The following is an 81410-nucleotide window of genomic DNA, read 5'->3' as shown; positions in this document are numbered from 1 at the left end:
CCTCAAACGCCGGCGGGGCTGGATGTCCCATGGGTGTGCCGGAGGGGCGGTCGCCGCCGCACGCGGTGACCGCCCCTCCGGTGGTGCCGGCCGCAGGCCTACTGCGCGCGGTCGAAGTCGATCGCGCTGTACGCCCGCAGCTTCGACAGGCGGTGGGTGGAGTCGATCTGCCGGATCGTGCCCGACTTCGACCGCATGACCAGCGAGGACGTGGTCGCGGTCTCGGAGCGGTAGTGGACGCCGCGCAGCAGCTCACCGTCCGTGATGCCGGTCGCGACGAAGAAGACGTTGTCGCCGGAGACCAGGTCGTTGGTGTGCAGGACCCGGTCGAGGTCGTGGCCCGCGTCGATGGCCTTCTGGCGCTCGGCCTCGTCCTTCGGCCACAGCTTGCCCTGGATGGTGCCGCCGAGGCACTTGATGGCGCAGGCTGAGATGATGCCCTCGGGGGTGCCGCCGATGCCGAGGAGCAGGTCCACGCCGGTGCCCTCGCGGACCGCCATGACCGAGCCCGCGACGTCGCCGTCCGAGATGAACTTGATGCGGGCGCCGGTCTCGCGGATCTCCTTGACGATGCCCTCGTGACGGGGGCGGTCCAGGATGACCACGGTGACGTCCTCGACGGCCATGTTCTTGGCCTTGGCGACCCGGCGGATGTTCACCGAGACGGGGGCGTTGATGTCGACGAAGTCGGCGGCCTCGGGGCCGGTGACCAGCTTCTCCATGTAGAACACCGCGGACGGGTCGAACATGGTGCCGCGGTCGGCGGCGGCCAGGACGGCGATCGCGTTCGGCATGCCCTTGGCGTTCAGGGTGGTGCCGTCGATCGGGTCGACGGCGATGTCGACCTCGGCGCCGGTGCCGTCGCCGACCCGCTCGCCGTTGAAGAGCATGGGGGCTTCGTCCTTCTCCCCCTCGCCGATGACGACGACGCCGTTCATCGAAACGGTGGAGATCAGGGTGCGCATGGCATTGACCGCGGCGCCGTCGGCGCCGAGCTTGTCGCCGCGCCCGACCCAGCGGCCCGCGGCCATGGCGGCGGCCTCGGTGACCCGGACGAGCTCCAGGGCGAGGTTGCGGTCGGGTGCCTCCGGAGAGACTTCGAGCTGGGGCGGCAGGTTGTGCTCGGTCATCGGAGCGCACCTTTCTGTACGGCGACGGCCGGAAGTGAGGGTGCTGGAACTCTATCGGTACGTCGATAAATTGAGCAGGGCGGGGCACGTATGAGCGGTATATCGGTCAGAGCATTGGCCTGAGCGGACGGATCGGGTCCGTCGCGGCGCCCCGCCCGGCCCGGCCGGGGCGACCCTGGTGATGATCGCGTACCGCGATGCGGGACGATGGTCCCGTGGCAGGTATGAAAGGCAAGCAGACGATCTGGGACATGGTCCGGTCGCTGGCGATCATCGGCGTGGTCGCGGGAGGGATCTACCTGGCCGTCCCGCACGACGACAAGGCCGACCCGACGCACGTCGTCGACTACCGCATCGAGACCCTCACGGCCCGCCGCGCGGCGCCGTACCCGGTGGGCTCGCCCGTCGGGCTCGCCAAGGAGTGGCGCGCGACCTCGGTGACCTACGACCGCAAGGACGCGAACGCCTGGCACCTGGGCTTCCTCGACCCGCGCGGCGAGTACGTGGCGGTGGAGCAGTCGAGCGACACCTCGGCCAAGTACCTGGACAAGGTCACCCAGAAGGCCAAGGCCACCGGACAGGCCCAGCAGGTCGGCGACCTGTCCTGGGAGCGCTGGGAGGGCCCGAAGTACCGCGCCCTGGTGCGCCAGGAGCAGGGCCACGCGACCGTGGTCACCGGCACCGGCGCCTTCGGGGAGCTGGCGGAGCTGGCCGGCGCGCTGGAGTTCAAGCAGGGCGGCTGACCGGAGTCCGAGCGGGGCGGCTGAAGCGCTCGCGCACGCGAAGAAGGCCGCCCGTCCCGGGGGAACCGGGGCGGGCGGCCTTCTTCGTGCGTGCGGGCGACTCAGACGGTCGTGACGACCTGGTCGAAGTCGAGGCGCGGGGAGCGCGGGTACCAGGCGTTCTCGCCCGGCTTGCCGATGTTGATGACCATCAGCGGGGTGTGGTCGTCGTCCAGGAACTCCTTCTGGACACCGGCGAAGTCCAGGCCCGTCATCGGACCCGCGGCCAGACCGGCGGCGCGCACGCCGACGATGAAGTACGCGGCCTGCAGGGCCGAGTTCACCAGGGCGGACTGCTCGCGGACCGGACGCTCGCCGAAGAAGAGGTCCTTGGCCTGCGGGAAGCTCGGGAGCAGCGCCGGCAGCTCCTCGTGGAACTCGTTGTCCGCGGAGAGGATCGCGACCAGCGGGGCGGCGAGGGTCTTGGGCTTGTTGCCGTCGGCCATGTGCTTCACGAGGCGCTCGCGGGCCTCGGGGGAGCGGACCAGGGTGATGCGCAGGGGCGTCTGGTTGAAGGCCGTCGGGCCGAACTTGACGAGGTCGTAGATCGCCTGGACCTGCTCCTCGGTCACCGGCTCGTCCGAGAACGAGTTGGCGGTACGGGCCTCGCGGAACAGCAGGTCCTGAGCGGCGGAGTCAAGAACGAGGGACATCGGAAAGCCTTCTTCCATACGAAAACCGGGGTGAAGCGATGTCCCAGACACTACGCCGAAGAAATTGAAATTTCAACTACTAGTGCGACGGGGTGATCGGCCTCACGTCGCGAAGCCCCCCGGAGCTAGTCGGCGTCCCCGTCGGGCGCGCCCGCTCCGTCCCGCCCCGCCAGGGCCGAGTCCAGCCGGGCCCGAGCGCCCTCCAGCCAGTTCCGGCAGACCTTCGCCAGCTCCTCGCCGCGCTCCCACAGCGCCAGCGACTCCTCCAGGGAGGTGCCGCCCGCCTCCAGCTTGCGCACGACCTCGATCAGCTCGTCCCGCGCCTGCTCGTACCCCAGCGCCGTACCGGCCTCAGTCATTCCCCGCTCCGATCCTATTCGTGTACTGCAACCACAATGTTGCGGGAGCATGGCGTCCGCGTCCGCCCCGCAGCCGCGGCGGGACCTACTCGGCCCCCGCGCCCCCGGACCCCGTGACGCGGACGGCGAACTCGCCCTCCGCGACCCGCGCCCGCAGCACCTCGTCCGCCCCCAGCTCCGCGGGGGAGCGCACCACGTGCCCGTCCGCCCGTTGGAGCACCGCGTACCCGCGCTCCAGCGTCGCCGCGGGGGACAGGGCCACGACCCGGGCGCGGGTGTGCGCCAGCTCGGACTCGGCCCGGTCCAGCAGGTGGCCCAGGGTCCGCCGGGCCCGCGCGAGCAGTGCGTCCAGCTCGGCCTCCCGGGTCTCCACCATCCGCTGCGGGTGCACGAACACCGGCCGCGCCAGGGCGTGCGCGAGCCCGCGCTCCTCCCGGTCCAGCAGGCCCCGCACCGCGCGCAGCCCCCGGCCCTGCAACTGGCGCACCCGCTCCAGCTCCTCGCCGACGTCCGGGACCACCTTCTTCGCCGCGTCGGTGGGTGTGGACGCCCGTACGTCGGCGACCAGGTCCAGCAGCGGGGAGTCCGGCTCGTGCCCGATCGCCGAGACCACCGGGGTGCGGGCCGCGGCCACCGTGCGCACGACCTCCTCGTCGGAGAAGGGCAGCAGGTCCTCCACGCTGCCGCCGCCGCGCGCCACGATGATCACGTCGACCTCGGGCAGCGCGTCCAGCTCCCTGACCGCCTCGATCACCTGGGGCACCGCGTGGACGCCCTGCACGGCGACGTTGCGCACCTCGAAGCGGACCGCCGGCCAGCGCCGGCGCGCGTTCTCCAGCACGTCCCGCTCGGCCGCCGAGGCCCGACCGACCACCAGCCCGATCAGCTGCGGCAGGAACGGCAGCGGCTTCTTGCGGTCCAGCGCGAACAGGCCCTCCGAGGCCAGCGACCGCTTGAGCTTCTCCAGCCGCGCCAACAGCTCGCCGATGCCCACGGGCCGTATCTCGGTGGCCCGCAGGGACAGCTGGCCGCGCGGCGCGTACCACTCGGGCTTGGCCAGGACGAGGACGCGCGCCCCCTCCGACACGGAGTCCGCGACCTCGTCGAAGACCTGCCGGAAGCAGGTCACCGCCACCGAGATGTCGTGCGACGGATCGCGCAGGGTCAAGAAGACCACCCCGGCCCCCGGTCGCCGCGAGAGCTGGGTGATCTGCCCCTCCACCCACACCTGGCCGAGGCGGTCGATCCACCCCCCGATCAGCCGGGACACCTGACCGACGGGCAGTGGCGTCTCCGGCGATGAATTCAGACCCATGCAGGCAGGCTAACGGCCGGAACCGACAGCGTCGCCGGGCCCGCCCGGTCCCCGACCCGCGCGCCGCCCCCGCTGCGCCACCAGCACCGCCAGCCCCACGGCCAGCCAGAGCGCGCCGACCCACTGGGCGGTGGGCGAGGCCTCGACGATCACCGCGACCGTCACGGCCGCGCCCAGGACCGGCACCACCAGGTGCTTCCACCAGCTCGGCGGGCCCGCGGCGCGGCGTACGACGAACCAGCCGACCACGGAGGCGTGCAGCAGGGTGAAGGCCACCAGCGCCCCGATGTCGACGACGGAGACCAGGTGGTCCAGCCCGTCGTCGCGCCGGGCCGCCCAGACGGCCGCGACCAGCGTCACCGTCGCCGCGACCAGCAGCGCCGGGCGCGGGGTCCCGCCCGAGGTCCGCGCGAGCACCTTCGGCAGCCGCCCCTCGCGGGCCATCGCGAACAGCAGCCGACCGGCCGCCGCCTGCCCGGCCAGCGCCGCGAAGGCCGCCCCGATCGCCTTGCTGGCCGCGACCAGGTCGTGCAGCCACGGCCCGACGGCGGACTCGACGGTGGTGTAGAACGCCGGCCCCTGGAGCCCCGGATCGGCCGCCAGCTCCGCGGCGGAGACCGGGGTCAGCAGCGCCGCCAGATAGGTCTGCGCGATGAAGAGCACCCCGGTCAGCGCCAGGCAGAAGAGCACCGCCCGCGCCACCTTCGCGCTGCCTCCGGTGACCTCCTCGGCGAAGGAGGCGATCGCGTCGAAGCCCAGGTACGACAGGACCGCCACCGACACCGCTCCGAGCACCGCGCCCGTCGAGAAGCCGAGGGACCCGTCCCCGGTCAGCGGGGACAGCCAGCCGCGCCGCGCGCCGTCCTGGACCAGCGCGGTCACCGCGGCGACCAGGAACACCAGCAGGACCACCACCTCCAGGGCCAGCACGGCGAAGCCCACGCGCGCCGCCGCCCGTACGCCCCACAGGTTCAGCGCGGTGGTGACCACCACGGCCAGCGCCGTCCACACCCAGCGCGACACCTCCGGCACGAGCGCGTGCATCGCGATCCCGGAGAAGAGGTACGCCACCGCCGGGATCAGCAGGTAGTCGAGCATCGCCATCCAGCCGGCGATCAGCCCGGGCCCCTCGCCGAGGCCCTTGCGGGCGTAGGTGAAGACCGAACCGGCCTGCGGCGCGACCCGCACCATCTGCGCGTAGGAGAAGGCCGTGAAGGCCATCGCCACGGTGGCGGCGAGGTAGACCAGGGCCACGGCGCCGTGCGACTTCGCGTCGAGCGTGCCGAAGATGCCGACCGGAGCCATCGGAGCGATGAAGAGCAGCCCGTAGACGACCAGGTCCCGGAAGCCGAGGCTGCGCCGCAGCCGCCCCTCGGGGGCGGCACCGGGCGACGGCCCGGCCTCCGTGCCGGGATCCGTATCGGACACCATCCGCCCTCCGAGTGATGTAGTGGACACGCTTTCGGTCCAGTGTGTGTCGAACGGGGGACGACCGGCCTGCTGGACACCCCCGTACGATGGACGCCATGACTGCTTCCGCTTCCCGCCGTGTCCTGCTCGCCGCCCCCCGCGGGTACTGCGCGGGCGTCGACCGAGCCGTGATCGCCGTCGAGAAGGCCCTTGAGCAGTACGGTGCGCCGGTCTACGTCCGCCACGAGATCGTCCACAACAAGTACGTCGTCCAGACGTTGGAGAAGAAGGGGGCCATCTTCGTCGAACGGACGGCCGAGGTCCCCGAGGGCTCCATCGTGATGTTCTCGGCGCACGGCGTCGCCCCCGTCGTCCACGACGAGGCCGCCGAGCGCAAGCTCGCCACCATCGACGCGACCTGCCCGCTGGTCACCAAGGTCCACAAGGAAGCGGTCCGCTACGCCAACGAGGACTTCGACATCCTCCTCATCGGCCACGAGGGCCACGAGGAGGTCATCGGCACCTCCGGCGAGGCCCCGGACCACATCACCATCGTCGACGGCCCCGAGGACGTCGCGAAGGTCACCGTCCGCGACGAGTCCAAGGTCGTCTGGCTGTCGCAGACCACGCTCTCCGTCGACGAGACGATGGAGACGGTCGACGCGCTGAAGACCAAGTTCCCGCTGCTCGTCTCGCCGCCCAGCGACGACATCTGCTACGCCACCTCGAACCGGCAGGCCGCCGTCAAGGTGATGGGCGCCGACTCCGACCTCGTCATCGTCGTCGGTTCGAAGAACTCCTCGAACTCGATCCGCCTGGTCGAGGTCGCCCTGGACGCCGGCGCGGCCGCCGCGCACCTCGTGGACTTCGCGAGCGAGATCGACGAGGCCTGGCTGGAGGGCGTCACCACGGTCGGCCTGACCTCGGGCGCCTCCGTCCCGGAGGTCCTCGTCGAGGAAGTCCTGGAGTGGCTGGCCCAGCGCGGCTACGCCGACGTGGAGATCGTCAAGACGGCCGAGGAGTCGATCGTCTTCTCGCTGCCCAAGGAGCTGCGCCGCGACCTGCGCACCGAGGCCGCGAACCTGCTCGCCGGGAAGTAGCCGGGTCGCCCCGCTTGTCCCGGGGTCTTTTCGTACGGTGAGTCCATGCAGATCTTCGGTGTGGACATCGGCGGTTCCGGGATCAAGGGCGCTCCCGTGGACCTTGACCGCGGCGACCTGGCGCAGGAGCGCCACAAAGTACTGACACCGCATCCGGCCACCCCCGACGGGGTGGCCGACTGCGTTGCCGAGGTCGTACGCAACTTCGACTGGAAGGGCCCGGTCGGCGTCACCTTCCCCGGGGTCGTGACCGGCGGCATCACCCGCTCGGCCGCGAACGTCGACAAGGGCTGGGTCGGCCTGGACGCTGCCGGGCTCCTCTCCGAGCGCCTCGGCGGCCTCCCGGTCACGGTCCTGAACGACGCGGACGCGGCGGGCGTCGCGGAGATGACGTACGGGGCCGGTCGCGGCCGCGGCGGTACGGTCATCCTGCTGACCCTCGGCACCGGCATCGGCAGCGCCCTCTTCACGGACGGGCACCTGGTCGCCAACAGCGAGCTGGGCCACCTGGAACTGCGCGGCCACGACGCGGAGACCCGCGCCTCGGTGAAGGCCAAGGAGGACAACGACCTCAGCTGGGAGCGCTGGGCGCACCGGTTGCAGAAGTACCTGGCCCACGTGGAGATGCTGTTCTCCCCGGACCTCTTCATCCTCGGCGGCGGAGTGAGCCGCAAACCGGAGAAGTTCCTGCCGCTGATCGAGGGCATCCGCGCCGAGATCGTCCCCGCGAAGCTCCAGAACAACGCCGGCATCGTGGGCGCGGCGATGGCGGCCCGCCCGGCCCCCTGAGGAGGCCCCGAGCGAGTGCGCTCAGGCGACGCGGCGGGGCATGGTGCGCCGCCGCCCGATCAGCACGGCCTTGCGCACCACCGCGATCAGACCGGCGATCAGGGTCCCCGCGTACAGCCAGCCGGCGTGCAGGGACAGCGCCGTGACCACGCCCATCAACTGGCCGCCGAAGCCGCCGGAGCCGCCCGCGATGGGCCACACTCCGGCGGTGAAGGCGATGGGGGCGGCGATCGGCGCGGTGATCAGGTCGGCGGGGCGCACCCAGAGCGCGGTCGCGGCGGCGACCGGCATGAAGAGCAGCCCGTAGCCGAGCAGCGACGCGTCGAAGATCAACCAGTCGATCCCGGAGGCCAGCACCATCGCGGCGCAGGCGAACAGCCCGCCCCCGAGCCCGGTCAGCTTGGGCCGGGGCAGCCGCCGGGCCGCGGCGGGCCCGGGCCGGGGCCTGCTGCCACCGCCCTGCGGGGGTACGGCGGGCCGCCGGGCCGCCTCCGGCTGTCGCTGCGGGTGATATGCCGATCGCATCCTGTCTCGCTCCACTGGACCAAGCTAGGCGTCGCGGACCCCGGATGGGTGCCTGGACACGCGTACATCCACCGCCGGCCATCGGAAAGTAAACTGTCCGATGGCCCGTACCCGGGTCAGCCCCCTCCAGCTACGGGAAGTCGCCAACGTGTCGCTCACGATCGGAATCGTCGGCCTGCCGAATGTCGGCAAGTCGACCCTTTTCAACGCCCTGACCAAGAACGACGTGCTGGCGGCCAACTACCCGTTCGCCACCATCGAGCCGAACGTCGGCGTCGTCGGCGTCCCGGACACCCGCCTCGCCGTCCTCGCGGGCATCTTCGGCTCCCAGAAGGTCCTCCCGGCGACCGTCGACTTCGTCGACATCGCGGGCATCGTCCGCGGCGCCTCGGAGGGCGAGGGCCTCGGCAACAAGTTCCTCGCGAACATCCGCGAGTCCGACGCGATCTGCCAGGTCATCCGCGCCTTCGCCGACGAGAACGTCGTCCACGTCGACGGCAAGGTCTCGCCGAAGGACGACATCGAGACGATCAACACCGAGCTGATCCTCGCGGACCTCCAGTCGATCGAGAAGGCGGTGCCGCGCCTGACGAAGGAGTCCCGCCTCCAGAAGGAGAAGGTCGCGGTCCTCGGGGCGGTCGAGAAGGCCCAGAAGATCCTCGAAGCGGGCGACACCCTCTTCTCGCACGGCATCACCAAGGGCACCGAGCAGGGCGACCTCCTGCACGAGCTGCACCTGCTGACCGTCAAGCCGTTCCTCTACGTCTTCAACGTGGACGAGGACGAGCTCACCGACGACGCCTTCAAGGCGGAGCAGAGCGCGCTGGTGGCCCCGGCGGAGGCGATCTTCCTGAACGCCAAGCTGGAGGCGGAGCTGATCGAGCTGGACGACGAGGAGGCCCTCGAACTCCTCCAGTCCGTCGGCCAGGAAGAGCCGGGCATGGCCACCCTGGGCCGCGTCGGCTTCGCGACCCTCGGCCTCCAGACCTACCTGACGGCCGGCCCGAAGGAAACCCGCGCCTGGACCATCAAGCAGGGCGCCACGGCCCCCGAGGCGGCCGGCGTGATCCACACGGACTTCCAGCGCGGCTTCATCAAGGCCGAGGTCATCTCCTTCGCGGACCTGGTCGAATGCGGCTCGGTCGCCGAAGCCCGCGCCAAGGGCAAGGCCCGCATGGAGGGCAAGGACTACGTCATGCAGGACGGCGACGTGGTGGAGTTCCGCTTCAACGTCTGACCCGCCCGGCGAAAGGCCGCCCGACCCGCGACGAAGCGGGTTGGGCGGCCTTCGGCGTCCGCGGGGCGGTCCGTGTGCGCCACGTGGGACGCGGGGGAGCGGAACACGAGACGAGGTCGGTGCGGGTCATGTGGAAGACGAGGTGGGCGGGGCCGCAGCGGGGGTCGGCGACCTCCTCGAAGACCTCGATGGCGGTCAGTTGTCCGAAGCCCCGAGGGAGGGCAGGCCGTCGATGATGGCGGGAACGGCGGCGGAGCCGAGCCAGATCAGTTCCGCACGGGCGTCGTAGGACGCGCCGGACTCGCTTTCGAGCTGCTGGACGAGGGCCTCGGTGCGGGTGCTCGCGGCGCCGGGTGGGCGTGGCGCCGGCCGTGCTGGTCGCAGGCGCCGAAGTCCTGGCATACGGGGCAGATCTCGTAGGAGCCGGGCATGGCATCGAGCACGCGGTGCGCGCAGCAGGGACAGGGGTGGCGGTGGTCACCTGCGCAGTCTCGTTGGAGGTCCGGTCGGTGCGCCAGGTGTGACGAACGTGCGGTTCAGAAGGGGGCGGGCTCGCTGGAGCCCGGCCCCCTCGTCGTGGACCGCCTCTCGGATCAGCTACCGTCCCAGCCTTGCTCCTCCTGGGGCGGGGGCGGCGGTGTTTCCCAGAAGTACGGCGGTGGCGTGTCGCCCTCGCTCGTCGCCTGCCGGCCGGGGTGGCCTTCGCCCGCGCGGCCATCGGGCGCGGCCGCACCGGTGAACGGCGAGGCTTCGGGGTCCGGTGTGCGCGGCGACCACGGCCCGTCGGGTTCCTCCGCGCCCGCAGGTCCAACGTCGGGGCCCTCGGCCCCGAAATCCTCGGACATCGGGAGAAGGGTCCGACGGATCTCCTCGGCTGCCTCGTCCAGCCCCTCCGATTCCAGGCTCCGCACCACGCGGTGCACGAGCACGGTGTACCCGTCCATGTCCGGTTTCAGGCCGACGGCGGACAGCAGCAGGCGCAGCCGGTCCGCTACCCCCACTTCCTCCTCGTCGGGCATGTCCGCGCCCCGGCCGTGGCCGTCCCACGACGGGGCTCCGACGGTTGCCTCGCTTCGCACGCCGACCGGCGGGACCAGGAGATGGCGGAAGAGCTCGGGCACCTGCTCGTCCTTGGCGGCCGCCGCGATCTGGGCGAGCGGGCCGATCATGTCGACCGCCTTCTCGATCTCGTTCTCGTGACGGGCCAGCCACCACACCACCGCGCTGCCCGGGCTGCTGAGCACGTCGTCTCCCAGGTAGCGCCGCTTGTTGCGCTCGTGTTGACGTTCGTGCTCCCAGAGCTCCTCGTCCTTGCGCAGGTCGTTCAACCGCCGCAGACGCTCGCGGTCGGCCGGGGCGAGGGTCAGCGTCACGTCAGCGGCCAGGACGGTCACACGGCCACTTCGGTCCTGGTCAGGGATGCCCAGTTCCCCTTCGAGGCGATGTTGTACGACGCTCGCCCGGCCGGGCTCCTCGTGCTGGACGATCTCCGCGGCCCGGCTGACGATGGCGGAAACGGCGAGGCGCGGGAAGGTGCCGTCGGACCGGTCCGTGTGGTCGGGGAGCGGCCTCCACCACACGGTGGCGGAGAAGAGGAAGTCGTAGCCGTCCACCCCGCTCTGGAGCGGCGTATCGGTCACCCGTGTCTCTTGGTAGGGACGCTCCGTCGGCGCCGGGGGCTGTGGTGGCTCCCAGGAGTCGTGTGGTTCGGCCGACGGGCTTCGGTCACCGCTGAAGACCGTCATGACGAGCAGTACGGAGCCGGATGCGGTGACCATCGTCATGAAGCCCCACAACCATGGTGACCAGCCCATGAGGGGGCCTATGACCGCTGGCGCGAGGCCGCAGAGGGCAGCGAACAGCAGGGTGGGATAGCGGTGTTTCATCGCGCCTCATCCGTGGTCCGTGGTCCGGTTCCCGCACGCTCCGTGCGGGTGTACTGCGCGTGATCGATGTGCTGCCAGAAAAGGGTGGCGACGGCCGCGCGCGATGAGCCGTCCGTGGGCCGCGCCCAGCGACATGCGATGGCGTAGAGGCGATGGAGCGCGGCAGCGCGGCCGTGTGCGGCCCCGACCATCACGCCCAGCGCCATTTCCGGCGTGCTGCCGTCCGCCACGGCATTGAGCCAACCGCTCACCAGCGGGTCCCAGAGGCCTGTCGGCTCCTGGGAGAAGACGGACTCCCATCCCAGGAACAGGTCCGGCCACGGAGGCGGGTGGGGCGACCGGTCCCTTCTCAGGAGTTCCGTGAGCAGCCGGATGTGGGGCTCCGCCCCGCGTGGCTGCCGTATCCGGCGACGCAAGCGGTCGATCAGCAGCCGGTGGAGCCGACGGTCGCGACCGACGAGATCGAACAGCGCTTCGCGGGACGCCGGCGCGGCCTCCCCCTCGCGCACGGCGAGATGGTGGAGCCTGACGACCGCCTGGTCCGGGTGGGTCGCGCCGAGGCTCTGGAGGCAGACGGCGGTCAGGACGCGGGCGAGACCCTCCGACACGGGGCCGGGCGCCACGCTCTCGTACATCCGCCTGCGGAACCATCCCCCGAACCTCTCGTGGGCGAGACCGAGCTCAAGTGCCGTCACCGCACGAAGGTCACAGGCCGTGCCGGTCGTACCGCCCGCCCAGCGGCTCACGAGGGTGAAGAGATGGTCGGGTCGCCCGACGGCCAGGGCGCGCTCACAGAAGCGGACGACGACATTCAGTCGGTCGTCGATGGTGAGTCCCCGGAGCCCCGCGTCGCGGCCGATCCAGTCCCTGAGCTGGTCGCGTATCCCCGGAAAGTTCGCCCAGAAATACGCCCTGACCGCGTCGGCGTAGGCCAGTCGCTCGAAGTGGAGCCGTCCGTCGTGGTCGCGCTTGATCCCGAGCGCTTCCAACCGCTCCCCGAAATCGGTCCGTGCCAGCTCGGTCGTCGTCTCCTCCTCGTGCCTGACCGTCCTCATCAGGTTGTGCCACGCCTCGTAGACCGTGTCCGCGTGGGCCTCTTCGAACACCGCCGTCGCGAGGAGCAGGGCCCGCTCTGGGGTGGTGCGGAACGCGGCCACCTGCCTGCCGACCTCACCGGCGCGGTCCTTCACGGCGTGCATCGCCTGGTCGAGCCATCCCGCGAAGTCCCCGCCGAACCGGCCGCTTTCGCGCGCGGTCCCCACCAGCCCGGCGAGCCGCGCCAGTTCCCGCATGGGGGAGCGGTCGCACAGGTCCTGGAGCTCCGCGCTCTTCAGATCCGTCGTGCGAAAGGGCATGCGGTCCATGCGCAGGTGCCGGGTGACGACGGCGATGCCCCGAGGACGTTCCAGCATCACCGTGTGCGGTACGAGGTCCGGTGCGTGGACGTGGTCCATGCCCCACGGCAGGACCACGACCATGCGGGCCCCTGCCTCGTGCACCTGTGCGCGGCGCACCACCAGGCGGTGCTGGGCCTTGGCGTACGCCTCCTCGTCGAGGATTGCGGAGAGGTCGAGGAGGAAGCGGTCGCGTTCACCGGGAGCGAGCGGGGGTGCACCCCCTTCCTCGTCCCGGGCCCCGTCCGTGGCGGGAAGCTCCTCGAAACGGGCTCCCTCCTCCTCGGCCACGCCGTCCTCGCCGAGCTGGTGCAGCAGCATGATCGCCGCGGCGCGCCGGCCGCTGCCGGGCGGGGCCTGTAGCAGCACCACCGAACCGGGCTGCTCCAGACGGGCCGCGGCGACGCTGTAGTTCAGGGGGTGGACGAAACGGTGGGCCAGGCGCACCCGGTCCTCGCGGACGATCCGGAGGGACTCCACCCTTTTTCGGATCATCCAATCCGGGCCGACGCCGTAGAAGACGTTCTGGGCTCCTGCGCCGTTGTTCACCGGGCCGCGCGGATCGTTGACGGTGACGCGGTCCTGCTCGGTCATCGGTCGCCGCCGTCCGGGTCCCGGCGCTCGCGCTCGAAGCGCTGGTGGACCGTGCCGCTGTTGTCGCCGGCGGTGAACTGGACCCCGGTGTTGTCGCCCTCGAAGTGAGGGGCGTTGTACTGGTGACCCGGGCCGGTGTTCACGGGCCCCTGGGGCTCGTTGACGAAGGTGCCGGACAGGTCTCCGTTGAGGTTGCCGATACCGCCGCGTACGCGCTGCTCGACGTTGCGCGTCCGCATCCTGGCATGGCCGGCCTCTTGGTCCGACTTCTTGCGGGACTTCGTCTCCGTCCGCTCCCGCGCGGAACGTGCATCGCGGTCCACCTCGACCAGGGCGGGCAGCTGTCGGGCGAGGGCGTCGCCGAGCGCCGCCAGGTCCGAATCGGCGTTGCGGTGGTCGAATCGGCGGTACTGGTAGTCCGCCAGCTCCCGCAGCTCGTGGGGGAGGACGGAGCGGTCGATCCGCGTGGCCTTGCCGACGAGCACGGGAATCACCAGGATCCCGCGGTCGAGGGCGATCTGGATCTCACGACGGGTCCAGTCGTGCTCGGACGCAATGGCGGGCCGGCCGTCCGCCCCGCGCACCTCCGCCCAGCGAGGGCCGATCACGACGAGGAGCGCCTCGCACGCCTCCACCGCCGTGACCAGTTCCGTCGGGAAGCGGTGGCCGGCCTCGATCGAGTTGCTGGCGAAGAAGATCCGCTCGCGACCGAACCGTCGGGCGAGTTCCCGATCGATCATGGTCGCGGCGGATTCCTCGTCGCCTGTGCGGTAGTTGACGAAGACGTCGGGCATGAAGGTTCCCTTCGTGAAGAGGAGCGGGGTGCACCGGTACGGGGGTGAGGCCGTGATCGGGGCGCTGAGGCCCCGATCCGTCCCGGGTCGTGGGCTTCTGATCGCGTGACGGCATGACCCGTCCGCGGGCGGGCGTGAGGGTGCGGGTGAGCCGCCCTTCGCGTCCCCGTGCCGGCCGGGCTGTGCGGAGGAGCAGTTCGGGGGAGGGCGGCGGCGGTGGAGCGGCTGTCAGCCGAGCGCGGGGGCGAGTGCCCGGGCCAGCGCCGGTTGCAGATCGCGTACGGCCCCGTGGCTCTGGAACCGGGAGAGCTCCCGTGCGAGGCGCCGGATGTCGCTGTTCACGGTCGCGGAGGGAACGACCGGCATCACGTCCAGAAGCTCCCCCGCGATGGCGCAGGCATGCTCGACTTCTCCGGAGGCGGCGTGGGCCAAGGACCTGCGGAAGCCGTACCGGGCGCGGGTGCGCAGCGCGTGCGGCGGGAGGAGTCCGCACTCCCGATCGAGGACTTCGGCGGCGCTCCTGGGGCGACCGAGGTCGTACAGGCACCAGCCGGTCGTCATCGCTGCCGGATCGCTCACGTGGGTGGTGCCGATCACGGGCTCGGCGTCGCTGCGGGCATCGTCGTCGTCGAACAGTGCCCGCGCCCTGTCGAGGCTGCGCAGGCACTCGCGTTCGTTGCCGATAAGCGCGTGTCCCTGAGCTTCCCGCTGGGCGGCGAGTCCTCGGATGCGGGGCGGGAGTCCGTCGCTCTGGGCCCGACGGGCCAGGGCGACGGTGCCGGCCGCGTCCCCGCCGTAGAGCGTGACCAGGGCGCGGCGCACGAGTGCGTAGCAGCCGAGGTGCGCATCACCCCCCGCGCGGGCCAGCTCGGCGGCCTCGCCGGTCCAGCCGAGTGCCGCACCGCTGTCCCCGGCCTCCTGGGCCATCCATCCGGTGAACTCCGCGAACCGGGAGGCGAGCAGGAGCGCGGACGTCCGGGCGGCGGCCGTGGTCTCGGCGGCCAGCCCTGCGACCGTGCGCGTCTGGACCTCCAGCAGGGGGAGCAGTGCCTTCGGCGCGGTGGACTGGCCGAGCCTGCGCAGCTCGTCGAATTGTGCGCGGAAGGAGGGAAGGAGCGTCGCGGCGCTGGAGGGCGCGAGAACGGACCGACGCACGACGAGCGAGAGGCGCGGGACGGCCGGGGAAGCGGTGGTGCTCGACTCGGAGTCGGGGTCGGGTCGGACGGCCAGGCGCTGCAACTCGCCGTCCGCGCCGAGGAAGGCGTCACACCGCCGTGCCAGTTCGGGGGACGCGGAACGCTCCCCGCGTTCGACCTTGCTGAGGTGGCCCTTGTCGTAGTTGAGCGCCACGGAGAGCTCGGTCAGGGTGAGCCGGGCCTCCTGCCGTAACCGGCGAAGTTCCGGGCCGAAAAGTAGAGCCGCACTCATCGTTGGCCTCCCCTTGAACAGCGACGCTGAGGGTGATGTGCCCTCGCCTGGCACCTTCGCTCGGTGTCCGCCGGTCGACGTGCCGACCAGCGCAGAACACGTGGAGTGACGGATCCGTTTCGCTTCGCATCCGGGATTGAGTTTGGCATGCGGTGCGCCGCGAGAATCGGGGTTCCACGGGGTTGCCCGTTGCCTCTTCTGTTCTCCCGTGTTCTCCGACTCTGCTTCCTGTGACCGGAGTTGACTGAGATCGGGACGAAGTGATCGAGCCCGTGCGGTGTTTCAGCGGAAGAGGCGCGGGCGGGGGGAGGGGTGGGAAAGGCGGCGGAGGAAGGACAGGACGCCTGCTGAGCCGGTGGACCAGGTGGCGGTGGAGGTGGTCAGGGTGGTGTCCGGGAACGCGGGGCGGGAGCTGGGGCCGCCGCTGCGGCTCAGGATGATCAGTGCGACCTTCTCGGCGGCGTCCCGGAACTCCTCGGCGGCGCGGGCGTGCGCGACGTCCAGCAGGAGCTCGCCCACGCCCGCCAGGCCGCAGCACTGGCCGACCAGGGGCATGCGCGGGGCGAGCGCCGCGCAGGTGCGGGCGCTGCGCTCGGCCAGGGCCAGGTGGCCGGGTTCGTCGAGGACGGCGGCGGCCCGGACGAGGACGGCGGCGATCCCGGCGAGGCCGCGGCACCACGAGCCGTAGCGTCGCGTCGCGCCCGGTGCGCCCGCCGCCGCGATGACGTCCGGGGTGAGCGCGGCGAGCCGTGCGCACGCCCGCCGGGCCCGGTCGATCGCGGCGGGGTCGCCCGTGGCGGCCGCGTACTCCAGCAGGAAGTGCGCGACCCCCGCCGTGCCGTGCGCGATGCCCGCGCCCAGTGCGGCGCTGCCGGGCGTGTCCGGGCCCGTGGCCGACAGCCGCGCCTCCCCGGACGCGAGCATCCGGGCGCACTCGGCGGCGAGGGCGAGGTGGTCGCCCGTACCGCCGGAGTGCCGGGCCAGCAGGAGGTGTCCCAGGCCGATCCCGGCGGCGCCCTCGATCAGGTCGGCTTCCGGCGGCCCGCCGTCCGGGGTGCGGGCGGGCAGGAGCGGTACGGGCGGGCCGGGTGCGGGGGAGGGCCGGGGCGCACCCGCCGACGCGAGGAAGAGCTCCACGCCGGTGTGGCCCGCGTAGAAGCCCGGCGACATGTTCCTGGACCGGGGCTGCGCCGCGGTCCACCGCGCCAGCGCGGCCACGGCGTCGCGCACGCCCGGCCGGTCGCGGTGGTGGAGGAGTTCCAGGCCGAGCCCGGAGGCGCCGCCGTAGACGTCGATCGGCGTCGGGACGTGCAGGCGGGCGGCGCGCACCGGGTCCACGATCCGCAGTGCCTCCTCGACGCAGAAGGCCGTGGTGTGCTCGATGATCTCCGTCAGCCGGTCGTCGTCGAGTCGGCGCGGCGGGCGCGCCGGGCGCGGCCGGTGCGGCGGGTACGAGGGGTCCGTGCCGGACGGGTCGTCGCGGAGCCGGGCCGCGGTGGCGGTCCGTACGGCCGGGGTCAGGCTCATCAGGCCGGTGATCGTCGACCGGATCCCCCGGTGGGTCGGCCCGGGCAGGGCCCAGGCCAGGGCGTCGAGGGTCCGGTCCCGGTTGACGGCGGCGTCGGCGTCGACGATCACGGGGTCCAGGCCGGTGGCGGCGAAGCACAGGGTCGCGCCCAGGGCGTAGTAGTCGTCGGCGGGGGCGGCCGGGCCGGTCCCGGGCAGGACCGGCCCGCCGTAGCCGGGGGTCGCGCCGCCCGGGCCGATGCCGTCCTGCTCGCTGATCCCGAAGTCGATGAGGTGGCACCGGCCCGCCCCGTCGAGGACCACGTTGTCGGGCTTGAGGTCGCGGACCACCACGCCCCGGGCGTGGACCTCGTCCAGGGTCCGCAGCAGGCGGGTCGCGAGGTGGGTGAGGGTGAGCACCCCGTAGGGGCCGTTCTCCTGGACGTCCCGGCGCAGGTCCCGGTCGCCGCAGTCGGTCAGCACCAGGTACTCGTCCGGCGCGTGCAGGAAGTAGTCCAGCCCGCGCGCGACGCCCGGGACGGAGTCGAGGGCGGCGAGGATCCGGCGTTCGTTGCGCAGCCGGTCGCGGGTGTCCGCACCGGCGGCGTCCTCGGACACGAAGGCCCGCGCCTGCTTGATGACCACGGGGCGGCCGGTGGCCCGGTCCAGGGCGCGGTAGACGTTCCCCTGGGGCTTGCGGACGATCCCGGCCGTGACCGCGTAGCGACCGCCCACGCCGAAGCCGGAGCCGGAGCCGGGTCCGGAGCCGGGTCCCGGTCCGGGCGCCGCCGCCGGGACCGGCGCGAAGGGGTCCTCGGCCCAGGGCGGGCAGCGGTAGGCGTTGCTCGCCAGCCCGTCGAAGAGCTGGCCGTCCGGTCCGGCCATGACCGATTCGAGCCGCCCGCCGCGGCCGGTCCGGTAGTCGCCGGTGAAGGGTCCGTAGCGGTAGTAGACGGGCGCGTCCGGATCGACCTGCCGGTCGCTGACGACCCGCGGTCCCTCGCGGCCGCGCAGCACCTCGACCAGCTCCGCGGCCAGGGCGACGACGACACCGGGGCCGGGGTAGACGGTGATCGCCTTGCCCACGAGGCCGGGGCCGGACGCCCCGGAGTTGATGGTGCGCAGCGTCTGCCGGTCCTTGGCGAACTTCGCGTGGCACACGTGGCGGCGCAGGACGGGCAGGACGAGGGCGCGCACCTCGGCCAGTGCGCCCGGGCGGACCGACACGTGCAGCTTCCAGCCGTGGTCCATCGCCGGCATCCGCGGGTCGTTCAGGTACGACCACGTGTCATCGGACCAGCCGGCCGCGCCGGCGATGGACCCGGTCACCGCTAGGAGTTGTTCTCGCAGGCGAAGCGGGTGGTGGCGGTCACCCACGGGTCGGCGAGACAGGCGGTGTGCTCGCGGTCGCTGCGGTCGTCGTCCTCGAACGCGATCGTCTCGTCGTCGACGAGCAGCGGACCCGCGTCGAGGAACTCGTCGAGCTCCGCGAGGGCAGTGGCAGTGGGCATGTGACGCCTCCGTGTCGTGTCGTGTGTCGTGTCGTACGTGCTCAGGCGGGTGCCTGATTCCCCGAAGGTAGAAAGACCCGCTCCGGCCGACCAGGGCCAAAAGCGCAGCCTCCCCGGCGGTGGAGGGAGTTCGGACCGATCGGGGTTCCGGTGGTCATTTGGTGAGATGCAGATCATTTATTTGCCTGGATTTGAAACCTCGGGCGGGATTCGGTCATCAGGAGTAGAGGAGATCCCAGCCGTTCTGTCCCGCGAGGGCAGTCATGACCGTTCGGAGCGATGTCAGTGCACCAGTACCCGCAGCGCCAGCGGCCCGATGACCAGCCGTCCGGGGGCCGGCCGTACGAGCCGTACGCGCCGAGCGAGCCGAACGCGCCGTACGAGCCGCACGCCGCGTACGAGCCGAACGCGCCGTACGAGCCGTACGGGGCCCAGCCCCACCAGGACCAGCGGTACGGCGCCCAGCCGTTCGAGCCGTTCCGGCAGGAGGCGCCGCGGACCCCGCCGCCCCCGCCGGGCGGCTCCGGTCGGCGCGGTCGGTCCCAGGGGCCCAAGCGGTCCCGGCGCGCGGTGTGGATCAGCGCGGCCCTCGCGGTCGTGCTCCTGGCGGGCGGCGGCTTCGGGGCCTGGAAGGCGGGCTGGTTCTCCGGCGACGGCGACCCGGTGAGCTTCGGCAAGACCCCGCCGCCGGCCGCGGACGCCGGTGCTCCGGGCGGCGGGCAGTCGGCGAAGCCCAGCGGCGACCCGGACGTGCAGCTGCCGACGGGGCCGAAGGCGGACTTCAAGCAGACCGGCAGCCTCGACGACGGCACGAAGATCGCCAAGACCCGGCTGACCGGCGCGAAGTCGGGCTTCACGGGTGACGTGTGGGTGTGGGCGCCGAAGGAGTACGACGACCCGAAGTACGCGAAGAGCGCCTTCCCGGTGATGATCGCGCTCCCCGGCGGAAACGGTTTCCCCAGCAACTACTGGTCCGACCGCAGCCTCGGCCTCCAGAAGGCCATCAGCGAGGGCGCCCAGGCGGGCACCAGCCTGCCGTTCGTGCTGATCATGCCGGTGCTGAACCCGGACGAGAAGAACTACTACGACGGCTCCGACATCCCGGGCCAGCCCAAGATGGGCACCTGGATCGCCGATGACATCCCGGACTTCGCCCGGGCCAACTTCCGCACCTACAAGTCGCGCGACGGCTGGGCCTTCATGGGCTCCTCCTCCGGCGCCTTCGTCGGGCTCAAGCAGGTGCTCCAGCATCCGGACCGGTTCAAGGCCGTGATCGCGAGCGGCGGCGAGATAGTTCCCGATTCCCCGCTGTGGAAGGGGGACACCAAGCTGATGGACGAGAACAACCCGCGCAAGCTCGCGCAGAAGCTCCTCGACACCAAGGGCCCCGAGGTCTACGTCAACTTCCAGCTCGGGACCAAGGAGAAGGACCGGGCCCGGATGGAGAAGTTCCAGGCCGAGTTCGGCAAGGGCCCGATCAAGGTCACCATCCGGGACATCCAGAACGGCGAGCACAACGGCTGGCACTACGTGCGCGGCATGAAGGAGGGCTCGCTGGAGTGGATCAGCAAGGCGATGAAGGGCCCCAAGCCCGCCGAGGGCTGAACGCGGCGCGTTTGATGCACGTCACGGACGTTCCAGGCAACCCGACCCGCCGATACTCCCTCTCATAGGGGTGTAAGGGGGACCAAACGGTCCTGCCCGCCCTGTCGCGGGCGCCGGAAAGGAACGGGACGCTTCCGTGCAGCAAGACCAGCAGCTCGACCACCCGCAGTCGGACCCGCAGTCGGACCAGCAGCCGAATCCGCAGCCGGGCGGTGGCTCCTCCACCGGGGGCCGCCGCTCCCGGTGGTCCCACCCCCGCCGCCGCCTGATCGGCGGCGCGCTGGCCCTGGCCCTGACCGCCGGGGGCGGCGCGGCGGCGTACGGGTTCGGGCTCTTCTCCGACATCGGCGACCCGATGTCCTTCGGCCGGGTCCAGGAGACCGCGCACGACGTCACGGACGCGGACGCCGCCGCGGGCGCCGACGCGGGTGCGGGCGCGGTGAACGGCGTACGCATGCCCACCGGCCCCCGGGCCGCCTTCGAGCGCTCCGGCCGGCTCCCCGACGGCACCGAGATCGGGAAGACCACCCTGGTCGGGAAGAAGTCGGGCTTCACGGGCGACGTGTGGGTGTGGGCGCCCAAGGAGTACAACGACCCGCGCTACGACAAGAGCGCCTTCCCGGTGCTGATCGCCCTGCCCGGCGGCCGCGGGTACCCCACCAACTACTGGGGCACCGGCCCCGGCCTCGGCCTCCAGCAGGCCGTGATCGACGGGGTGAAGTCGGGCAGGAGCCTGCCCTTCCTGCTCGTCATGCCGGTGATCAACGCCGACACGAAGCACCACTTCGACGGCTCGGACATCCCGGGGCAGCCCAAGATGGGCACCTGGATGGCCGATGACGTGCCGGATTTCGTGAAGGCCAATTTCCGCACCTTCACCTCCCGCGACGGCTGGGCCTTCATGGGTTCCTCCTCCGGCGGGTTCGGCGCCTTCAAGCACGTCCTGAAGTACCCGGAGCGGTTCAAGGCGGTCATCGCCAGCGGCGTCGACTTCGTGCCCGATTCCCCGCTGTGGAAGGGCGACGTCAAGGCGATGGACGAGAACAACCCGGAGAAGCTGGCCGAAAAGCTGATCAAGGCGGGCGGTCCGGACGTCTACATCAACTTCCAGATCGGCACCAAGGAGAGCGGTCGGGACAGGGCCGAGAAGTTCATGCGGGACTACACCAAGGGCCCGGTGCACACCCGCCTGCAGGTCATCCAGGATGGTGAGCACAATGGGAAGTCCTACGTCCGTGGCATGAGGGAGGGTTCGCTGGAGTGGATCAGCAAAGTACTGCTGCCCCCGACCCCCGGACCGAGCGCGAGCACGCGTCCTGGGACGGGCCCCGCCACGGCTCCGGCCACCACCCCGGCCACGGCCCCGGCTCCCGTTTCCGCCGCGCGATGAGCAAGCCGGTGGTGTTGGGCGCGTCCGCCGCGGCCGCCGGGCTCGTGGCGGTCGCCGCCGTCGTGGCCTTCGACTCGGCCGGTGCCGAGAAGCCCGAGGCGATGCCCTTCCCCACCGTCGGCGTGCTGATGGCCAACGGCGAGCACTGGTGCACGGCGAGCGTGGTCGACAGCCCCAAGGGCAACGTCGTCGCCACCGCCGCGCACTGCGTGGCCCCGGCGGGCGAGGACGGCACGCCGGGCGAGGTGGCCCACGACGGCCTCGCCATCGGCGAGCTGTCCTTCGCCCCGGCCTTCTCCGGCGAGGGCAAGGGCTCGCAGCCCCTCGGGCGCTGGAAGGTCAGTGCGATCCACGTGGACGACCGCTGGACGAAGTGGGGCGACGACACCGCCGACTTCGCCTTCCTGACCGTGGAGCCGGACAAGAACGGCCGCACCCTCCAGCAGGCGGTCGGCGACGGCGAGGCGCCGATCCCCGACTGGGCCTCGGGCTACGAGCGCGACGTCACGGTGGTCGGCTACCCGGACTCGGCCTTCAACCCGAAGAACCGGCCGGTCTCCTGCACCACCCAGACCGCGCACGACACCGAGGACCCGAACATGCTCCACATCAGCTGTGCGGGCTTCTGGACGGGCACCAGCGGCAGCCCCTGGATCGCCGACCGGGGCGGCCCCGGCTCGCCCGGCCGCCTCATCGCGGTGCTCAGCGGCGGGGACACGGACGTGGACTCCACGGCCGCGCTCTTCGACGGGCGCGCGAAGGCCCTGTACGAGCGGGCCGCCCGCGGCTGACCGGACCCGGCGGGGAGGAAGACGCGGGGCGGGATCCGGGGAACACACCCTAGGTGCGGCGCTCGGTGCTCACGATCGCGCACACCGCGGCCACCACGATCCCGCCGCCGACCAGGATCGGCCAGGTCAGCTCCTCGCCCAGGACCAGCGCGCCGAGGGTGACCGCGACGACCGGATTGACGTAGGCGTAGGTCGACACGAGCGAGAGCGGCGCCGACTGGAGCAGCCACACGTACGCCGTGAAGCCGACCAGCGAGCCCACGAGGATCAGGTAGCCCAGCGCCAGCCACGAGCGGGTGGAAACGTCGGCCGGGTCGAGACCGTGCTGCTCGCCCCGCGCCAGGCCCACCAGGACGGCTGCGGCGCCGCCCGCGAGCATCTCGTAGGCGCTGGCGGCGAAGGGGTTGCCGGGCATCGGCAGCCGGTTCGAGGAGTACGAGCCCAGCGACCACAGCAGCGACCCGGCCAGGATCGTCAGCACGCCCCACAGCTCCACCTCGCCGCTGAGCCCCGGGCTGGTCAGCACGGTCAGCCCCGCGAGGCCCACGAGTACGCCGCCCAGCGTGCGCACCGGCGGCCGGTCGCCCCCGGTCAGACGGAGCAGCACCACCCACATCGGCACCCCGGCCACCAGCAGCGCGGCCAGCCCGGACGGCACGGCGGTCTCGGCCAGCACCACCAGGCCGTTCCCGCCGAGGACCAGCATCAGGCCCACCAGCACGGCCGAACCCAGCTGCGCCCGGGTCACCCGGAGCGCGGCCGGACCGGACCGCCAGGCGACCAGGGCGGCCAGCAGCACACCGGCCGAGAGGAACCGGGCCCCGGCGGAGAGGAAGGGCGGCATCGTCTCCACGACGACGCGGATGCCGAGGTAGGTCGAGCCCCACACGACGTAGACGAGGGCGAGGGCGGCCCACACGGCGCCGGAGGCCGCCCGGGGCCGGGGGGAGTCGATCAGGGTGCTCACCCCGGGATCCTACGAGCGGATCAACGGACCGTCGTACGGGCGGCCCCGCCTGTGTCAGCTCGCCCCGCGCCCGCCCGGATCAGCTCTTGAACAGGGAGTTCAGCTCGCCGTAGGAGAGGGACCCGGCGAGCGCGCCGTAGGTGCCGCCCGAGAGCAGCTCCTCGGTGGCGCGCCGGACCACGGCGTACGCGGCCTCCGCGACCCACGAGCCGAGGCTGACCCGGGCCACGCCCAGCTCGCCCAGCGCGGCGACGCCCGGCGCGTCGGGGCCGACCAGCACGTTCAGCGGGGCGTCGATGCCGCGGGCCAGCTCGGTCACCGTCGCCGGGTCGTGGACGCCGGGCACGAAGATGCCGCTGGCCCCCGCCTCCAGGTAGGCGGCGGCGCGGGCCAGGGTCTCCTCCACCCGGGCCGGACCGGGCTCGCCGAGGCCGAGGAGGTAGGTGTCCACGCGGGCGTTGATGTAGAGCGGGACGTCGAGGGCGTCCGCGGCCGCGCGGGCGGCGGCGAGGCGCTCGACCTGCTCGGCGGGGTCCCGGAAGCGGTCCTCGATGTTGACCCCGACGGCTCCGGCGGCCAGCACCCCGGTGACGGTCTGGCCGACCCCGTCGGCGTCGGCGCCGAAACCGCCCTCGATGTCGGCGGTCACCGGTACGTCGACGGCGCGGACCACGCGGGCGATCAGGTCGAGGGCGCGGTCGCGGGCCAGCAGGTCCCCGTCGGGGGAGCCGAGGGACCAGGCGACACCGGCGCTGGTGGTGGCGACGGCGGGGGACCCGGCGGCCTCGACCAGGCGGGCGCTCGCGACGTCCCAGGCGTTGGCGAGGGCGAGCGGGGCGGCGGGGGTGTGCAGGGCGTGGAAGGCGCGGACGCGGGAGAGGTCAACGGACTTAGTCATGCGGGCATTTCATCAGAAGGGGGCGGACCCGGGCTGGCGAAAACCGGACATCTGCGTGGACCGGAGCCATGCCGCCCCGACCCCGGGACCGCCCGCGGGACCGACCCCGGCCCCGGCCCCGACCCCGGGACCGGGCCGGGGTCGGGGGCACGGTCAGGGGGCCAGGCCCGTCTTGGCGCCGGCGCCGCAGAGCGGGACGACCGCCGAGCGGCCCGCGAGCGGATCACCGGGCGCGCCGGGGCCGACCGCGGCCCAGCACGCCACGCCCGTCGGCTCGACGAAGAGCCCCCGCGCCGCCAGGTCCCGCTGGGCCGCGCGGATCCGCTCCTCGGACACCGTCAGGAAGGTGCCCCCCGACTCCCGCACGGCCGCCAGGATCTGCCGGGCCCGAGGCGGGGCCGGGATCGCGATCCCCTCGGCCAGCGTCGGTACGGGGTCCGGGACCGGGGCCGTCGGTTCGTGCTCGCCGGCGGCGAAGGCGCGGGCGAGCGGAGCCATGGCCTCCGCCTGGACGGCGATCAGCGCGGGGGCCCGTACGCCCGCGCGCGCCAGCTCCCGGGCCGCCAGCGCCGCGCCGAGCAGCAGCGTGCCGTTGCCCACGGGCACCACCAGGGCCTCGGGCAGCTCGCCGCCCAGCTCCTCCCACAGCTCGTACACGTACGTCTTCGTGCCGTGCAGGAAGTAGGGGTTGAAGACGTGGCTCGCGTAGAAGACGCCCGGCTCGTCGGCGGCCGCCCGCGCGGCGCGGGCCGCCGCCTCGCGCCCGCCCGGCACCACCCGGACCCGCGCCCCGTGCGCCCGCATCTGCTCGGTTTTCTTCTCCGAGGTGCCCTCGGGCACGAAGACCTCGCAGGCGAGGCCGGCCCGCGCGCTGTAGGCCGCGACGGAGGTGCCGGCGTTGCCGCTGCTGTCCGCGACCACGCGCTCCGGGCCGAGCCGCCGGGCCAGCTCGGCGAGCATCACCGCGCCCCGGTCCTTGAAGGACAGGGTCGGCATCATGAAGTCGAGTTTGGCGGAGATCCGCTCCGTGAGCGGGACCAGCGGGGTGCGCCCCTCGCCGAGGGTCACCGCGGGCGCCCCCGACAGCGGCAGCGCGGGCCCGTAGCGCCACAGGGAGTTCGGCCCGGAGCCCAGCTCGTCGAGCTCCGGTGGCCGCGGCGCGAAGTCCAGGTCCCAGGGGCCCGCGCAGACGGGACAGCACCAGGGCGCGGTGCGGACGTCGGCGCGGGCGCCGTCGTCCGGGCAGACGTACTCGGTGCGGACGTCATCGAGAAGTGCGTGCGTCATTGCGTGCGTCATGCGCGAACGGCTCCGCTCCGTCGGGTCTTCACGGGCCCTTTCTCGGGCTCCGTCGTGCGCTCGTGCGGGGTTCGGGGGTGGCCCGGCTCCGTGACGGATCGTACGCGGGGGGTGCCCGCCGGGCGGGGGGCGTGGGGGCGAGCGGCCCGCCGACCGTTGCCCTTGCGTACTATTCGCGCAGTCGTTCGCGCAGCGCCGCACCCCCCGCACCCCCGCATGATGGAGCAGCTCACGCCGTGAGTACCCCGCCGCAGCCCCCGCCCCCGCCGCCTTCCCGCGATCCGTGGGCCGCCCCGCCGACCGGGGCCCCCTACGGCTACGGCCACCCCGGCGCTCCCGCTCCGGGCGGCAGGCCTCCGCTCAACGGCTTCGCCCTGGCCGCGCTGCTGGTCGGGCTGCTCTGCTTCCCGCCGCTCGGAGTGGTCTTCGGGATCGTGGCGCTGGTCCAGATCGCCGCGCGCGGGGAGCGGGGCAGGGGCCTGGCGGTCACCGGGCTCGCGGTCTCCGTGCTGATGTCGGGCGCGCTGGCGCTGGTCGCCGTGGAGCTGGTGGGTCCGGTCGGCGAGCGACTGGCCCGGGCCGCAGATCGCGGCACGGCCGGTACGGGCGGCACGGGGAGCGCCGCCCGTGACGTGGAGGGGGATCCGGCGGACCTGGAGCAGGTCCGGGCCGGGGACTGCTTCAACGTGCCGGGGGCGGACCTGCTCGCCGAGGCGCCGCTGGTCTTCAAGGTGGCGTGCACCCGCCCGCACCACGGCGAGATCACCGCGTCCTTCCTCGCGGACCCGGGCGCCTTCCCGGGCGAGGAGGCCCTCGCGGCGCGTGCCGAGGAGCGCTGCTGGCTGGCGCAGGACACGTACGCCATGGACACCTGGGCCCTGCCGGAGTTCGCGGAGATGTACTTCTTCGCGCCGAGCGAGGACGAGTGGGAGCAGGGCCGGCGCAGCGTGCTGTGCGTGCTCGGCACCACGGAGGGCGAGCAGCGCGGGAGCCTCAAGCGCGACGCGACGATGTTGACGGCCGGGCAGGCGTCCTTCCTGGGCGCCGCGAACCGGCTGGACTCCGCGCTCACGGCCGCCCCGGTGACCGACCTCAAGGGCTCGCTGCCCCAGTACCGGGCGTGGGCGGCCAAGGTGGAACCGGCGATGGCGGCCGAGGCCGCCGTGCTGCGCGAGTCCACGGCCGGCGCCCCGGCCGACGCGCTGCTCAAGGAGGTCGAGGCGGCCCGCGTGCAGTGGCGGGCGGCGGCGGACGCGCAGCGGCCGGAGGACTTCCGCGCGGCGTGGAGCCGGGCGGTGGACGCGACGTCGGTCGAGACGGAGCGCAAGCTGCGCGGGGCGCTCGGGCTGGCGACGAAGGTGCCGTCGTGGCTGGAGGACTCGGACGGTTCGGACACGGGCTGGCTCGACGGCGAGGGTGCCGGGTCGCAGTCGGTGTAGTCGGTGTGGTCGGTGTGGTCCGGGGCCACGACCCAGGTCGCTGTAACGCAGGGTAACCGGTTTCAGTGACCTGGCTTCATCACTTCGGGTGAAACTTTGGCCCTTGCTTGCGGTGCACAACCGTAGGTTGCCAGGCTGTAGCTGTCTGTCAACCTGATGGGAGTGGCTAGTGACTTTCGGTGAGCAGCCGGCCTATCTTCGCGTCGCCGGTGACCTGCGACGGAAGATCGTCGATGGGTCCCTGCCCCCGCATGCGCGGCTCCCTTCGCAGGCCCGCATCCGCGAGGAGTACGGGGTCTCCGACACCGTCGCCCTGGAGGCGCGCAAGGTCCTCATGGCGGAGGGGCTCGTCGAGGGCCGCTCCGGTTCGGGGACGTACGTGCGGGAGCAGCCGGTGCCCCGCCGGGTGGCCCGCGCCGGGTACCGCACGACGGGGGCGTCCACCCCCTTCCGGCAGGAGCAGGCGGACTCGGGCAGCCGCGGCACCTGGGAATCCAGCAGCGAGCAGACCGAGGCGCCCGCCGAGGTCGCCGCGCGGCTGGGCATCGAGCCGGGGGAGCGGGTGATGCGCACGCGCTACGTCTTTCGCGACGCGGGCGAGGCGATGATGCTCTCCACCTCGTGGGAGCCCCTGTCCGTGACCGGGCGCACGCCGGTGATGCTGCCGGAGGAGGGACCGCTCGGCGGGAGCGGCGTGGTCGAGCGGATGGCCGCCATCGACGTCGTCGTGGACAACGTGGTGGAGGAGGTCGGCGCCCGGCCCGGGCTGGCCGAGGAGATCCTCGCGCTGGGCGGAGTGCCGGGACACGTGGTCCTGGTGATCGGGCGGACGTACTTCGCCTCCGGCCGCGCCGTCGAGACGGCCGACGTGGTGGTCCCGGCCGACCGCTACCGCCTCGCCTACCACCTGCCGGTCCGCTAGGCGCAGTCTCTTCGGGGCCCGTCACCTCACCGCATCACCCCGGGTGCGAGCCCGGGCCGATGGGGTGAGGTGACGGGCCGTCATGCGTGGGCCCGGCCCCGGGGTGCGCGCCGGGCGCCGCCGATGCGCGCTCGCCGCGCGCTCACCGCTGCGCGGGGCCGGGCCGGTCGCCGCGCCGTTCGCTCGACGCCACCTGCGAGGACGTCTGCCGCGAGGGTGTCGGGGAGGGTGTCGGCGAGGCCGCCGCCAGGGGCGCGGTCGTGCTGCCGCCCCCGACGGTGCGCCGGTTCTGAACCGGCGTGCGCGACCCTTTCGCACTCATGGCCGGATGAGTACGCCTGGGAGGTACCTCTTCGTGAAAAACCGTATCCGCTGAGTAAAGGTCGGGCGTAAGCTCGGGCATATGCGTAATGCGGTTTCCTGGGCAGGTACATCGGCGGAGGGTGGAGCGCGATGAGCGACAGTGGTGCTCTGCTCCCATGGCTGGTCATACGGCAGGACGACAACGGCAACCGCTACCGCGTGGGCCGCTACCCCACGCGCGCCGAGGCCCAGAAGGTCGTCGACAGCCTCGATGACCGCGGGCACAAGCAGCTCTACTGGGTCGAGCGGATCGGGCAGAGCGCCACCACCGCCAACTGACGGCACGCCGGTGTGACATAGGCTCCGCCCATGACTGAACGCGTGGTCGTGGGCGGAGCCCTTTGTCGTGACGGGCGCCTGCTGGCCGCCCGGCGCAGCGCCCCGCCCGAGCTGGCCGGCCGGTGGGAGCTGCCGGGCGGGAAGGCCGAACCGGGTGAATCCGTCCCCGAGGCCCTCGTGCGGGAACTGCGCGAAGAGCTGGGCGTGGAGAGCGAAGCCCTGGAGCGGATCCCGGGGGAGTGGCCCCTGAAACCCGGCCTGGTGCTGCACGTGTGGACCGCGCGCCTGGTCTCCGGCGAGCCCGCCCCGCTGGAGGATCACGACGAGCTGCGCTGGCTCGGGCCGGACGAGTTGGACTCCGTGGACTGGCTCGACCAGGACCGCCCCGCCGTCGCCGAAGCCGGTCGGCGGCTGCGCGCGCGGTAGTCCGCGCCGGGGTCAACGGCGCGTCACCGGGGCGCGGCGGCCGGAGCGGGGTCGGCGGAGGGGCGCGGGGGCGCGTACGGCTCACGGTGTAGGCCAGGTGCACCACAGTGCGCCGGTGCCTGGGGGGTCGGATGGTACGACGCCGCGAATATCGGGTATGTCGCTATTAGTCCCTATCTCGTCCCTCCTCGTCGCTGACGAACCGGACTGGGGTCCGCTGCTGGCCCGGGAAGTGATCGGCGTGATCGACACAGATGGTGAATGTGCCGAATGGGACTTCCCTGCCGAGCCCGGCGCCGTCCGCACCGCCCGCCACGCCGTGCGCGGCAAGCTCCGCGCCTGGGGTCTGGAGGCGGTCTGCGACGTCACCGTCCTGCTGGTCAGCGAGCTGGTCACCAACTCCCTGCGGTACGCCTCCGGCCCGATCGGGGTCCGATTGGTACGGCGCGATTCCGCCACCGCCCATCCCGCCGCGGGTCCCGCCCTCCTCGTGGAGGTCTCTGATCCGCTTCCGGATCCGCCGCGCGAGCGGGTCGCCGCACCCGACGACGAGGGCGGTCGCGGGCTGCACCTGGTGGCGGTTTCGGCGCAGCGGTGGGGGACCCGGCACGGGAAGTCGGGCAAGACAGTGTGGTTCGAATTGGCCCTACCTGGTGAGTAACAAGGAGAAGGGTCTCTGACGATCATCCGGCGTGGCTCGAAATGAACGAGACCGTGCTGTGATCGTGAACGCCGTGCCGAGCGTGCCCGTGGTGCTGAATACTGCGGTCATGGCCGGTCCGGTTGCGGTGAGCTGGAGGGGACGGTCGCGTGAGCGAGATACCTGCGCAGGCACATCAGGCCCATGTGTCAGGGGAGGCGTGGAACGACTCCTTGTGGCACAGCAGCCCGCCTGGCTCGATATATGACTACATAAAGGTCGCATCCTTCTCGATCGGGCCCGACGGCCTCATCGACCAGTGGAGCCTGCGCGCCGAGGAGCTCTTCGGGCTGAGCGCGGCCGAAGCGGTGGGCCGCGATCCGGTCGATGCCTTCATGCCCCCGGAACTGCGGCCCGGCGCGCACCGCAGGGTGGCCGAGATCCTCGACGGCAAGGAGTGGACCGGCTTGATCCCGTTCCGCATCCCCGACGGGGACGGCGAACACGGCGTGGCCGAGATCTATGTGATGCCCACCCAGACCGAGACCGCCGAGCGGGCCGCGCTCTGCGTCGTGGTCGACGTACGCGCGCTGCGCCGGATCGAATCCGACCTCGCGGCCTCTCAGGCGATATTCGGTCAATCTCCCTTCGGCTTCCTGCTCTTTGGTACGGACCTCACCGTGCAGCGCGCCAACCGCCGCTTCGCCACCGTCTTCGGGGGCGGGGTGGAGGAGCACCGGGGCCGCACGGTCCACGACTACCTGCCCCCGCACGAGGCCGACCGGATGGCCGAGGCGCTGCGCCGCGTCCTGGAAACCGGCGATTCGGTCACCGACCTGCGCATCACCGGCGCGGCCCCCGGCAGCCGCGACAACCGGCACTGGTCCATCAACCTCTACCGGGTGCACGGCGGCAACGGCCTGCCCATCGGCGTCGCGGGCCTGGGCACCGACGTCACCCGCCGCCACCTCGCCGCCCGCGAGGCCGCGGGCGTCCGCCGCAACCTCGCCCTCCTCAACGAGGCGGGCCACCGGATCGGGAACTCCCTCGACCTGGAGACCACCGCCCGCGAACTCCTCGACGTCACCGTCCCCGGCTTCTGCGACCTGGCCGCCGTGGACCTCTACCAGGGGCTCCTGCTCGGCGACGACGACCGCGACCGGCCCGCCCGGCCGCACGGGCCCGGGGTCCCCTCGCTCCCCGGGGGCGGTCCCGGGCGCGCGCCCTCCGCACCGCTGCGCCGGGTCGCCTTCGCCTCCGCCGTCTCCGACGCGCCGCTGTCCGGGCCGGGCCCCGGCGCGCTGGTCGCCGTGGGCGAGGTCCACCGCTACCCGCCCGCCTCGCCCGGCACCCTGGCCCTGCGCACCGCCCGGCCGCGGCTGCTGGAGGGCGCCGCCCCCGACGACCTGATCCAGTCCACCCTCGTCGTCCCGCTCGTCGCGCACGACACGGTGGTCGGCCTGGCCCAGTTCTCCCGTACGAAGGGCAGCGAGCCCTTCGGCGAGCGGGACCGGGCCGTCGCCGTCGAGCTGGCCGCGCGGGCCGCCGTGTGCATCGACAACGCGCGGCTCTACCGGCGCGAACACGAACGCGCGCTGATACTCCAGCGCAGCCTGCTGCCCCCCGGCGATCCGGCGGCGGCGGGCCTCGACATCGCCTGCCGCTACCTGCCGGGCAACGCGGCGACGGAGGTCGGCGGCGACTGGTTCGACGTCATCGAGCTGCCCGGGCACCGCACCGCGCTCGTCGTCGGCGACGTGATGGGCCGCGGCCTGCGGGCCGCCGTCGCCATGGGCGAACTGCGCACGGCCGTACGGACCCTGGCCCTCCTGGACCTCGAACCGGCCGAAGTGCTCACCGCCCTGGACGAGGTGGCCCGGGGCCTCGGCACCCCGGGCGGATCGCAGCAGGCCTCGCGGGCGGCCCTGCAGTCCCGCGAGGCCGACCTCAACGACCTGTCGGAGGTCTACCTCGCGACCTGCGTCTACGCCGTCTACGACCCGGTGACCAGGCGCTGCACCATAGCCAACGCGGGCCACATGCCGCCCGTCCTGGTCGAGCCCGCCGAACCCGGGGGCCCGCCCCGGCCCGCGCTGCTGCTGGAGGTGCCGCCCGGCATGCCGCTCGGGGTCGGCGGCGAACCCTTCGAGGAGGTCGAGGTGGAGCTCCCCGAAGGCGCCCTGCTCGCCCTGTACACCGACGGGCTCGTCGAATCCCGTGACCACCCGTTGGAGGAGGGCCTGCGCGGGCTGCGGGAGGCCCTGGCCGATCCGGTGCGGCCGCTGGAGGACGTCTGCGACCACGTCCTGAGCTCGCTGCACACCCGGCACGGCGAGGACGACATCGCCCTGCTGCTGGCCCGGGTCCAGGGGCTGCCGATCGACGCGGTCGGCGACTGGCAACTGCCGCGCGAGGCCCGGTCGGTGGGCCGGGCGCGGGAGCTGGCCCGGGCGAAGCTGCCCGCGTGGGGGCTGGAGGGGCTGCTCGACACGACGGAACTGCTGGTGAGCGAGCTGGTGACGAACGCGCTGCGGTACGGGGAGGGCGAGATCAGGCTGCGGCTGCTGCTGGACCGGACCCTGGTGTGCGAGGTGTGGGACGGGAACCTGGTGCAGCCGCGGCGGCGGCGGGCCCGGGACACGGACGAGGGCGGGCGCGGGCTCCAACTGGTCGGGCTGCTGTCGGCCGGGTGGGGGACGCGGCGCACGCACCGGGGGAAGACGGTGTGGTTCGAGCTGCCGTTGCCGGGGGTGGCGGGGGAGGCCGTGGCCGAGCTGTCGGCCGAGCAGCTGCTCAGCATGTACGGGTAGTTCCGGAGCGGGCGGGGTGGTCCGGGGCGGAGGCGGGTGGGTCCGTGCGGACCGCTTCCCGGGGCTCCGCCCCGCAACCCGCGCCTCAAGTGCCGGCGGGGCCTGAACCTCCGCCCGCCTTCAGCGCCGCCAGGCGGGCTTCGATCTCGGTGTTCTTGTCCAGGTCGTCCAGGGCCTCGAACTGGGCGTCCAGGGTGGAGGCGGCCAGTTCCTGTTTGCCCAGGGCCATCGCCTCCTCGCGGCGGACCTTGTCCTCGAAGCGGTTCAGGTCGCTCGTCGGGTCCATCACGTCGATGTTCTTCACCGCGTCCATCATCGTGTTCTGCGCCTGGGCCGTCTTCGCGCGCGCCACCAGTTCGTCGCGCTTCGCCTGGAGCTCGGTCAGCTTGGTCTTCATCGAGTTCAGACCGCTCTTGAGCTTCTCGACGACCTCCGTCTGCGCCGCGATCGTCGGCTCCGCCGTCTTCGCCTCCTTCTCCGACTGGAGCTGGCGGCCCAGCGCGACCTTCGCCAGGTTGTCGAACTTGTCCGCGTCCGTGGGCGTGCCCGGCGTGCCCGTCGTCCGCAGCTCGTCGGCCTTGCGGCTGGCCGCCAGGGCCTTGGCGCCCCACTCGGCCGCCGCGTTCACGTCCTCGGCGTGGTCCGCCTCCAGCATCCGCAGGTTGCCGATCGTGGTGGCGACGGCCTGCTCCGCCTCGGAGATGTTGTTCGTGTAGTCCCGGATCAGCTGGTCCAGCATCTTCTGCGGGTCTTCCGCCTGGTCCAGCAGCGCGTTGATGTTGGCCTTCGCGAGCTGGGTGACGCGGCCGAGGATGGTCTGCTTGCTCATGGTTCCTACTCCTGGTGGGAAGGGGGAGGGTGTCGTCAGAAGCGGCCGCCACCGCCCATCCGGCCGCGGGTGCCCCCGCCGCCGAAGGAGCCCGGACCGGGGCCGCCGCCCCCGAAGCCGCCGCCGCCACCGCCGCCGCCGAAGCCGCCGTACCCGCCCCCGCGGCCGCCGCGGCCGCCGCCGAGGATCTCGCCGAGGATGATCCCGCCCAGCACCGCGCCGCCCATGCCGCCCTGCTGCGAGCGGCGGCCGCCGTACGGGTCCTGGTACGCCCGCACGTCCGCCTCCGCCAGCTGCTGCGCCTGCCGGGCCAGCGAGTCCGCCTGCTGCGCCTCCGCCAGCGCGGCCGCCGGGTCCGAGCCCGTCACCGCGAGCGAGCGCTCCAGGTGCCGCTGGGCCTCCGCCAGCCGGGTGCGGGCCTGGCTGCCGACGGCGCCGCGACTGGTGGTGACGTAGTCCGCGGCCGCCCCGATCGCGCTGCGGGCCGACAGCAGGGCCTGGTCCAGCAGGGCCGCGGCCCGTTGGCGGCCCGACTCGCGCTCCCGGGCTCCGGCGAGCGCCTCGTCCAGGGCCGCGTCGGCCTCCTCGATCCGGCGCAGGGCGTCGATCGGGTCGTACCGGCCCGCGCCCTGCTCCGCCCGAACGTCGGCCAGTACGGACTCCGCCCGGCCGATCCGGCCCCGCAGGTCCGCCGTGGAGACGCCCTCGGCGGTCCCCGTCAGCAGCCCGCGGGCGTCCGCGAGGTCGGTCTCGGTCTCGTTCAGGGCGCCGGTCAGCTTGCCGGCCGCCTCGGCCAGCTCCTGCGCGCGCCGCTCCACCGCGTCCACCAGGGTGGCCGCCTGGTCGACGGCGCCCTCGGCGGCCCGTACGTGCACGGCCGCCTTGCCGTTGTCCCCGCCGTCGACGGCGGCGCGCGCCTCGCCGAGGCTGGTCGTGGCGAACAGCAGCCGGTCCTTGGCCTGTTCGGCGTTGGAGGCCACGGGGGCGGACGCGGAATCGGCGTACCGCCGGGCCAGGGCGGTCAAGGTCGCCTCGGCCGTCGAGGTCCGGCCGGTCAGCGCGCGGAAGTGCGCCTGTACGGTCTCCAGCGCCTGCGGTGCGTTCTTCTCCAGGGCGCGCAGCCGGTCGAAGTCGGCCGATTCGGCGTCCAGGCGCCGACTGGCCCCGGTGCAGCGGGCCACGATCTCGTCCAGCATCCGGCGCCGGGTCGCGTCGTCCTCGGGATAGGCGTCGTCGAGCTGCTGGCGCAGCCGGAAGGCGTGCGTCAGCTCGTCCTTGGCGTAGGCCACGGCCGCGGTGAACGGCCCCACCGCCGCCTCGCCGAACTGGGCCGAGGCGAAGCCGAGTTCCTCGGTGCTGGTGCGGACCGCGTCGTCGGTCTCCACCAGCAGCGACTTGGCCTCGGCGTCGAGTTCGGCGAGCGGGAGCCGCGGCGGGCCCTGCTCGCCCCAGCCCGAGCTGGTCGTCGTGGCGCGGTCGGTCGGCCCCTTGCGCCTGCGGCGGCTGTAGGCGTAGGCGCCGAGCGCGCCCGCGGCGCCGACCGCGATCACGGGGAGGACGAAGTCACCGGCCCCGCTCTCGCCGCCCGCCCGGTCCCCGCCGGGATCGGCCACGCCCGGGGTGATCGCGGGGACCGGCACCGGCCGCCCCGCGAGCACGGCGTCGTAGCCGTTCGCCGCGCCGATCGCCGCGCCCGCCCAGTCGTTCTCCTTCAGGGCGGGCTCGATGGCGGTACGGGCGACGGTCGCCAGCTGTTCCTTGGTGAAGCCGGAGTCGACGTCGGCCGAGTAGGCGTACTGCCGGGCCCCGGTCGCGACGGCGAGCAGGACGTCGTTCTGCCCGAGGCCGCTGCGCTGCGCGGTGGCGTCGGCCCAGCTCTGGGCGGAGCGTCCGGAGAAGTCGCGGACGTACGCCACGAACAGCTGGACGCGCTGGTCGGCGTACAGCTTGTCGAGGGCGGCGGCCACGGCGGGCTCACGGTCGCCCAGGGCGCCCACCCGGTCGGTGATCTGCCCCTGCTGCGACAGGGTGACGGGATCGTCGGCCCGGGCCGGTGGGGCCCCGGCCGCGCCCTGGCCGCCGAGCGCGAGCAGCGCGGCGGCCAGGGCGAGCGCGGCCCGCAGGGATATCCGGGAGGTGGCGCTCGGCTTCGTCCTGCTTCTCGGCGGGATCACATTTGGGAGGTTATGGGGGGTTTCACGCCCCCGCACCCCGAGCACCCGCCCCGGTCAGTCCTTGCGGCGGCCGATCTTCGAGCCCAGCCAGACCAGCGGGTCGTACTTGCGGTCCACCGCCCGCTCCTTCAGCGGGATCAGGGCGTTGTCGGTGATCTTGATGCCCTCGGGGCAGACCTCCGAACAGCACTTGGTGATGTTGCAGTAGCCCAGCCCGTGCTCCTCCTGGGCCGTCCGCTTGCGGTCCAGGCCCTGCTCGGCGGCCGCGTCCAGCGGGTGCATGTCCAGCTCCGCCACCCGCATGAGGAACCGCGGCCCCGCGAAGGCGGCCTTGTTCTCCTCGTGGTCGCGCACCACGTGACAGGTGTCCTGACACAGGAAGCACTCGATGCACTTGCGGAACTCCTGCGAGCGCTCCACGTCCACCTGCTGCATCCGGTACTCGCCCGGCGCCACCCCCTCGGGCGGTACGAAGGCCGGGACCTCCCGCGCCTTCGCGTAGTTGAAGGACACGTCCGTCACCAGGTCCCGGACCACCGGGAACGCCCGCAGCGGAGTGACCGTGATCGTCTCCTCGCGGGAGAAGGTCGACATGCGGGTCATGCACATCAGCCGCGGCCGCCCGTTGACCTCCGCGCTGCACGAGCCGCACTTGCCCGCCTTGCAGTTCCAACGGACCGCGAGGTCGCCGGCCTGGGTGGCCTGGAGCCGGTGGACGATGTCGAGGACCACCTCGCCCTCGTTCACCTCGACGGTGAAGTCCCGCAGCTCACCGCCCTCGGCGTCGCCCCGCCAGATCCGGAACGCGGCGTCGTAGCTACTCACTCGTAGAGCTCCTCTTCGGCGAGGTACTTGACCAGCTCTTCCTTCTCGAAGAGCGCGAGCAGGTCCGGGCGGACGGGCTCGGTCCGGGTGTGTTCCAGGGCGATCCGGTCGGCCGCCGGACCGGCGGGGTCCGCCGGGTCCGGGGGCACCGGCCGACAGAGCAGGTTCACCGGGCGCCAGGCCCGGTCCATGGCCGGGTAGTCCTCCCGGGTGTGGCCGCCGCGGCTCTCGGTGCGCTCCAGGGCGGCCCGGGCCACGCACTCGCTGACCAGCAGCATGTTGCGCAGGTCCAGGGCCAGGTGCCAGCCCGGGTTGAACTGGCGGTGCCCCTCCACCCCGGCGCGGGCGGCCCGTGCGCGAAGCCCCGCCAGCCGCTCCAGCGCCTCGGCCATCTCGCCCGCCCGCCGGATGATGCCGACCAGGTCGTTCATCGCCTGCTGGAGTTCCTGGTGGAGGGTGTACGGGTTCTCCGCGCCCTCCTCGGCGTGGAAGGGGGCCAGCGCCTCCTCGGCCGCCGCGTCGACCTCCCGCTGCGGGGCCACGGGCGGGGCGGCGGCCAGATCCGCGGCGTACCCGGCCGCGTGCAGCCCCGCCCTGCGGCCGAAGACCAGCAGGTCGGACAGGGAGTTCCCGCCCAGCCGGTTCGAACCGTGCATCCCGCCCGCGACCTCGCCCGCCGCGAAGAGCCCGGGCACCCCGAGGGTCGCCGCCGTCTCCGAGTCGACCGCGATCCCGCCCATCACGTAGTGGCAGGTCGGGCCGACCTCCATCGGCTCCGCGGTGATGTCCACGTCCGCCAGCTCCTTGAACTGGTGGTACATCGACGGCAGTCGCCGCCGGATCCGCTCGGCGGGCATCCGGGTGGACACGTCCAGGAAGACCCCGCCGTGCGGGGAGCCGCGGCCCGCCTTCACCTCGGAGTTGATCGCGCGGGCCACCTCGTCGCGGGGGAGCAGCTCGGGCGGACGCCGGTTGTGGTCCGGGTCCTCGTACCAGCGGTCGCCCTCGGCCTCCGACTCGGCGTACTTCTCCTTGAAGACGTCCGGGACGTAGTCGAACATGAACCGCTTGCCCTCGCTGTTGCGCAGCACCCCGCCGTCCCCGCGCACCGACTCGGTGACGAGGATGCCCTTGACCGAGGGCGGCCAGACCATGCCGGTCGGGTGGAACTGCACGAACTCCATGTTCAGCAACGGCGCCCCGGCCAGCAGGGCCAGCGCGTGGCCGTCGCCGGTGTACTCCCAGGAGTTCGAGGTGGTCTTGAAGGACTTCCCGATCCCGCCCGTGGCCAGCACCACCGCCGGGGCCTCCAGGACGAAGAAGCGGCCGGACTCGCGCTCGTAGCAGAAGACCCCCGCGACCCGCCCGCCGTCGCCCCGGCCGTGGTCCTTCAGGACGCGGGTGACGGTGCACTCCTGGAAGACCTTGAGCCGGGCCTCGTGGTCCCCGTACTCCTTGAAGTCCTCCTGCTGGAGCTGGACGATCTTCTGCTGGAGGGTCCGGATCAGCTCCAGTCCGGTCCGGTCGCCCACGTGCGCGAGGCGCGGGTACTCGTGCCCGCCGAAGTTGCGCTGGGAGATCCGCCCGTCGGGCGTCCGGTCGAAGAGCGCCCCCCAGGTCTCCAGCTCCCAGACCCGGTCGGGGGCCTCCTTGGCGTGCAGCTCCGCCATCCGCCACTGGTTCAGGAACTTCCCGCCGCGCATCGTGTCGCGGAAGTGCACCTGCCAGTTGTCGCCCTCGTTGACGTTGCCCATGGAGGCGGCGATGCCGCCCTCGGCCATCACCGTGTGGGCCTTGCCGAAGAGGGACTTGCAGATCACGGCGGTACGGGCGCCCCGCTCGCGGGCCTCGATCGCGGCCCGCAGCCCGGCGCCGCCCGCGCCGACCACGACCACGTCCCACTGCTGCCGGTCGACTTGAGCCATGTCAGAAGATCCTCGGGTCGTCGAGCGCACCGCTGGCCAGCAGGTACACGTAGAAGTCGCAGAGCGCGACGCTGATCAGGGAGGCCCAGGCCAGCTGCATGTGACGGGAGTTGAGGCGGCTCACCCAGCCCCACAGCCGGTAGCGCACCGGGTGCTTGGAGAAGTGCTTGAGCTTGCCGCCCATGATGTGGCGGCAGGAGTGGCAGGACAGCGTGTAGGCCCAGATCAGCGCGATGTTGACGAGGAACAGCAGCGAGCCGAGGCCCATGTGGCCCCAGGCGTAGTGCGCGTCGCGGAAGGTCAGCACGGTGTCGTAGGTGAGGATGCCCGCGACCGGCAGTGCCGCGTAGAAGAAGTAGCGGTGCATGTTCTGGAAGACCAGCGGGAAGCGGGTCTCGCCGGAGTACTTCGCGTGCGGCTCGGCGACCGCGCAGGCCGGGGGCGAGGCCCAGAAGCCCCGGTAGTAGGCCTTGCGGTAGTAGTAGCAGGTGAGCCGGAAGCCGAGCGGGAACACCAGCACCAGCAGCGCGGGGGACAGGCCCCACCAGCTGCCGAAGAGGTCCCAGTTGGGTCCGTCGCGCATCTCCCGGCAGTTCTCCGCGAGGCACGGGGAGTAGAAGGGCGAGACGTAGGGGGCCGCGTAGTAGTCGGCGTTGGAGAAGGCCCGCCAGGTCGAATAGACGATGAAGGCGAGCAGCCCGGCCGCGGTGCCGGCGGGGGCCAGCCACCACCGGTCGGTGCGCAGGTGCCGGGCGGCGATCGCGGCGCGGGAGGCGCCGTGCACGCCGGTCAGGGGTCGGGGTGGTTCCGTGCCTGTGGCCAAAGGGGACTCCGGGAGGAGTGGAGGGGTGGCCCAGGAGACCCGGCCGCCGGGTGGCGGCGGGGCCTGATGGGGAGTGCCGGGCGAAACCGGCCGTCGCGTGCCGCGGGCCGTGCGCGTGCGGTGCCGTTCGGCTCAGGGGGCCCGACGGTCGCGGGCGCCGAGGCCCTCGTCGTCGGAATCCGTCCACAGCGTGCTGTCGTACGGGGTGTCCGGGACGAAGACCGTCCCCTCCCCGCCCGGCGGCCCCGCGGCCGCGGGCGCCTGGCGCGCGACGTCCCGCTCCAGTCGCTCGACCGAGCGGACCAGCTCGTTCAGATTGCGTCGTACGGCGGTCAAATCGTCCTGCAGGGACATGACTTGCCCTCACTTCCGCAGGTTGCGGTGGCAACGCTCATGTGCGCCTGCGAGTGTCGCGCCTGAGGGCGCCGGTTGTGAAGGGACGTGACGGTATTGCGGGCGCGCAGGCCGGAACCGTGCGCCCCCGGTCCGCCGCCCCGGATCCCCCGAACGGGTCAGTGCGGGCCCGCCGCGTGCCCGGGATTGGTCCGCACGGGTGGGGTTCGCGGCGTGGCGCGGGTCGGCTGCGGAAGGTGCGCGAGGCGGTCGATTTCAGTGGGTTCATCACCAGTGTGATCAGCTCCATATACCGCCAAACGTGATCAAGCCACCCCACCGAGTCCCGCCCCGCTCGGCCCCGCTCCGGAGGTACCACCCATGTCCCAGAGAAGGCGCAGGTCCTTGGCGCTGCTGACCTCGGGAGTCCTCGCACTGCCGCTGCTGACGGGCTGCGGCGGCGGCGAAGACGAGGGCGGCCCGGCCGCCGCCGGTCAGGACATCTCGTCCACCACCCGCGACCTGGTCGCGGACGGCGGATCGGTGCGCTGGGCCGTCGACGCGCTGCCCGAGACCCTCAACACCTTCCAGGCGGACGCCGACGCCACCACCGGGCGGATCGCCGGAGCCGTCCTGCCGCAGCTCTTCGTCATGGACGCCAAGGGCCGGCCCGTCGCCAACCCCGACTTCCTGGAGAAGGCCGAGGTCGTCGAGCGCGAGCCCAAGCAGGTCGTGCTCTACAAGCTCAACCAGCAGGCGGTGTGGAGCGACGGCCGCGAGGTCGGCGCACCCGACTTCGTCGCGCAGTGGCGGGCCCTGAACGGCAAGGACTCGGCGTACTGGACGGCCCGCAACGCCGGCTACGACCGGATCGAGAAGATCGAGCGCGGCGCCAACGACCTGGAAGTCAAGGTCACCTTCGCCAAGCCCTACACCGACTGGCGCTCCCTGTTCAGCCCGCTCTACCCCAAGCAGGTCACCGGCAGCCCCGAAGCCTTCAACGAGGGCGCGCGCGGCACCCTCAAGGTGACGGCGGGCCCCTTCAACCTCGGCGCCATCGACAAGAAGACCGGCACCGCGGCGCTCTCGCGCAACCCGCGCTGGTGGGGCCGTCCCGCCAAGCTCGACTCCCTCGTCCTGACCGCCGTCCCCCGCGCCGAGCGCGCCGCCGCGCTCGCCGCCGGGAAGCTGGACCTGGCCGAGATCGACCGCGGCGGCGCCGACCGCATCGCGCTCGCCCACCGGGACGCCGCCCACCAGGGCGCCCCCGCCCACGGCCCCGGCGCCGCGGTGACCGCCGCCCAGGCCACGCTCTCCTGGGCGGTCGCCTTCGGCGCCGACGAGGGCAAGGCCAGGGACGAGCAGGAGAGCCGCAAGAAGAACGCCGAGGCGGCCGCCGCCTACGCCGCCCAGCAGAAGGCCCTGCGCTCCTTCACCGTGCGCAAGTCCCTGGAGCCCGCCTACACCCAGCTCGCCCTCAACGGCGCCTCCGGACCGCTGGCCGACGAGCGGGTGCGCCGGGCGGTGGCCCGGGCGCTGGACCGCCAGGGCCTCACCGACATCGTGCTGAGGCCCCTAGGCCTGCCCTCGAAGCCGGTCGGCAGCCACGTGGCCCTGGCCGGGCAGCGCGCCTACGCCGACAACAGCGACGCCCTCGGCGGCCAGGACGCCCAGGCCGCCCAAGCCCTCCTCGCCGACGCGGGCTGGCGCAAGGGGGGCAAGCTGTCCGACCCCGCCGGGGCCAAGGCCGGTCCCGAGAGCGAGAAGAAGGACGACGGGAAGACCCCCGGCCGCCGCGCCCCCGCAACCCCCGCCGACGGTGACGGCACCGGCAACGACGGCCTGTACGTCGTGGGCCAGGACGACCGCAACGGCGCCCGCCCGCCCGCGGCCCTGAACCCGCCGCTGCGCCCGGCCCCGCTCCCGGGCCTGCGCCCCGGCGACCGACCGGCCCGCCAGGAGGACGAAGCCGTCCGCCGGCCCGAGGGCCCGGTCGAGCCGCAGGTGGGCGGACTCCCCGAGGGCGACGGCCGCTACGCCCCCGACGGGGAGGTCGTCGACGCCGACCGCTTCGCCTCCGGGGCGCACCAGCCCTCCCCGGTGCTGGCGGCCGTACCGCTCGCCGAACAGCAGGAGGCCGCGCTCCTGGCCCAGGCCGCCGCCGCCGTCGACGACGGCAAGCGCAACCCCGCCCTGGACGCCGAGGCGGCCCCCGCCGAGGAGCAGGGCGCGGCCAAGGCCAGCCCGGCGCCCGCGCCCGCCAAGCACGCGGTGCGCACCTCCGGCGCGATGCTCGCCAAGGACGGCAAGCCGCTCACGCTGCGCTTCGTGCTCCCCTCCGGCCCCGGTTCCGAGGCGCTGCGCACGGTCGGCGAGCGGATCTCCCAGATGCTCCAGAAGATCGGCGTCAACACCGAGCTGATCAAGGTCGCCGACGACAGCTTCTTCAAGGACCACATCGCCTCGGGCCAGTACGACCTGGCCCTGTACTCGTGGCCCGCGACCGCCTTCCCGGCGACGGACGCCCGGCCGATCTTCGCCAAGCCCGCGCCCGCCGCCGACGGCTCGCTGCTCGTCGAGCAGAACTACACCCGCGTCGGCACCGACCGGATCGACCAGCTCTTCGACCAGGCGCTCGGCGAGCTGGACGAGGAGCAGTCCCGCGAGCTGGTGCGCAAGGCGGACGCCCGGATCTGGGCCGCGGCCGGTTCCATCCCGCTCTTCCAGCGCCCCGAGCTGGTGGCGGCCAAGCCCGGTCTGGTCAACGCGGGTGCCTTCGGTCTGGGGGCGCCCCGCTTCCAGGACATCGGCTGGGTCAAGCCCGCCGGCGCGGCGAAGTCCGCCAAGGAAAAGGCGGCGAAGAAGAGCTGACCTGACACCCAAGGACGGGTGAACAAGCTCAGAAGTGACTCAAGTCCCTTGCCCGCCGCTCACCTCGGCGGGCAAGGTCGTACGTAGCCATTGACCCGCAAGAACACCGGCCGGGACCCCCCACCCCAACCCCGGCCCAGCACCGCCCGCGACCTCGTCGCGGTCAGCCCTCCGGCCTCTTGACAGACCCCCCGGCGTGCGGTTCCCGCCACGCAACGTACGATGGGGTAAGGCCGTGGCAGGTTTTTCCGCCCGGCGGGCGCGCGTGCCGGACCGTACGCGACGCCATCCACGATTCCGGGAGAAGCGCCGCCAGTATGACCACGCGCCACGACATTCGTAATGTAGCCATCGTCGCCCACGTCGACCATGGCAAGACGACCCTCGTCGACGCCATGCTGAAGCAGGCAGGTGCCTTCGCCGCCCACCAGCACCTCGACGACCGCATGATGGACTCGAACGACCTGGAGCGCGAGAAGGGCATCACCATTCTCGCGAAGAACACCGCGGTCAAGTACCACCCGAAGGAGGGTGGCGCGCCGATCACGATCAACATCATCGACACCCCGGGTCACGCCGACTTCGGTGGTGAGGTCGAGCGCGGCCTGTCCATGGTCGACGCGGTCGTCCTCCTCGTCGACGCCTCCGAGGGCCCGCTGCCGCAGACGCGCTTCGTGCTCCGCAAGGCGCTGCAGGCGAAGATGCCCGTCATCCTCTGCATCAACAAGACCGACCGCCCCGACTCGCGGATCGACGAGGTCGTCAACGAGACGTACGACCTCTTCCTCGACCTGGACGCGGACGAGGACCAGATCGAATTCCCGATCGTCTACGCCTGCGCCCGTGACGGCGTCGCCTCGCTGACCAAGCCCGAGGACGGCACCGTCCCGGCCGACAGCGAGAACCTCGAGCCGTTCTTCTCGACGATCCTGGCCCACGTGCCGGCTCCCGAGTACGACGAGGACGCGCCGCTCCAGGCCCACGTCACCAACCTGGACGCCGACAACTTCCTCGGCCGCATCGCGCTGCTCCGCGTCGAGCAGGGCGAGCTGCGCAAGGGTCAGACGGTCACCTGGATCAAGCGCGACGGTTCGCAGTCGAACGTCCGCATCACCGAGCTCCTCATGACCGAGGCGCTCACCCGCAAGCCCGCCGAGGTGGCGGGCCCGGGTGACATCTGCGCGGTCGCCGGCATCCCCGACATCATGATCGGCGAGACCCTGGCCGACCCGGAGAACCCGATCGCGCTCCCGCTGATCACGGTCGACGAGCCCGCGATCTCCATGACCATCGGTACGAACACCTCCCCGATGGTCGGCCGCGGCGGCAGCGGCAAGGGCGCGGACGCCAAGTCCGCGGTCAAGGACCGCAAGGTCACCGCCCGCCAGGTCAAGGACCGTCTGGACCGCGAGCTGATCGGTAACGTCTCGCTGCGCGTCCTGGACACCGAGCGCCCCGACGCCTGGGAGGTGCAGGGCCGCGGTGAGCTGGCGCTGGCCATCCTGGTCGAGCAGATGCGCCGCGAGGGCTTCGAGCTGACCATCGGCAAGCCGCAGGTCGTCACGCAGCTCGTCGACGGCAAGGTGCACGAGCCGGTCGAGCGCATGACCATCGACGTCCCCGAGGAGCACATGGGCGCGGTCACGCAGCTCATGGGCGTCCGCAAGGGCCGCATGGACAACATGTCGAACCACGGCTCCGGCTGGGTCCGCATGGAGTTCGTCGTCCCGTCGCGAGGCCTCATCGGCTTCCGCACGGAGTTCCTCACCAACACCCGCGGTACGGGCATCGCCCACTCGATCCACGAGGGCCTGGAGCCGTGGTTCGGCGAGCTGAAGACCCGTAACAACGGTTCGCTGGTCGCCGACCGCTCCGGTGCGGTCACGCCGTTCGCCATGATCAACCTGCAGGAGCGCGGCGTCCTGTTCACCGACCCCGGCACCGAGGTGTACGAGGGCATGATCATCGGCGAGAACTCGCGCGCCGACGACATGGACGTGAACATCACCAAGGAGAAGAAGCTCACGAACATGCGTGCGGCTTCCGCGGACAACACGGAGAACGTGGTGCCCCCGCGCAAGCTGTCGCTGGAGCAGTCCCTGGAGTTCTGCCGCGACGACGAGTGCGTCGAGGTGACCCCGGAGGCCGTCCGCATCCGCAAGGTCGTTCTGGACCAGAAGGAGCGCGGCCGCTCGTCCTCGCGCGCCAAGCGGTAATTGCCGCGAACGTCACGTTTTGTGACTCGACCCCTTCCCCACGGGTTCCGTGGTGGAGGGGTCGTTCGCTTTTGTCAAGCGGATTGTCTCGTTCACGTGTCCGTATATCGGGCATCACGCTCCGGAAGGTGTACTAACCGTCCGTTTCGCGGGTGTCTGTCTAGGCTCAGTTTGTCCGTATTTCGGACTACTGACCTGTAGTGATGTTGTCAAAACGAGACCCTTTAAGTGTGGTTTACGGGTCGGCCGTACTTAATAGTTGGCACCAAGCTCGGGTCAATGGGTCACGCACTGTGGGGAGTGTCGACTCACGAGCACACTGTGGGTAACTCATCGCGTCATCGCTGTCAGGGGTGTCAGCGTGCGATCGAGTACCCCGTCTTGTAGTGACAAGTGGACTCATGAGGAGGAAACCCATGCGTGGTGCTCAGAGCGCCAAGTGGGTCGCGGGCGCGGCAATCATTGCCCTGGCCGCGACTGCCTGTGGTGGCGGTGACGGCGACAAGAAGGCTTCGGGTCCCGCTGGCGGTACCTTCCGCCTCGGCATCACCGAGCCGGTCGCGATCGACCCGTACAACACGCAGGAGTCTGAGGGCGCCCTGGTCGCGCACAACCTCTTCACCGGCCTGTACAGCGCGACGCCGGACGGCAAGCTGAAGCCGGCCCTGGCCGAGTCGTTCACCACGAGCGACGACGGCAAGACCTGGACCTTCAAGATCAAGGCCGGCACCAAGTTCTCCAACGGTGAAGTGGTCGACGCGGAGTCGTTCATCCGTGGTTGGACCCGCACCGTCGCGAAGGCCTCGGCCTCCGACGTCGCGTACCCGATGGACGGAATCGTCGGCTACAAGGAGCTCAACGGCGGCACCAGCGACAAGTTCGCCGGTCTGTCGGCTCCGGACGCCAACACGCTGAAGGTCGAGCTGTCCGCGGCTGACTTCGAGTTCGACAAGAAGACCGTCCACACGGTCTTCAGCCCCGTTCCGAAGGCCGCCGGCGCCGCCAACAACAAGGCGTACAACGACGCTCCCATCGGCAACGGCCCCTTCAAGATGGAGGGTTCGTGGCAGCACAACAAGTCCATCACCATGGTCCGTAACGACGACTACGGCCTGGAGAAGGCGAAGCTCGCCAAGGTTGAGATCTCGATCCTCAACTCGGCCAACGCCGCCACCCTCGAGTACCAGGGCTACCAGGCGGGTAGCTTCGACTGGGCCCGTATGCCCACGCCGCAGCTGCCGGTCGCCAAGGCCAAGTACTCGGCCAAGAAGCAGTGGATCGAAGCCGACACCTCGGGTATCAACTACCTGGTCGTCTTCAACCAGAACGCGCCGATGAACAACGTCGACGCGCGCAAGGCGATCTCCTACGCGATCGACCGCGAGGCCATCGCCAAGGGCGTCTTCCAGGGCATGCAGAAGCCCGCCACGTCCGTGCTCCCGCCCTCGTTCGCGGACACGTACACCAACAACCTCTGCACCTCCTGCATCAAGCAGGACCCGGCCAAGGCCAAGGAGCTCGCGGCCAAGGGCGGCCTGAAGCCGGGCACCGTCCTGGACTTCGGCTACAACACCGGTGGCGGCCACGAAGAGTGGGTCCAGGCCATCGCGCAGCAGCTGAAGGACGTCCTCGGCCTCGAGGTCAAGCTGAACGGCAAGCCGTTCAAGGAGGCCCTGGCGCAGCAGCAGGACAAGGCGACCGCCGGTATCTGGCGTTCGGCCTGGGGCGCGGACTACCCGACCCCGGACAACTTCCTGTTCCCGCTGCTCGACTCGGGTTCGATCAACGAGGACCCCGCCACGGGCAAGGCCCAGGGTGACAACCGCGGTCGCTACAACAACCCGAAGTTCGACGAGCTGATCACCAAGGCTCGCGCCACCAAGGACCCGGCCGCTCGCGCCGCGGTCTACAAGGAGGCCGAGAAGATCGCCGTCGAGGACGACCAGGCGCTGATCCCGACCTGGAAGCGCACGCAGTACCGCCTCGCGAACACGGACAAGTTCAGCAACATGGCGATGGACTTCTTCGAGGACCCGAACCTCGCGGAAATCTCCGCCAAGTAGTCGTACTTCTTCACCAGTAGGTAGGCGAAGGCTGTGGGGGCCGGAGTAACTTCTTCGGTCCCCACGGCCTTCGCTCAGTCCCGGGCGCACCCCTCATCTCTCCCGTTCCGCGCCCGGAAGCGGCCAATCTCCCGATCGGATGATGCCGCCAACCCCCACGCTCAGTATGTGAAGGAGGCATCGTGGGCAGATATGTGATCCGGCGGCTCGGACAGATGGTGGTCGTCCTCTTCGGTGCGACGATTATTCTCTTTGGCTGTCTCTTCGTGCTCCCGGGCGACCCGGTGGGCTCGCTCGGCGGTGACAAGGCCCGCGACCCGGCGGTTGTCGAGGCGCTCCGCGAGCGCTACGGACTCAACGACCCGCTGCCGGTCCAATACGGCAACTTCGTCAAGAACCTCGTGCAGGGCGACCTCGGTGAGGACTTCACCCAGCGCCGCCCCGTGACCGAGGTGCTCCAGCCCAAGCTCGTGAACACCGCCGAGCTGGCGCTGCTGGCGATCGTCCTCGACATCGCGATCGGCCTGTTCGCCGGTCTGATCGCCGCGCTGTTCAGATACTCCTTCTGGGACGTACTGATCACGCTCCTCACGACCATGGCCGTGGGTTTCCCATCCTTCGTGATCGGCATGGTGTTCCAGAAGGTCTTCGTGATCCAGCTCGAATGGGTCCCGCTGATCTCCGACGGCACCTTCAAGTCGATGATCCTGCCGGCCTTCGTGCTCGCGATCCTCGACGCGGCGCTCGTGGCGCGGCTGATGCGCGGCACGATGCTGGAGGTCCTGCGCGCCGACTACGTCAAGACGGCCGTCGCCAAGGGTCTGCCGCGGCGCACGGTGCTCTTCAAGCACGTGATGCGGAACTCGATCATCCCGGTCGTCACGTACCTGGGTATCTCCTTCGGCTCGCTGCTCGGTGGCGCACTCATCACCGAGGCGATCTTCAACTGGGACGGCATCGGGCTCGCCCTGGTGCAGGCGGTTCAGCAGCAGAACAACCCGATCATCATCGGCGTGGTGACCTTCGGCGTCGCCGTGTTCGTCCTGCTCAACCTGATCGTCGACCTCCTCTACGCGGTCCTCGACCCCCGCATCCGTCTCGCCTGATCCCAGGCAGCCCGTTCTAGGAGTCATACCCATGACCGAGCTCACCAAGAGCACATCGGTGGCGGGGGACGCGACCGCCGTGGCAGGGGGCGCGAAGGCCGCAGAGGCCGAACCCGCCATCGCCCGCGTCACCCAGTGGGGCGAGATCCGCCACCGCTTCCTCGCCAACAAGCTGGCCGTCGTCGGCCTCGCCCTCGTCGTCGGGCTGTTCGCGGTCGCGCTGTTCGCACCGCTGATCGCGCCGCACGACCCGTACGCGCAGGATCTGACCAACACCCTGCAGACCCCGGGTGGAGCGCACTTCCTCGGTACGGACGCACTGGGCCGCGACCAGTTCTCGCGCATCATCTACGGCAGCCGCATCGCGGTCATCGTCGGTCTCGCGTCGATCTTCCTGGCCTGTGCGATCGGCATCGTCATCGGCGCCATCGCCGGCTACTTCGGCCGCGCGACGGACTCCGTCCTGATGCGCATCGCCGACGTGTTCTTCGCGTTCCCGCTGCTCATCGGCGCGATCGTGATCATCATCGCGATGGGCCGTGGTGTCACCCCGGTGATCATCTCGCTGGCCATCTTCTCCTGGCCGACGGTCGCCCGTCTGCTGCGCAGCTCGATCCTGTCGGTCCGCGAGGCCGACTACGTGCTGGCTGCGCGCGCCCTCGGCGCGGACACCCGGCGGATCATCATCCGGCACATCCTCCCCAACTCCGTCGCCGCCGTGATGGCGTACGCCGCCTTCAGCGTCGGTGGAGCCATCGTGGCCGAGGCCTCGCTGTCCTTCCTGGGCGTCGGCGTGAGCCCGGAGATTCCCGAGTGGGGCAACATGCTCGCCGGTGCCAAGGACTTCATGGGCGTCAAGGACTACCTGTGGACGTACCCCAGCATCGCGATCGTGCTGACGGTCCTCGGCTTCGTTTTCGTCGGCGACGGGCTCCGCGACGCCCTCGACCCGAAGCTGCGCTAGAAGGGCGGCACCACTTATGACTACTTCAAGCGTCACCGCAGAAGTGCCCCACCAGAGGGCAGCGGGTGCCGAGGCACCCGTGCTCGAAGTGCGCGACCTGCACGTCGAGTTCAAGACCCGCGAAGGCGTGGTCAAGGCCGTCAACGGCGTGAACTACAGCGTCTCTTCAGGTGAGACGCTGGCAGTCCTCGGCGAGTCCGGTTCCGGCAAGTCCGTGACCGCGCAGGCGATCATGGGCATCCTCGACTCGCCCCCCGGGCGGGTCTCCCAGGGCGAGATCCTCTTCAAGGGCCAGGACATCCTGCAGCTCCCGGAGAGCGAGCGGCGCAAGCTGCGCGGTCCGAAGATGGCGATGATCTTCCAGGACGCGCTCTCCGCGCTGAACCCGGTGTACTCCGTCGGCAACCAGCTGGGCGAGATGTTCCGCGTCCACCAGGGCATGTCGAAGAAGGACGCCAAGACCAAGGCCATCGAGCTGATGGAGCGGGTGAAGATCCCGGCTGCCCGCAGCCGTGTCAACGACTACCCGCACCAGTTCTCCGGCGGCATGCGCCAGCGCATCATGATCGCGATGGCGCTCGCCCTGGAGCCCGACCTGATCATCGCGGACGAGCCCACCACGGCGCTCGACGTGACGGTCCAGGCCCAGGTCATGGACCTGCTGGCGGACCTGCAGCGCGAGTACAACATGGGTCTGATCCTGATCACCCACGACCTCGGCGTCGTCGCCGACGTCGCGGACAAGATCGCCGTGATGTACGCGGGCCGCATCGTCGAGCAGGCTCCGGTCCACGAGCTGTACGGGCGCCCCGCGCACCCCTACACCCGCGGTCTGCTGGACTCGATCCCGCGCCTGGACCAAAAGGGCGAAGAGCTCTACGCGATCAAGGGGCTGCCGCCCAACCTGCTCAAGATCCCGACGGGCTGCGCCTTCAACCCGCGCTGCCCCAAGGCGCAGGACATCTGCCGCACCGACGTCCCGGCCCTGCTGCCGGTGACCGAGCGCGACGGCATCGAACTGGTCGGCCGCGGCAGCGCCTGCCACTTCTGGGAGGAGCAGATCCATGGCTGAGCTGAGCAAGAAGGACAACGCCGTGGACGACGCCACCCCGAGCCTGGCCGAGGTCGAGACCGTCGACGTCGCGTCCGAGGAAGCGGCCCTGGAGGCCATCGCGGCCCCCGTGGACCGCGGTGAGCCGATCCTGCAGGTGCGCAACCTGGTCAAGCACTTCCCGCTGACCCAGGGCATCCTCTTCAAGAAGCAGATCGGCGCCGTCCGCGCGGTCGACGGGATCTCCTTCGACCTGCACCAGGGCGAGACCCTCGGCATCGTCGGCGAGTCGGGCTGCGGCAAGTCGACCGTCGCCAAGCTGCTGATGCTGCTGGAGACGGCCACGTCCGGCGAGGTGTTCTACAAGGGCACGGACATCACCAAGCTGTCGGGGAAGGCCCTCAAGGTCGTCCGCCGCAACATCCAGATGGTGTTCCAGGACCCGTACACCTCGCTGAACCCGCGCATGACGGTCGGCGACATCATCGGCGAGCCGTACGAGATCCACCCCGAGGTGGCTCCCAAGGGCGACCGGCGCCGCAAGGTCCAGGAACTCCTGGACGTCGTGGGCCTGAACCCGGAGTACATCAACCGCTACCCGCACCAGTTCTCCGGCGGCCAGCGCCAGCGCATCGGCATCGCCCGCGGCCTCGCGCTCAACCCGGAGATCATCATCTGCGACGAGCCCGTCTCGGCGCTCGACGTGTCGGTGCAGGCGCAGGTCATCAACCTGATGGCGAAGCTGCAGGACGAGTTCAACCTGTCCTACATCTTCATCGCGCACGACCTCTCGATCGTCCGGCACATCTCGGACCGCGTGGGCGTGATGTACCTCGGCAAGATGGCGGAGATCGGCACCGACAAGCAGATCTACGACCACCCGACGCACCCGTACACGCAGGCACTGCTCTCCGCCGTGCCGGTGCCGGACCCGACCGCCCGCGAGGGCCGGGACCGGATCATCCTGTCGGGCGAGATCCCCTCGCCGGCCAACCCGCCGTCGGGCTGCCGCTTCCGCACCCGCTGCTGGAAGGCCGAGGACAAGTGCTCCTCGGAGGAGCCGCTCCTCGCGATCCCGGAGCGCTTCAAGGGCCAGGAGTCCCTGGCCGCGCACGAGTCCGCGTGCCACTTCGCCGAGGAGAAGGCCGTCCTGGCCGTCTGACCCCGGTGCGACGAGCGCCCGGGACCGGTACACCACCGGTCCCGGGCGCTCGCGCGTTCCCGGGCGCCCCCGCGCCCCCGCGGCAACTCCGACGGGGTAAAACCGCGTTGCGCGCGGACGGCCGTCCCCGGGACAGTGGGGCGATGCTGACCGTACGCCCCGCAGGGCCCGGTGACGCCGGTGACATCTGCGCCCTGCTGAACGCTGTCGACCGGATCGAGATCGGCAGGCCGGAGACCGATCTGCACACGGTCGAGGCCGACCTCAACCACCCCGAGGTGGACCTGGCCACCGACTCCTGGCTCGCCTTCGAGGACGGGCGGCTCGCCGCCTACGCCCTCGTCTGGGCGGACTCCGGACCGGGCCGGGTCGACTCCGACCACTACGTGCTGCCCGACCGGCAGGCCGCGGGCGCGCAGCTGCTGGAACTGATGGAGGCGCGGGCCCGCGAGATGGCCGCCGGAGCGCCCGGCGCCCGGCTGCGGCTCCAGCTCAACGTCCGGCCGACCCTGGACCTCGACCTCCTCGCCGGGTACGGCTGGCGCACCGTGCGCCACTACCAGGTGATGACCCTCGACCTCGCCGCGGACCCGCGCCCCGAGCCGGCGCCGCCCGCGGGCCTCGAAGGGCTCGCGCTGCGCCACTGCGCCGCCGACCCCGCCGACCCCCGGCGGGCCCACGCCCTGATCGAGAAGACCTTCGCCGCGCACTTCGGGCACGTGGACCGCCCGTACGAGGCCTGGCTGGACTACCTCGACGCCCGCGAGCTGGACTGGTCCCTGGTGTGGATCGCGAGCCTGCCCGGCCAGGGCGACGTGGGCGTCCTGCTGACGCGCGACGACCGCACGTCCATGGGCTGGCTCAGCCACATCGGCGTACGGGCGGACCAGCGCGGCCGGGGGATCGGCGGCCACCTGCTGCGGCACGCCTTCGCCGTCTACGCGGCGCGCGGCCGCGACACGCTGGGCCTCGGCGTGGACACCGACAACGAGACCGGCGCCCTCGGCCTCTACGAGCGCCACGGCATGGGCGTCCACTACGCCGTGGACACCTGGGAGCTGCCGCTGCGCTGAACGCCGTACCGGCGCTCCGTCCACTCGCACGGGTGACAGGCGTCCCCCGGGGGTGCCCAATCGGGCGCGCTTGGAGTGCGCGGACGCGCACCTGGGGTGACATTGGGTCTCCAGCGAGTCTCGGGAGCCCCAAGGAGGCACTCCATGCGCGGAGCCACCCACGCCAAGTGGGCCGCTTGTGCGGTCGCCGTCGCCCTCACGGCGACGGCATGCGGCGGCGGAAGCGACAGCGGCGGCGGTGGCGCCGGGATCATCAGTTCCTCCTGGGGCGACCCGCAGAACCCGCTGGAGCCGGCCAACACCAATGAGGTGCAGGGCGGCAAGGTCCTCGACATGCTCTTCCGCGGGCTCAAGCGCTACGACCCGAAGACCGGCGAGGCCAAGAACATGGTCGCCGACAAGATCGAGACGACCGACAGCCAGAACTTCACGATCACGCTCAAGGACGGCTGGAAGTTCAGCAACGACGAGCCGGTCACCGCACAGTCCTTCGTGGACGCCTGGAACTACGCGGCGGACGTGCGCAACAAGCAGAACAACTCGCCCTTCTTCTCGGACATCGTCGGCTACGCCGACCTGCACCCGGAATCCGGCGACCCCAAGGGCAAGACGATGTCGGGCCTGGTGGTCAAGGACGCCAAGACCTTCACGGTCGCCCTCAAGGAGAAGTTCTCCACCTGGCCCGACACCCTCGGCTACCAGGCGTTCTCCCCGCTGCCCAAGGGCTTCTTCACCGACCACGCGGGCTGGCTGAGCAAGCCCGTCGGCAACGGCCCCTACACCGTGGACTCCTACACCAAGGGCACGGCGATCAAGCTGCGCAAGTGGGAGGGGTACACGGGCGCGGACAAGGCGCAGAACGGCGGCGTGGACCTCAAGGTCTACACCGACAACAACACCGCCTACACCGACCTGATCTCCGGCAACCTCGACCTCGTCGACGACGTGCCGGCGCAGCAGTTGAAGAACGTCAAGAAGGACCTGGGCGACCGGTACATCAACCAGCCCGCCCTGATCATCCAGACGCTGACCTTCCCGCTGTACGACGCGGCCTGGGGCAAGGCGGGCATGGAGAAGGTCCGCCGCGGCATCTCGATGGCCATCAACCGCGACGAGATCACCAAGCAGATCTTCCAGGGCACCCGCACCCCCGCCAAGGACTGGACCTCCGCGGCCCTCGGCGACAAGGGCGGCTACTCGGCCACCGCGTGCGGCGACGGCTGCAAGTTCGACCCCACGATGGCGAAGAAGCTCATCGAGGAGGGCGGCGGACTGCCCGGCGGGAAGGTCACGCTGACCTCGAACGTGGACACCGGCTCGCACCGCGAGTGGATGGACGCCGTCTGCAACAGCATCAACAACGCCCTGGGCAAGGGCGCGGTGTGCACGGTCAACCCGGTCGGCACCTTCGCGGACTTCCGCAACCAGCAGAGCGCCTTCAAGCTGACCGGCCCCTTCCGCTCCGGCTGGCAGGCCGACTACCCGCTGATCCAGAACTTCCTGGAGCCGCTGTACTACACGGGCGCCTCCTCCAACTACGGGAAGTTCAACAACAAGGACTTCGACAAGCTCGTCGACGAGGCGAACCAGGAGAGCGACACGGCCAAGGCGACGGCCAAGTTCCAGGACGCGGAGAAGATCCTCGCCGAGCAGATGCCGTCCATCCCGCTCTGGTACCAGAACGGCAGCGCGGGCTACTCCGAACGCCTCTCGGGCGTCGCGCTCAACCAGTTCAGCGTGCCCGTGTACGACCAGATCAAGGTCAGCTGACCGTCCCCACCAGAGACCGGGCCTGCCGCCACCACCGTCACCATCAGTGAACCGGTGGCGGCAGTCCCGCCGACACCCTGGAGGCCTCCATGGGACGGTACGTGATCCGGCGGCTGCTCCAGATGATCCCGGTGTTCATCGGCAGCACGTTCCTGATCTTCTTCATGGTCTACGCGCTCGGTGACCCCGTGGCGGCGCTCTTCGGCGACAAGGCCCCCGACCCGGCCACCGCCGCCCGCATCCGCAAGGACCTCTTCCTCGACCAACCCCTGTGGAAGCAGTACCTCCACTACATGGGCCAGATCTTCAAGGGCGACTTCGGCACCGCCTTCAACGGGCAGAAGGTCACCTCCCTGATGTCCACGGCCTTCCCGGTCACCCTGCGCCTGACCATCGTGGCCATCGTCATCGAGGTCGTGGTCGGCATCACCCTCGGCGTGGTCAGCGGGCTGCGCCGCGGCAAGGCCATCGACACCACGCTGCTGGTGCTCACCCTGGTCGTCATCTCGGTGCCCACCTTCGTGACCGGGTACCTGCTCCAGTTCCTGCTCGGCGTGAAGTGGGGCTGGGTCCGGCCCACCGTCTCCCCGGACGCGCCCTTCAACGAGCTGATCCTGCCCGGCATCGTGCTCGCGCTGGTCTCCCTCGCCTACGTCACCCGGCTCTCGCGCACCTCCATCGCCGAGAACGTCAAGGCCGACTACGTCCGCACCGCGGTGGCCAAGGGCCTGCCGCGCGGCCGGGTGATCACCCGCCACCTGCTGCGCAACTCGCTCATCCCCGTGGTCACCTTCATCGGCACCGACATCGGCGCCCTGATGGGCGGCGCGATCGTCACCGAGCGCATCTTCAACATCCACGGCGTCGGCTACCAGCTCTACCAGGGCATCCTGCGCAACAACGCCCCGACCGTCGTCGGCTTCGTGACCATCCTCGTCATCGTCTTCCTGCTGGCGAACCTGCTCGTCGACCTGCTCTACGCGGTCCTGGACCCGAGGATCCGTTATGCCTGAGCCCGAGCGTTACGACCCGCTGCGCCCCGGCAAGGGGGAGGCGATCGCCCCCACCGGACAGGGCGGAGCCATGGATCTCGCCCTGGAGGAGGCCGAGAGCCTGGAGAAGCCGCTGGGCCCCGGCGGCCCCGGCGCGGGCGGCCCCCAGGAGAAGGCGCGTTCGCTGTGGTCCGACGCCTGGCAGCAGCTGCGCCGCAACCCGGTCTTCATCCTCTCCGCCCTCCTCATCGCCTTCCTCGTCGTCATCGCGATCTGGCCGCAGCTGATCGCGAGCGGCGACCCGCTGCGCTGCGACCTGTCCAAGTCCCAGCAGGGCCCGGCCTCCGGCCACCCCTTCGGCTTCGACACCCAGGGCTGCGACGTCTACACGCGCACCGTGTACGGCGCCCGCGCCTCCATCACCGTCGGCGTCTGCGCCACCGTCGGCGCGGCCCTCCTCGGCTCCTTCCTCGGCGGCCTGGCCGGATTCTTCGGCGGCTGGGGCGACGCGCTGCTCTCCCGGGTCGCCGACATCTTCTTCGGCATCCCGGTCGTCCTCGGCGGCCTGGTCTTCCTCTCGGTGGTCACCAGCACCACGGTCTGGCCGGTGGTCGGCTTCATCGTGCTCCTGGGCTGGCCGCAGATCGCCCGCATCGCCCGCGGCTCCGTCATCACCGCCAAGCAGAACGACTACGTCCAGGCCGCCCGCGCGCTGGGCGCGAGCAACAGCCGGATGATGCTGCGCCACGTGGCGCCCAACGCCGTCGCCCCGGTCATCGTCGTGGCGACGATCGCGCTCGGCACCTACATCGCCCTGGAAGCGACCCTGTCCTTCCTCGGCGTCGGGCTGCGCCCGCCCACGGTCTCCTGGGGCATCGACATCTCCAACGCCGCCTCGCAGATCCGCAACGCCCCGCACATGCTGCTCTACCCGGCGGGCGCGCTGAGCCTGACCGTGCTCGCCTTCATCATGCTCGGCGACGCGGTGCGCGACGCCCTCGACCCCAAGCTGCGCTGAGGAGTGGGCACCATGCTGCTCGAAGTCCGGGACCTCCACGTGGAGTTCCGTACCCGCGACGGGGTCGCCAAGGCGGTCAACGGCGTCACCTACTCGGTGGCGGAGGGCGAGACCCTCGCCGTGCTCGGCGAGTCCGGCTCCGGCAAGTCCGTCACCGCACAGGCCGTCATGGGCATCCTGGACACGCCCCCGGGCCGGATCGCGGGCGGCGAGATCCTCTTCAAGGGCCAGGACCTGCTGACCATGAAGGAGGAGGCCCGCCGCAAGATCCGTGGCGCCGAGATGGCGATGATCTTCCAGGACGCGCTGTCCTCGCTGAACCCGGTGCTCAGCGTCGGCGCCCAACTGGGCGAGATGTACGAGGTGCACCGCGGGATGTCCCGCAAGGACGGCCGGGCCAAGGCCGTCGAACTCATGGACCGGGTCAAGATCCCGGCCGCGAAGCAGCGCGTGGGGGACTACCCGCACCAGTTCTCCGGCGGCATGCGCCAACGCATCATGATCGCGATGGCCATGGCCCTGGAACCCTCGCTGATCATCGCGGACGAGCCGACCACCGCCCTGGACGTCACCGTCCAGGCCCAGGTCATGGACCTGCTCGCGGAGCTCCAGCGCGAGCTCAACATGGGCCTGATCCTGATCACCCACGACCTGGGCGTGGTCGCGGACGTCGCCGACAAGATCGCCGTGATGTACGCGGGCCGGATCGTCGAGGCCGCCCCGGTGCACGAGATCTACCGCAACCCCGCGCACCCCTACACCCGCGGCCTGCTCGATTCCATCCCGCGCCTGGACCAGAAGGGCCAGGAGCTGTACGCCATCAAGGGCCTGCCGCCCAACCTGCTGGCCATCCCGCCCGGCTGCGCCTTCAACCCGCGCTGCCCGATGGCGCAGGCCGTCTGCCGGGGCGACGTACCGCCGCTGGCGCAGGTGGCCGAGGACCGCACCAGCGCGTGCTTCTTCTGGAAGGAGTGCCTCGGTGCCTGAAGCGATCCTCGAAGTCACCGACCTGGTCAAGCACTACCCGCTGACCCGGGGCATCCTCTTCAAGAAGCAGGTCGGCGCGGTCAAGGCGGTCGACGGGGTGTCCTTCTCGCTGAACCGGGGCGAGACCCTCGGCATCGTCGGCGAGTCCGGCTGCGGCAAGTCCACGGTCGCCAAGATGCTGGTCAACCTGGAACGGCCCACGGCGGGCGCGATCTCCTACAAGGGCGAGGACCTCACGAAGTTGTCGGGCAAGGCCCTCAAGGCCGTGCGCCGCAACATCCAGATGGTCTTCCAGGACCCCTACACCTCGCTGAACCCGCGCATGACGGTCGGCGACATCATCGGCGAGCCGTACGAGATCCACCCCGAGGTGGCCCCCAAGGGCGACCGGCGCCGCAAGGTCCAGGACCTGCTCGACGTGGTCGGCCTGAATCCCGAGTACATCAACCGCTACCCGCACCAGTTCTCCGGCGGCCAGCGCCAGCGCATCGGCATCGCCCGGGGCCTCGCCCTGCGCCCCGAGATCATCGTCGCGGACGAGCCGGTCTCCGCGCTGGACGTCTCGGTGCAGGCGCAGGTGGTCAACCTGCTGGAGCGGCTCCAGGACGAGTTCGACCTGTCGTACGTGTTCATCGCCCACGACCTCTCGATCGTCCGGCACATCTCGGACCGCGTGGGCGTGATGTACCTCGGCCGGGTGGTCGAGATCGGCACCGACACCCAGATCTACGACCACCCCACGCACCCGTACACGCAGGCCCTGCTCTCCGCCGTGCCCGTCCCGGACCCGGAGGCGCGCAAGCACCGCGAGCGGATCATCCTCTCCGGGGACGTGCCCTCCCCGGCCGATCCGCCGTCGGGCTGCTCCTTCCGCACCCGCTGCTGGAAGGCGGAGAACCGGTGCGCCCAGGAAGTCCCGCTGCTGGCCGTCCCGCTGGAGCTGCGCGCCGCGGGCGGACCCGCGGCCCATCCGTCGGCCTGTCACTTCGCGTCGGAGAAGCCGGCGACCCGGCCCGCGCCGCCATCGGAACCGGGACCTCCGGATCCGCCCGAAGCGTAGTGCGCGACGCGCCGAAGAAGATCGCACGGAGCCGGCAACCGGCTTAACATGGAGGCAACTTGACCGTCTCGGCGACGAGATCCGGGCGGGGGAACCTGATCGCCGTACGGTCCGTGCGGGTGCCGTCAACCGTCCGGCGGGGTGTGAGCCCCGCCGGACGGTCGCGCGTGGTGCCTGTGCTCCTCCGTATGCGCGGTGTGCGCCCCTCGTGCTGCCGGTTCTCGATCGATGCGCTGGTACGGATAGTTATGATCCGTAGCGCACGGTGGGTATGTGTCCGCCGAGCACGCGAATCGATTCGATGTCCGCTCGACGTGGAGGTGAACCGCCGTGGCACTCTCGATCTCGGCCGTGGTGCTACTGGGGATCGTCGTCTTCCTGCTGGTCCGGAAGTCCGGACTGAAGGCGGGGCACGCGGTCGTGTGCGTGTTGCTGGGCTTCTACCTGTCCAGTTCCTCGATCGCTCCCACCCTCAGCCAGCTGACCACGAACGTGGCGGGCATGATCGGTGGCCTCAAGTTGTAGGGCCGCCTCGTAGGCTGACCCCATGAACGGTCTTCCCGCCCGTCGTCTCCTCCTCGTGCACGCGCACCCGGACGACGAGTCGATCAACAACGGCGTCACCATGGCCAAGTACGCGGCCGAGGGCGCCCACGTCGCGCTGGTGACCTGCACGCTGGGCGAGGAGGGCGAGGTCATCCCGCCCGGCCTCGCCCACCTGGCCGCCGACCGGGAGGACGTCCTCGGGGCGCACCGGATCGACGAGCTGGCCGCCGCCATGCGCGAGCTGGGCGTCACCGACCACGGATTCCTGGGCGGCCCCGGCCGCTTCCGGGACTCCGGGATGATGGGCGCCGAGCAGAACGAGCGCCCCGGCGCCTTCTGGTCCGCCGACGTGGACGAGGCCGCCGGGTACCTGGTCGAGGTGATCCGCCGCGTCCGGCCCCAGGTGCTCGTCACCTACGACCCCGACGGCGGCTACGGCCACCCCGACCACATCCAGGCCCACCGGGTCGCCACCCGCGCCGTCGAACTCGCCGCGGACCCGGCGTACGGGGACCACCTCGGCGCGCCCCACGCGATCGCGAAGGTCTACTGGAACCGCGTGCCGCGCTCGGTCGTCGAGGAGGGCTTCGCGCGGCTGCGCGCCGCGGACCGGGCGCCCTTCCCCGGCATCGCCGTGCCCGACGACGTCCCCGGCGTGGTCGCCGACGAGCGCGTCACCGCCGAGATCGGCGCCGCGGACGGCGAGCCGTACGCGGCGGCCAAGGCGGCCGCGATGCGCGCCCACGCCACCCAGGTCGCCGTCGACGGGGGCGTCTTCGCGCTCTCCAACGACCTGGCGCAGCCGCTGTTCGTGCGGGAGTACTACGAGTTGGTGGCCGGCCGCTCCGGCGCCCCGGCGGGGGAGCGCGAGAGCGACCTCTTCGCGGGCGTCACCGACCTGGCGGGGGCGGGCGCGTGACCACCACCTGGACCCCGGCCCGGGTCGTCGCGCTGTTCGTCCTGCTGGTGTTCGGCGCGCTGGCCGGCGCGGCGGGCTGGCTCGTCGTCGACCTCTGGTTCCCCGGCGGCCTCGTACTGGCCCTGCTGGCCCTGCTCGGGCTCTTCCTGGCGGGCCGTCTGGTCATCGGCAACGGGATCGGCGTGGGCGTGCCCGTCATCGGCTGGTTCCTGGCCTACGTGTTGCTGGGCGCCCCGCGGCCCGAAGGGGACTTCCTGCTCAGTTCGACCGGAATCGGGATGTATGCCTACCTCCTCGGCGGCATCGTGATCGCTGTGATGTGTGCCACCCTGCGCGGCCCGGTCGAGCAACCGGTTTCGGCCGGGAGGCCCGGCAGGTGACGTGGTGTTGGGTGCTACACCGCGACGTGCGCCCGGGGTTGTGAAAGCGCCCGGCACGCCCCCTTTGCCCCATGCGCCGGTCCCCCCGGGGAATGCCGTTGCCCCCGGTGGTCAGTTGCGCGCGGGCGGCGGCCAGTATGGTGGACGGGCCGCCGAGCTGCCCGCGCACGGCACGCGGGCGGCGGAGCCAACCGGGAGATCCTGCCTTGACTCGTGAAACCGACCGTTCGTCCTCCGGGCCCCAGGGCCTCGGTGGAGCCGCCTACCCGTCGGGTACACCGCCGTATGGAACCGGCCAGTACCCGTCCACGGACGCCGCGGGTAACGCCCCGGAGGAGAAGCCTGTGACCTCGAAGCCGTCCACGCCTGCCGCGGACTCCGACGGACCCAAGACCGAGACGACGCTGACGACCCGGATCCGGATCAACATCCCGGGTTCGCGGCCGATCCCGCCCGTGGTCGTCCGCAAGCCGGTCGGCGCCGCCACCGGCGAGCCGGAGCAGCGCCCGACGGGCCCCGCCGCGCCCGCGGGTCCGTCCGCCGGTCCGGCCGGAGCTTCCGGTGCGCCCTCCGGCCGCGCGGCCGGGGCGCCCGCGCCGTCCCCGCAGGGGCCGCCGCCGGTCCCCGCCGCGCCCGAGTCCGGCGCGGAACCGGCGAGCAACTGGTTCGCCCCGCGCAAGTCCGGTCCGGGCGACGCCCCGGAGCCCGGTCAGGGTCCGGCCGCCGGTCAGGGTCCCGGCTCCGCCCAGGGTCCCGGCCAGGGCCGCCCCGGGCTGCCCGCACGGCCCGGCCCGGTGGCCCGTACGAGCGGCCCCGGCGCCGGCTTCCCGCCGGGCGCGCCCGGCGCCCAGTACCCCGCGGGCCCGCCCGCCCCGCCGGTCGACGGCTTCGACGGCGGCTACCGGGGCGGCGCCCCCGCCCCGGCCCCGGCGCCCGGCTACGGCACGGGTCCCGCCGCGGCCCCGGCCGGCCCGACCAGCGGTCCCGTCCACGGCACCGTGCCCGTCGGCGGCCCGCCGCGGCTCGACGACGACACGGCCAACTTCGCCGCCCCGCGCTGGCCCGGCCCCGAGCTGAACGGCACCGGTGGCGCGGCCACCAGCGCCTTCCCGGTGGCCGACCCGCCGCCCCCGGCCGGTTTCAACCCGCCGCCCCCGGCCGGTTTCACGCCGCCGCCCCCGGCGCCCGCCGCCGCGGAGCCCCAGGGCAAGAAGGGCAAGAAGGGCAAGCAGCCCAAGGCCGCGGCCCGGCCCGCCGGGTCGGCCCCGGCGGCTTCCGCCAAGAAGGCCAAGAAGGGCCGCTCCAAGGTGGTCCTGCTCGGCGGCGCCCTCTTCGGCGTGGTCGGCATCGCCTACGGCGCCGGTCTGCTGCTCAACCACTCCGACGTGCCCAAGGGCACCACCGTCTTCGGCGTGGACATCACCGGGACCCGCGACGAGGCGGTGGCCAAGCTGCAGAGCACCTTCGGCCCCCGCACCAACGCCCCGGTCAAGCTCACCGTCGGCGGCAAGCAGGTCGAGCTGAAGCCCGACAAGGCCGGGCTGACCCTCGACGCCCAGACCACCGTGCGCAACGCGGCCGGCAGCGACTACAACCCCGTCACCGTCATCGGCTCGCTGCTGGGCCAGAAGCGGGTGGCCGAGCCGGTCATGCCGGTCGACGAGGAGAAGCTCCAGGTCGCCCTGGAGGAGCTGGCCGGCACCGCGGGGTCCGCCTCCGAGGGCACGATCAAGTTCGAGCCGAACAAGGTCGTGGCGGTCCCGGGCAAGGAGGGCACCTCCCTGGACGTGGACGCCTCGATCACCAAGGTGGTGGCGGCGTACCGCACCCAGGTCGGCACCGGCAAGGCCGCCCCGGTCGAGCTGCCCACCGCCAAGCGGGCGCCCGTCGTCAACCAGGCGGAGCTGGACCGGGCGATGAAGGAGTTCGCCGAACCCGCGATGTCGGGGAACGTCACCGTCAAGGCCGGCGGCAAGTCCGTCCCCTACGGCCCGGCCCGCTCGCTGCCCAAGATCCTGAGCATGACGGTGATCGACGGCAAGCTGGTCGACAAGTACGACCTCGAAGCGATCAAGGAGCTGACCGGGACCCAGTTCGACGGGGTCCTGATCGCCCGCGGCAACGGCGAGAAGACCGCCGTCACCCCGCAGGACATCGTCGGCGCCCTGCGCAAGGGGCTGCGCGGCAAGACCACCGCCGAGCGGACCGTCACGATCGACACCAACCCCAGCTGATCCCCGCCCCGCGGCGGGAACAGCGGGTCGCAGGCCCTGCCCGGAGCTCCGGGCAGGGCCTGCGCCGTTCCCGAACCGCGCCCCTGACCTGCACTGTCATGCCTTGTGCATGACATTTGTCAGTCCGGACGCACGACGGCGGACACTGCCGCCGCCACCCCCGCCCGGGGGAGTCTTTCCCCATGACGACGACCACTGCGAAGACCACCGGGACCACCGTGGTGAGCTTCGAGAACGTGACCAAGAGCTACGGCGCGGTCCGCGCGGTCGACGGCCTCTCGCTGGAGCTGCACCCGGGCGAGACCGTCGCGCTGCTGGGCCCGAACGGGGCGGGCAAGTCCTCCACCCTCGACCTCCTGCTGGGCCTGCGCCCGGCGGACACCGGCTCGGTCACGGTCTTCGGCGGCACCCCCGGGCAGGCCATCGCGGCCGGCCGGGTGGGCGCGATGCTCCAGAGCGGCGGCCTGATGGAGGAGGTCACCGTCCGCGAGCTGGTCACCCTCGGCTGCGCGCTGCACCCCCGGGCCTACCCGGTCGAGGAGGTGCTGACCCGGGCCGGCATCACCGCGATCGCCGACCGCAAGGTCAACAAGCTCTCCGGCGGCCAGGAGCAGCGGGTCCGCTTCGCCCTCGCCACGGCCGGTGCCAACGACCTGATCGTCCTCGACGAGCCGACGACCGGCATGGACGTCACCGCCCGCCAGTCCTTCTGGGCCACCATGCGCGAACAGGCCGACCAGGGACGTACGGTCCTCTTCGCCACGCACTACCTGGAAGAGGCCGACGCGATCGCCGACCGCGTCATCGTCCTGCACCGCGGCCGGATCCTCGCCGACGGCTCCGCCGCCGAGATCAAGGCCAAGGCGGGCGCGCGCAAGGTCTCCTTCGACCTCACCGAGCCCTTCGAGGAGGAGCGGCTGCGCGAGCTGCCGTTCCTGACCCGGCTCGACGTCCACGGCTCGACCGTCAAGCTCCAGTCGCGCGACGCCGACGCCACCGTGCACGCCGTCTACGGCCTGGGCCTCTACCCGCGCAACCTCGAGGTCGCCGGGCTGGGCCTGGAGCAGGCATTCATCGCCCTCACCGAGGCCGAGGAGGCCGCCGCATCATGAAGACCCTCGTCAAGCTCGAGATCACCCGGGCCCTGCGCAACAAGAAGTACCTGTTCTTCACCGTGATCTACCCCGCGGCGCTCTTCCTGATGATCGGCGGGACCCAGAGCGGCACCACCAAGGTCTACGGCACCGACCTGACGATGCCCGCCTTCTACATGGTGGCGATGGCCTCCTTCGGCGCCCTGACCGCCGTCCTGGTGGGCCAGAGCGAGATGATCGCCAAGGAGCGCGAGAAGGGCTGGGTCCGCCAGCTGCGGCTGACCGCCCTCCCCGGGCACGGCTACGTCCTGGGCAAGATCTCCAGTGCCGCGATCCTCTCGCTGCCCGCGATCGTGGTGGTCTTCCTGGTCGCCGCGATCCTCAAGGGCGTACGGTTCGACGCCTGGCAGTGGGTCGCGCTCACCGCGGCCATCTGGGCCGGCAGCCTCGTCTTCGCCGCGCTCGGCGTGGCCATCGGCTACCTGGTCAGCGGGGACAGCGCCCGCCCCATCGTGATGATCATCTACTTCGGCCTGTCCATCCTCGGCGGCCTGTGGATGCCCACCTCGGTCTACCCGCAGTGGCTCCAGAACATCACCCAGTGGCTCCCCACCCGCGCCTACGCCGGACTCGGCCAGGCCATCGAACTGGGCGGCGCGCCGCACCTCAAGGACGTGGCGATCCTCGCCGTGTACTTCGTACTCTTCGCGGGCGGTGCCGCCTGGCTCTACCGCAAGGACACACTGAAGGCGTGAGCATGACCCGCACGAAGAAGGGGCCGGCCGTCGCTCCGCTGGAGAGCGACGGTCTCGACCGCATCGGACAGCCGCCCGAGAACCGCCGCCAGACGGTCGTGAAGTCCCTCTGGGTCGGCATCTGGCTCTTCTACCTCAGCGCCCCGGTGACCGACCTGGTCAGCGGCGGCCACGGCTGGTACGCGGTGCTGCTCGGCTCCCTGGGCCTGGCCGCCTTCGTCGGCTGGTACCTGACCCTGGTCTTCCGCACGGTCCGGCAGTTCGCCCAGCGCCGGGTGCTGATCTCGCTCGCGGTCATGTCCGCGCAGGCGGTCGTCCTGTCCCTGTGCCTGGGCCGGGAGTGGCTGGTCCTCTTCGTGTACGTCTCGGTCTCCTCCGGTGCCGCGTTGCCCGGCCGGCTCTCGCGCTGGGCCGTGCCCGCCGCGACCGTGCTCCTGACGCTGACCTCGCTGGCCGTGCCCGCGGGCCGGGACTTCCTGGCGGGGCTGCTCGTACCCGCCTTCCTGGGCGGCTTCGCGATGGTAGGCATCCGGCAGATGATCGCCACCACCGTCGAACTGCGCCAGGCGCGGGCCACGGTGGCGCAGCTCGCGGCCAACGAGGAACGCCTGCGGATGGCGCGCGACCTGCACGACCTGCTCGGGCACTCGCTCTCCCTGATCACGCTCAAGAGCGAACTGGCCGGGCGGATGCTCCCGGAGCACCCCGACCGGGCCGCACAGCAGATCGCCGACATCGAGCAGGTCAGCCGGCAGGCGCTGACCGACGTGCGGGAAGCGGTCAGCGGCTACCGGCGGCCCACCCTGCCCGGCGAACTCGCCGGGGCCCGCACCGCGCTGACGGCGGCCGGCGTGGCCGCCGACCTGCCGGCCGCCGAACCGGAGGTGGAACTGCCCGAGGAGACCGAGTCCGCGCTGGCCTACGCGCTGCGCGAAGCGGTCACCAACGTGGTCCGGCACAGCGGGGCCGCGCGGTGCACCATCCGGCTGGTCGTGCGCCAGACGCTGGCCGGGCCCGTGATGGAGCTGACGGTCACCGACGACGGCAAGGGCGACCCCGGCTCGCCCGGCAACGGCCTGACCGGCCTGACGGAACGGCTGGTGGCGGTGGGCGGCACGCTGACCGCGGGGCCGGTCTCCCCGGCCGCGCACCGCGGCTTCCGGTTGACCGCGCAGGTCCCTCTAGGATCGCCGTCATGACCCCAGCGCCGATCCGGATCCTGCTCGCCGAAGACCAGTCGATGGTGCGCGAGGCGCTCGCGGCGCTGCTCGGGCTGGAGCCGGACATCGAGGTCGTCGCCCAAGTCGCCCGCGGGGACCAGGTGCTGGCCGCGGCGCAGGCGCACGACGTGAACGTGGCCCTGCTGGACATCGAGATGCCGGGGCTGACCGGCATCGAGGCGGCGGCGCTGCTGCGGGACGGGGTGCCGGGGCTCAAGATCGTGATCCTGACGACCTTCGGGCGGCCGGGGTACCTGCGCGGGGCGATGGAGGCGGGGGCCTCGGCGTTCCTGGTCAAGGACGCGCCCGCCGCGCAACTGGCCGAAGCGGTACGGAAGGTGCTCGCGGGGGACCGGGTCATCGACCCCACGCTCGCGGCGGCGGCCCTGGCGGAGGGGGCGAACCCGCTGACGGACCGCGAGCGGGAGGTCCTGCGGGCGGCGGAGGACGGGGCGACGAACGCCGAACTGGCGGCCCGGTTGCACCTGTCCCAGGGCACGGTGCGCAACTACCTCTCGACCGCGATCCAGAAACTGGCGGCCCGCAACCGCCAGGAAGCGGTGAGCATCGCCCGCACGAAGGGCTGGCTGTAACCCTCACGCGCCTCAATCGCCGGCGGGGCTGGATGAGCCGCTCCTGGTCGGCCGACTCCGGCCCGGAGGGTCAGTTCAGGCGGGCGCGGGCGGCTACGGCTTCGGCTCGGATGCGGGACGCGGCTTCCTTGTCTATCGCGTCCACGACCACCGCGTACCCCTCCAACTCCACCGCACCCTCCGTGTAGGAGCCCCGCTCGACCAGCAGCCGCGCCCGCTCGTACCGCAGCGCCGCCGGATGCGAGGGCAGCAGGAGCGCCAGGTCCAGGGCCCACAGGGCGACCCCCGAGTGCTCGGGCCGGGTCGAGGCCCAGGCCCGGATGTTGTTCAGGATCCGCAGGACGATGTCCAGCGTCCGGGCCGCCAGCCGAGGCCCCTCCGCCAGCTCCGCCGGCCCGGCCCCCAAGGAGGCCCCGCTCGCGAAGGGGTCCGCCACGACCCCCTCCTCGGGATCCCCGAAGCCGACCACGAAGTGCCCCGGCAGGGCCAGCCCGTACACCGGCGCCCCGGCCCGCCGGGCCACCTCCAGCCACACCACCGACAAGAGGATCGGCAGCCCGCGCCGCCGCCGCAGCACCTCGTGCAGCAGCGAGGACGACAGCCGGTCGTAGTCGGCCGGGGTCCCGTGGAACGCCATCCGCCCGCCCAGCAGCTCCGTCACCGCCGAAGCCCAGGCCCGCGCCCCGCGCAGCCCGTAGGGCAGCAGCCCGGCCAGCCGGTCCAGCTCGATCTGCGCCTCGTCGACGGCCCGTTGGTCCAGCGCGGGATCCGCCTCGGCGGCCAGGTAGAGGCACAGCAGCGCGAGGTCGGGCCGCTCCGCCCGGGCCTCCGCCGCGAACTCCTCGCGGAACCCCATCACCGCGCCAGGAAGTGGTGGTAGGTGTGGTGCACCGCGAAACCGAGACGGTCGTACAGCGCGAGCGCCCCGGCGTTGTCGTCCTCCACCTGGAGCCACGACGCCGACGCGCCCTCGTCCAGCGCGCGCCGGGCGAGCGCCGTCATCACCGCCGTGGCCAACCCCTCCCGCCGGTGCGCGGGATCGACCTCCACCGCCGCGAAGGAGGCCCAGCGGCCGTCCACCACGCACCGCCCGATCGCCCGCCCCGCGACCTTCGCGAACCACACCGAGGGGCCCGCCGACAGCACCTGCCGCGCGACCGGGGCGAGGGCGCCCGTACGCCCGTAGCGGCCCAGCCACTCCTCGTCGCACGCGCGGGTCAACTCCACGCCGGAGACGTCCGCGTCCAGGTCGCCGATCGGCGCGAGCGCGGCGATCCGTACCTGCGCCGAGACCTCGCGGACCCAGCCGAGGCGTTCCAGCTCGGCGCAGAGCAGCTCCTGGGTGCCGAGGGCGCCCGTCGCGGCCTGGACGTAGGCGGGAAGTCCGCGCCGCGCGTACCAGGCCGTCACTCGCGCGAGTGCATCCTCGACCGGCATTCCCGGGTCGCCCAGCGGGAGCGCCGAGTTGGCCCGCCGGGTGAACCCGGCCGCCGCCCGCAGCGTCCACCCGCCCAGCTCCTCGCTCTCCAGCGGCTGCCAGGCCCGCGCGGCGGAGCGGGACAGCTCCTCGAAAGTGGCCGAAGGGCCCTTGCGGCGGGCCGGGGCGGGAGGCACGACCTTGCCCGCCACCAGCGAAGATTCCGCGATGCGGACGCTCTTGCCGTTCTTTTGTGTGATCAGCAGCACACCGCCGGTCCACGATGTGAGCACACCCAGGGTGTCCGTGAACGTGACAGACCGGCCCGATGCGGTCTCCACCCGTCGTACAGAGACCCGTTTGCCCACGTCAGCCTGGGTGATACGGATTTCCATCAGTGCGCCGGCAGTGATTTCCACAGCTGTCTCCGCCCCTCCTGTTCGGATCGTGCCCGGGAACGGAGATACTAGATGCGGGCATCGACGACGCCGCGCTCCCGCGCGATATGGAAAGCCCTACCGAGGAGGAACGAGAGCGTGACCTACGTCATCGCGGAGCCTTGTGTCGACGTCAAGGACAAGGCATGCATCGAAGAGTGCCCCGTCGACTGCATCTACGAGGGCCAGCGGTCCTTGTACATCCACCCGGACGAATGCGTCGACTGCGGCGCGTGTGAGCCGGTCTGCCCGGTCGAGGCCATCTTCTACGAGGACGACACTCCGGAAGAGTGGAAGGACTACTACAAGGCGAACGTCGAGTTCTTCGACGAGCTCGGCTCGCCCGGTGGTGCCTCCAAGCTCGGCCTGATCGAGCGCGACCACTCCTTCATCGCCGCGCTGCCGCCCATGAACGGCGAGCACTGACCGTCTTAGGCGGGCGCGTCCCTCGGTCCCGTACGGCGAACGCGCCGCACGGGACCGAGGTGTTTTCCGAATCCGGTACGCGGGGCACGCCCGTGCACGCACCGGTACGCAGAGCACGCAGAGAGAGAGCAGAGACCACCGTGGCCGCAGTATCCGCTCGCCTTCCCGCTTTCCCCTGGGACAAGCTGGAGCCGTACAAGGCAACCGCCTCCGCGCACGCGGACGGCATCGTCGACCTGTCCGTCGGTACCCCCGTGGACCCGGTGCCGGACCTGGTCCAGCGCGCCCTGGTGGCGGCCGCCGACTCCCCGGGCTACCCGACCGTGTGGGGCACCGCCGCGTACCGCGACGCGATCACGGACTGGGTGCGCGGTCGCCTCGGCGCGAGCAACGCCGGGCACCGCAACGTGCTGCCGGTGGTCGGCTCCAAGGAACTGGTGGCCTGGCTGCCGACCCAGCTGGGCCTGGGCGCGGGCGACAAGGTCGCCTACCCGCGCCTGGCGTACCCGACGTACGAGGTCGGCGCGCTGCTGTGCGGTGCCGAGGCGGTGGTCTACGACGACCCGACCGAGCTCGACCCGACCGGGCTGAAGCTGCTGTGGCTGAACTCGCCGTCCAACCCGACCGGGAAGGTCCTCGCCAAGGAGGAGCTGATCCGGATCGTGGCCTGGGCCCGCGAGCACGGGATCCTGGTCTTCAGCGACGAGTGCTACCTGGAGCTGGGCTGGGACGCCGAGCCCGTCTCCGTCCTGGACGACGAGGTCAGCGGCGGCTCCTACGACGGCCTGGTGGCCGTCCACTCCCTCTCCAAGCGCTCGAACCTGGCCGGCTACCGGGCGGCCTTCATCGCCGGTGACGCGGCCGTCCTCGCCGAGCTGCTGGAGATCCGCAAGCACGGCGGCATGATGACGCCCACCCCGGTGCAGGCCGCGGCCGCGGTCGCGCTGGGCGACGACGCGCACGTGCGGGAGCAGCGCGAGCGCTACGCGGCCCGCCGCGAGGCGCTGCGCGCGGCCCTGGAGGCGCACGGCTTCCGGATCGAGCACAGCGAGGCCAGCCTCTACCTGTGGGCGACGCGCGACGAGCCCTGCTGGGAGACGGTCGCCTACCTCGCCGGACTCGGCGTGCTGGTCTGCCCCGGCGACTTCTACGGCGAGGCGGGCGCGAACTTCGTGCGCGTCGCGTTCACGGCGACGGACGAGCGGGTGGCCGCGGCGGTCAAGCGCCTCGGCTGAGGCCGCTGCCGGCGGCCACCGCGGTCGGTACGGCCCGAAGGGGCCGGGAGTTCGTGCTCCCGGCCCCTTCGGCGTTCCCGCGTCCCGCGTACGGGCGTCAGCCGCCCAGCGGCAGACCGCCCAGCGGCAGCGAGCCCAGCGGCAGCGACTGGACGGGGGCGAGGGCGGCCGCCCCGGGCAGCCCGTCGGTCGGCAGGGCGGGTGCGGGCGCCGGCAGCGGCGCGGCGGGCGCGTCGGCGGCGGGTGCGGGCGCGGGTGCGGCGGCCGGGGCGGCGTCGGTGGGCAGGCCGCCCATCAGCTTCCCGGTGAGCGCGTCCGTCGGCAGGCCGCTCTTGCCGGCGACGCCGTCCGCGGCGTGCCCGAGGCCCGCCGAGTCCAGGGCGGTCAGCGAACCCAGCTGGGGTGCGGACTCCAGGCCCACGGCGCTCGCCGAGCCGGCCGCGCCGACCACGGGCGCCGCTCCGGCTGCGAGCAGCAGTGCGGCACGGGCGATCCGGCGGGTCAGGGGGAGGGACATGGTGCTCCTAAGCGTCGTCGTGCGGGCTGAGTACGCCGTGCACAACTCCCTCGGGGGCGCCCTGAGTTGCGGAGCCGATGGGTAAAGGCTTGGCAACGCGTCGTTTTATCGGCTTCGGTGACAAGCGCATCAGATGCGCGATGAGCTGGCCTTCTGCCCCCGTCGCGCACCGGCGTGCGCCGCTGCGGACCGGCCCCGTGCGGGTGACGTCCCGCACGGCTGACCGGGTGCGCCGATCGGCCGCCGACGGCCCGGCCGGTGGCCGGTCCGCACCGTCAGCGGTTCAGCGGGGCGACGAAGATCCGCACGTCGTCCGGGCCCGCGTTGCGGGGGTCCCCGTCACCGGACTTGCCCGGCGCCTTGTCGATCCACCGCCCCTTGTTCTTGCCCGCGATCCACGCCTTGCTGCCGTACGAGACCCGCTGGACGCCGAGTTCGGCGGCGTGCGCCACCGTCCAGTTCGCCAGCTCCCAGCCGCGCCGCTGGTCGGCCGGACCCTGGTAGTCCTTCCCCGAGACGGACAGGGTCACCTCGGAGTCGTCGGCGGGCGCCTGCTGCGCGGCGACCCGGGAGGCGGGCGGCCCCGCCTTCGGCGCCAGCGCGCTCCCGAACACCTTCACCAGCTCCGCCTTGACCCGCGTCGCGTCGCCCGTGTCCTGCGGCAGCGGCCCCGAGCAGCTCAGGGCCCCCGGGGCCCGACCCGTGAAGGCCGCCGCGAGCAGGGCGGCGTCCGGCTCGTGCTTCGCGTACGCGTCCGGGAAGCCGCTGCGCTGCACCTTCTGCGCGGCCACCGTCAGCGGGAGGTCCGCGTAGTCGGGCACGTCCTCCTTGAGGCGGTCGTAGAAGATCCCGGCCGAATAGACCGGGTCCATGATCTGCGCCGGGGTGCCCCAGCCCTGCGAGGGCCGCTGCTGGAAGAGGCCCAGCGAATCCCGGTCCCCGTGGTCGAGGTTGCGCAGCGCGGACTCCTGCATGGCCGTGGCCATCGCGATCGTCACCGCGCGCTCCGGCATCTTCCTGGCCGTGCCGACCGCCGCGATCGTCGCCGCGTACCGGGCCTGTTCGAGGTTCATGGAGTACGAACCGCCCGCATCCCCGCCGGCCACCACGGTGCAGTGCGGGGCGCCGTCGCCGCCCGTCGATTCGTTCTGGACGAGGTAGTAACCGGCGAGCCCGAGCAGCACGAGCAGCGCCGCGGCCAGCCTGTACGGGCGGCGGCGACGGCGCGGTCGGGGAGCCATCTGGTGAGTCTCGGACACGCCGCCCACCGTACTTGAGCCGTTCGACCCGTCCATCGGCCGGACGGTCCGGCCTTCCGGTCGAGGTGGGGCATTAGGGTCGGAGCCATGTCCGAATCCGAGCTGGACCTCACCCTGGACGCTGCCGAGCTGACCGCCCGGCTCGTCGACATCCCTTCCGTGAGCGGCGACGAGAAGGTCCTCGCGGACCTCGTGGAGCTGGCCCTGCGACGCCTGCCGCACCTCACCGTCGACCGCTTCGGCAACAACGTCGTGGCCCGCACCGACCTCGGTCGCGCGGAGCGCGTCGTCCTCGCCGGCCACCTCGACACCGTGCCGATCGCCGACAACGTCCCCTCCCGGCTGGACGAGAACGGCGTCCTGTGGGGCTGCGGCACCACCGACATGAAGTCCGGGGTCGCCGTCCAACTGCGGATCGCGGCCACCGTGCCCGAGCCGAACCGGGACCTCACCTTCGTCTTCTACGACCAGGAGGAGGTCGCCGCCCACCGCAACGGCCTGGGCAAGGTCGCCGAGGCCCACCCGGACTGGCTCGCCGGCGACTTCGCGGTGCTCCTGGAGCCCTCCAACGCCGAGGTCGAGGGCGGCTGCCAGGGCACCCTGCGGGTGATCCTGCACACGGCCGGCGAGCGCGCCCACTCCGCGCGCAGCTGGATGGGGTCCAACGCGATCCACGCGGCCGGGCCGATCCTCGCGAAGCTGGCGGCCTACGAGCCGCGCCGCCCGGTCATCGACGGGCTGGAGTACCACGAGGGCCTCAACGCCGTGCGCATCGAAGGCGGCGTCGCCAACAACGTGATCCCCGACGCCTGCGCGGTGACGGTCAACTTCCGCTACGCGCCCGACCGCAGCGAGGCCGAGGCGCTCGCGCACGTCCGCGAGGTCTTCGCCGACTGCGCGATCACGGAGTTCGTGGTGGACGACAGCTCCGGCGGGGCGCTGCCCGGCCTGTCGCATCCGGCGGCGGCCGCGTTCATGGCGGCGGTCGGCGGCCGGGCCATGCCGAAGTTCGGTTGGACGGACGTGTCGCGCTTCAGCGCGCTGGGCGTCCCGGCCGTCAACTACGGCCCGGGAGACGCGCTGCTGGCCCACAAGGTCGACGAACGGGTCGAGACGAAGGCGATCCTGCACTGCGAGGAGCGACTCCGCGCCTGGCTGACCTCCTGAATTCCGCTTCTCGTCACCTTTGTGCGCCTACCCTGATCCGAACGATCAGCAGGAGGGAGCACATCATGGGCAACCCTGAGGGCGGCCGGGGCAAGCCGGCGGAGCAACAGCTGGGTCCCGTACTGCGACGGCGCGACCAGGTCCAGGCGGGGAGTACGACCGACCAGCGGCTGCTGGACTCCGCGGGACCCTCCGAGTGGGTGCACACCGACCCCTGGCGGGTCCTGCGCATCCAGTCGGAGTTCATCGAGGGCTTCGGCACCCTGGCGGAGCTGCCGCCGGCGATCAGCGTGTTCGGCTCGGCCCGCACGCCGGCGGACTCGCCGGACTACGAGGCGGGCGTGGCCATCGGCCGGGCCCTCGTCGACGCGGGCTTCGCCGTCATCACCGGCGGCGGCCCGGGCGCGATGGAAGCCGCGAACAAGGGCGCCCGCGAGGGCAACGGGATCTCGGTCGGGCTCGGCATCGAGCTGCCCTTCGAGCAGGGGCTCAACCAGCACGTCGACCTCGGCCTGAACTTCCGGTACTTCTTCGTTCGCAAGACGATGTTCGTCAAGTACAGCCAGGGCTTCGTGGTCCTGCCGGGCGGCCTGGGCACGCTCGACGAGCTGTTCGAGGCGCTGACGCTGGTCCAGACGCAGAAGATCACCCGCTTCCCGATCGTGCTGTTCGGCACGGCCTACTGGAGCGGGCTGGTCGACTGGCTGAAGAACACGGTGGTCGCGCAGGGCAAGGCCTCGGAGAAGGACCTGTACCTCTTCCACGTCACGGACGACGTGGACGAGGCGATCGCCCTGGTGACGAAGGAAGTCGGGAAGTAACCCCGGGCCCGTGGGGCCTGGCCGTCAGGCCAGGCCCCGGCGGGCTACCGCGGGCGGGCGGTGGCCCTGGATCGACGCCACCATCTCCAGGACCTGCCGGGTCTCCGCGACCTCGTGGACCCGGTAGACCTGCGCGCCCAGCCAGGCCGAGACGGCCGTCGTGGCGAGGGTGCCCAGCAGCCGCTCCTTGACCGGCCGGTCCAGGGTCTCGCCCACGAAGTCCTTGTTGGACAGGGACACCAGCACCGGCCAGCCGGTCCGCGCCATCTCCCCGAGCCGGCGCGTGGCCTCCAGCGAGTGGCGGGTGTTCTTGCCGAAGTCGTGTCCCGGGTCGATCATGATCGACTCGCGCGGCACGCCCAGCGCGACGGCCCGCTCCGCGAGCCCGACCGTCACGCGCAGGATGTCCGCCATCACGTCCTCGTAGGAGGTCCGGTGCGGCCGGGTCCGCGGCTCCACGCCGCCCGCGTGCGTGCAGACCAGCCCCGCGCCGTGGCGGGCGGCGACCTCCGCGAGCTTCGGGTCCACCCCGCCCCACGCGTCGTTCAGCAGGTCCGCACCGGCCTCGCAGACGGCCTCGCCGACCTCGTGCCGCCAGGTGTCCACGCTGATCACCACGTCCGGGTGGCGGCGCCTGACCTCGGCCACGAAGCCCACCGTGCGGCGGACCTCCTCGGCCGCGTCCACGTGCTCGCCGGGCCCCGCCTTGACCCCGCCGATGTCGATGATCGCCGCACCCTCGGCCACGGCCCGCTCGACGCGGTCGAGCGCGGGCCGGTCCTGGAACGTGGCGCCCTGGTCGTAGAACGAGTCCGGGGTCCGGTTCACGATCGCCATGATCACGGGCTCGTGGGTGTCGAACTCGCGCCTGCCCAGTCGCAGCATCCCGTGTTTCCTCCTCCGGCGGCCCTCGCCGCCCCGCCAGCGACCTTAACCGCCGCGCGCGCATGGACGCGGCCGTCGCATGGCACGATCGACTCCGTGGCCGCAGTCTCTCAGGGGAGTTGCTCGTGTTCTGGTTCTTGCTGATCGCGCTGGTCGTGGTCGTCGCCGGGGTCACCCTCGCGGTGATCGGCGGCGGCAGCGAAGCGGTGCTGCCCGAGGTGGATCCGGAGATCGTCGCCGACGGCCTGCCGGAGACCCGACCGGTGGTGCGGGAGGACATCGACGCGCTGCGGCTGCCGGTGGCGCCGCGCGGGTACCGGATGGCCGAGGTGGACGACGTACTGACGCGCCTGGGCGCGGAGCTGGCCGAGCGGGACGCGCGGATCGCGGAGCTGGAGGCGGCGCGGGTGGCCCCGGCGGCCGCGGCCGGGCCCGACCTGACCAAGGGCGACCGGTGACCCCGGCGCCGGGCGCCGCCGTGGCGGGGCCGGACGGGGGGCTGCGCTGCCCGTGGGCGCTGTCGACCGAGGACTACGTCGCCTACCACGACACGGAGTGGGGGCGGCCGGTCCACGGGGACGACGCGCTGTACGAGCGGCTCTGCCTGGAGGCCTTCCAGTCCGGGCTGTCCTGGCTGACGATCCTGCGGCGCCGGGAGGGGTTCCGGAAGGCCTTCGCGGACTTCGAGATCGCCAAGGTCGCGGAGTTCGGGGAGGCGGACGCGGAGCGGCTGCTGGCCGATCCCGGGATCATCCGGAACCGGGCGAAGATCGCGGCGACCCTGGCCAATGCGAAGGTCCTGGCCGGGTGGGGTGCGGGGGAGCTGGACGAGCTGATCTGGTCCCACGCCCCGGAGCACCCCGCGGCGGCCCCCCGGAGCACCACCCAGGTCCCGGCGGTGACCCCGGAGTCCACGGCCCTGGCCAAGGCCCTGAAGAAGGCGGGCATCCGCTTCGTCGGCCCGACCACGGCCTACGCCCTGATGCAAGCCTGCGGCCTGGTCAACGACCACCTGGCCACCTGCGTCTCCCGCGACCAGTAGCGCCCCCGGCGGGCCCTCGAACGCCGGGCGGGCTGGATGTGGCCCGGATCCGGCCCCGCCCGGGGGCCGAATGAGGGCCCGATGCCGGCCTGATTCAGCCTCGCCGGCGTTTGAGGCGCCCCCGGAGGGCGGACAAGCGGGCCGTGCCGTGCGGTGTTGCCCCCCGGCGGGCCCTCGAACGCCGGGCGGGCTGGATGTGGCCAGGATCCAGCCCCGCCCGTTTGAGGCGCCCCCGGAGGGTGGCGTCAGCGGCCCTGGTATTCCGGGGCCTGCTTCGCGAGGAAGGCGGCTACGGCGATGCCGTGGTCGGCGGAGGCCCCGGCCCGGGTCTGGAGCTCGTCCTCCTTCTCCAGGGCCTCGGCCAGCCCGTGCGCGGCCCCGTACGCCAGGGACTCCTTCAGCGCCGCGTAGGCCACCGTCGGCCCCGAAGCCAGCGCCCGCGCCACCGCGGCCGCCTCCGCGGCCAGCGACTGCGCGGGCACGATCCGGTTCGCGATGCCGAGCTCGTACGCCTCCTGGGCCGGCACCGAACGGGGGAACAGCAGCAGGTCGGCGGCGCGCGACTGGCCGATCAGCCGCGGCAGGGTCCAGGAGACCCCGGAGTCGGCGGTCAGCGCGACCCCGGCGAAGGAGGTGTTGAAGGAGGCGGTGTCGGCCACCACCCGGAAGTCCGCGGCCAGCGCGAAGCCGAAGCCCGCCCCGGCGGCCACCCCGTTCACCCCGGCCACCACGGGCTTCGCCATGGTGGTGAGCGCCCGCACGATCGGGTTGTAGTGCTCCGAGACGGTGCTCATCGTGAGCGTGGAGCCGTTCTCGCGGTCCGCCGCCAGGAAGCCGACGTGCTCCTTGAGGTCCTGACCGACGCAGAACGCCCGGCCGCCAGCCGCGGTCAGCAGGACGGCCCGCACCCCGGAGTCCTCCGCGGCGGCGAGGACGGAGTCCCGCAGCGCGACCTTGGCCTCGGTGTTCATCGCGTTCATCGCGTCGGGGCGGTTGATCGTGATCGTCGCGAGTCCGTCGCTCACTTCGTAGAGCACGCTGTCGGACATGGTGGGGATCCCCCTTCGTCGCGGGCAGAAGTCCCAGCATGGCGGACCGTACGGGCCACCGGGTATGTGATGTAGGTCAAACAAACCGGGGGCTCCGCGGGCCGGGCGGGGGCGAAGTATCGCAGGCGGATCGCCGAAATGAGTGGTTTTGGTCGAGCGCGTTGCACAAGCGTTCCCGGCTGATGTTGGTCATCGGGTCCTGACATGCGGGATAATGGCGGGAAGCAATGTGTTCGATGCCGGGTATTAGGCGCCTGAATGGGGCCGTCGGCTGACGATGAGCTGGATTCAGGAAGGGGAACGAGCATGGCGGCCATGAAGCCGCGGACGGGCGACGGCCCGCTCGAGGTCACCAAGGAGGGGCGGGGCATTGTCATGCGCGTTCCGCTTGAAGGCGGCGGTCGGCTTGTCGTCGAGCTGACCCCGGACGAGGCCGGCGCCCTCGGTGACGCCCTGAAGAAGGTCGTCGGCTGACGCGTCCGCGTTATCTGAGATATCAGGGTTCCGTTTCCTGATCTTCACCGCTGCCCCGCCCGTGGTCACCACGGGCGGGGCAGCGGCATGTCCGGACCCGCCCGCGATCGGGCGTGCGGGGCCGCCCGGACCCCCTCGATCGGGGTCCGCTCAGCGGCGCACGGCGCACAGCAGGCCGTCGCCCACCGGCAGCAGCGCGGATTCCAGCGCGGGGCTCTCGCGGACCGTGCGCAGCAGCTCGCGCACCCGCAGCACCTCCACCGGCTGGGCCGAGGAGTCGACCGTACGGCCGTCCGAGAAGACTCCCTCGAAGCACACCAGCCCACCCGGTCGCAGAAGGCGCAACGATTCAGCGAGGTAGTCGAGGGATTCGGCCGGGTCGCCGTCGCAGAAGACCAGGTCGTAGCCGCCGTCGGCGAGCCGCGGCAGGACGTCCAGGGCCCGGCCGGGGATGAAGCGCGCGCGGTTGCCCGCGAAGCCCGCGGCGCGGAAGGCCTGGCGGGCGAAGGCCTGCCGGTCCGGCTCGGGGTCCACGGTCGTCAGCACCCCGTCGGGGCGCAGTCCGTGGAGCAGGTGGATGCCGGAGACACCGGTGCCGGTGCCGATCTCCGCGACCGCCTTGGCGTCCGCGGTGGCGGCCAACAGGCGCAGCGCGGCCCCGGTGCCGGGGGAGACCGAGCGCAGGCCCGCTTCCCTCGCCCGGTCGCGGGCCCACCGCAGAGCGTCGTCCTCGGCGACAAACGCGTCGGCGAACGCCCAGCTCGTCTGCCGGTTGCCGCTAATGACCCTCTCCTGTCCCCATAGTTGGCGCAACGGTGACTGTATCCGCTGACGTCGGGAACCCGCAGATGGGACCGGGCGTTGTGAGGGGAAGAGGCGGGATAGAGGGGACGGCGCCGGGCAGATCGGCGGTCAAGGACCTCGGACCCGTGCAAAGTTACTGCAAAAATGCTTATCCAGAGCTGACGGGAGGGGTGGCTATGGTAGGGGCTCCACTGGACACCACCAGAGCCGACAGGGGAGGTGCGGCTGCGCCTGTGGATCGTGGCGGCGTCATCAGACGTCTCTTCTGGTCGGCGGGCGAGCCGAAATCCGTGATCAACACCGCTGACCGTATCCACACCGCTGCCACCGCAACCACCGCGACCTTTGCCGCCGATGCGGGCTCCCAGGCGTGGACCCCTCCCTCCTGGGAGGAGATTGTCAGCACGCACAGTGCGCGGGTCTACCGACTGGCGTACCGCCTGACGGGCAACCAGCACGACGCCGAGGACCTCACCCAGGAAGTCTTCGTCCGCGTCTTCCGTTCGCTGTCGACGTACACGCCCGGCACCTTCGAGGGCTGGCTGCACCGGATCACCACGAACCTCTTCCTGGACATGGTGCGCCGCAAGCAGCGGATCCGCTTCGACGCGCTCGCCGACGACGCCGCCGAGCGACTGCCGAGCCGCGAGCCCAACCCGCAGCAGGTGCTCCACGACACGCACTTCGACGCGGACGTCCAGCAGGCGCTGGACACCCTCGCGCCGGAGTTCCGCGCCGCCGTGGTGCTGTGCGACATCGAAGGCCTGTCCTACGAGGAGATCGCCGCGACCCTCGGCGTGAAGCTCGGCACCGTCCGCAGCCGGATCCACCGTGGCCGCTCGCACCTGCGCAAGGCGCTCAAGCACCGTTCCCCCGAGGCCCGTGCGGAGCAGCGTGCGCTGGCGGGTGTGGCCGTGGGCGCCCCGTTCGTGGGGGGAGAGGGCGGAGCGGAGTGAGCGGAGTCAGTCCGTCCGCAGCGGAACACCACCTGGGCGACCGGCTCGCCGCCCTGGTGGACGGGGAGCTGAGCCACGACGTGCGCGAGCGCGTCCTCGCCCATCTGGCGACCTGTGCCAAGTGCAAGGCCGAGGCCGACGCCCAGCGCCGGTTGAAGACCCTCTTCGTCGAGAGCGCGCCGCCGCCGCTCTCCGCCGGGCTGCTCGCCCGGCTCCAGGGCCTGCCGGGAGGTGGACCCGACGGTCCCGCCGCCCCGCCCGGTCCGCCCGCCCCGACCACCCGCGCCACCGATCCCTTCGCCACCTTCGGGTACGCCTTCCAGGCGCCCCGCCCGCAGGAGGGCTTCCGGATACACGAGGTGGGCCGCCCCCGCCGCCGGTTCGCCTTCGTCGCCGCGGGAGCCGTCTCGCTCGCCGCGCTCGCGCTCGGCGGCGCGCTGCCGCTGGACCAGTTCGAGCCCAACGCCCGTGGTGAGGGCGGCGCCAGCGTCACCCCGGCCACCCAGCCGGGTGCCACCGGTGGAGCCCTGTCCGTCGTCGACGCGGTCATCCGGGACCGCCCCCGGCCCCCGGCCGGGAGCGCGACCGTCACCCCCCGGCTGACGTCGGTGCTGGACCCCCCGGCGGCGCGTGCGACGCCGTTGCCGCCCGTGGCGCCGAGCCTGTCACCGCGCCCGGTGTCGCTCACCCGCTGAGGCACGACGGCGCGCGCGGGTGATACCCCCGCCCGCCTCTGCCGCCCCGCGGGGCGACCTGGTTGAATCCTCGCCAGGTGCGCCCGGCGGGGCGCGCGCGAGGCACGCGGGGAGCGCTCATGTCCGACACCCACCCTCCGACCGATCCGGCTCCAGCGCGGCCGGCCCCTCGGTGGTGGAGCCGCCCCGACGACGCCGGCGCGCGGGGTGACCGCGTACCGGCCCCCCGGACCGGCGGCGAGGAGCCGCGGGACACCGCGGCGGCGCCGCTCGCGGAGCCGGGGGACGCCCCCGAGGACGTACCCGCGGGCGCGCCCGCGCCCCGCTACGACCCCTGGAGCACCGCCCCGTTCCAACTGCCGGACGCGGGCCACGAGGGGCCGGGGATCCGGATGCGGCACCTGGTGGCCCTGGCCGTGTGCAGCGCCCTGCTCGCCGGAGGCGTCGGTGCCTGGCTCGGCGTCCTGGCCGAACGGCAGAGCAGCACCCGCCTGGAGCTGCCCCAGGCCGGGGTGGAGCCCAAGGGCCGGGCCCCCGAGAGCGTGGCCGGCATCGCCGCGACCGCCCTGCCCGGCGTGGTCACCCTGCACGTCGCGGGCGGCGCGGGCAACGGGACCGGCACCGGCTTCGTGCTGGACGGGCAGGGCCACATCCTCACCAACAACCACGTCGTCGCGGACGCCCAGCGGATAACGGTCACCTTCAGCACCGGCGAGAGCACGGGCGCCGAGGTGGTCGGCCGGGACGGCGGCTACGACCTCGCCGTGGTCAAGGTCGACGGGGTCCGCGGCCTGCGCCCCCTGGCCCTCGGCAATTCGGAGAACGTCAAGGTCGGCGACCCGGTGGTGGCCATCGGCGCGCCCTTCGACCTGTCCAACACGGTCACCGCGGGCATCATCAGCGCCACCGGGCGGCCCATCACCGCGGGCGGGGACAAGGGGGACGGCAGCGACGTCAGCTACGTCGACGCCCTGCAGACCGACGCCCCCATCAACCCCGGCAACTCCGGCGGCCCGCTGCTCGACTCCCTGGGCCGGGTCATCGGCATCAACAGCGCGATCCGCGGCGCGGACCAGGACGCGAGCGACAAGGACCCGGCGCGCCAGAGCGGCAGCATCGGTCTCGGCTTCGCCATCCCGGTCAACCAGGCGAAGCGGGTGGCCGAGGAGATCATCCGCACCGGCCGGGCGACCCACCCGGTCATCGGCGTCACCCTCGACATGAAGTACACCGGCGACGGGGCCCGGGTCGGGGACCGGGCCGCCGACGGCAAGCCGGCCGTCCCGGCGGGCAGTCCCGCCGCCCGCGCCGGCATCGTGTCCGGCGACGTGATCATCAAGGTGGACGGCCAGCGCGTGCACGGCGGGGACGAGCTGATCATCAAGGTGCGGGCCCACCGCCCGGGTGATCCGCTCCGCCTCACCGTGCTGCGCGGTGGCAAGGAGCGCACGCTGGAACTCGTACTGGGTTCGGCGAACAGTGGATGACCGGCAGGGGAAACGGGGAGCGAGGTGTCGGCTCGTGGAGGCGGCCGGGTACCGTGGTCCAGGCCCGCAGGATGACAGCCGAGGAGCGGCAACGTGTTCAACGACATAGGCGCACTCGAACTGGTCACCATCGTGGTGCTGGCCATCCTCATCTTCGGTCCGGAGAAGCTCCCGAAGGTGATCCAGGACGTGTCCGGGGTCATCCGCAAGATCCGGGCGTTCTCGGACAGCGCCAAGCAGGACATCCGCTCCGAGCTGGGCCCGGAATTCAAGGACTTCGAGTTCGAGGACCTCAATCCGAAGACCTTCATCCGCAAGCAGCTCACCGAGAACGAGGACCTCAAGGAGATCCGGAGCAGCTTCGACCTGCGCAAGGAGCTGAACGACGTCACGGACGCCGTCAACAGCAAGGAAGCGGACCCCGTCCCCGGTGACGCCCCGGCCGCGCCGTCCACCGGCGCCGCGCCCGCGCCCGGCGGGCCCGACCTGGTGAAGCGGGTCGTGCCGCCCGCGCCGGAGCAGCGCGCCCCCTTCGACGCCGACGCCACCTGACCCGCCTGACACCTCGGCCTGCCGGGCGGCGCGGGGTCGGATGGCTATCCTCTCCATCTGTCCGGACGCCGACGCCCCAGGGAGGGGGTCCCCCCAGCGCAGCAGGGGGGAGGGTCGTTCCGGGTCCCACGGAACGAGAGGCCGCACCGATGGAGACGACGAGCAGTAGTCGGGTAGGGGCGCAGCCCGCCGAGGCGCACACCGCGCCCGCCCCGGAAGCCGCCGCCGAGGCGGCCGCACAAGCTCCCCAGGCCCCACAGGCTCCCCAGGCCGCACAAGCACCGCAGGCACCGCAGGCCGAGGCCGCCGCCGCACCCCCCACGCCCGTCCCGGGCGCCCGCCGGGCCGCCGAGGGCTACCTGCGGGCCTCCTTCCCCTGGTACGGGCTGGACGCGGCCTTCACCGGCCCCCGCTGGCTCATGCAGGTGGGCACCGCCGCCGACGGAACCGTCGAGCACGGTTCCACCGGCCACGGCGACGAGCCCTCGGTCCGCGGCGAGATCGTCACCGGCGAGAAGGAGCGCTTCGCGGTGGTCGTCACCGTCGCGAGCAACCCGCTGCGCCGCAGCGCCGACGGCACCGGCGTCCTGGAGGCCACCTCGGTCTCCTCCGCGGCCTGGCTGGCCGGCTCCGGGCTGCTGGCCTTCACCTGGCCCGGCCAGATGGACCACACCCTGCGCGGCGACTGGCTCGACCAGCAGACCGAGGCCGCCTGGGAGCTGGCCGACGACCTCGGCGGCGAGGACTGGTCCACGCTCTCCCTGCCGGTCGACGGGGAGCCGACGCCCTTCCACTACCGCGAGTCGGAGTTCGGCTGGGTGCTGGCCGGATCCACCCGCGACGGCGTCCACCTGGGCGCCTACGGCCGCGGGATGAGCGCCTACGGGCTCGGCTTCTCCGTCATCGGCGACCTGGGCACCTACGCCTAGTACGGGTACGCGAGAGGGGCGCCACCGCAGCGG

At 72.0% G+C, this 81410-nt stretch carries 75 protein-coding genes; 46 read left to right on the top strand and 29 right to left on the bottom strand.

Translation table 11 applies throughout. The features are described 5' to 3' along the window. Window positions 1-98: 98 nt before the first annotated feature. Entirely contained in the window at window positions 99-1130 is a 1032-nt protein-coding gene (glpX, locus tag ACFWAR_RS23095) for a class II fructose-bisphosphatase (RefSeq protein ID WP_354379662.1), read from the bottom strand. 224 nt (window positions 1131-1354) lie between these two features. Between glpX and ACFWAR_RS23090 the strand changes: the two genes are divergently transcribed. Then, window positions 1355-1873: a DUF4245 domain-containing protein gene (locus ACFWAR_RS23090; RefSeq protein ID WP_385780151.1), complete on the top strand. Its 519-nt coding sequence runs from the start codon at window positions 1355-1357 to the stop codon at window positions 1871-1873. Between the two features lie 101 nt (window positions 1874-1974). On the opposite strand, the gene ACFWAR_RS23085 is transcribed toward ACFWAR_RS23090, so the two are convergent. The 4 genes from ACFWAR_RS23085 to ACFWAR_RS23070 form a co-directional block, all read right to left on the bottom strand. Then, window positions 1975-2565, bottom strand: a complete 591-nt coding sequence (locus ACFWAR_RS23085) for a malonic semialdehyde reductase (protein WP_385780131.1) — start codon at window positions 2563-2565, stop codon at window positions 1975-1977. Window positions 2566-2690: 125 nt separating this feature from the next. Continuing rightward, the gene (locus ACFWAR_RS23080; protein ID WP_385780129.1) at window positions 2691-2924 is read right to left on the bottom strand and encodes an exodeoxyribonuclease VII small subunit; all 234 of its coding nucleotides are present in this window, start codon (window positions 2922-2924) and stop codon (window positions 2691-2693) included. 85 nt (window positions 2925-3009) lie between these two features. After that, complete coding sequence (xseA, locus tag ACFWAR_RS23075) at window positions 3010-4239, bottom strand: exodeoxyribonuclease VII large subunit (RefSeq protein WP_385780126.1); 1230 nt, start codon at window positions 4237-4239, stop codon at window positions 3010-3012. A gap of 9 nt (window positions 4240-4248) precedes the next feature. Next, a complete protein-coding gene (locus ACFWAR_RS23070; RefSeq protein WP_385780123.1) occupies window positions 4249-5670 on the bottom strand; it encodes an APC family permease in 1422 nt (473 codons plus the stop codon). Between the two features lie 86 nt (window positions 5671-5756). Here ACFWAR_RS23070 and ACFWAR_RS23065 point away from each other — a divergent pair, with 86 nt between their 5' ends. Both ACFWAR_RS23065 and ppgK read left to right on the top strand, forming a co-directional pair. Beyond that, window positions 5757-6749, top strand: coding sequence for a 4-hydroxy-3-methylbut-2-enyl diphosphate reductase (locus ACFWAR_RS23065; RefSeq protein WP_354379657.1), 993 nt, complete (start codon window positions 5757-5759; stop codon window positions 6747-6749). Window positions 6750-6794: 45 nt separating this feature from the next. Next, window positions 6795-7538, top strand: a complete 744-nt coding sequence (gene ppgK, locus ACFWAR_RS23060; RefSeq protein WP_385780120.1) for a polyphosphate--glucose phosphotransferase — start codon at window positions 6795-6797, stop codon at window positions 7536-7538. A gap of 21 nt (window positions 7539-7559) precedes the next feature. Here ppgK and ACFWAR_RS23055 read toward each other — a convergent pair whose 3' ends face one another. Continuing rightward, on the bottom strand, window positions 7560-8063 hold the full coding sequence (locus ACFWAR_RS23055) for a DUF6542 domain-containing protein (protein WP_385780117.1): 504 nt from the start codon (window positions 8061-8063) through the stop codon (window positions 7560-7562). Between the two features lie 148 nt (window positions 8064-8211). Here ACFWAR_RS23055 and ychF point away from each other — a divergent pair, with 148 nt between their 5' ends. Beyond that, window positions 8212-9300 carry a redox-regulated ATPase YchF gene (gene ychF / locus ACFWAR_RS23050; RefSeq protein WP_385780148.1) on the top strand — a complete coding sequence of 363 codons (1089 nt, stop codon included), beginning with the start codon at window positions 8212-8214 and terminating at the stop codon, window positions 9298-9300. A 195-nt stretch (window positions 9301-9495) separates the two neighbouring features. On the opposite strand, the gene ACFWAR_RS23045 is transcribed toward ychF, so the two are convergent. The 7 genes from ACFWAR_RS23045 to ACFWAR_RS23015 form a co-directional block, all read right to left on the bottom strand. Next, complete coding sequence (locus ACFWAR_RS23045; protein ID WP_385780154.1) at window positions 9496-9702, bottom strand: hypothetical protein; 207 nt, start codon at window positions 9700-9702, stop codon at window positions 9496-9498. Between the two features lie 191 nt (window positions 9703-9893). Beyond that, entirely contained in the window at window positions 9894-10940 is a 1047-nt protein-coding gene (locus ACFWAR_RS23040) for a hypothetical protein (RefSeq protein ID WP_385780114.1), read from the bottom strand. A gap of 242 nt (window positions 10941-11182) precedes the next feature. Next, window positions 11183-13174, bottom strand: a complete 1992-nt coding sequence (locus ACFWAR_RS23035) for a hypothetical protein (protein WP_385780111.1) — start codon at window positions 13172-13174, stop codon at window positions 11183-11185. After that, complete coding sequence (locus tag ACFWAR_RS23030) at window positions 13171-13968, bottom strand: toll/interleukin-1 receptor domain-containing protein (protein ID WP_385780108.1); 798 nt, start codon at window positions 13966-13968, stop codon at window positions 13171-13173. The genes ACFWAR_RS23035 and ACFWAR_RS23030 overlap by 4 nt, the downstream gene beginning before the upstream one ends. A 228-nt stretch (window positions 13969-14196) precedes the next feature. Further along, on the bottom strand, window positions 14197-15396 hold the full coding sequence (locus tag ACFWAR_RS23025) for a helix-turn-helix domain-containing protein (RefSeq protein WP_385780105.1): 1200 nt from the start codon (window positions 15394-15396) through the stop codon (window positions 14197-14199). Between the two features lie 282 nt (window positions 15397-15678). Then, complete coding sequence (gene lanL / locus ACFWAR_RS23020) at window positions 15679-18231, bottom strand: class IV lanthionine synthetase LanL (protein ID WP_385780103.1); 2553 nt, start codon at window positions 18229-18231, stop codon at window positions 15679-15681. Window positions 18232-18233: 2 nt separating this feature from the next. Further along, window positions 18234-18413: an SflA family class IV lanthipeptide gene (locus ACFWAR_RS23015; RefSeq protein ID WP_385780101.1), complete on the bottom strand. Its 180-nt coding sequence runs from the start codon at window positions 18411-18413 to the stop codon at window positions 18234-18236. 279 nt (window positions 18414-18692) lie between these two features. Between ACFWAR_RS23015 and ACFWAR_RS23010 the strand changes: the two genes are divergently transcribed. The 3 genes from ACFWAR_RS23010 (at window position 18693) to ACFWAR_RS23000 (ending at window position 22199) form a co-directional block, all read left to right on the top strand. Then, complete coding sequence (locus ACFWAR_RS23010) at window positions 18693-20018, top strand: alpha/beta hydrolase (RefSeq protein ID WP_385780098.1); 1326 nt, start codon at window positions 18693-18695, stop codon at window positions 20016-20018. 136 nt (window positions 20019-20154) lie between these two features. Beyond that, window positions 20155-21408, top strand: coding sequence for an alpha/beta hydrolase (locus ACFWAR_RS23005; RefSeq protein ID WP_385780095.1), 1254 nt, complete (start codon window positions 20155-20157; stop codon window positions 21406-21408). Then, entirely contained in the window at window positions 21405-22199 is a 795-nt protein-coding gene (locus ACFWAR_RS23000; protein ID WP_385780092.1) for a trypsin-like serine peptidase, read from the top strand. The genes ACFWAR_RS23005 and ACFWAR_RS23000 overlap by 4 nt, the downstream gene beginning before the upstream one ends. A 49-nt stretch (window positions 22200-22248) precedes the next feature. Here the strand turns inward: ACFWAR_RS23000 and ACFWAR_RS22995 are convergent, their stop codons facing one another. The 3 genes from ACFWAR_RS22995 to ACFWAR_RS22985 all read right to left on the bottom strand — a co-directional run bounded on the left by ACFWAR_RS22995 (window position 22249) and on the right by ACFWAR_RS22985 (window position 25351). Further along, window positions 22249-23166 carry an EamA family transporter gene (locus tag ACFWAR_RS22995; RefSeq protein ID WP_385780090.1) on the bottom strand — a complete coding sequence of 306 codons (918 nt, stop codon included), beginning with the start codon at window positions 23164-23166 and terminating at the stop codon, window positions 22249-22251. A gap of 79 nt (window positions 23167-23245) precedes the next feature. Then, window positions 23246-24064: an isocitrate lyase/phosphoenolpyruvate mutase family protein gene (locus ACFWAR_RS22990; RefSeq protein WP_385780087.1), complete on the bottom strand. Its 819-nt coding sequence runs from the start codon at window positions 24062-24064 to the stop codon at window positions 23246-23248. Window positions 24065-24217: 153 nt separating this feature from the next. Then, a complete protein-coding gene (locus ACFWAR_RS22985; RefSeq protein WP_385780084.1) occupies window positions 24218-25351 on the bottom strand; it encodes a threonine synthase in 1134 nt (377 codons plus the stop codon). 248 nt (window positions 25352-25599) lie between these two features. Here ACFWAR_RS22985 and ACFWAR_RS22980 point away from each other — a divergent pair, with 248 nt between their 5' ends. The 6 genes from ACFWAR_RS22980 to ACFWAR_RS22955 all read left to right on the top strand — a co-directional run bounded on the left by ACFWAR_RS22980 (window position 25600) and on the right by ACFWAR_RS22955 (window position 32242). Continuing rightward, on the top strand, window positions 25600-26802 hold the full coding sequence (locus tag ACFWAR_RS22980) for a DUF4190 domain-containing protein (RefSeq protein WP_385780081.1): 1203 nt from the start codon (window positions 25600-25602) through the stop codon (window positions 26800-26802). A gap of 169 nt (window positions 26803-26971) precedes the next feature. Then, entirely contained in the window at window positions 26972-27724 is a 753-nt protein-coding gene (locus ACFWAR_RS22975; RefSeq protein WP_385780078.1) for a GntR family transcriptional regulator, read from the top strand. A gap of 453 nt (window positions 27725-28177) precedes the next feature. Further along, window positions 28178-28366 carry an SPOR domain-containing protein gene (locus tag ACFWAR_RS22970; RefSeq protein WP_385780075.1) on the top strand — a complete coding sequence of 63 codons (189 nt, stop codon included), beginning with the start codon at window positions 28178-28180 and terminating at the stop codon, window positions 28364-28366. A gap of 30 nt (window positions 28367-28396) precedes the next feature. Continuing rightward, window positions 28397-28792 carry a (deoxy)nucleoside triphosphate pyrophosphohydrolase gene (locus ACFWAR_RS22965; RefSeq protein WP_385780072.1) on the top strand — a complete coding sequence of 132 codons (396 nt, stop codon included), beginning with the start codon at window positions 28397-28399 and terminating at the stop codon, window positions 28790-28792. A 232-nt stretch (window positions 28793-29024) separates the two neighbouring features. Then, window positions 29025-29453: an ATP-binding protein gene (locus ACFWAR_RS22960; RefSeq protein ID WP_385780146.1), complete on the top strand. Its 429-nt coding sequence runs from the start codon at window positions 29025-29027 to the stop codon at window positions 29451-29453. Between the two features lie 149 nt (window positions 29454-29602). Further along, entirely contained in the window at window positions 29603-32242 is a 2640-nt protein-coding gene (locus tag ACFWAR_RS22955; protein ID WP_385780069.1) for a SpoIIE family protein phosphatase, read from the top strand. 85 nt (window positions 32243-32327) lie between these two features. Here the strand turns inward: ACFWAR_RS22955 and ACFWAR_RS22950 are convergent, their stop codons facing one another. The 6 genes from ACFWAR_RS22950 to ACFWAR_RS22925 form a co-directional block, all read right to left on the bottom strand. Then, the gene (locus ACFWAR_RS22950) at window positions 32328-33071 is read right to left on the bottom strand and encodes a PspA/IM30 family protein (protein ID WP_385780066.1); all 744 of its coding nucleotides are present in this window, start codon (window positions 33069-33071) and stop codon (window positions 32328-32330) included. 35 nt (window positions 33072-33106) lie between these two features. Beyond that, window positions 33107-35200: a TPM domain-containing protein gene (locus tag ACFWAR_RS22945; RefSeq protein ID WP_385780143.1), complete on the bottom strand. Its 2094-nt coding sequence runs from the start codon at window positions 35198-35200 to the stop codon at window positions 33107-33109. Window positions 35201-35299: 99 nt separating this feature from the next. Continuing rightward, entirely contained in the window at window positions 35300-36070 is a 771-nt protein-coding gene (locus tag ACFWAR_RS22940) for a succinate dehydrogenase/fumarate reductase iron-sulfur subunit (RefSeq protein ID WP_385780063.1), read from the bottom strand. Further along, window positions 36067-37995, bottom strand: coding sequence for a fumarate reductase/succinate dehydrogenase flavoprotein subunit (locus ACFWAR_RS22935; RefSeq protein WP_385780060.1), 1929 nt, complete (start codon window positions 37993-37995; stop codon window positions 36067-36069). Before ACFWAR_RS22935 ends, ACFWAR_RS22940 begins: the two co-directional genes overlap by 4 nt. Window position 37996: 1 nt before the next feature. Continuing rightward, the gene (locus ACFWAR_RS22930) at window positions 37997-38818 is read right to left on the bottom strand and encodes a hypothetical protein (RefSeq protein WP_354379631.1); all 822 of its coding nucleotides are present in this window, start codon (window positions 38816-38818) and stop codon (window positions 37997-37999) included. A gap of 132 nt (window positions 38819-38950) precedes the next feature. Continuing rightward, entirely contained in the window at window positions 38951-39172 is a 222-nt protein-coding gene (locus ACFWAR_RS22925; RefSeq protein WP_385780057.1) for a hypothetical protein, read from the bottom strand. A 360-nt stretch (window positions 39173-39532) separates the two neighbouring features. On the opposite strand from ACFWAR_RS22925, the gene ACFWAR_RS22920 reads away from it, so the two are divergent. The 21 genes from ACFWAR_RS22920 (at window position 39533) to ACFWAR_RS22820 (ending at window position 65225) form a co-directional block, all read left to right on the top strand. Further along, window positions 39533-42022 carry an ABC transporter family substrate-binding protein gene (locus ACFWAR_RS22920; RefSeq protein ID WP_385780054.1) on the top strand — a complete coding sequence of 830 codons (2490 nt, stop codon included), beginning with the start codon at window positions 39533-39535 and terminating at the stop codon, window positions 42020-42022. A gap of 317 nt (window positions 42023-42339) precedes the next feature. Further along, the gene (typA, locus tag ACFWAR_RS22915; RefSeq protein WP_385780051.1) at window positions 42340-44238 is read left to right on the top strand and encodes a translational GTPase TypA; all 1899 of its coding nucleotides are present in this window, start codon (window positions 42340-42342) and stop codon (window positions 44236-44238) included. A 416-nt stretch (window positions 44239-44654) separates the two neighbouring features. After that, entirely contained in the window at window positions 44655-46301 is a 1647-nt protein-coding gene (locus ACFWAR_RS22910) for an ABC transporter substrate-binding protein (protein ID WP_385780049.1), read from the top strand. 182 nt (window positions 46302-46483) lie between these two features. Next, window positions 46484-47407: an ABC transporter permease gene (locus ACFWAR_RS22905; RefSeq protein WP_354379626.1), complete on the top strand. Its 924-nt coding sequence runs from the start codon at window positions 46484-46486 to the stop codon at window positions 47405-47407. Window positions 47408-47438: 31 nt separating this feature from the next. After that, entirely contained in the window at window positions 47439-48371 is a 933-nt protein-coding gene (locus ACFWAR_RS22900) for an ABC transporter permease (protein ID WP_385780045.1), read from the top strand. 16 nt (window positions 48372-48387) lie between these two features. Then, window positions 48388-49443 (top strand): ABC transporter ATP-binding protein, encoded by a 1056-nt coding sequence (locus ACFWAR_RS22895; RefSeq protein ID WP_385780043.1) that lies wholly within the window; start codon window positions 48388-48390, stop codon window positions 49441-49443. After that, window positions 49436-50584 carry an ABC transporter ATP-binding protein gene (locus ACFWAR_RS22890; RefSeq protein WP_385780040.1) on the top strand — a complete coding sequence of 383 codons (1149 nt, stop codon included), beginning with the start codon at window positions 49436-49438 and terminating at the stop codon, window positions 50582-50584. Before ACFWAR_RS22895 ends, ACFWAR_RS22890 begins: the two co-directional genes overlap by 8 nt. 143 nt (window positions 50585-50727) lie before the next feature. After that, window positions 50728-51657: a GNAT family N-acetyltransferase gene (locus ACFWAR_RS22885; protein WP_385780037.1), complete on the top strand. Its 930-nt coding sequence runs from the start codon at window positions 50728-50730 to the stop codon at window positions 51655-51657. Window positions 51658-51801: 144 nt separating this feature from the next. Further along, on the top strand, window positions 51802-53427 hold the full coding sequence (locus tag ACFWAR_RS22880; RefSeq protein WP_385780034.1) for an ABC transporter substrate-binding protein: 1626 nt from the start codon (window positions 51802-51804) through the stop codon (window positions 53425-53427). A gap of 89 nt (window positions 53428-53516) precedes the next feature. Further along, window positions 53517-54440, top strand: coding sequence for an ABC transporter permease (locus ACFWAR_RS22875; protein WP_385780031.1), 924 nt, complete (start codon window positions 53517-53519; stop codon window positions 54438-54440). Continuing rightward, on the top strand, window positions 54433-55437 hold the full coding sequence (locus ACFWAR_RS22870) for an ABC transporter permease (protein ID WP_385780029.1): 1005 nt from the start codon (window positions 54433-54435) through the stop codon (window positions 55435-55437). Before ACFWAR_RS22875 ends, ACFWAR_RS22870 begins: the two co-directional genes overlap by 8 nt. Window positions 55438-55449: 12 nt before the next feature. Beyond that, window positions 55450-56424, top strand: coding sequence for an ABC transporter ATP-binding protein (locus ACFWAR_RS22865; RefSeq protein WP_385780026.1), 975 nt, complete (start codon window positions 55450-55452; stop codon window positions 56422-56424). After that, a complete protein-coding gene (locus ACFWAR_RS22860) occupies window positions 56417-57484 on the top strand; it encodes an ABC transporter ATP-binding protein (protein WP_385780023.1) in 1068 nt (355 codons plus the stop codon). Before ACFWAR_RS22865 ends, ACFWAR_RS22860 begins: the two co-directional genes overlap by 8 nt. A 330-nt stretch (window positions 57485-57814) precedes the next feature. Beyond that, window positions 57815-58009 carry a hypothetical protein gene (locus ACFWAR_RS22855; protein ID WP_283459796.1) on the top strand — a complete coding sequence of 65 codons (195 nt, stop codon included), beginning with the start codon at window positions 57815-57817 and terminating at the stop codon, window positions 58007-58009. A 22-nt stretch (window positions 58010-58031) separates the two neighbouring features. Then, entirely contained in the window at window positions 58032-58949 is a 918-nt protein-coding gene (mshB, locus tag ACFWAR_RS22850) for an N-acetyl-1-D-myo-inositol-2-amino-2-deoxy-alpha-D-glucopyranoside deacetylase (protein WP_385780020.1), read from the top strand. After that, window positions 58946-59329: a DUF6113 family protein gene (locus ACFWAR_RS22845; RefSeq protein WP_385780017.1), complete on the top strand. Its 384-nt coding sequence runs from the start codon at window positions 58946-58948 to the stop codon at window positions 59327-59329. The genes mshB and ACFWAR_RS22845 overlap by 4 nt, the downstream gene beginning before the upstream one ends. 344 nt (window positions 59330-59673) lie before the next feature. Beyond that, window positions 59674-61563, top strand: a complete 1890-nt coding sequence (locus tag ACFWAR_RS22840) for a peptidoglycan binding domain-containing protein (protein WP_385780014.1) — start codon at window positions 59674-59676, stop codon at window positions 61561-61563. Between the two features lie 182 nt (window positions 61564-61745). Further along, window positions 61746-62675, top strand: a complete 930-nt coding sequence (locus ACFWAR_RS22835) for an ABC transporter ATP-binding protein (RefSeq protein WP_354379613.1) — start codon at window positions 61746-61748, stop codon at window positions 62673-62675. Further along, window positions 62672-63412 (top strand): ABC transporter permease, encoded by a 741-nt coding sequence (locus tag ACFWAR_RS22830; protein ID WP_354379612.1) that lies wholly within the window; start codon window positions 62672-62674, stop codon window positions 63410-63412. The genes ACFWAR_RS22835 and ACFWAR_RS22830 overlap by 4 nt, the downstream gene beginning before the upstream one ends. Window positions 63413-63414: 2 nt before the next feature. Beyond that, a complete protein-coding gene (locus ACFWAR_RS22825; protein WP_385780140.1) occupies window positions 63415-64611 on the top strand; it encodes a sensor histidine kinase in 1197 nt (398 codons plus the stop codon). After that, window positions 64608-65225 carry a response regulator transcription factor gene (locus ACFWAR_RS22820; protein ID WP_385780010.1) on the top strand — a complete coding sequence of 206 codons (618 nt, stop codon included), beginning with the start codon at window positions 64608-64610 and terminating at the stop codon, window positions 65223-65225. The genes ACFWAR_RS22825 and ACFWAR_RS22820 overlap by 4 nt, the downstream gene beginning before the upstream one ends. A gap of 70 nt (window positions 65226-65295) precedes the next feature. Here ACFWAR_RS22820 and ACFWAR_RS22815 read toward each other — a convergent pair whose 3' ends face one another. Beyond that, window positions 65296-66081: a transglutaminase-like domain-containing protein gene (locus ACFWAR_RS22815; protein WP_385780137.1), complete on the bottom strand. Its 786-nt coding sequence runs from the start codon at window positions 66079-66081 to the stop codon at window positions 65296-65298. Next, window positions 66081-67061: a GNAT family N-acetyltransferase gene (locus ACFWAR_RS22810; RefSeq protein ID WP_385780008.1), complete on the bottom strand. Its 981-nt coding sequence runs from the start codon at window positions 67059-67061 to the stop codon at window positions 66081-66083. The genes ACFWAR_RS22815 and ACFWAR_RS22810 overlap by 1 nt, the downstream gene beginning before the upstream one ends. 117 nt (window positions 67062-67178) lie before the next feature. On the opposite strand from ACFWAR_RS22810, the gene fdxA reads away from it, so the two are divergent. Together fdxA and dapC are read left to right on the top strand one after the other, a co-directional pair. Continuing rightward, entirely contained in the window at window positions 67179-67505 is a 327-nt protein-coding gene (gene fdxA, locus ACFWAR_RS22805) for a ferredoxin (RefSeq protein ID WP_283459813.1), read from the top strand. 140 nt (window positions 67506-67645) lie between these two features. Next, window positions 67646-68740 (top strand): succinyldiaminopimelate transaminase, encoded by a 1095-nt coding sequence (dapC, locus tag ACFWAR_RS22800; protein WP_385780005.1) that lies wholly within the window; start codon window positions 67646-67648, stop codon window positions 68738-68740. 97 nt (window positions 68741-68837) lie between these two features. Here dapC and ACFWAR_RS22795 read toward each other — a convergent pair whose 3' ends face one another. Then, complete coding sequence (locus ACFWAR_RS22795) at window positions 68838-69257, bottom strand: ATP-binding protein (protein WP_385780003.1); 420 nt, start codon at window positions 69255-69257, stop codon at window positions 68838-68840. A 275-nt stretch (window positions 69258-69532) separates the two neighbouring features. Then, window positions 69533-70525, bottom strand: a complete 993-nt coding sequence (locus ACFWAR_RS22790) for a hypothetical protein (protein WP_385780134.1) — start codon at window positions 70523-70525, stop codon at window positions 69533-69535. A 78-nt stretch (window positions 70526-70603) separates the two neighbouring features. Between ACFWAR_RS22790 and dapE the strand changes: the two genes are divergently transcribed. Further along, on the top strand, window positions 70604-71683 hold the full coding sequence (gene dapE, locus ACFWAR_RS22785) for a succinyl-diaminopimelate desuccinylase (RefSeq protein WP_385780000.1): 1080 nt from the start codon (window positions 70604-70606) through the stop codon (window positions 71681-71683). A gap of 65 nt (window positions 71684-71748) precedes the next feature. After that, window positions 71749-72504 carry a TIGR00730 family Rossman fold protein gene (locus tag ACFWAR_RS22780; RefSeq protein ID WP_385779997.1) on the top strand — a complete coding sequence of 252 codons (756 nt, stop codon included), beginning with the start codon at window positions 71749-71751 and terminating at the stop codon, window positions 72502-72504. A gap of 24 nt (window positions 72505-72528) precedes the next feature. On the opposite strand, the gene folP is transcribed toward ACFWAR_RS22780, so the two are convergent. Further along, window positions 72529-73389, bottom strand: a complete 861-nt coding sequence (gene folP, locus ACFWAR_RS22775; RefSeq protein WP_385779995.1) for a dihydropteroate synthase — start codon at window positions 73387-73389, stop codon at window positions 72529-72531. Window positions 73390-73508: 119 nt separating this feature from the next. On the opposite strand from folP, the gene ACFWAR_RS22770 reads away from it, so the two are divergent. Then, complete coding sequence (locus ACFWAR_RS22770) at window positions 73509-73847, top strand: DivIVA domain-containing protein (protein WP_385779992.1); 339 nt, start codon at window positions 73509-73511, stop codon at window positions 73845-73847. Further along, window positions 73844-74431: a DNA-3-methyladenine glycosylase I gene (locus ACFWAR_RS22765; RefSeq protein WP_385779989.1), complete on the top strand. Its 588-nt coding sequence runs from the start codon at window positions 73844-73846 to the stop codon at window positions 74429-74431. Before ACFWAR_RS22770 ends, ACFWAR_RS22765 begins: the two co-directional genes overlap by 4 nt. 245 nt (window positions 74432-74676) lie before the next feature. Here the strand turns inward: ACFWAR_RS22765 and ACFWAR_RS22760 are convergent, their stop codons facing one another. Then, complete coding sequence (locus ACFWAR_RS22760) at window positions 74677-75480, bottom strand: enoyl-CoA hydratase/isomerase family protein (protein ID WP_385779987.1); 804 nt, start codon at window positions 75478-75480, stop codon at window positions 74677-74679. Window positions 75481-75786: 306 nt separating this feature from the next. Here ACFWAR_RS22760 and ACFWAR_RS22755 point away from each other — a divergent pair, with 306 nt between their 5' ends. After that, window positions 75787-75954: a DUF3117 domain-containing protein gene (locus ACFWAR_RS22755; protein WP_069086806.1), complete on the top strand. Its 168-nt coding sequence runs from the start codon at window positions 75787-75789 to the stop codon at window positions 75952-75954. A 150-nt stretch (window positions 75955-76104) separates the two neighbouring features. Here ACFWAR_RS22755 and ACFWAR_RS22750 read toward each other — a convergent pair whose 3' ends face one another. Then, the gene (locus ACFWAR_RS22750; protein WP_354379600.1) at window positions 76105-76767 is read right to left on the bottom strand and encodes a class I SAM-dependent methyltransferase; all 663 of its coding nucleotides are present in this window, start codon (window positions 76765-76767) and stop codon (window positions 76105-76107) included. 167 nt (window positions 76768-76934) lie between these two features. On the opposite strand from ACFWAR_RS22750, the gene sigE reads away from it, so the two are divergent. From sigE to ACFWAR_RS22725, 5 genes are all read left to right on the top strand, one after another. Further along, on the top strand, window positions 76935-77714 hold the full coding sequence (sigE, locus tag ACFWAR_RS22745) for an RNA polymerase sigma factor SigE (protein ID WP_385779983.1): 780 nt from the start codon (window positions 76935-76937) through the stop codon (window positions 77712-77714). Continuing rightward, on the top strand, window positions 77711-78409 hold the full coding sequence (locus tag ACFWAR_RS22740) for a zf-HC2 domain-containing protein (protein ID WP_385779981.1): 699 nt from the start codon (window positions 77711-77713) through the stop codon (window positions 78407-78409). The genes sigE and ACFWAR_RS22740 overlap by 4 nt, the downstream gene beginning before the upstream one ends. A gap of 119 nt (window positions 78410-78528) precedes the next feature. Further along, on the top strand, window positions 78529-79896 hold the full coding sequence (locus tag ACFWAR_RS22735; RefSeq protein WP_385779978.1) for a S1C family serine protease: 1368 nt from the start codon (window positions 78529-78531) through the stop codon (window positions 79894-79896). A gap of 93 nt (window positions 79897-79989) precedes the next feature. Then, entirely contained in the window at window positions 79990-80448 is a 459-nt protein-coding gene (locus ACFWAR_RS22730) for a sec-independent translocase (protein ID WP_385779975.1), read from the top strand. A gap of 149 nt (window positions 80449-80597) precedes the next feature. After that, the gene (locus ACFWAR_RS22725; RefSeq protein WP_385779973.1) at window positions 80598-81377 is read left to right on the top strand and encodes a hypothetical protein; all 780 of its coding nucleotides are present in this window, start codon (window positions 80598-80600) and stop codon (window positions 81375-81377) included. Window positions 81378-81410 lie beyond the last annotated feature (33 nt).

Source organism: Streptomyces sp. NPDC059917 (assembly GCF_042730635.1).
Lineage (GTDB): Bacteria > Actinomycetota > Actinomycetes > Streptomycetales > Streptomycetaceae > Streptomyces.
Note: the sequence above shows the minus strand (reverse complement) of the source record. Positions and strands in the feature narration are given on the sequence as shown.

Excerpts from the sequence above, each read along its gene's own strand:
- glpX (WP_354379662.1), bottom strand. The coding sequence starts at position 1,130 with ATGACCGAGCACAACCTGCCGCCCCAGCTCGAAGTCTCTCCGGAGGCA.
- ACFWAR_RS23090 (WP_385780151.1), top strand. The coding sequence starts at position 1,355 with ATGAAAGGCAAGCAGACGATCTGGGACATGGTCCGGTCGCTGGCGATC.
- ACFWAR_RS23085 (WP_385780131.1), bottom strand. The coding sequence starts at position 2,565 with ATGTCCCTCGTTCTTGACTCCGCCGCTCAGGACCTGCTGTTCCGCGAG.
- ACFWAR_RS23080 (WP_385780129.1), bottom strand. The coding sequence starts at position 2,924 with ATGACTGAGGCCGGTACGGCGCTGGGGTACGAGCAGGCGCGGGACGAG.
- xseA (WP_385780126.1), bottom strand. The coding sequence starts at position 4,239 with ATGGGTCTGAATTCATCGCCGGAGACGCCACTGCCCGTCGGTCAGGTG.
- ACFWAR_RS23070 (WP_385780123.1), bottom strand. The coding sequence starts at position 5,670 with ATGGTGTCCGATACGGATCCCGGCACGGAGGCCGGGCCGTCGCCCGGT.
- ACFWAR_RS23065 (WP_354379657.1), top strand. The coding sequence starts at position 5,757 with ATGGACGCCATGACTGCTTCCGCTTCCCGCCGTGTCCTGCTCGCCGCC.
- ppgK (WP_385780120.1), top strand. The coding sequence starts at position 6,795 with ATGCAGATCTTCGGTGTGGACATCGGCGGTTCCGGGATCAAGGGCGCT.
- ACFWAR_RS23055 (WP_385780117.1), bottom strand. The coding sequence starts at position 8,063 with ATGCGATCGGCATATCACCCGCAGCGACAGCCGGAGGCGGCCCGGCGG.
- ACFWAR_RS23045 (WP_385780154.1), bottom strand. The coding sequence starts at position 9,702 with ATGCCAGGACTTCGGCGCCTGCGACCAGCACGGCCGGCGCCACGCCCA.
- ACFWAR_RS23035 (WP_385780111.1), bottom strand. The coding sequence starts at position 13,174 with ATGACCGAGCAGGACCGCGTCACCGTCAACGATCCGCGCGGCCCGGTG.
- ACFWAR_RS23030 (WP_385780108.1), bottom strand. The coding sequence starts at position 13,968 with ATGCCCGACGTCTTCGTCAACTACCGCACAGGCGACGAGGAATCCGCC.
- ACFWAR_RS23025 (WP_385780105.1), bottom strand. The coding sequence starts at position 15,396 with ATGAGTGCGGCTCTACTTTTCGGCCCGGAACTTCGCCGGTTACGGCAG.
- ACFWAR_RS23015 (WP_385780101.1), bottom strand. The coding sequence starts at position 18,413 with ATGCCCACTGCCACTGCCCTCGCGGAGCTCGACGAGTTCCTCGACGCG.
- ACFWAR_RS23010 (WP_385780098.1), top strand. The coding sequence starts at position 18,693 with ATGTCAGTGCACCAGTACCCGCAGCGCCAGCGGCCCGATGACCAGCCG.
- ACFWAR_RS23000 (WP_385780092.1), top strand. The coding sequence starts at position 21,405 with ATGAGCAAGCCGGTGGTGTTGGGCGCGTCCGCCGCGGCCGCCGGGCTC.
- ACFWAR_RS22990 (WP_385780087.1), bottom strand. The coding sequence starts at position 24,064 with ATGACTAAGTCCGTTGACCTCTCCCGCGTCCGCGCCTTCCACGCCCTG.
- ACFWAR_RS22985 (WP_385780084.1), bottom strand. The coding sequence starts at position 25,351 with ATGACGCACGCACTTCTCGATGACGTCCGCACCGAGTACGTCTGCCCG.
- ACFWAR_RS22970 (WP_385780075.1), top strand. The coding sequence starts at position 28,178 with ATGAGCGACAGTGGTGCTCTGCTCCCATGGCTGGTCATACGGCAGGAC.
- ACFWAR_RS22965 (WP_385780072.1), top strand. The coding sequence starts at position 28,397 with ATGACTGAACGCGTGGTCGTGGGCGGAGCCCTTTGTCGTGACGGGCGC.
- ACFWAR_RS22950 (WP_385780066.1), bottom strand. The coding sequence starts at position 33,071 with ATGAGCAAGCAGACCATCCTCGGCCGCGTCACCCAGCTCGCGAAGGCC.
- ACFWAR_RS22935 (WP_385780060.1), bottom strand. The coding sequence starts at position 37,995 with ATGGCTCAAGTCGACCGGCAGCAGTGGGACGTGGTCGTGGTCGGCGCG.
- ACFWAR_RS22925 (WP_385780057.1), bottom strand. The coding sequence starts at position 39,172 with ATGTCCCTGCAGGACGATTTGACCGCCGTACGACGCAATCTGAACGAG.
- ACFWAR_RS22920 (WP_385780054.1), top strand. The coding sequence starts at position 39,533 with ATGTCCCAGAGAAGGCGCAGGTCCTTGGCGCTGCTGACCTCGGGAGTC.
- typA (WP_385780051.1), top strand. The coding sequence starts at position 42,340 with ATGACCACGCGCCACGACATTCGTAATGTAGCCATCGTCGCCCACGTC.
- ACFWAR_RS22910 (WP_385780049.1), top strand. The coding sequence starts at position 44,655 with ATGCGTGGTGCTCAGAGCGCCAAGTGGGTCGCGGGCGCGGCAATCATT.
- ACFWAR_RS22900 (WP_385780045.1), top strand. The coding sequence starts at position 47,439 with ATGACCGAGCTCACCAAGAGCACATCGGTGGCGGGGGACGCGACCGCC.
- ACFWAR_RS22895 (WP_385780043.1), top strand. The coding sequence starts at position 48,388 with ATGACTACTTCAAGCGTCACCGCAGAAGTGCCCCACCAGAGGGCAGCG.
- ACFWAR_RS22890 (WP_385780040.1), top strand. The coding sequence starts at position 49,436 with ATGGCTGAGCTGAGCAAGAAGGACAACGCCGTGGACGACGCCACCCCG.
- ACFWAR_RS22885 (WP_385780037.1), top strand. The coding sequence starts at position 50,728 with ATGCTGACCGTACGCCCCGCAGGGCCCGGTGACGCCGGTGACATCTGC.
- ACFWAR_RS22880 (WP_385780034.1), top strand. The coding sequence starts at position 51,802 with ATGCGCGGAGCCACCCACGCCAAGTGGGCCGCTTGTGCGGTCGCCGTC.
- ACFWAR_RS22875 (WP_385780031.1), top strand. The coding sequence starts at position 53,517 with ATGGGACGGTACGTGATCCGGCGGCTGCTCCAGATGATCCCGGTGTTC.
- ACFWAR_RS22870 (WP_385780029.1), top strand. The coding sequence starts at position 54,433 with ATGCCTGAGCCCGAGCGTTACGACCCGCTGCGCCCCGGCAAGGGGGAG.
- ACFWAR_RS22865 (WP_385780026.1), top strand. The coding sequence starts at position 55,450 with ATGCTGCTCGAAGTCCGGGACCTCCACGTGGAGTTCCGTACCCGCGAC.
- mshB (WP_385780020.1), top strand. The coding sequence starts at position 58,032 with ATGAACGGTCTTCCCGCCCGTCGTCTCCTCCTCGTGCACGCGCACCCG.
- ACFWAR_RS22835 (WP_354379613.1), top strand. The coding sequence starts at position 61,746 with ATGACGACGACCACTGCGAAGACCACCGGGACCACCGTGGTGAGCTTC.
- ACFWAR_RS22830 (WP_354379612.1), top strand. The coding sequence starts at position 62,672 with ATGAAGACCCTCGTCAAGCTCGAGATCACCCGGGCCCTGCGCAACAAG.
- ACFWAR_RS22825 (WP_385780140.1), top strand. The coding sequence starts at position 63,415 with ATGACCCGCACGAAGAAGGGGCCGGCCGTCGCTCCGCTGGAGAGCGAC.
- ACFWAR_RS22820 (WP_385780010.1), top strand. The coding sequence starts at position 64,608 with ATGACCCCAGCGCCGATCCGGATCCTGCTCGCCGAAGACCAGTCGATG.
- ACFWAR_RS22815 (WP_385780137.1), bottom strand. The coding sequence starts at position 66,081 with ATGGGGTTCCGCGAGGAGTTCGCGGCGGAGGCCCGGGCGGAGCGGCCC.
- ACFWAR_RS22795 (WP_385780003.1), bottom strand. The coding sequence starts at position 69,257 with ATGTCCCTCCCCCTGACCCGCCGGATCGCCCGTGCCGCACTGCTGCTC.
- dapE (WP_385780000.1), top strand. The coding sequence starts at position 70,604 with ATGTCCGAATCCGAGCTGGACCTCACCCTGGACGCTGCCGAGCTGACC.
- ACFWAR_RS22780 (WP_385779997.1), top strand. The coding sequence starts at position 71,749 with ATGGGCAACCCTGAGGGCGGCCGGGGCAAGCCGGCGGAGCAACAGCTG.
- folP (WP_385779995.1), bottom strand. The coding sequence starts at position 73,389 with ATGCTGCGACTGGGCAGGCGCGAGTTCGACACCCACGAGCCCGTGATC.
- ACFWAR_RS22760 (WP_385779987.1), bottom strand. The coding sequence starts at position 75,480 with ATGTCCGACAGCGTGCTCTACGAAGTGAGCGACGGACTCGCGACGATC.
- ACFWAR_RS22755 (WP_069086806.1), top strand. The coding sequence starts at position 75,787 with ATGGCGGCCATGAAGCCGCGGACGGGCGACGGCCCGCTCGAGGTCACC.
- sigE (WP_385779983.1), top strand. The coding sequence starts at position 76,935 with ATGGTAGGGGCTCCACTGGACACCACCAGAGCCGACAGGGGAGGTGCG.
- ACFWAR_RS22735 (WP_385779978.1), top strand. The coding sequence starts at position 78,529 with ATGTCCGACACCCACCCTCCGACCGATCCGGCTCCAGCGCGGCCGGCC.
- ACFWAR_RS22725 (WP_385779973.1), top strand. The coding sequence starts at position 80,598 with ATGGAGACGACGAGCAGTAGTCGGGTAGGGGCGCAGCCCGCCGAGGCG.